Annotated in this window: 99 protein-coding genes and 1 pseudogene (1 of these 100 running past the window's edge); 42 read left to right on the top strand and 58 right to left on the bottom strand. The window is 40.6% G+C overall.

All coding sequences use genetic code 11. The features are described from left to right. The 9 genes from RM552_RS15975 to RM552_RS15935 all read right to left on the bottom strand — a co-directional run. Positions 1–156, bottom strand: the beginning of a protein-coding gene (locus RM552_RS15975; protein ID WP_311369875.1) for an alpha/beta hydrolase. Its footprint begins 945 nt before the window's first position; only the first 156 of its 1,101 coding nucleotides appear in the window; the start codon lies at positions 154–156; its stop codon lies beyond the left edge, outside the window. A 101-nt stretch (positions 157–257) separates the two neighbouring features. After that, complete coding sequence (locus tag RM552_RS15970; protein WP_311369874.1) at positions 258–2,192, bottom strand: hypothetical protein; 1,935 nt, start codon at positions 2,190–2,192, stop codon at positions 258–260. Between the two features lie 12 nt (positions 2,193–2,204). After that, entirely contained in the window at positions 2,205–3,530 is a 1,326-nt protein-coding gene (gene traF, locus RM552_RS15965) for a conjugal transfer protein TraF (protein ID WP_311369873.1), read from the bottom strand. Positions 3,531–3,752: 222 nt separating this feature from the next. Next, complete coding sequence (locus RM552_RS15960; RefSeq protein ID WP_311369872.1) at positions 3,753–4,388, bottom strand: peroxiredoxin-like family protein; 636 nt, start codon at positions 4,386–4,388, stop codon at positions 3,753–3,755. A gap of 139 nt (positions 4,389–4,527) precedes the next feature. Next, positions 4,528–5,241, bottom strand: coding sequence for a tRNA (guanosine(18)-2'-O)-methyltransferase TrmH (gene trmH, locus RM552_RS15955; protein ID WP_311369925.1), 714 nt, complete (start codon positions 5,239–5,241; stop codon positions 4,528–4,530). 18 nt (positions 5,242–5,259) lie between these two features. Next, complete coding sequence (locus RM552_RS15950) at positions 5,260–5,646, bottom strand: RidA family protein (RefSeq protein WP_311369871.1); 387 nt, start codon at positions 5,644–5,646, stop codon at positions 5,260–5,262. A 55-nt stretch (positions 5,647–5,701) separates the two neighbouring features. After that, positions 5,702–7,813 (bottom strand): bifunctional GTP diphosphokinase/guanosine-3',5'-bis pyrophosphate 3'-pyrophosphohydrolase, encoded by a 2,112-nt coding sequence (gene spoT, locus RM552_RS15945; RefSeq protein WP_311369870.1) that lies wholly within the window; start codon positions 7,811–7,813, stop codon positions 5,702–5,704. Between the two features lie 161 nt (positions 7,814–7,974). Then, a complete protein-coding gene (gene rpoZ, locus RM552_RS15940; RefSeq protein ID WP_311369869.1) occupies positions 7,975–8,247 on the bottom strand; it encodes a DNA-directed RNA polymerase subunit omega in 273 nt (90 codons plus the stop codon). Positions 8,248–8,339: 92 nt separating this feature from the next. After that, the gene (locus tag RM552_RS15935) at positions 8,340–8,819 is read right to left on the bottom strand and encodes a hypothetical protein (protein ID WP_311369868.1); all 480 of its coding nucleotides are present in this window, start codon (positions 8,817–8,819) and stop codon (positions 8,340–8,342) included. Between the two features lie 179 nt (positions 8,820–8,998). Between RM552_RS15935 and RM552_RS15930 the strand changes: the two genes are divergently transcribed. Genes RM552_RS15930 through RM552_RS15915 form a run of 4 tightly spaced genes read left to right on the top strand, consistent with a single transcriptional unit; the run spans position 8,999 to position 14,591 of the window. Then, the gene (locus RM552_RS15930; RefSeq protein WP_311369867.1) at positions 8,999–10,579 is read left to right on the top strand and encodes an acyl-CoA carboxylase subunit beta; all 1,581 of its coding nucleotides are present in this window, start codon (positions 8,999–9,001) and stop codon (positions 10,577–10,579) included. 7 nt (positions 10,580–10,586) lie between these two features. Beyond that, positions 10,587–11,900, top strand: a complete 1,314-nt coding sequence (locus RM552_RS15925; RefSeq protein WP_311369866.1) for a purine-cytosine permease family protein — start codon at positions 10,587–10,589, stop codon at positions 11,898–11,900. Further along, on the top strand, positions 11,897–13,474 hold the full coding sequence (locus tag RM552_RS15920) for a hydantoinase/oxoprolinase N-terminal domain-containing protein (RefSeq protein ID WP_311369865.1): 1,578 nt from the start codon (positions 11,897–11,899) through the stop codon (positions 13,472–13,474). The genes RM552_RS15925 and RM552_RS15920 overlap by 4 nt, the downstream gene beginning before the upstream one ends. Further along, positions 13,464–14,591, top strand: coding sequence for an S-methyl thiohydantoin desulfurase family protein (locus RM552_RS15915; RefSeq protein ID WP_311369864.1), 1,128 nt, complete (start codon positions 13,464–13,466; stop codon positions 14,589–14,591). Before RM552_RS15920 ends, RM552_RS15915 begins: the two co-directional genes overlap by 11 nt. Before the next feature lie 51 nt (positions 14,592–14,642). Here RM552_RS15915 and RM552_RS15910 read toward each other — a convergent pair whose 3' ends face one another. Together RM552_RS15910 and RM552_RS15905 are read right to left on the bottom strand one after the other, a co-directional pair. Then, on the bottom strand, positions 14,643–15,116 hold the full coding sequence (locus RM552_RS15910; RefSeq protein WP_311369863.1) for a hypothetical protein: 474 nt from the start codon (positions 15,114–15,116) through the stop codon (positions 14,643–14,645). 29 nt (positions 15,117–15,145) lie between these two features. Beyond that, positions 15,146–15,592, bottom strand: a complete 447-nt coding sequence (locus tag RM552_RS15905) for a YHS domain-containing (seleno)protein (RefSeq protein WP_311369862.1) — start codon at positions 15,590–15,592, stop codon at positions 15,146–15,148. Positions 15,593–15,805: 213 nt separating this feature from the next. On the opposite strand from RM552_RS15905, the gene RM552_RS15900 reads away from it, so the two are divergent. Further along, complete coding sequence (locus RM552_RS15900; RefSeq protein ID WP_311369861.1) at positions 15,806–16,375, top strand: TetR/AcrR family transcriptional regulator; 570 nt, start codon at positions 15,806–15,808, stop codon at positions 16,373–16,375. A gap of 2 nt (positions 16,376–16,377) precedes the next feature. On the opposite strand, the gene RM552_RS15895 is transcribed toward RM552_RS15900, so the two are convergent. After that, positions 16,378–17,805, bottom strand: a complete 1,428-nt coding sequence (locus RM552_RS15895) for a cytochrome-c peroxidase (RefSeq protein ID WP_311369860.1) — start codon at positions 17,803–17,805, stop codon at positions 16,378–16,380. 478 nt (positions 17,806–18,283) lie between these two features. Here RM552_RS15895 and RM552_RS15890 point away from each other — a divergent pair, with 478 nt between their 5' ends. Further along, on the top strand, positions 18,284–18,985 hold the full coding sequence (locus RM552_RS15890; protein WP_311369859.1) for a PEP-CTERM sorting domain-containing protein: 702 nt from the start codon (positions 18,284–18,286) through the stop codon (positions 18,983–18,985). 68 nt (positions 18,986–19,053) lie between these two features. Here RM552_RS15890 and RM552_RS15885 read toward each other — a convergent pair whose 3' ends face one another. The 3 genes from RM552_RS15885 to gmk all read right to left on the bottom strand — a co-directional run bounded on the left by RM552_RS15885 (position 19,054) and on the right by gmk (position 21,668). Beyond that, positions 19,054–20,319, bottom strand: coding sequence for a DUF1835 domain-containing protein (locus tag RM552_RS15885; protein WP_311369858.1), 1,266 nt, complete (start codon positions 20,317–20,319; stop codon positions 19,054–19,056). 361 nt (positions 20,320–20,680) lie between these two features. Beyond that, entirely contained in the window at positions 20,681–20,959 is a 279-nt protein-coding gene (locus RM552_RS15880) for a hypothetical protein (RefSeq protein ID WP_311369857.1), read from the bottom strand. 49 nt (positions 20,960–21,008) lie between these two features. Then, positions 21,009–21,668: a guanylate kinase gene (gene gmk, locus RM552_RS15875; protein ID WP_311369856.1), complete on the bottom strand. Its 660-nt coding sequence runs from the start codon at positions 21,666–21,668 to the stop codon at positions 21,009–21,011. Between the two features lie 214 nt (positions 21,669–21,882). Between gmk and cyaY the strand changes: the two genes are divergently transcribed. Genes cyaY through RM552_RS15845 form a run of 6 tightly spaced genes read left to right on the top strand, consistent with a single transcriptional unit; the run spans position 21,883 to position 27,108 of the window. After that, positions 21,883–22,206: an iron donor protein CyaY gene (gene cyaY / locus RM552_RS15870; protein WP_311369855.1), complete on the top strand. Its 324-nt coding sequence runs from the start codon at positions 21,883–21,885 to the stop codon at positions 22,204–22,206. A 39-nt stretch (positions 22,207–22,245) separates the two neighbouring features. Beyond that, complete coding sequence (locus RM552_RS15865) at positions 22,246–22,917, top strand: dienelactone hydrolase family protein (RefSeq protein WP_311369854.1); 672 nt, start codon at positions 22,246–22,248, stop codon at positions 22,915–22,917. Further along, positions 22,914–23,855 carry a hydroxymethylbilane synthase gene (hemC, locus tag RM552_RS15860; RefSeq protein WP_311369853.1) on the top strand — a complete coding sequence of 314 codons (942 nt, stop codon included), beginning with the start codon at positions 22,914–22,916 and terminating at the stop codon, positions 23,853–23,855. The genes RM552_RS15865 and hemC overlap by 4 nt, the downstream gene beginning before the upstream one ends. 37 nt (positions 23,856–23,892) lie before the next feature. Further along, positions 23,893–24,660 carry a uroporphyrinogen-III synthase gene (locus RM552_RS15855; protein ID WP_311369852.1) on the top strand — a complete coding sequence of 256 codons (768 nt, stop codon included), beginning with the start codon at positions 23,893–23,895 and terminating at the stop codon, positions 24,658–24,660. Further along, positions 24,653–25,957, top strand: a complete 1,305-nt coding sequence (locus RM552_RS15850) for a uroporphyrinogen-III C-methyltransferase (protein WP_311369851.1) — start codon at positions 24,653–24,655, stop codon at positions 25,955–25,957. The genes RM552_RS15855 and RM552_RS15850 overlap by 8 nt, the downstream gene beginning before the upstream one ends. Beyond that, positions 25,954–27,108: a heme biosynthesis HemY N-terminal domain-containing protein gene (locus tag RM552_RS15845; protein ID WP_311369850.1), complete on the top strand. Its 1,155-nt coding sequence runs from the start codon at positions 25,954–25,956 to the stop codon at positions 27,106–27,108. Before RM552_RS15850 ends, RM552_RS15845 begins: the two co-directional genes overlap by 4 nt. A 28-nt stretch (positions 27,109–27,136) precedes the next feature. Here RM552_RS15845 and RM552_RS15840 read toward each other — a convergent pair whose 3' ends face one another. After that, positions 27,137–27,784, bottom strand: coding sequence for an ATP-binding protein (locus tag RM552_RS15840; RefSeq protein ID WP_311369849.1), 648 nt, complete (start codon positions 27,782–27,784; stop codon positions 27,137–27,139). A gap of 264 nt (positions 27,785–28,048) precedes the next feature. On the opposite strand from RM552_RS15840, the gene RM552_RS15835 reads away from it, so the two are divergent. The 3 genes from RM552_RS15835 (at position 28,049) to RM552_RS15825 (ending at position 31,245) form a co-directional block, all read left to right on the top strand. Then, positions 28,049–29,341 (top strand): anhydro-N-acetylmuramic acid kinase, encoded by a 1,293-nt coding sequence (locus RM552_RS15835; protein ID WP_311369848.1) that lies wholly within the window; start codon positions 28,049–28,051, stop codon positions 29,339–29,341. 66 nt (positions 29,342–29,407) lie between these two features. Next, a complete protein-coding gene (gene nagZ, locus RM552_RS15830; RefSeq protein ID WP_311369847.1) occupies positions 29,408–30,424 on the top strand; it encodes a beta-N-acetylhexosaminidase in 1,017 nt (338 codons plus the stop codon). 95 nt (positions 30,425–30,519) lie between these two features. Continuing rightward, entirely contained in the window at positions 30,520–31,245 is a 726-nt protein-coding gene (locus RM552_RS15825; RefSeq protein WP_311369846.1) for an exosortase, PEP-CTERM interaction domain protein, read from the top strand. A gap of 12 nt (positions 31,246–31,257) precedes the next feature. Here RM552_RS15825 and prpF read toward each other — a convergent pair whose 3' ends face one another. Genes prpF through RM552_RS15800 form a run of 5 tightly spaced genes read right to left on the bottom strand, consistent with a single transcriptional unit; the run spans position 31,258 to position 37,877 of the window. Further along, on the bottom strand, positions 31,258–32,466 hold the full coding sequence (prpF, locus tag RM552_RS15820) for a 2-methylaconitate cis-trans isomerase PrpF (protein WP_311369845.1): 1,209 nt from the start codon (positions 32,464–32,466) through the stop codon (positions 31,258–31,260). Between the two features lie 56 nt (positions 32,467–32,522). Beyond that, complete coding sequence (gene acnD, locus RM552_RS15815) at positions 32,523–35,123, bottom strand: Fe/S-dependent 2-methylisocitrate dehydratase AcnD (RefSeq protein WP_311369844.1); 2,601 nt, start codon at positions 35,121–35,123, stop codon at positions 32,523–32,525. A gap of 51 nt (positions 35,124–35,174) precedes the next feature. After that, complete coding sequence (gene prpC, locus RM552_RS15810) at positions 35,175–36,299, bottom strand: bifunctional 2-methylcitrate synthase/citrate synthase (RefSeq protein WP_311369843.1); 1,125 nt, start codon at positions 36,297–36,299, stop codon at positions 35,175–35,177. Positions 36,300–36,324: 25 nt separating this feature from the next. Then, positions 36,325–37,212 carry a methylisocitrate lyase gene (gene prpB, locus RM552_RS15805; protein ID WP_311369842.1) on the bottom strand — a complete coding sequence of 296 codons (888 nt, stop codon included), beginning with the start codon at positions 37,210–37,212 and terminating at the stop codon, positions 36,325–36,327. Further along, positions 37,209–37,877, bottom strand: a complete 669-nt coding sequence (locus RM552_RS15800; RefSeq protein WP_311369841.1) for a GntR family transcriptional regulator — start codon at positions 37,875–37,877, stop codon at positions 37,209–37,211. The genes prpB and RM552_RS15800 overlap by 4 nt, the downstream gene beginning before the upstream one ends. A gap of 195 nt (positions 37,878–38,072) precedes the next feature. Between RM552_RS15800 and RM552_RS15795 the strand changes: the two genes are divergently transcribed. Then, the gene (locus RM552_RS15795; protein WP_311369840.1) at positions 38,073–38,756 is read left to right on the top strand and encodes a hypothetical protein; all 684 of its coding nucleotides are present in this window, start codon (positions 38,073–38,075) and stop codon (positions 38,754–38,756) included. A gap of 10 nt (positions 38,757–38,766) precedes the next feature. Here the strand turns inward: RM552_RS15795 and RM552_RS15790 are convergent, their stop codons facing one another. The 10 genes from RM552_RS15790 to RM552_RS15745 all read right to left on the bottom strand — a co-directional run bounded on the left by RM552_RS15790 (position 38,767) and on the right by RM552_RS15745 (position 56,774). Then, positions 38,767–39,927 (bottom strand): GGDEF domain-containing protein, encoded by a 1,161-nt coding sequence (locus tag RM552_RS15790; RefSeq protein ID WP_311369839.1) that lies wholly within the window; start codon positions 39,925–39,927, stop codon positions 38,767–38,769. A gap of 33 nt (positions 39,928–39,960) precedes the next feature. Then, positions 39,961–41,862: a propionyl-CoA synthetase gene (locus RM552_RS15785; protein ID WP_311369838.1), complete on the bottom strand. Its 1,902-nt coding sequence runs from the start codon at positions 41,860–41,862 to the stop codon at positions 39,961–39,963. 118 nt (positions 41,863–41,980) lie between these two features. Then, entirely contained in the window at positions 41,981–47,104 is a 5,124-nt protein-coding gene (locus tag RM552_RS15780; RefSeq protein ID WP_311369837.1) for a thrombospondin type 3 repeat-containing protein, read from the bottom strand. Between the two features lie 423 nt (positions 47,105–47,527). Then, positions 47,528–47,977, bottom strand: a complete 450-nt coding sequence (moaE, locus tag RM552_RS15775) for a molybdopterin synthase catalytic subunit MoaE (protein WP_311369836.1) — start codon at positions 47,975–47,977, stop codon at positions 47,528–47,530. 50 nt (positions 47,978–48,027) lie between these two features. Then, on the bottom strand, positions 48,028–49,473 hold the full coding sequence (locus tag RM552_RS15770; RefSeq protein WP_311369835.1) for a sensor histidine kinase: 1,446 nt from the start codon (positions 49,471–49,473) through the stop codon (positions 48,028–48,030). Positions 49,474–49,490: 17 nt separating this feature from the next. After that, positions 49,491–50,897 carry a sigma-54-dependent transcriptional regulator gene (locus RM552_RS15765; protein ID WP_311369834.1) on the bottom strand — a complete coding sequence of 469 codons (1,407 nt, stop codon included), beginning with the start codon at positions 50,895–50,897 and terminating at the stop codon, positions 49,491–49,493. A gap of 348 nt (positions 50,898–51,245) precedes the next feature. Beyond that, entirely contained in the window at positions 51,246–53,735 is a 2,490-nt protein-coding gene (locus RM552_RS15760; RefSeq protein ID WP_311369833.1) for an FtsX-like permease family protein, read from the bottom strand. An 11-nt stretch (positions 53,736–53,746) separates the two neighbouring features. Next, positions 53,747–54,478 carry an ABC transporter ATP-binding protein gene (locus tag RM552_RS15755; protein ID WP_311369832.1) on the bottom strand — a complete coding sequence of 244 codons (732 nt, stop codon included), beginning with the start codon at positions 54,476–54,478 and terminating at the stop codon, positions 53,747–53,749. 9 nt (positions 54,479–54,487) lie between these two features. Next, positions 54,488–55,744 carry an efflux RND transporter periplasmic adaptor subunit gene (locus RM552_RS15750; RefSeq protein ID WP_311369831.1) on the bottom strand — a complete coding sequence of 419 codons (1,257 nt, stop codon included), beginning with the start codon at positions 55,742–55,744 and terminating at the stop codon, positions 54,488–54,490. 250 nt (positions 55,745–55,994) lie between these two features. Next, entirely contained in the window at positions 55,995–56,774 is a 780-nt protein-coding gene (locus RM552_RS15745) for a CLCA_X family protein (protein ID WP_311369830.1), read from the bottom strand. 204 nt (positions 56,775–56,978) lie between these two features. Here RM552_RS15745 and RM552_RS15740 point away from each other — a divergent pair, with 204 nt between their 5' ends. The 5 genes from RM552_RS15740 (at position 56,979) to RM552_RS15720 (ending at position 64,800) form a co-directional block, all read left to right on the top strand. Next, the gene (locus RM552_RS15740; RefSeq protein ID WP_311369829.1) at positions 56,979–58,049 is read left to right on the top strand and encodes an energy transducer TonB; all 1,071 of its coding nucleotides are present in this window, start codon (positions 56,979–56,981) and stop codon (positions 58,047–58,049) included. 211 nt (positions 58,050–58,260) lie between these two features. Continuing rightward, positions 58,261–58,914 carry a CerR family C-terminal domain-containing protein gene (locus RM552_RS15735; RefSeq protein WP_311369924.1) on the top strand — a complete coding sequence of 218 codons (654 nt, stop codon included), beginning with the start codon at positions 58,261–58,263 and terminating at the stop codon, positions 58,912–58,914. 4 nt (positions 58,915–58,918) lie between these two features. Then, the gene (locus RM552_RS15730) at positions 58,919–60,139 is read left to right on the top strand and encodes an efflux RND transporter periplasmic adaptor subunit (RefSeq protein ID WP_311369828.1); all 1,221 of its coding nucleotides are present in this window, start codon (positions 58,919–58,921) and stop codon (positions 60,137–60,139) included. Between the two features lie 2 nt (positions 60,140–60,141). Further along, positions 60,142–63,306 carry an efflux RND transporter permease subunit gene (locus tag RM552_RS15725; protein WP_311369827.1) on the top strand — a complete coding sequence of 1,055 codons (3,165 nt, stop codon included), beginning with the start codon at positions 60,142–60,144 and terminating at the stop codon, positions 63,304–63,306. A 108-nt stretch (positions 63,307–63,414) separates the two neighbouring features. Further along, positions 63,415–64,800 carry a M24 family metallopeptidase gene (locus RM552_RS15720; protein ID WP_311369826.1) on the top strand — a complete coding sequence of 462 codons (1,386 nt, stop codon included), beginning with the start codon at positions 63,415–63,417 and terminating at the stop codon, positions 64,798–64,800. Between the two features lie 84 nt (positions 64,801–64,884). Here RM552_RS15720 and RM552_RS15715 read toward each other — a convergent pair whose 3' ends face one another. The 6 genes from RM552_RS15715 to RM552_RS15690 all read right to left on the bottom strand — a co-directional run bounded on the left by RM552_RS15715 (position 64,885) and on the right by RM552_RS15690 (position 70,555). Further along, positions 64,885–65,619 (bottom strand): carbon-nitrogen hydrolase family protein, encoded by a 735-nt coding sequence (locus tag RM552_RS15715; protein ID WP_311369825.1) that lies wholly within the window; start codon positions 65,617–65,619, stop codon positions 64,885–64,887. 21 nt (positions 65,620–65,640) lie between these two features. After that, the gene (locus RM552_RS15710; protein WP_311369824.1) at positions 65,641–66,618 is read right to left on the bottom strand and encodes a hypothetical protein; all 978 of its coding nucleotides are present in this window, start codon (positions 66,616–66,618) and stop codon (positions 65,641–65,643) included. A 12-nt stretch (positions 66,619–66,630) separates the two neighbouring features. Continuing rightward, positions 66,631–67,335, bottom strand: a complete 705-nt coding sequence (locus RM552_RS15705) for a hypothetical protein (protein WP_311369823.1) — start codon at positions 67,333–67,335, stop codon at positions 66,631–66,633. After that, positions 67,328–67,876 (bottom strand): RNA polymerase sigma factor, encoded by a 549-nt coding sequence (locus tag RM552_RS15700; protein ID WP_311369923.1) that lies wholly within the window; start codon positions 67,874–67,876, stop codon positions 67,328–67,330. The genes RM552_RS15705 and RM552_RS15700 overlap by 8 nt, the downstream gene beginning before the upstream one ends. An 83-nt stretch (positions 67,877–67,959) precedes the next feature. Beyond that, a complete protein-coding gene (locus tag RM552_RS15695) occupies positions 67,960–69,732 on the bottom strand; it encodes a 2Fe-2S iron-sulfur cluster-binding protein (RefSeq protein ID WP_311369822.1) in 1,773 nt (590 codons plus the stop codon). A gap of 85 nt (positions 69,733–69,817) precedes the next feature. Further along, the gene (locus RM552_RS15690; protein ID WP_311369922.1) at positions 69,818–70,555 is read right to left on the bottom strand and encodes a helix-turn-helix domain-containing protein; all 738 of its coding nucleotides are present in this window, start codon (positions 70,553–70,555) and stop codon (positions 69,818–69,820) included. A gap of 213 nt (positions 70,556–70,768) precedes the next feature. Between RM552_RS15690 and RM552_RS15685 the strand changes: the two genes are divergently transcribed. From RM552_RS15685 to RM552_RS15645, 9 genes and pseudogenes are all read left to right on the top strand, one after another. Then, positions 70,769–71,215, top strand: coding sequence for a hypothetical protein (locus RM552_RS15685; RefSeq protein ID WP_311369821.1), 447 nt, complete (start codon positions 70,769–70,771; stop codon positions 71,213–71,215). Between the two features lie 39 nt (positions 71,216–71,254). Then, positions 71,255–72,109, top strand: a complete 855-nt coding sequence (locus tag RM552_RS15680) for a DUF2145 domain-containing protein (protein ID WP_311369820.1) — start codon at positions 71,255–71,257, stop codon at positions 72,107–72,109. Between the two features lie 32 nt (positions 72,110–72,141). Then, a pseudogene (gene yiaA / locus RM552_RS15675) lies at positions 72,142–72,552 on the top strand (inner membrane protein YiaA); the annotation flags it as partial. Between the two features lie 285 nt (positions 72,553–72,837). After that, entirely contained in the window at positions 72,838–73,050 is a 213-nt protein-coding gene (locus RM552_RS15670; RefSeq protein WP_311369819.1) for a hypothetical protein, read from the top strand. 67 nt (positions 73,051–73,117) lie between these two features. Then, the gene (locus RM552_RS15665; protein ID WP_311369818.1) at positions 73,118–74,671 is read left to right on the top strand and encodes an N-acyl-D-amino-acid deacylase family protein; all 1,554 of its coding nucleotides are present in this window, start codon (positions 73,118–73,120) and stop codon (positions 74,669–74,671) included. 19 nt (positions 74,672–74,690) lie between these two features. Continuing rightward, positions 74,691–75,134, top strand: a complete 444-nt coding sequence (locus RM552_RS15660; protein WP_311369817.1) for a helix-turn-helix transcriptional regulator — start codon at positions 74,691–74,693, stop codon at positions 75,132–75,134. 143 nt (positions 75,135–75,277) lie between these two features. Continuing rightward, the gene (locus tag RM552_RS15655) at positions 75,278–75,802 is read left to right on the top strand and encodes a DUF4199 domain-containing protein (protein ID WP_311369816.1); all 525 of its coding nucleotides are present in this window, start codon (positions 75,278–75,280) and stop codon (positions 75,800–75,802) included. Between the two features lie 4 nt (positions 75,803–75,806). Beyond that, entirely contained in the window at positions 75,807–76,145 is a 339-nt protein-coding gene (locus tag RM552_RS15650) for a VOC family protein (RefSeq protein ID WP_311369815.1), read from the top strand. A gap of 222 nt (positions 76,146–76,367) precedes the next feature. After that, positions 76,368–76,568, top strand: a complete 201-nt coding sequence (locus tag RM552_RS15645; protein ID WP_311369814.1) for a PLDc N-terminal domain-containing protein — start codon at positions 76,368–76,370, stop codon at positions 76,566–76,568. 13 nt (positions 76,569–76,581) lie between these two features. Here RM552_RS15645 and RM552_RS15640 read toward each other — a convergent pair whose 3' ends face one another. From RM552_RS15640 to RM552_RS15615, 6 genes are all read right to left on the bottom strand, one after another. Further along, entirely contained in the window at positions 76,582–77,766 is a 1,185-nt protein-coding gene (locus RM552_RS15640) for a JmjC domain-containing protein (protein ID WP_311369813.1), read from the bottom strand. 96 nt (positions 77,767–77,862) lie between these two features. Beyond that, the gene (locus RM552_RS15635; RefSeq protein WP_311369812.1) at positions 77,863–79,803 is read right to left on the bottom strand and encodes an alpha/beta hydrolase family protein; all 1,941 of its coding nucleotides are present in this window, start codon (positions 79,801–79,803) and stop codon (positions 77,863–77,865) included. 82 nt (positions 79,804–79,885) lie between these two features. Beyond that, positions 79,886–83,092, bottom strand: coding sequence for a TonB-dependent receptor domain-containing protein (locus RM552_RS15630; RefSeq protein WP_311369811.1), 3,207 nt, complete (start codon positions 83,090–83,092; stop codon positions 79,886–79,888). A gap of 474 nt (positions 83,093–83,566) precedes the next feature. Beyond that, positions 83,567–83,980, bottom strand: a complete 414-nt coding sequence (gene arfB, locus RM552_RS15625) for an alternative ribosome rescue aminoacyl-tRNA hydrolase ArfB (protein WP_311369810.1) — start codon at positions 83,978–83,980, stop codon at positions 83,567–83,569. Positions 83,981–84,174: 194 nt separating this feature from the next. Further along, positions 84,175–85,452 carry an O-acetylhomoserine aminocarboxypropyltransferase/cysteine synthase family protein gene (locus tag RM552_RS15620; protein WP_311369809.1) on the bottom strand — a complete coding sequence of 426 codons (1,278 nt, stop codon included), beginning with the start codon at positions 85,450–85,452 and terminating at the stop codon, positions 84,175–84,177. Between the two features lie 113 nt (positions 85,453–85,565). Next, complete coding sequence (locus tag RM552_RS15615) at positions 85,566–86,447, bottom strand: MipA/OmpV family protein (protein WP_311369808.1); 882 nt, start codon at positions 86,445–86,447, stop codon at positions 85,566–85,568. A 437-nt stretch (positions 86,448–86,884) separates the two neighbouring features. Between RM552_RS15615 and RM552_RS15610 the strand changes: the two genes are divergently transcribed. Next, the gene (locus RM552_RS15610; RefSeq protein ID WP_311369807.1) at positions 86,885–87,532 is read left to right on the top strand and encodes a hypothetical protein; all 648 of its coding nucleotides are present in this window, start codon (positions 86,885–86,887) and stop codon (positions 87,530–87,532) included. A 38-nt stretch (positions 87,533–87,570) separates the two neighbouring features. On the opposite strand, the gene RM552_RS15605 is transcribed toward RM552_RS15610, so the two are convergent. The 9 genes from RM552_RS15605 to RM552_RS15565 form a co-directional block, all read right to left on the bottom strand. Next, a complete protein-coding gene (locus RM552_RS15605; protein WP_432277236.1) occupies positions 87,571–89,751 on the bottom strand; it encodes a prolyl oligopeptidase family serine peptidase in 2,181 nt (726 codons plus the stop codon). A 237-nt stretch (positions 89,752–89,988) separates the two neighbouring features. Continuing rightward, a complete protein-coding gene (locus tag RM552_RS15600) occupies positions 89,989–91,290 on the bottom strand; it encodes a TRAP transporter large permease (protein ID WP_311369806.1) in 1,302 nt (433 codons plus the stop codon). A gap of 1 nt (position 91,291) precedes the next feature. Beyond that, the gene (locus RM552_RS15595) at positions 91,292–91,795 is read right to left on the bottom strand and encodes a TRAP transporter small permease (protein ID WP_311369805.1); all 504 of its coding nucleotides are present in this window, start codon (positions 91,793–91,795) and stop codon (positions 91,292–91,294) included. After that, complete coding sequence (locus RM552_RS15590; RefSeq protein ID WP_311369804.1) at positions 91,792–92,814, bottom strand: TRAP transporter substrate-binding protein; 1,023 nt, start codon at positions 92,812–92,814, stop codon at positions 91,792–91,794. The genes RM552_RS15595 and RM552_RS15590 overlap by 4 nt, the downstream gene beginning before the upstream one ends. After that, complete coding sequence (locus RM552_RS15585) at positions 92,808–94,316, bottom strand: mannitol dehydrogenase family protein (protein ID WP_311369803.1); 1,509 nt, start codon at positions 94,314–94,316, stop codon at positions 92,808–92,810. Before RM552_RS15585 ends, RM552_RS15590 begins: the two co-directional genes overlap by 7 nt. Beyond that, a complete protein-coding gene (gene uxaC / locus RM552_RS15580) occupies positions 94,316–95,731 on the bottom strand; it encodes a glucuronate isomerase (RefSeq protein WP_311369802.1) in 1,416 nt (471 codons plus the stop codon). Before uxaC ends, RM552_RS15585 begins: the two co-directional genes overlap by 1 nt. A 35-nt stretch (positions 95,732–95,766) precedes the next feature. After that, complete coding sequence (locus tag RM552_RS15575) at positions 95,767–96,558, bottom strand: gluconate 5-dehydrogenase (RefSeq protein ID WP_311369801.1); 792 nt, start codon at positions 96,556–96,558, stop codon at positions 95,767–95,769. An 8-nt stretch (positions 96,559–96,566) separates the two neighbouring features. Then, positions 96,567–97,397 (bottom strand): 5-dehydro-4-deoxy-D-glucuronate isomerase, encoded by an 831-nt coding sequence (kduI, locus tag RM552_RS15570; protein WP_311369800.1) that lies wholly within the window; start codon positions 97,395–97,397, stop codon positions 96,567–96,569. An 18-nt stretch (positions 97,398–97,415) separates the two neighbouring features. Further along, a complete protein-coding gene (locus RM552_RS15565) occupies positions 97,416–99,188 on the bottom strand; it encodes a hypothetical protein (RefSeq protein WP_311369799.1) in 1,773 nt (590 codons plus the stop codon). 169 nt (positions 99,189–99,357) lie between these two features. Here RM552_RS15565 and uxuA point away from each other — a divergent pair, with 169 nt between their 5' ends. Beyond that, positions 99,358–100,551, top strand: coding sequence for a mannonate dehydratase (gene uxuA, locus RM552_RS15560; RefSeq protein WP_311369798.1), 1,194 nt, complete (start codon positions 99,358–99,360; stop codon positions 100,549–100,551). Positions 100,552–100,590: 39 nt separating this feature from the next. After that, on the top strand, positions 100,591–101,289 hold the full coding sequence (locus tag RM552_RS15555) for a FadR/GntR family transcriptional regulator (protein WP_311369797.1): 699 nt from the start codon (positions 100,591–100,593) through the stop codon (positions 101,287–101,289). Between the two features lie 262 nt (positions 101,290–101,551). Here the strand turns inward: RM552_RS15555 and RM552_RS15550 are convergent, their stop codons facing one another. From RM552_RS15550 to RM552_RS15535, 4 genes are read right to left on the bottom strand one after another with little or no spacing between them, the layout of a single operon-like run. After that, the gene (locus RM552_RS15550; RefSeq protein WP_311369796.1) at positions 101,552–101,872 is read right to left on the bottom strand and encodes an ArsR/SmtB family transcription factor; all 321 of its coding nucleotides are present in this window, start codon (positions 101,870–101,872) and stop codon (positions 101,552–101,554) included. Between the two features lie 10 nt (positions 101,873–101,882). Next, the gene (locus tag RM552_RS15545; protein WP_311369795.1) at positions 101,883–102,317 is read right to left on the bottom strand and encodes a DUF6691 family protein; all 435 of its coding nucleotides are present in this window, start codon (positions 102,315–102,317) and stop codon (positions 101,883–101,885) included. Further along, positions 102,317–102,727 carry a YeeE/YedE family protein gene (locus tag RM552_RS15540; RefSeq protein WP_311369794.1) on the bottom strand — a complete coding sequence of 137 codons (411 nt, stop codon included), beginning with the start codon at positions 102,725–102,727 and terminating at the stop codon, positions 102,317–102,319. Before RM552_RS15540 ends, RM552_RS15545 begins: the two co-directional genes overlap by 1 nt. Then, entirely contained in the window at positions 102,724–103,596 is an 873-nt protein-coding gene (locus RM552_RS15535) for an MBL fold metallo-hydrolase (RefSeq protein ID WP_311369793.1), read from the bottom strand. Before RM552_RS15535 ends, RM552_RS15540 begins: the two co-directional genes overlap by 4 nt. A 72-nt stretch (positions 103,597–103,668) precedes the next feature. Here RM552_RS15535 and RM552_RS15530 point away from each other — a divergent pair, with 72 nt between their 5' ends. From RM552_RS15530 to eutC, 7 genes are all read left to right on the top strand, one after another. After that, the gene (locus tag RM552_RS15530) at positions 103,669–104,430 is read left to right on the top strand and encodes a sulfite exporter TauE/SafE family protein (protein ID WP_311369792.1); all 762 of its coding nucleotides are present in this window, start codon (positions 103,669–103,671) and stop codon (positions 104,428–104,430) included. A gap of 10 nt (positions 104,431–104,440) precedes the next feature. Beyond that, complete coding sequence (locus RM552_RS15525) at positions 104,441–104,893, top strand: rhodanese-like domain-containing protein (RefSeq protein WP_311369791.1); 453 nt, start codon at positions 104,441–104,443, stop codon at positions 104,891–104,893. Between the two features lie 321 nt (positions 104,894–105,214). Next, on the top strand, positions 105,215–106,513 hold the full coding sequence (locus tag RM552_RS15520) for a M24 family metallopeptidase (RefSeq protein WP_311369790.1): 1,299 nt from the start codon (positions 105,215–105,217) through the stop codon (positions 106,511–106,513). Positions 106,514–106,564: 51 nt separating this feature from the next. After that, the gene (locus RM552_RS15515) at positions 106,565–107,020 is read left to right on the top strand and encodes a tellurite resistance TerB family protein (protein ID WP_311369789.1); all 456 of its coding nucleotides are present in this window, start codon (positions 106,565–106,567) and stop codon (positions 107,018–107,020) included. Continuing rightward, on the top strand, positions 107,017–108,417 hold the full coding sequence (locus RM552_RS15510; protein ID WP_311369788.1) for an ethanolamine ammonia-lyase subunit EutB: 1,401 nt from the start codon (positions 107,017–107,019) through the stop codon (positions 108,415–108,417). Before RM552_RS15515 ends, RM552_RS15510 begins: the two co-directional genes overlap by 4 nt. A gap of 164 nt (positions 108,418–108,581) precedes the next feature. Next, complete coding sequence (locus RM552_RS15505; RefSeq protein WP_311369787.1) at positions 108,582–109,361, top strand: LamG-like jellyroll fold domain-containing protein; 780 nt, start codon at positions 108,582–108,584, stop codon at positions 109,359–109,361. Positions 109,362–109,545: 184 nt separating this feature from the next. Continuing rightward, complete coding sequence (gene eutC, locus RM552_RS15500; protein ID WP_311369786.1) at positions 109,546–110,370, top strand: ethanolamine ammonia-lyase subunit EutC; 825 nt, start codon at positions 109,546–109,548, stop codon at positions 110,368–110,370. A 30-nt stretch (positions 110,371–110,400) separates the two neighbouring features. Here eutC and RM552_RS15495 read toward each other — a convergent pair whose 3' ends face one another. Beyond that, the gene (locus RM552_RS15495) at positions 110,401–112,014 is read right to left on the bottom strand and encodes a M28 family metallopeptidase (RefSeq protein ID WP_311369785.1); all 1,614 of its coding nucleotides are present in this window, start codon (positions 112,012–112,014) and stop codon (positions 110,401–110,403) included. A 59-nt stretch (positions 112,015–112,073) separates the two neighbouring features. Further along, positions 112,074–112,820: a hypothetical protein gene (locus RM552_RS15490; RefSeq protein WP_311369784.1), complete on the bottom strand. Its 747-nt coding sequence runs from the start codon at positions 112,818–112,820 to the stop codon at positions 112,074–112,076. A 156-nt stretch (positions 112,821–112,976) separates the two neighbouring features. On the opposite strand from RM552_RS15490, the gene RM552_RS15485 reads away from it, so the two are divergent. Both RM552_RS15485 and RM552_RS15480 read left to right on the top strand, forming a co-directional pair. After that, complete coding sequence (locus tag RM552_RS15485) at positions 112,977–114,275, top strand: metal-dependent hydrolase family protein (protein ID WP_311369783.1); 1,299 nt, start codon at positions 112,977–112,979, stop codon at positions 114,273–114,275. Between the two features lie 240 nt (positions 114,276–114,515). Continuing rightward, complete coding sequence (locus RM552_RS15480) at positions 114,516–114,986, top strand: SirB2 family protein (protein ID WP_311369782.1); 471 nt, start codon at positions 114,516–114,518, stop codon at positions 114,984–114,986. Positions 114,987–115,343 lie beyond the last annotated feature (357 nt).

The following is a 115,343-nucleotide window of genomic DNA, read 5'->3' as shown; positions in this document are numbered from 1 at the left end:
AGCGACCGGTTTTACCTGCCACTCACTGTCATTGTCGGTTTCTTTTTTAACAACTTCTACGAGTCTAAGTTCATTCGGTCCCTGCGGGCTGGGTGTGTCACCAAAAATTTTTATTGTATTGCCGTCACGTATGACTCGATTAGTCACTAAAAACATAAACAACTCCTTCTGCAAACGAAACATTCATGTCGTATATAAACATAGAATATTTTCGCGAGCAAATAGGAGTTATTTGATTGCGGTATACCTTAGCTGCTTTACTGAATACGAAGCTCTAATATTGCTCTGCAATCCTCATCACTTTGCGGAACGGTATCCGCGCTGAGCAAGCCATAGCTTTGATTAACGGATGCATCATCTGAATGCCAAGTCGCGGTATCTTCATTGAGAGTAAAACCAAACTTTCCGTACATCTCGTTTGGTATTCTTGGCAAGCTGGGTATTTGCTGGTCGCTTGGAATATCTGAACCTAAGGTTTCGCCCAACACCTTCATTTGTATTGTGAAGCCTTCTGCTACTAGCGACAGTCTATTTTGTGACGCACCGCCGATAATAGACCAAGAACCATCAAAACGCTTTCCAGAAATATTGTCACTAGGGTTTGATTCGTTTTGATAAGCGATACACATGATCAGTTGACCAGCGCTGTCACTTTCTTCACCGTCAAAAAACATCACAGCTTGACCTTGCTCATTACCATCTTGAAAACCTGACAGACTTAATAAGTTGCCTGTCCAAAAACTAGAATCATCTGCTGTTTCTACTTCGGCTAATTGAGTGAGGGTGACTTGGTTTTCTTCTGACGCTAAGGCCTCTTCGTTTTGTTCGGCTAATACCAATAAATCTTGTGTTAAGGAATTTAAGTCAAAGCTTAGAGTGAGCACTGTTTCATCATCACGCTCATCCACAAAATCTTGCGTTGCTTGTGCTAATATCTCGGTGATACGATTATCAGGGTCAGCCATGAAGGTAGCTAAGCGATTAATGCCTAGGGCGTTTTGAGTGCTGGCAAAGGCAATCGCTTCGGTCAATGTTGGTAAAGTCACCGTTTGATTAAGCGTTAATAAATCTGTAGATAAATCCGAATCATTTTGTATATCATTAAAATGATTTAGAGCAGTATCACCGATGCTTGCCAGTAAGTCTGACAGTTCTGAATTTTCAGATACCATGCTGATTCTCGACTGCACAGCACTAGACAAAAAGTCGCTTTGCCCTAATATATTAAGCAAATTTGCAACTGCTGATGTCAATGCTTGTTCAGCATTTAAGTTAGCGACCACTGAATGCGTTTTACCGGAAGAAGCTTGTCTATCAGCACTTGTTGAAGACCCTGAGGCTAAACTTTCTGCTAACCCTTTGTAGGCAGAGTCTGCGGTGCTAATCGGTAAACCATCTTGGCCCATATCCAGAAACTCAGTTGCCTTGTCAAGATTGACACTCAAGGTGTCGACAATACGGCTAATCATAACCGAGGCAGCAAACAAGTCTGCTGACACCGCTCTATTTAACGATTCTTCTTTAATACCAGCAATGTAGTCGATACTAAGTACTTCATTTACCGGCATGTCAGCTTGGATATCAAAACCCGCGCCGAGTAGAACAGACACAAGGTCCGAACCTGCTGGTAGGTAAGAATTCAAACTAGATAAAGGCGAAAGTTTTATCATAGCGTCATCAATATCTGCTTGCCAAGCGCTTGCGTTACCTATTGGCCTAGCACCAAGTGCTTCGAGCGCGCTCAGGTTAGCCTGCGCATTTTCAAGCATAATATTTGCGCTAAGCACAGAACGAAATGCTTCACCCGACAACAGCTCAATACCTTTTGCTGCTTTTAATGTGACTTCGCCTGTTTGTGTTCCTGTTTGTAAACAATAACGCTGTTCACTCTGTTCATTTGAAGCACAATAATTAATGCCAGTGTTTGGGTTATAGCTTATATAACCTTCATTATCAGTAAATGCAAAAGGTTCAAAGCCATCGGGTGTGCCGTTTTGGCGTAAATCGACCCATACTAGGGCATTCGCTACATAGCCATTCATTGCCAACCCAGTAATTGTCACTCTATTGTCAACTGGTACTAAGGGGGCATCTTGTTCTTCGGTAGCATCGCCGCACCCTAGTAACAAAGCTACTGTGGCTGTGCATATGATTGGTTTCATGAGGTACTTTAAATGAGGTAATGTATTCATTCTTATTGCTCCTTAAAACTTGGTTTGAATTGAAAAGCTAAAGAATGCTGAACGCGGTGCGTTGCTGTCGTCAATTTCGACCGACTCATCACTCCATCTTACGTCTAGATCAGCATGTTTGAGGAAGGTAACGCCAACGCTATAATAACTGAGTTCGGTACCTGCTAAATTTTTGCTATAACCCAAGCGGAATTCAGGAATAAGCCAGTTATTAAAATCTGCTGTGGCACTCACACTAGCCCATTGATATAAATCACCAATAGGGTCGTTTTTTTCATTTAAATCTATTGAAGAATGAAAGCCAAACCGAGTGCCCTCACCCATCCAAGCGGAGGCCTCAAGGGTTGCTTGCGCGTTAGCTATAAAGGTTTCATTTGCCGCTATTCTGCCTCTGGCAATCGCATCCTGAGCGACAAAACAATTATCTAATGAAATACCACTTAAGTTAGAACAGGTAGAAGCTAATGAGCCATAGTCATATTCTGGCTCGTTTATATCAGAAATGCTTAAACCTACATTGGCATTGTTGCTGACAAACAGCAGACCAACATCTATTGCTATATTTGTGTTTGATAGTGCGTTGTTTTCGTAATCGTCTTGTATCGCATCGCCTATATCTTCACCATCTTCTAACCCGGCAAGTGAAATGATGTTTTTCGCTAATTCATATTGATTCACATTGGCATTAATCCCAGCATGTAAACCTAGGTTTTCGGTTTCCCACAATAAATGGCTATAACCTACGGACAATGTAACCAATCCTGCGCTTTTCACATAAACTGCTGACGCAGTATTAATTTTGAATGTATCATTGAACGCAATAATTTCTATGTCGTCAGCAAGCACGGTTGTGCGCATAGAGCCGCTAACCGAAGCGTTAAAAGTGATGGTGCCCCAAGAAGTACTTCTATAGAAAAATGGTAATAATGGAATACCTGCCTGCCCAGCTAGTTTGATTCGACCATCTTGTTCTGCATTGGCCAAAAAAGGTTCAAACCGGTCCTTTGCGTCTAAGGCTTCTTCCGCAGATAAATCGTCTTGCTCTAGAATGTCGATCAACTCATCAAGTTCGTCGATTAAGGAATCAATTTCGCCTACTTCGTAACCACCTCCTATCGGTGGCAGAATATTAACGCTAAACCCTTCCTCTGAGCCAAGTCTATAACTTGGTGCTGCAGGGTTGCGTAACAGAGAGTTTAGGTCAGAAGAATTTGACACCGCACCGCGCGTCACACCACTTCCGGTTGATTGGAATACGCTTTGAGCTGAAACGTTTGCACTAACTAATGCTAATCCAAGCATGCCAGCAACTAATTTGTTGGGGTAAATGTGATTCAATTTGAGTCCAAAGCATGTTGTTAATGTCTTGATATTAACAAGCAAGTTTGAGCAATCGGTATCACACAATCTCTATGCGTATGAAAAGAAACACCTATACAAAAACAGTGTCTGGCAGACACGGTACTGGGAGTAATTACTTAAGAAAAATTTCGCAAACCTTTTAAGGATAGTAGTTGATGCTAGACTGCCACTTAAAGCGACAGTCCGTTTTACATTTTTTTATTCAATGGGCTTCACAAGCTTAGCCGCGCTCAACACTAGTTCTGCAGAAGGCCTTACCCGAAAGTTAGGATTCACATAACTGAAAACGACTTGTCCTTCTGTATTTGTGATGAATATTGCCGGCGCAGGCAAGACGGCTCTATTATTACTGTCGGAAGTTAGTTCGACATTCATTCTGTCTTTATAAAGGGCTCTGGTATCATTAGGCACATAAAAGCCTACTCCAAAACCTTTTATTGCTTCAAGTTTTTCGTCAGAAATGAGTTGAGCTGCAAATTCTGTTTCTAATTTTTGCTCATTTAATTTATCAACACTTTCCGGTGATATAGCTAAAATTTGATAGCCCTCATTGACTAAGTCTTGCTCGATATCTTTTAACTCAGCAAGTTGGCGCGAACAGTATGGGCACCATCCACCACGATAAAAAACAATGACACTTGGCTTTTGCATTATTAAGGCATGCAAACTTACCGGCGAACCGTCATCTAATTTTACCGTGGCTTTTGGCACCATTGAACCGTTTAATAGGGGCGTTACGTCTTCTGCTTTGTCTCTAATCTGAGTGCGGTCAACTGCGAGTAGGTTGAAAGACATCATAATTAATATCAATGCTGCTGAGACTGTTTTTTTCATTGGTTTACCTTAATAAGTACCCTGTAAATGCAGATGCCAGATTTGACCGTTTTGCTTCTTCAAACTTCAAAAACAGAATCAAAAAATAGCGTGTAACACACGTGACCAGAATACTGATAAAAAAATTTCAATTCTTTCGTTAATCTTGAGTGTTATATTTGAGTGCATCCCACCATTGTTGAGTCGCATCAATTTCACCATGCTCATTAATGTGTGGAAAACTGAGGTTTTTTGCTACACACATTTCAAACAGAACGGGGAATCCTCGCTGAAAAAGAACGCGTTGTATATCTGCTTCTGACACCCTTTGCTTGTGTCTAGCGCGATTGTTGACATCATAAAAGCCCTTCTGTTGTCTTTGTCGCTGTGCTTCATACAAAACAACAGCGGTTGCAACAGAAACATTGAGTGACTGGGTCATACCACACATAGGGATCACGATTGACTTATCGGCTAAAGCAATCGCTTCTTGGGTTGCACCAGTCAATTCCTGCCCAAGAATTATTGCTGTCGGAAGCGTATAATCGATTTCTCTATAGTCGACTGCACTTTCATCTAAGTGCGTGACTAAAACTTGCATATTTTGTTTTTTTAAGGCGCTAACAGCACCTGAAATCGAATGATGTTTGTTCACTCCGACCCAATTGTTGCTTCCTGCAGCGGTATGATCTCTCAAGCGTTCGTCGTAATCATCTTCCCAAACTGTGTGTATTTCATGCACGCCAACCGCATCGGCAGTGCGGATTACCGCCGAAACATTGTGTGGTTTATGCACCTGCTCCAATAACAAAGTAAGATCAGGTTGTCGTTTGGATAAGACATGCCTTATACGGGCATAACGCTCAGCCGACATTGCTTGAGTAGCAGACATTTATTCAGGCAAAACCATAACAGCATCAATTTCAATTTGCGCAGCTTTTGGCAAAGCACTTACCTGCACTGCCGCTCTTGCTGGATAGGGTTCTGTAAAATATTGCGCCATTATTTCGTTAACACTCGCAAATTTTCCTAGGTCAGTTAAAAATATATTAACTTTGACTAAGTTTGAGGTGCTACCACCTGCAGCTTCAACGACTGCGCTTATATTTTTAAACACCTGATGTGCTTGCTCTTCAAATGATTCCGATACCATATTCATGGTGTCAGGAATTAACGGAATTTGCCCAGATAAATAGACGGTATTTCCCGCTTTTACTGCTTGGCTATATGTACCGATTGCTGCAGGCGCTTTATTTGTTTGAATAATGGATTTTGACATGGTTTTTTCACGCTAGTTAAATTTATGAATGGCCGCTAGGACCTCTTATTATAGACTACTTATGTTTAGTTTGACTGTGTCTGGATACTTTTTGAAGTTCTGGTAATGTTCTTATTTTTCGCATTATATTGGCAAAATGGTCTCGATTTCGAGTACTTAGTTCAATATCTATAGCAAGATGACCGTCGTCTTTTTCTTGTGTTTGCAAATGAATAATAGTCGAATCACTTGCCGCAATGGCTGCTGTCAACGATGCTAGCGTACCTTGCTGATTAATCGTTTCTACCCGTAAAGCCGCTTTAAAATCACCGTGGGCATCTTCATCCCATTCCATTGGTAGAACGCGTTGCGGTTCTTCCTTCGACAGTTTACGAATATTATTACAACCAATTTGATGAATTACCACACCTCGACCAGGACTTAGAATAGCCACTATTTCATCGTCTGGGATAGGATGGCAACAACGAGAAAAGTGCACCATTAAGCCTTCGGTTCCGCGTATAGCAACTGTCCCTTTTTTCTCGCCAAGCTCTGGGCTTTCACCCACTAAACGCCGCGCAATCATTGCGCTTATTTCATTACCCATGCCAATATTAGAAAGTAGCTCTTCAAAGCTAGAATATTTGGTATCTTCAACAACTCGCTGAATTTCCGACTCTTCTATTTCGTCTAACTTTTTGGTACCCAATGCATGACGCAACAATCGATTGCCCATACTTATAGCGTCGTTTGCATGTTGTCTTTTTAAGTAATGACGGATATTAGAGCGCGCTCTTGCACTCACAACAAAATTAAGCCAGTTGGCATTTGGTTTTGCCCTTGGCGAAGTAATAATTTCTATGCTTTGTCCATTTTCGAGAGTGGCACTTAATGGGTAATTTTTATTATCTACTCTGGCTCCCACACAGGTGTTACCCACATCTGAATGCACGGCATAGGCAAAATCAACCGCAGTTGAACCAGTAGGTAATTCAACAATTTTGCCCTTGGGCGAAAATACATAAATTTCATCGGGAAATAAGTCTGATTTAACCGTTTCGATAAACTCTACAGACGTACTTGCTCGTTGTTGTAACTCTACTAAAGACTGCATCCACTGCTGTGCTCGCATTTGTGATGTATTGCTTTTATCGCCATTTTCTTTATACAACCAATGAGCAGCAACACCTTTGTCGGCAAGATGGTCCATGTCTTCTGTTCTAATTTGCACTTCAAGCGGAATACCGTGTAAACCTTTAAGCGAAGTATGCAGCGATTGATATCCGTTAGTGCGAGGTATTGCAACGTAGTCTTTAAATCTATTTTCAATTGGTTTATATAAACCATGCATGGCACCGAGTACTCGGTAACAGTTATCAATATTGTCTACTATTATCCTGAACCCATAGATGTCCATTACTTCAGTAAATGACAATTCTTTATTTCGCATTTTGCTATAAATTGAATACAGGTGTTTTTCACGCCCAACCACTCTGCCACTAATTTGATATTCATTTAGGCGGTTTTCTAACTCTTGTTGAGTGCGCTCAATAATTTCTTTGCGATTCCCACGCGCCTGAGCAACCGCGCTCTTTAACGCTCTGTGGCGCAAAGGGTACATAGCCTCAAAGCCCAAGTCTTCGAGTTCGTTTTTAATATCGTGTATACCTAAACGGTGTGCTAATGGTGAATAGATCTCTAAGGTTTCTAACGCTATTCGGCGGCGTTTGTCGGGCCTAAGTGCGCCTAAAGTCCGCATATTATGAGTACGGTCGGCTAACTTTATCAGAATAACCCGAATATCTTGGACCATTGCCATTAGCATTTTACGAAAGTTTTCAGCTTGAGCCTCTTGCTTGGAGCCAAACTTTAATTTATCGAGTTTACTTACACCTTCAACTAATTCAGCCACGGTTTCACCGAAGGCTAAACTTAAGTCTTCTTTGGTATATTCAGTGTCTTCAATAACATCATGTAATAATGCAGCCATTAAAGTTTCGTAGTCGAGCTTCATGTCAGCAAGAATGCCGCCAACTGCCACCGGATGAGTAATATAAGGGTCGCCACTTGAACGAGTTTGACCATCGTGTGCATCACGCGCAAGCACATATGCTGCGCGCACATAATCGACTTGTTTCTTCGACAAGTAAGTGCTTATTTTTGCTTCAAGCCCCTCAAATAAATACACAGATTTCGTTTCAACTAATTCATTAAAGTATTAGGCTTAGAATACGGGTATTTTTGCGCATTGCAAACACAAAAACACCGATAATTATCGGCGTTGTAAATAAATTTTATATTGAGGTCAAAGGCCTTAGTTTAAAAGACCTTTAAAGCGCATGATTTAGCTTAGTTGTTTGCTAAGATACTCGCTACCGAAGCAAATTCTGCAGCTTCTTGTTCGCGTTGATCTTGAAGTTCGGTTTGCTCTACAGTTTCTGCAGTCACCAAACCTTGTTCAATTTCGCGCAATGCAACTACGGTTGATTTATCGTTTGTAGTCTCAACGAGCGGGTCTTTACCCTCTATCGCAATTTGACGAGCACGTTTTGCTGCCACTAGTACAAGGTCAAAACGGTTACCAATTTGATCAACTGCATCTTCAACTGTTACACGTGCCATTAATAGCTCCGAAAAATAAGTGTTATACGAAAAACGGTCGCGAAGTATAAAGTAAATCGCATTAACAATATAGTCTAAATCTCAATTTAAGCCTATAAAGATGAGAATAAACCACCAATTATTGTAATAACTAGGCCTAACACTAAAAAACCAAGGTAGATTGCAACAAAAATACCGACAAATTTCCAAAACGACTTTTGATATCTTAAAGCATGAGTAACGTCTTCTAGCGTGCGAGAGGTGTCCGCTTGTTTTATTGCATTTGCATATTTATATAACCAATATGGTGGGATAGCGCTTATTGCAGCAAATATAAGATATAAAAAACCGACTCCAACACCAACTCCGCCAGCAAAACCATCAGCATCTGAACCAAAAATAGCAGACATTCCAATCATCATAAATATCGCAACAATGATAATTAAGCCGGCCGATATCAAACCTAAAATAGAACACAACATTACCCAAGGCTTTGTTTGTAGCAATGGTGTTAACAACTCGTCTATATTGCCCGTTGCAGAACCCTCTGCAGTGGGTGCCTCATATGCTTCTTCAAATACATCATTTGACATAATCGTTTTTCCTTATTTTACGCTTTTTGGCGTATTTATTTTTTTATCCTGATTAAGCGGCTAGTACGAGTGTATCATTGACGTAAAAAAAGTAAAACGCGGACAAACAGCGGTAGACCCTAGTAAAAAATCCAGTAGCTTCTATAATCGATATTCAAATAAAAATTACCATGTAACATATGAATAAAAACCTGCACCCAAAAAACGCGCCATCCAATGAGCCATCAACGCCACATAAAACAAATCAGCAGGCTGAGCTGGAACTCACAGAACGTTTAAATAATACGTTTGACAAAAACAGACCTTCACAGACTAAAAAACGGCATGCCAAAGGGTTTAACACGGCTCGTGAGAATTTAGCTAAAATGTGTAAAACCGGACGCTTTATTGAATATGGTCAAATGGCAGTTGCTGCGCAGCGCCAACGTAAAAGCTATCAAGATTTACAAACAGAAACAGCTGCAGACGGCGTAATTACCGGAATTGGTAAGGTTAATGAAAGCACTATTAATTGTACAAACGAATCTTCAAAACATTCCACGGCCTTAATAATCAATGATTATTCAGTGTTAGCGGGTACTCAAGGATACTTTCACCATGCCAAACTTGACCGTATTATCGAGATAGCCGAATCTCAAAAATTACCAGTTATTATGTTTACGGAAGGCGGTGGTGGTCGACCGGGTGATACTGACATTACCACTGTCATATCAGGCTTGCAGTGTACCACTTTTAGCAGATGGGCCGGGTTAGCTGGTATTGTACCTCGAATTACCATTAACAATGGATATTGTTTTGCCGGAAATGCCGCATTGTTTGGCAGTGGCGACATTACTATAGCGACTCAAAGTTCGAACATAGGCATGGCAGGACCGGCTATGATTGAAGGTGGAGGCCTCGGCAAATACACCCCATCTGATATTGGTCCAATTGATATTCAAGCGGCTAATGGTGTTATAGATATTGTTGCTCAAAACGAAAATCATGCGATCGAGATTGCGCAGTTTTGTCTTGGCTTTTTTCAAGGTGACTCAAAACAGTGGCAAGCGCCTAAAACCAAGCTAATACAAGAAGCACTGCCAAGTGACCGCCGATATACATACAGTATATACAAGGTCATAGAGGCTATTGTTGATGTCAGCAGCTTTATTGAAATAGGTGCTCACAATGGCGGTGCAATCTGTAATGGTTTTGCACGGATCAATGGTTGTCCAATAGGAATTATTGCTAATAATTCAAAAGTGTTAGGCGGTGCGATCGATGTGGCTGCTGCGCAAAAATTAACGCGTTTTTTAACCTTGTGTAATCAATTTTCGATTCCTATTCTCTCCTTAGTCGATACGCCAGGGTTTATGGTTGGCCCAGCTCATGAGCAACTTGGCGCTGTTCGACATTTAACATCGTTGTTTACGGTCGGCGCCACACTCACGGTGCCATTAGTCGCCATAGTGCTGCGTAAGTGCTATGGTCTTGGTGCACAAGCAATGCTAGGAGGAAGCACAGAAAACCCAAGTTATATGGTGTCATGGCCCACCGGTGAGTTTGGTGCAATGGGCTTAGAAGGTGCGGTCAAATTGGGCTTCAAAACTGAACTAGAAAGCCTCGTTGATGCTGATGAGCGACAAGCGCTTTTTGAAAAATTACTCGCCCAACAATATGAAAAAGGTAAAGCAATTGAAGTCGCCAGCGTGTTAGAACTCGATGCCGTTATTTACGCAGCTGAAACACGCAAAACGATTGTTGCTGCCTTAGGATTTTAATTACACTATGACTGAACATAACGAATTTGATGCCAATGCCATTCCACAATCAAAGCGAATTGCTTGGCCAAGAATAGCCGCGGTTTCAGCAATGGTCAGCTTCTCTTTGCCTACCTTTATAACCGGACTTGAGATTGGCCAAGGATTGCCTGTATCACAAGCCCTTTGGGCAATTTTGATCGGTTCAATAATATTGACACTTATTGGCGGGATTATGGGGGCTATTGGCGCAAAAACTGGATTAAGTTCTTATTTATTAGTGCGCATAGCCTTTGGTAATAAAGGTGCAGGGCTGGTAAATATCGCGTTTGCTGTTTCGCTTATAGGTTGGTTTGGCGTTAATTTGGATTTGTTTTCGTATGCTGTTATCAAATTAGCTGAGGCTAAATTCGCGATTCAATTGAGTGCTTGGCCAATAGAAATCGGTGCTGGTATTTTGATGATTGTCACCACGATTTATGGCTTTAAAGCCATCAATATTTTGGCTACCTTATTGGTGCCTATTTTAGCCGTAGTTACCGCACTAATGGCATATCAAGCCGGCTTACAATTAGGTGTGACCGAATATTTGAGTCTTGAAAAAACATCTACGCTAAGTTTAGACGACGGAATCGCCGCAATCGTTGGTGCAATTATCATCGGTACCATAATACTTCCCGACATTACACGTTTTGCAAAACACTGGAAAGGCGGTGTATACACCGCTATTTGGGCCTATTTGATAATCGAACTAATCGTATTTTTAATAGCCGGTTATGCAAGCGTAGCCATGCAGCAACCAGAAATACTTGACTTAATGCTAGCGCTTGGCATTGGTGCATCTGCATTTTTTATCGTAATTGGGAGCAGTTGGGTGTTAAATTCGCTCAATCTATACAGTACCGTTTTAAGTGTTGAAGCCACATATAAAAAGTTTAAGGGTGCAACTCTTACCACGGTATTAGGCGCAATTGGTGTCGTAGCCGCGTTTTTCAATATTCTTGATTTCTTTATCGACTTTTTGGTTTTTTTAGCCGCTATATTCGTGCCCGTTGCCGGCATTATTATCATGGATTATTTAGTCGTAAATCGTGACCGCTACACCGCTGAAACACTCAATGATAATGTATCAGTATCAATACCTGCATTTATTGCCTGGCTGTTGGCTTGCATCCCATCAGCTTTTGCTTTGCCATTTTCAGTCACGCAAATAAACGTGCTAGACGCGATTTTATTGGCCTCTCTGAGCTACTTCATTTTGGCAAAATTACCCGCCCTTCAGTATACTAAAAAACAAACCCCCCTTAGCAATACGCATAGCATAAAGGACAGTACAAAGTGAGAATAGGTATTGATGTAGGCGGCACTCATACCGATGCGGTTTTGATAAACCATGACCAAATTTTGAGTCACAATAAATCCTTAACAACTGCTGACGTCACTACCGGCGTGCAAAATGCAATAGACAAACTTTTGCAAGACTCATTAATAAATGCGGACCAAATTGAAGCAGTCATGATAGGGACAACTCAATTCACTAATTCAGTCGTTGAACGCAAAAACTTAAGTAAAGTAGCAGCTATCCGTATTGCTTTGCCATCGGGTCAAGAGCTCAAACCAATGGCCGATTGGCCATCAGACATTGCTAGTGTTATTGGCGAAAATATCTATATGCTGGACGGGGGCTTTTTATACGATGGCTCACCCATTGCGCCGACAAATTCTGAACAAATACGCCTAATGATTGACTCTTTATTGAGCAAAAAAATAACATCGATAGCCATATCGTCCGCTTTTTCTCCTATGAATCCTGAACCAGAAATCGCTCTAGGTAAACAAATCCAAACCGCCATACCCGAGGCAAATATTACACTATCACATAAAATAGGCAGCCTTGGCATTCTAGAAAGAGAAAACGCAGCAATACTGAATGCTTCTCTGCTTGAGTTTGCTAACAAAGTTGTCGAAGCCTTTATTGAGGCGCTCGCTAAACGCAATATAAAGTGCCCAATGTATATAAGCCAGAACGATGGCACATTAATGAGTGCAGACTTTGTACGTCAATTTCCAGCACTGACTTTTGCTTCAGGACCGACAAATTCTTTGCGAGGTGCCAGTAAACTATCAGGTTTACAAGACGCAATAGTAGTGGATATTGGCGGAACGACTTCTGATATTGGTGTTTTGAATAATGGCTTCCCGCGGGAATCAAACAATATAATTAAAGTTGGCGGTGTCAGAACAAATTTTCGTATGCCCGATATTCAAGCAGTAGCATTAGGCGGTGGCACTTGCATTGATTTGTTAAGTAGCAGTAACGAATTGCGTATTGGTCCTCACTCCGTTGGGCATCGTTTAGTTGAAGACGGTCTGATATTCGGTGGCAATACGCTTACTGCCTCTGATATTGCGGTTGCCGCCGGACTGAGTGATATGGGTAACAAAAAAAATGTCTCTCATTTACCGTCAGACATAGTGCAAAAAGCGCTGTTACAAATGACGCAATTACTTGATGATAATATTGACATGATGAAGCCGAATAGCGAACCCATGCCCGTAATTTTAGTGGGTGGCGGCTCAATATTAGTGTCAGGAAACATAAAAGCCGCATCCAGTATTTTGCGCCCCGACTACGCAGGCGTAGCCAACGCAATTGGCGCCGCGATCGCACAAATAGGTGGCGAATCAGAAAGTATGTTGTCGTATCGGCAAATACCTCGCGACCAGGCAATTACACAGGTTACTCAGCAAGCCTCAGACCAAGCGATAAAAGCGGGCGCTAATCCAAGTAGTATCAAAGTGACCGATATCGAAGAAACTGCAATTCCCTACATGGACGAAGGAATGACAAAAATTAGGGTAAAAGTTGTTGGCGACATTGGCAAATGTTTTGAGGGAAACACTGATGACCTATGACACCACGGGTATTATTCAGGCAAGTGATTTAAATGAGCTTAGCTTAGGCTCCGTCTTTTTAGCTACAGGTGGCGGCGGAGACCCTTATGTACCCAAACTATTGGCTGAAAAAGTACTAGAGGAATATGGCTCAGCCAGATTAGTAAAAGTAACTGAGCTTGCAGATGATGCACATGTGGTCACCATTGGTTCAGTTGGTGCACCAACCGTAAGCTTAGAGTTATTGCCTAGCGTGGCTGAAATTCGCGACGCGTTGGAAGCATATGAAAAACATACGAATAAAAAAATAGATGCTTTAGTAAGTTTTGAAATAGGCGGAGGGAATTCACTGATCCCTATTATTGCTGCCGCTATTTACAACATTCCTGTTGTCGATGGCGACGGGATGGGGCGAGCCTTGCCAGAAGCGCAAATGATGACATATGCAATTGCAGGGGCCAAGCCTACGCCAGCAGTATCGGCTGACTATGAGGGTAATATAACGACTTATAGTGCACAAACAACTGCCACCTACGAGCGACATATTAGGGCTATGTCAATGGCATCTGGGGGAATGATCACTGCGGTTGAACACCCCATGACTGGCAAGTTCCTCAAAAGCGCAATCATTCCAGGGACTTTATCCTTTGCCATTGCCATAGGCAAAACCCTAAATGCCATTAGAGGCATAGCAACACTTGCACAAGCCCCCTTAAGCAACTTATTTGAGCGTTCAGAATATGGCGCGTGTCAGTTATTGTATTGCGGCAAAGTGAGTGACAAAGCAACCCGAATTATTGGCGGTTATGATATCGGCGAAGCGACCATCTCGAGTTTTGAAGAAAACCAAAACCCGCTAAGGATTAAAATAAAAAATGAATATTTACTGGCAAGTACAGCTGATGAAAACGGCATCGAAACATTAGTAGCTATGGTGCCCGACCTAATTGTTATTGTTGATTACGAAACAACGGTACCCATAAATGCAGAGCGTTTAAAGTACGGCCAACGAGTTGCTGTTTTTGCTGTAGAATGCCCCACTTTCTTCACAACTGAGCGGGCATTAGAGGCTGTGTCACCTCGATGTTTTGGTTTTGACACAGACTACATTCGACTAAGCCAGTTAAATAAACGTTAACTGTTTAAGCACCGTCAAATGCTAAATTATGCAAATGACGGCGCTTGGGTTCTAAGTGCTTTTTTTAACTAACAAGCCAAGCACTTCGTGTTTTGTAAGCCACATTAACACTGCAGAAACGACCCAAATCCCACAAGCTGAGGTGAACAACAAGCCGCCATCCCCTAATACGTCAACACCTAGAGGTGTAAATAAATGAAAGAAAATTGCCCCTGAAATAATACCAAAAGACATCGCCGCGCCAATTGGAATGAGGAATTTTTTAGCCGTAAATAGTCCTGCTAACATTACTAAAGATGCGATTAATTCACTTGTTCCAATCACATATGCATTAAATATACCTGGTGGTAAGAATAGACCTTCTATGCCAAATGATTCAAATGCCCAATCATTTAAGGTACCGAAAATATGTAAGGTTTCGGTAGAGTCAGTAAATTTAAACCTTAAGGCTTGTATGAATACAATGCTAATGTAAATGACCATCACTGCAATAACATTCTTCTTTGTTAGATATTTAGATAACATGAGGAGTCCTTTTTTATATTTTCATGGTTTTATTTTGTATTTAAATCTACTTTTTCTGGGTATATTCTGTCTGCTTCAGCAATAAAATAGTCCAAATCTTCATTGAACCGTTCAGCAACCCGCTTGCTGTAGTTTAAGTAAAGCTTACCTTTGTATATCTGAAAAGCGTCTTCATCAATGCTGACCAATTTGTCGTTAGCCATACCAAAGGCGCAGTATCCACCATATTGAGGCGCGTATTTTTCAGGATCAGCAACAAACAACGCTTTGTTTTCAGCGCTAACAAAATGCCATTGTGCTCCTCGCCACGTGTATACAAATTCGTCAATTCCCTTTCGAGCTTTGTTGTCTGTCCAATAAGCGACTGTGTCATATCCATAAATTGCTTTGTTATTAAAGGTGCCTGTTTCCACCGGCGCATTGGCAAAGGCAACGGTACTTGAAACTAATAATATTAATAAAGTAAATATGCGCATTTTATTTCCTTGTTCAGTTTGTATTGATAAATTGGTATTATCACATCGACAGTCATTAAAACTAAACTCAATGGTTTACTATGTCAACTCGTTTTATACCAGTTACATTGATATAACCGGCGAAGCAATTGAAAAATTTCAATTGCTTCAACATTTTTTTGTGAACCATTGTAAACTTTAAAGTTTACTTTATTTGTATATAGGATTATCGATATGCCACAACTATCCAAAAGAGAAGTCGTTATTGATAGCGCAATCGTCCTATTTAAGAAATTTGGCATCAATTCAACAGGTGTCGAGCATATAATCAAAGAAGCTAATGTCTCTAAAAAAACCCTCTATAATCACTTTAAAACAAAAGACGACCTTGTTTTGGCGTCTCTCAGAAAAGATGACGAAGTTGGTCGAAATGCGTTGATGCGTTATGCCGAACAAGCTTCAGATGATCCGAAACTTCAGATCTTAGCTATTTTCGACTTTTATAATCTATGGTTTAACAGCGCTAGTTTTAATGGATGTTTATTTACCAACTCTGCGGGTGAAATTTCTGAAGAAAATGCAGCTGGTAGACGGATATGTGCTGAACATAAAAGACTGATTCAGCAATACATTGAAAACCTTGCCATAAAAGCTGGTATTGAGAACCCTAAAGAGACTGCGCTAAAATTGAACCTATTGTTAGAGGGATCAATTGTGTATGCGTATGTGATGGATAAAAAAAGCGCGGCTTTAGAAGCAAAAAAGATTGCCGCGCTTTTTGTAACTGCTGATATAGAATCTTAAACCTAACAGCCCATATCTATTTTTGATTGCTCGTCCGCAACGGTGATACAGTTACCCGACGGCAGACTGTCTGGGACGTAGCGCTTTAAATTTGGATCGTGTAAAGCAGATTCTAAAAACACACTTAGGTCATTTATTTCCTCGTTGCTTAAGCCCAAGGGAACAAAACGATGATCAAGTGAACTAGCTGGAATGTCTTTTTGTGAAATAGCCGCATTTTTATATTCAACAACAGCTCTTATTGCAGAAAAAGAACCGCCATGACCAAACACATTAGTATCTGCTAGATTATATAAAGTTGGCACCTTAAACTGATAATTATCGCTTGGGTCACGCGTGAACCCCCCTCGACCTTGGCTAGTGGCGTCATCAACCGAACCCGTTACTGCGGGATCATTCCTTGAAAAATCATCGAAGCCGATAGCAAAGAAAATTTCGTCTTCAGTAGCACCCACATTTGAGCTAAGTGCTGGACCATTATGACAAGCTGAGCAATTTGCTTCACCAAAAAACAAGTTAGCTCCGCGTAACTCTTGCAAAGTCATCGCGTCATTGTCGCCCTTTAACCAAAGTTGGAAAGGAGATTGATTTGCCAATACCGTTCTTTCGTAGGCAGCAATTGCTTTTGAAACGTCTTCTTTTACGTCACTAGAACCATCTGGAAAAGCTTGTTCATATAAGCTTGCATATTCCGGGTTCATTTGAACTAAAGAATCTATTTCCGAATTAAGCCGATGTACTGTTTGCCCTGCAACGCCTTGAATTTCTAGGCCAGATAATTGTCTATTATTTTCTGCTTTTGGTGTGCCCGGTGTGGCTAATATTTCTCTATCAATACCAGCATTGACTATACCATTAATAGCATTACCAAATTGACCATTCCATAGCATGACGTCTTGATAAGCAGTATTGAGAATAGTGGGTGAGGTAACCGGCTGAACATCAGGCTTAAGATGAGGCTCGCTGGCATCCATTGAAAAACCGTTTGCTAACACTCGAGAAGCCCCATTGTTTGCAAAACCAGAGCCTCCTTCACCAATTCCTTGTTTAATACCTGACTTGAAGCCCGCATCTGCATGGTGACAACTGGCACAAGACCAAGTGCCTTGCATATTGCTATTAACCCCTGCCGTACTCAAACCAGTCTCATGAAACAGGAGCTTACCCAATTCTACCTTTTCGGCAGTAATTACGTTATTTGGATCTTGAGGAATATTGCTAAAATCATTACTTTCTGGCAATAAAAATGCATTTAAACCTTCACCTTGAGACACTTCCGAGATTAATTGTTTTAACTCATCAGAAGCGATTTGCTGAGGTGTTTGCGTGATTTCAGCTTGTTCAGTTTCTACAACCGTTATACCTTCACCGTTACACGCCGCGATGAATAATGCCGAGCTCAAAATAATAATGCGTGTTTTAACTACCATTGCCAATACCTTTTTTATTTACTAATACAGCGCTAGAATTTTCTAGCATTTATCCAACATGGTATGAGCTTTTTATATTTTTATTTCAATAGCTCACGTATAGCAATTACCGTGCCTATTTTATTTTCTTTAAATTACAACAACTTAAAATTTCAAATAGATCGATTGTAAAAATATCTGACGACATTATTTGAAACCGAATTTACTCTGGGAAGAGAATTACATATCCTCAAAATGAACATTCTACTCGCCGAATATAGTATGTGATGATGCAAACTTTAAGGTGAATTTGTTAGTTATCGATTTGTCAGCTAATTTTACAGCGTCATTTAAGGTTTCTATAAATCATTGTTTTTAATGTGCTTTTTAGTTGGCATGACAATTGCTTAAGGCTAATCTGTGAGCAGGTTGTTTATCACCTGTACAACTCAACGCTAATTTTAGCAAGTATTAAACTAGTCATTTTTGGAGTAAAAAAATGAAGACATGGAAAACTATTCTTTTAGGGTCATTATTCGCAGTAGCAACAAGCTCTCAAGCCGCCCTTTACACTTTTCAAACAAATCCAGGTGCAGGTGGTTCGTTAGGTGATCAAATTACTGATCTAGTAACAACTTATGACGATTTAAATGAACGATTCACTTTTGACGTTGATTTTTCTGGTACACAAGAAGTCGACGGATTCTGGTTGGTCGTAAACGCGGGTGGAAACCCTAAAAGCGCTGACGTAAATGAATTAGCGATTATATATGGCGACATGGAAACAGGTATTGCTAGTACTTATGCCTACAATGGTCAAAACAATGCAAACAGTATCAACACCCCAGGAATTTTGTTAGATACGACTACATTCTCAGCAGTAGAGGGTGGAGGATTTGAGTTAGATATGGACGTAAGCGGAATTAACAGCTGGAATACTGCTGATACTGCTGCAGACTACGCTGGTATTCAGTTCGATAGTTCTGTTGGTATTTGGTTCCATTACTCTACTGGGTCAAACTTTGGCTACACTAATGGTGATATCACATCTTACAGCTTTGCTCGTCAAGGTTGGTATGATGTAGGTAATAGAGCTACTGAAGAAGGTACTTCTCCTGTACAAGCTTCTTCACCTGCTACTATCGCTCTTGTAGGTTTAAGCTTACTAGCCCTTGGTATGCGTAGAAAAATCAGCAAGTAATTACACTAGCTGAACAAAACAAAAAGCCAATTGTTGCAAAACAATTGGCTTTTTTAATTTTACCTGTCTTATTCATTCGACCTTAAACTAGCTAAGGATTGATGATCCCAACTTAGCGAGTTATTTTTCTTTATAGCGGTTCCACCAAGCGAATATGATTGCTGAATATATTTTTTACCCGATAAACAAGCAATACCCTGTTCGGTGATACAAAAACGCTGCTCTTGCCAATGCTTATCCGAATCTTCAATAGTAAAAAAAGAGTGATCATTGCCGGCCAGTGGCAACATGAGTGCATAAAACATCATGTCTCCCAAAAATGGCAAAGGTTCATTTTCTTGGTACTCTTTAAACCATGTTTTCATTGAAACATTGTCGCCTAGTCGTTCCAACGCTTGCAAACCGAGGGTTTGTGTAAGGCGTAAACCCGTTTGTATATTTGGCAACTCTTGTAAATGCCGAAACAGGACATTTTTCATGTTAGGTAAACAGTCTAATTCATGATGATTAATAATATTGATTAACAAATCTGGTTTTGATGCTCTTAAGGCCTGCCAGCAAGTATTTGCCTGGCTTTGTAATTTTGCTGTTATTGGTTTGCGCAATTGCCAACAAGCGCGAATGGCTTCTGCCGGTAGTTGGCCAAAGCCAATAAACCTTTGGGTACCCGGAAAATTGTTTAGTTCGATAAGTTCTATCACCGTATTATCTTTTGATGAAAGCAATGCCAATGCACGTAAAAGCATAAATTGATCATAGCTATCATGTTCGACCCAAAAAACAAGTCTCTCAAATTTATCGTCTAATAGTATTTGTATGTTCTTTAATTCTGCTTGGATAATATGCTGAGCAGGTTTGCTAATACCCATTATTGGTATAAGTGTAGTTGCAACAAATTGAGCACGTTTTGCAATAAAGTCTTGGTCATTGGCAGAAATTGGCCCTATACATAAAGGGTCGATCAGTGGCAAAAATTCACCAACAAACCCACAAATTTTGAGTTGTCGTTGAATGTCGTGACCGCAGCGAATATGCAAGGTAGTTAGGTCTCTATCTAATGCATGTTCTTTGTTTTTAATTGCCTGTTTGTGTCGTTCTAGTTCCTCTATGTGCTGCTTAAGTTTTGGCCACGATGGCAAACCTAACTCACGTGCCAGCGCAAACTGGACATCGGCAAGTTGGATATTTTTCTTATCAATCGAATTAAAATGCGGATGGTAGTTTTGAATAAAAGATAATGCCTTTGCATCACCCTTTTGGATTAATTTCAGCCGTTTTTTTGCTGTTTTCTTTTGTTTCTCGAGACTAATCGAAAATTGATTCTTACTTTTCATTGAATACCCTTTTACAACTTCCACACTCGCCATAGATGAAGTTTAAAAGAAGGTAAAATTTAAATCCTGTAATAACAGGAAAAGTCTTTTCAAAAGCCCTGAACCGAGTTCTTTGTGCGAGTAATACAAGCGTTAGGCTAACGCTTGTAAAGACTAACTAGTAAACGCTGACATTGCAAACCAAGCAATAAAAAATGAAGATTCGATTTACTAAGCGAAATGTCAATTGCTACAGCTAGCCAAGCGGGACTGATTAACCGTGGGAATAGCATTATTTACTCGATGTAACTTGGCTACAAGATGCAAACTATGCACTGTCATTTGGTGTTAACAGCAATGTTTTATCCAAATATTATGGTGATCAACGGTGGTCATCAGCGTCTTCCCTTTCTTGCCTGATAATTGCATCCCGCTCGTTTATTGGTAGTAACTGCTGACTATATTCAGCATGAAAATCTTGTGCGGGACTGTAATCAAAATCACAATTATTTTCCATTCCAGGAAAGTTTGGACAGGCAACGACACCCTCTGAAGATTGCGTGGCTAGCTCATCACTTGTGGCGCATCCAGTCAAGAAAACGACCATAAAAGACAGAATGCAAAGACTTTTATTACAACGATTAATCGCAACATACTTCATAAATTATCCTTTTGACTCTGTCTGGTCCATATCATATGGCCGCATTCATTTAGTCTACTAAACTTGCGAACAACTCGCTGAACCTAATTTCTTGTTTGCCACACAACAAGCTTGCCGCCTTAACAATTGTCATCATTTCTTCGGTAGCGCGCGCAAAGTTGTCGTTCACGATAACATAGTCAAATTCGTTGTAATGTTGCATTTCACTTTTTGCTTGTTGCATACGATCATTTATTACCGATTCAGCGTCTTTACCTCGACTCACCAAACGCGCATTTAATTCAGCTTCAGATGGCGGCATAACAAAAACAGATATCACCTCAGGATTAACAGCTTTTACCTGCCTTGCTCCCTGCCAATCTATATCTAAAAAAACATCTACCCCTTGTATTAGCTTATCGGCAATGGCTGATTTGGAGGTGCCATAATAGTTACCAAATACCTCGGCATACTCGTAAAAAGCATCGGCTTCAATTAACTCCTCAAAACTAGATTTACTAACAAAATGATAGTGTTGTCCATCCTCTTCTCCCTCTCGAGGGGTGCGCGTAGTATGAGACACTGACAACTGAGCAGGATTGAATAAGTGACCTTCGTTAGCACGTTGAATTAAGGCCGAGATTAAGCTCGATTTCCCTGCACCTGAGGGTGCTGCAACTATAAAAAGATTGCCAAGTTGTTTCGAGTTTTGCGTTTTGATTGGCGTCATATTAGCCTCTATGTGTCGATAAAAATTAACTTTACCGACGTGTCGTATCTTAAAGTTGTTGCAAGGAGTTTATTCTAAGCGAACTAAGCGAAATTAAACAGCAAAGTTTACACATTGTTTTGAGGCGCTAAATTAGGGTGGTCGGGCCAAATTTATATGTTAGTATTAGGCGCATATATCCCCCTTAAACGTCTACTTTTTGGAGCACATTTGTATGACTGAAAGCGAATATCATCATATGCTCGATGAACTATTCATTCGCATTGAAGAAGCACTAGACAATCTCGAGTCTGTCGATATTGATTACGAAAGTGGTGAGGGTATTCTCACTTTGATCTTGCCTGATCAGTCTAAAATTATCTTAAACAAGCAGCCGCCTTTGTTACAACTTTGGGTGGCAACGAAATATAACGGCCATCATTTTAATTATGATAACGGAAAGTGGATCGACGAGCGTTTTGGTGGAGAGTTTTTTGCATTTTTCGATGAGGCTGTATCAAAGCAAGCAGGGACAGAAGTAAGTCTTAACTTACAATAAATTAACACTACTTATTTAGATATTTTCAAGGATTTCAATATGCCAACTCAGCTTCTTCCTTCTGTTGAAGTGGCTCCTAGCGGAACACATAAATCAACCATTATATGGCTACATGGTCTTGGTGATTCTGGTAACGGTTTTTCACCTATCGTTCCTCAATTACAATTAAACCCAATGCTGGGTATCAAATTTATTTTCCCCCATGCGCCTGTGCGCCCGGTTACTATCAATAATGGCATGGCGATGCGCGCCTGGTACGATATTAAAACCCTTGATATGAGCAGTCGCGCTGACGTAGAGGGCGTACTTGAGTCAAGCGAAGCAGTTAAAGCGCTCATTGATAACGAAATAGACAATGGTATTCCCCCTGAAAAAATTATGTTGATAGGATTCTCCCAAGGAGGCGTGATCGCGCTGCATTTGGGGCCTCGGTATGAAAAACGTCTTGCTGGTATTGTCGCGTTATCAACATATATGTGCGAACCACAAAACTTACCTTACGAAAAAGCTGAAGCTAACCAAGAGACACCCATTTTATGTTGTCATGGTCAGCAAGATGAAGTGGTGCCTATGGGTTTAGGTCGCATGGCTTATGAGGCGTTGCTCAGTGACAACAGGCAAGTCACTTGGAAACAATATGTAATGCAACACAACGTGTGTATGCCAGAAATACAAGATATTGCCAAATTCATAGAAGCACAATTAGCATGAGCACCCGCAAAATTATACGCATAGCTACACGCAAGAGCGCATTAGCAATGTGGCAAGCGTATTACGTTGAAGCACAGCTCAAACGCCATTTTCCACAATGTTTGGTAGAATTGGTGCCAATGTCGACTCAAGGTGATCGCATTTTAGACACCCCTCTTGCAAAGATAGGTGGCAAAGGGCTATTTATTAAAGAGCTAGAAGTTGCGATGCAAAACGACATCGCCGATTTAGCGGTGCATTCTATGAAAGATGTCCCGGTTGAGTTTCCTGAAGGTTTTGGTTTGCACTGTATTTGTGAACGAGAAAACCCATATGATGCCTTTGTATCAAACCAATATTCAACACTTAGCGAATTGCCCTTAGGCGCAATTATCGGTACTTCAAGTCTTAGACGACAGGCTCAACTAAAAGCAGTGAGGCCAGATTTACAAATACGAGATTTGCGCGGAAACGTGAATACACGGTTACAGAAACTAGATGATGGCCTCTATGATGCGATCATTTTAGCTTCAGCTGGATTAATCCGTCTAAAAATGGAAAGTCGAATAGCCGAACAAATTTCGCCTGATGTAAGCCTGCCAGCGGTCGGACAAGGTGCGGTGGGTATAGAGTGCCGTAATGATGATGCAGAACTTATCGACATGCTACAACGCTTAAATCATCCAGTGACCGCCCTTAGGGTTCGCGCCGAAAGAGCTATGAATGCTACTCTGCTTGGCGGCTGCCAGGTCCCCATCGGTAGCTTTTCTCAATACAGCAAGGGGTCGTTACTCAGCTTACAAGCACTGGTTGCCGCACCAGATGGCTCTGCCATAATAAAAGCAAATGACACCATAACATGCCATACGGACGACATTAGCCAAGCTGAAGAACTCGGAATAAGGGTAGCTGAATCCCTGTTAGCGCAAGGTGCACAAACAATTCTTGACGCTTTATAATCGACTCATTTATCACATGCTAAAGAGTGAATAAACAATGACGTTTTTAGTAGCAAGGCCGCAACAAAAGGCGCAACAGACCAGCAAACTACTTGCCGAAAAAGGCTTGCCTGCAAAGGCGTTTCCTCTTATCGATATTGATGAAATTGATCAAAAAGAAAATACTGGACTATTATCAAAATTTTTAAATGCAACAGCACAAAAAATACTCGTTGTGACTTCTACATATGCAGCTAAGTGGCTTACCCAGCAAGCACTTACTACCGTTTTAAGGCACGTAGATATAGTTTCTATAGGCGCTTCTACAGCAAATATTATTGATAATGCTGAAATGAATACTTATATCGAATCAATGGCAGTCGCTAAGCCAGAGAGTTCCGAAGGGGCCTTATCTTTGCCCATATTGACAGGTAAATTAAACGCGCATATTTGTATATTAAAGGGTGTTGGTGGCCGTCAATTATTAGCCCAACAACTGCAACAAAGGGGAGCAATAGTACATTCGCTAGATGTATACAAACGCACAGTAAGTCAGGATGTTCTGCGCAACTATGCTTTTGAGCAAAAGCAAATTAAGTGTATTATTGCGACTAGCGTTGAAATAATTGATGCATTGTATACTCAAATTTTCGTGCAGCAACAAGATTGGCTGAAAACTTTGGTTTGGATAGTACCCAGTGATCGTATTAAAACTCAATTGCAAATAAACGGAATCAACACGGTATATGTTAGCCAAGGTGCAAGTTCTAAAGCCTTATCAGAATGCGCAGAAAAACTCGTAATCACAGGAGTAGTGAATGTCTAAACAACCACCAGAATCAGAAACAGAGATAAATACTAAAACTGATAATGTATCTGACATTGCAGATAGTAAAAATGACGGCAAGCTCCCTGACGATTCTGTCACTAATGATGTGGTTTTAGAAAATGAGGTCGAAGAACAAACAATGAATGACAAAACTTCACCAAGTGACAAAACAGAAACGATTGACTTAAATAATCAATCTACAAAATCTAGCAGAAAACTCCTTTGGTTTTTTACATCTATCAACTTTCTTACTTTGACATTGTTGTGCATTGTGCTTTATTGGTATTACACCCAAGTGGTAAATACTGAAACAGAAGAGGCAACTGCGCTCATCGAATTAGAACAAAAAATGATTATTGCAAATGATCAGCAGCAATCTAGTATTGACCAACTATCAACTCAGCTGAATTCATTCAATAACGCGCAAACCAGTAATAATAATTCACTCGAAAGCCTTTTAGCTGAGCTGCAGCAAATCGCCAATGAAAATGCTGAAAATAATGAGATTATGGGTAAGCGTTTGGCCGAAATATCTGGGCGACGCCCTTCTGATTGGTTGCTTGCCGAAGCAAATTATCTAGTCAATATGGCCGGCCGAAAAATTTATTTAGAGCAAGATCTCCGTACGGCCATAACCCTGCTACAAGAGGCTGACGCTCGTTTAGTTGATTTAGACGACCCATCTTTATTTCCAGTAAGGGCTCATATTGCGAGCGACATTCAAACCATTCGACAAATAAACCCTGTGTCTACGCAATCTCTAGCTCTAGCCTTAAATGGTATGCAGGCAAAAGTGGGCGAATTACCTATGGATGAGTTACAGTTGCCCGAAACTGCTCCCCCAGAGGATTTAACCTTGTCAGAAGATATTAATGACTGGCAAGATAACTTAGCCAAAACATGGCATTCATTAGTTGACGATTTTATCAGCATCAAAAGTGTCGAATCGCCATTAGAGCCTTATTTAAGTGAGCGTCAAAAATGGCTAATTGAGCAACAAGTTAAACATGCTATATCTCAAGCACAAACGGCAGTGCTTAACGAGCAAGCTGAACTTTACAAAGCGTCTACACAAACCGCATTGGGTTTGTTGGTAAATCATTACGACCTTGAAGATAGTAAAGTCGGGCAGTTTGTAGAGGCATTACAAGAGCTCCAAAACACCGACTTTACTAAGACCTTACCAACCAGACTACAAGCGCAGGCATCACTTAAAGATATTATTGAGCAACGTATTCAAAATATATATAACAATACGCTACCTATCGTAAACGATGAGGGTATAGCACTATGATTAAAGTCATCGTAGTGATAATTGTTTTGTTTATTGGCTTGTTTTTTGGCCATCACTTAATTGGCGTTGAAGGAAGAGTGATTATCGCTTTACCTAAAACAGTATACGAAATGAACATCATTTCAAGCTTAATTATTTATACGCTGTCAATTGCCCTGATTTGGTTAACAGTTTGGTTAATATTAAAATTACTGCGTAGCGTTTCGGGCACTAAAAATTGGTTGGGTTTATTTTCGAAAAAACAGCAAAATAATGCGTATTACAAAACAATAAACGCCATGCTCATGAATGAGCAAAATGAGGCTCGCAAACTTATCCAAAAAACTTTTGGAGGCGACTTCCAGGGTTCTAATTACTTAATTGCAGCCCAACTAGAACGACAAGCCAATAACATGACCCAAGCTCAAGCCTACCTTATACAGGCAATGGACGATCCAAAATCAGAGCCTTTGGCTATTATGCAACAAGCTGAAATAGCGCTCGCACAAAATGACGCAAAAACAGCTATGGCGCAGCTTAGCAAAGTAGAAGGTAAAGTTCGAAAAACGAAGGCTTTTGTATTGCTTAAGCTGAATATATTAGAAAGCTTAGGAGATTGGCAACAAATACAACAAATAGCTACCGAGAACAAACGTTTGTTAGGCGACGATTACATCTTATGGGCAGAACAATGTGTTAAAGGTGAATTTGCCACAATAGCAAGCAAACGTGGTGCAAAAGCACTACAAACTCATTGGGAAACCTTATCCCGAAAAGCTAAAGGCGATCAAGCAAATCAAAATGCTTATGTACAATTGTTGATTGATCAAGGTTTGTATACAGACGCAGAAGACGTATTGGTTAGATTTGCTTCAAAAAGTGCACATTCAAGCCAGCTTAATTTGTTCAAACAAATCAAATTACCCAATCCATCAAAGGCTTTACGCTATATTGAATCAGAAATTAAAAAGACCCCTGAAGACGCTTCTTTGTATTCGACTCTAGCTCAACTTGCCTATAATAGCCAAGACTTTGACTTAGCTGAAAAGGCCGTGACCAAAGCCTTAGGATTAAAGCCAACCGATGTAGACAATACCCTTTATGCTAAATTATTAGAAAAATCGGAAGATTTTGAGAAAGCCAACAAAGTCTATCAAGGTTTATTAAACTAACTGACCATAGATGCTTTGTTTTTGTGATTTACTGCAAATACCAAGTAGATAGAGGTAATTTTACCTGCAAATGAGTGCCTTTGTTGAGTTTGCTTGATACTAATATATTACCGTCATACTCAAGAATAATTTGCTGACTGATGGCTAAACCTAAACCGGTCGCGCTTTTTCTGTTTTTAGTCGTGTAAAAGGGGCTAAATACTTTTTCAATGTCTTTTGAACTGATCCCGCAACCCACATCAGATACGTCTATGTACATAAATCCGTTTTGAGTATATGACTTTATGCTGACTTGCTGGAATGGTTTTGACGCTTGCATCGCATTTAGTACAATATTATGCAATGCTTTGCCTAGATGAAATTCGCTATGGCAAGTGGGTGGAACTCTCGACAACGCTAGTTTTATCTCTTTATGCTTTGGAAAGCGATGCTGCATGCTGCGTGCTAGTCTCTTGATGAAAATATTAGCGTCAAAACATCTTTCTAAGTGATTCGAGTCATATGTATTGCGTAAAGTATCCACTTTCGGCTTCGGTATATTCGCATCGCCGACAAAAAGGTCAAAGTCTTTAACTCGTTGAAACAAAAAACACATTTCTTTACGCAAGTCGTCGTGATCCAGACGTTTTTTCGCATCACTTATTCCAGGATTATTTTCTATATCTAGTGTTTTCAATTGTCGTCCTTTATTTCCGAATTTCTTTAGGCATCCACCTATCGACACCAAAAATCGTACCAAATAGAGATATGTAAAGCGATACGATTTACAATTTGGACTGATACATAGGTATTTTATAGAATGCTTGATATACTTCTTTAAGTTTTGTTTTTTCGCATTTTCAAAGGGTTAATATGCATTCAACTCAAGTGTTGAGCAGAAATTTATTATCCGCGCACAGCGCACAGTTATCATCAAAGTTCTCAAGGCATTGGCAAAATTATGAATAAACAACTCAAACGCCTCCTCGCTATGTCAGAAAAACCAAGTCGTTTGATTGTAGGTTTAATGAGTGGTACTTCGCTCGACGGCTTAGATATTGCTTTATGCAAAGTAAGTGGTGTAAATGAATCGAGTAAATTAGAAGTGATTTCTTTTACTACCATCGCGTACGACGACTCATACCGAAGCAGAATTGTTGAATTATTTGCCAAACCAAATGGTCGTTTAATCGATGTTTGCACCGCCAACAATTGGGTCGCGAAAACGCATGCAGACATGCTTATGAAATGTTTGAAGCGTTGGGATACCGATCCAAACGAAATTGATTTAATCGCCAGTCATGGACAAACTATTTTTCATGCACCTGACAATCAAACACCTTCCACTCTGCAAATTGGTGACGGAGATCACATCGCTCAAATAACCAATATCATCACTATAAGTGATTTTCGGCAAAAACATGTGGCGGCTGGAGGTGATGGCGCACCATTGGTGCCTTATGCCGATTATTTACTTTATAAGGATCCGAAACAAGATCGTTTGTTATTAAATATAGGTGGTATTGCCAATTTCACTCTGCTCCCAGCGGCCTGTCAATTTAAGGATATGATTTGTACCGATACAGGTCCAGGCAATACGCTCATGGACGCCTATGTTAAGCGCGAAACAAATGGCCATTTACAATTTGATGACCGAGGCGCAATAGCACTTACAGGTGACGTCGATTATGGTCTACTGCAAGAATTAAAAAATACCCGTTTCTTGACACAAAATGCACCAAAATCAACGGGACAAGAGTTGTTTAATTTATCTTATGTCGATCAAGCGGTAAATCACTGTAAACAGATGAGATATGCTGAACAATTAAGCTTGGAAATCACAGATAAAGATCTTCTTCGCGAAGCTCTTCATAATAAAAATCAAATTTCATTTGAGAATGTAATGGCTACCCTCAATCAATTTACCGCAGATACCATTAGTGAGGAAATCAATACACAACTTAATAGTGCCAACATTGACCCCACAAAACTTCATATCTATACCAGTGGTGGAGGCCCCAAAAACAAAGTACTAATGAACAATATTGCGATAAATTTACCTGAATGCCATTTTCATCATTTTGAAGTATTGGGCTTGAAAGCAGACTCTAAAGAAGCTGCTCTTTTTGCCCTTTTAGCCAATCAATCAATTTTTGGCGATACCCAAGTGTATAAAAGTGCTAATGCTAGCCATTCGGATGAAATACATTCTGGACCTGCGGTGAGTTTAGGAAAAATAAGTTTACCTAACTAAAAACTATTGGGTTACTCTTTATGCTTATAGCGCAAGCTTGTTTAACAGACTTTTTGGAGCACTGATTTGGCAAATAATATCATTGTTGGTTGTCATACCCTCTCTCTTTCCAACAACGAAATAAGCCTGTTTAGGGAACTCGACCCTCTGGGGTTTATTTTATTTGCTCGGAATATTGACCATCCAAGCCAAGTTATTGCACTTACAGAGCAGTTTAAACAAACACTCAATAGAGAAGATATCATGGTCTTAATTGACCAAGAAGGTGGCAGAGTATCTCGATTACCAAATACCTATTGGCGGGTACCTCCAAGCCCCACGATTTTTGCTCAGATGTATTTAAAAAATACCAAACTCGCTGAAAGAGCTTGTTATTTAAACGCCTTATTGACAGGTTTAGAACTTAAAGGATTAGGGATTAACGTGAATTGTGCGCCTATGCTCGATGTGCCACAAAGTAACGCTGCTAGTATCATTAGCGAAAGAGCTCTAGGTACAAGTCCAGAGCAAGTAATTGCGCTTGGGAAACAAATAGTACAAGGGATAAAGGACGCTGGGCTTGCACCCGTTATTAAACATCTACCAGGTCATGGCCGCGCAACAAGTGATAGCCATTTAAAATTACCACTTGTGAGTTCAAGCTTCAACGAACTAGCACGATGTGATTTTTTGCCCTTTCAGGCACTATCTAATGAGGCGATGGCAATGAGTGCTCATGTCGTTTTTTCTGACATAGATAGCGCTCAACCGGCAACTATTAGCGCAACGCTTATTAATAAAATTGTTCGCCAACACATTGGATTTGATGGTTTACTGATGTCTGATGATATTAATATGCAAGCACTGTCTGGCGATGTGGCTAGTCGCGCGGAGGCTTGCTTGTCTGCCGGATGCGATGTTGCTCTTCATTGCAGCGGAAATTTTGAAGAAATGAAAAGTTTGTTGGATGTGGCTACTCAACTTGAGGGACAAAGTAAAACACGTGCAGATACTGCTGAAAAACAAGCATTTGCTAAGCTCCCCGAGTTGGACCCAAGCGCAATAAATACTGAGTTAAACCATTTACTCTCGCTTATAAATTAACTAACTCCTTGTTATTGAATACAAAAATAAAAATGATTAACTACAGGATAAATTTGCGTTAAACTAATGTTATTGCGTAGTTAAAAATTAACATTATGATTAAACGGAATTTATACAAATTTTTATGGATTTCAGCATTTTTTGCTGTCTCTTCCAACGCCTCTGATATTTCAATAACGAACTTAGATAAGATTGAAATGGGCGCCAAAATTGTTGGGCCAGTTGGACCTGAAGTTGAAGTATCACTCATTGATAAAAATGGCGATAGCTTAGGTGATTTAACTAGTAGTGTTAGTTGCCCAGAAGACATGGATGAATGCATTGTATCTAAAAATCCAAGTGGTACGATTTACACGTATCAGCATACTGTCATTCCAGGTGTCGACAAAGCAAACGACAAACCTTTCCCCAATCCTGAAACTGTGATCAATTTCGAAAATGTAAAACGCTTTAGCTTAGGTTTTGAAGCAAGCGGTTTTAATGGTGTGGCCGGGTATAGCTATACAGCGGCACAAAATGCAAAACTTAGTTTTGAAGTGCACCAAAGCAGCACTGGCGAACTAGTTTGGACAATTAGTTCAGGAGCTTGGGATACCGGAGAAGCAATCACTTTCTTCTGGCAAACTTCACAAGCACCCTCTGGGCCTGGCGGCAAATATAACGCGAGTAATGCAGATAATTCGGCCACAGGGCGCGGCCCCTTACCTCGCCCAATTGAAAGCACTTTGGCCACTCAGGTACCTGCCCCGGTGACATTTGGTATGTTGGTTGCTGGCATTTTGTGGCTTTTTGCACGCGATAGGCGAGCTATTAAAAAGTGACGTGTAGCGTATTCATTGCGGTAAACTGACTCTTACAAAACCTTCCATCAGCACTCGAGCACTACGGCTCATACTTACTTTGCTCACCGTCCATTTTCCGTCGAAATTTTGGGCTTGCGCACCTACTTTTAATACACCCGACGGGTGACCAAATACAATACTATCTTGTACGCCTCCACCTGCTGCTAAATTAACTAATGTCCCAGGTATGGCGGCTGCCGTACCAATCGCTACAGCAGCAGTTCCCATCATTGCATGGTGTAATTTCCCCATAGACAATGCTCGTACTAATAGGTCTACATTATCTTTAGAAATATCTTTGCCACTTGCGCTTGTATAGGCCTTTGCAGCAGACACGAAGGCAATTTTAGGTGTATGTTGACGTGATTCTGCTTCACTAATATCGCTAATAAGGCCCATTTGAATTGCCCCATATGCCCGGATTGTTTCAAACTTCTTTAACGCCTCGGCATCTGAGTTGATATCTTCTTGAAGCTCACATCCTGTATAGCCTAACTCATGAGCATTCAAAAATATGGTGGGTATACCCGCATCAATAAAACTTGCTTCAAAGCTACCAACATCGGGCACATCGAGAGTATCAATCAAGTTTCCAGTTGGCAGAACACCATTAGACTCGTTAGGGTCGCCGGCAGGATCAAGAAAATCGATTGATACTTCGGCGGCCGGAAACGTTACTCCATCTAGTTCAAAATTGCCGGTTTCTTGTACCTTATTATTTGCTATGGGTACATGGGCAACAATTGTTTTTTTGATATTTTGCTGCCAAATACGCACTTCAAAAACCCCGTTTTCAGGCAATAAATGTTCAGGTACGATGCCACTTTCAATCGCAAACGCGCCAACTGCAGCGGTTAAATTCCCACAATTACCACTCCAATCTATAAAAGCCTTGTCTATCGCGACTTGTCCAAATAAGTAGTTAACATGATGTTTGCTATTGTCTGTTTGACTTAAAATAACAACCTTGCTCGTACTCGAAGTTGCCCCACCCATACCATCTGTATGCTTACCGTATGGATCAGGACTACCGATCACTCTTAGCAGCAACTGGTCTCGATATTCTCCTGCTTGTTGCGCTTGCTCGGGAAGATCTTCAAGTTTAAAAAACACACCTTTGCTAGTGCCACCGCGCATATAGTTTGCAGCAATTTTACGTTGCGGCTTATACACCATTGAAGGCTTACTATTTTGTGTCATTATTTTCCCTCGGTTTTGATGCTTGTTTAATATGCCCCATGATCAACACAAATACCTTATGCACTAGCTAAGAAATCTTCGGCAAAGCGCTGTAATACGCCACCGGCTGCATAAATAGATACTTCTTCAGCCGTATCTAATCGGCACATCACTTCTATCTCAAGTAGCTCGCCGTTTGTGCGAGTAATCTTTAGTGTTAACAATTTACCGGCCTGAGGTATGCCTAAAACATCATAGGTTTCAGTGCCATCAAGTACTAAGGTCTTGCGTGTAGTACCGTCTAAAAACTGCAAGGGCAATACCCCCATACCAATCAAATTGGTGCGGTGAATTCGCTCAAAACCTTCAGCCACTATGACTTCGACCCCTGCTAAACGTACACCCTTAGCGGCCCAATCACGCGACGAACCCTGGCCATAATCAGCGCCAGCAACAATAATCAAAGGTTGTTTACGATGCATATAAGTCTCGATAGCTTCCCACATGCGCATAACCTCACCTTCAGGCTCCACTCTTGCGTATGAACCTTGTTTAACGCTCCCGGTATCGTCTTTCACCATTTCATTTAATAGCTTAGGATTAGCAAAGGTTGCTCGCTGTGCTGTTAGATGGTCGCCTCTATGAGTTGCATAAGAATTAAAGTCTTCTTCGGGCAAACCCATTTTAGCCAAGTACTCACCCGCCGCGCTGCTAGCCATAATGGCATTAGAGGGAGACAAATGATCGGTTGTTATATTATCACCTAGTACGGCTAACGGCCGTAATTGGCACAGTGAGCGATTACCCGCTAAAGCGCCTTCCCAATAAGGAGGTCGACGAATATAAGTACTCATTTCTCGCCAGTCATATAAGGGGTCTGAAAGTGTATCTTGGCCAGTTTTTATAGCAAACATAGGCTCATATACTTTTCTAAACTGTTCCGGTTTAACTGATGATTTTACCACTGCGTTTATTTCTTCATCAGTCGGCCAGATATCCTTCAATAAAATAGCCTTACCATTTTCATCAAAACCAAGTGGGTCTTTTTCTATATCAAAACGAATACTTCCTGCAATTGCGTATGCAACAACTAACGGAGGAGAGGCTAAAAAAGCTTGGTCTGCATGGGGGTGAATACGCCCGTCAAAGTTACGGTTGCCCGACAATACAGCCGTACTGTAGAGATTTCTTGCTTTTATTTCGTCGGCAATTTTGGGGTCCAATGCCCCGCTCATACCATTACAAGATGTGCATGCAAAAGCAACCACACCAAAACCCAAGTTTTCTAACTCTGCTAATAGACCAGCTTCTTCTAAATACAATTTAACGGCTTTTGAACCGGGAGCTAGTGAACTCTTCACCCAAGGTTTGCGCAACAAACCTTTTTTATTTGCGTTTCGTGCAATTAAGCCGGCTGCTATCATGTTGCGTGGGTTACTAGTGTTGGTACAACTTGTAATCGCTGCAATAATGACAGCCCCGTCTGGCATTTGACCATTGTTTGAAGTGTAATCACCTAACAATCCCCGGGCCTTTAAATCACTTGTAGCAAGACGATTATGCGGTGTAGATGGACCTGCCATATTGCGTCCAACACTTGATAAATCAAATGTTAGTGTTCGCTCATATTTTGCGGATTGCATTTCACTAGCCCATAAACCAGTCTCTTTAGCGAAAGCTTCTACTAACTTTACTTGTTCATCACTACGGCCGGTTAAGGTTAAATATTCAATTGTTTGCTCGTCGATATAAAACATGGCAGCGGTTGCGCCATATTCTGGCGTCATATTACTAATGGTGGCTCTGTCGCCCAAGGTTAGGTGCTTGGTACCTTCACCGTAAAACTCTAAATAGCTTGATACTACTTTCTCGTTACGCAAAAACTCCGTCAATGCCAACACCACATCTGTTGCCGTTATGCCCTCTTGAGGTTTGCCAGTAAATTCTACCCCGACAATATCTGGTAAACGCATATAAGAGGCCCGTCCTAGCATTACACTTTCCGCTTCGAGGCCGCCTACACCAATAGAAATAACACCCAAAGCATCAACCATCGGCGTGTGACTGTCTGTGCCTACTAGAGTATCAGGAAACGCCACACCATCTCGTTGTTGCACAACTGGTGACATCCGTTCTAAGTTTATTTGGTGTAAAATGCCGTTGCCCTGGGGGATTACATCAACGTTCTCAAAAGCCGTTTTGCACCAATTGATAAAGTGAAAACGATCTTCATTGCGACGATCTTCAATGGCACGGTTTTTCTCGAAGGCATTGTCTTCATAGCCTGCATGTTCTACCGCTAGAGAATGATCAACAACGAGTTGTGTTGGCACCACTGGATTGACTTTTGCAGGATTACCGCCTTTTAACGCGATTGCGTCGCGTAAACCGGCTAAATCAACCAAAGCTGTTTGTCCTAAAATATCATGGCAAACAACTCGCGCTGGAAACCAAGGGAAATCGAGATCACGTTTTCTGTATATTAGCTGCTTTAGTGCATCTGTCAGCATATTGGGGTCGCATTTACGCACGAGGTTTTCAGCTAACACTTTCGAGGTGTAGGGTAATTCTGCATAAGCACCTACTTCTATGTCGTCAACCGCTGTGCGAGTATCAAAATAATCAATACTTATATCTAAATCACCAGCAACAAAGGGCTTTCTATACTTATAATTCATTTCACTTTCTCTAATTTCTTAGTGGTTAAGGTTCAAGCGCTATTATCTTTGCTACACCCTATGCTCAATGGCTTCAACTTTGCGTAAATCTTCGCCTGTATAGTCAGCAGAGGGTCTAATAATACGGTTGTCAGCTCGCTGCTCCATTACATGGCCGGCCCAACCAGTGAGTCGTGACATGACAAATATTGGGGTAAATAATTTAGTCGGGATACCCATAAAATTATAGGCAGATGCATGGAAAAAATCGGCATTACAAAACAAGCCTTTTTCACGCTTCATAACCGCTTCACAACGCACCGATACATCGTATAAGGTGCTGTCGCCAAACTCTTCTGATAATTTTTCAGACCATTGTTTAATGATCGCGTTTCTTGGGTCTGACTCAGAATAAATCGCGTGCCCAAAGCCCATGATTTTTTCTTTACGTTCAAGCATACCCATCATTTCTTTTTCTGCGTGCTCAGGGTTGTTAAATCGCTCAATCATGTCCATTGCGGCTTCGTTCGCCCCACCGTGCAAAGGACCGCGCAATGATCCAATCGCACCCACTATACAAGAATGCATATCCGAGAGGGTGGACGCACAAACTCTTGCGGTGAAAGTAGACGCGTTAAATTCATGTTCTGCATACAAAATCAAAGAGACATGCATTACTTTTTCATGCAATGCACTTGGCTTTTTGCCATGAAGCATGTGTAAAAAGTGTGCACCTATAGAATCATCATCGGTATTAACGTCGATTCTCGTGCCTTCATGTGAATATTTATACCAGTAGCAAATGATGCTTGGGAAGCAAGCTAACATGCGGTCAGTAATATCGTCTTGCTGAGAAAAATCAGCTTCTATTTCTAAGTTACCTAACATAGAACAACCCGTACGTAGCACATCCATAGGATGAGCTTCAGCGGGAATTCTCTCGAGGACGTCTTTTAGTGCATTAGGGAGGTCTCGTTGACGCTTTAAAAGCGCCTTGTAATTATCTAATTCTGCTTGTGTTGGTAACTTCCCTTTTAAAATTAGGTAGGCGACTTCTTCAAATTCGCAATTTTCAGCTAAGTCTTTCACATCATAGCCACGATAAGTCAAACCTGAACCACTAACGCCGACCGTTGATAATGCTGTTTTACCTGCAACTTGTCCGCGCAAGCCTGCGCCACTTAATACTTTTGCCATTATTTACTCCAAAGTTGTTGTTGTGCTATTTTTCTTTTGAGAACAGAGCATCAAGCTTTTGCTCGTAATCGTGATAACCTAAATAATCATATAAATCCATGCGGGTCTGCATGCTGTCTAATACTGCTTTTTGGTCACCGTCTTGCAAAATATGTTGATAAACATTTTCGGCTGCTTTGTTCATCGCTCTGAATGCACTTAATGGATAAAGCACCATGTCGACCCCCCAAGCAGATAACTCTTGCTTGTTCCAAAGCTCAGTTTTTCCAAACTCCGTAATATTAGCTAAAATAGGCACATCGAGTGCTCGATTAAATGCTTCATAATGCGCTTGAGTTTGAATCGCTTCAGCGAAAATGCCGTCAGCACCAGCCTCAACATAGGCTTTTGCTCGTTGTATGGCTTTTTCGAGCCCTTCTTGAGCAAATGCGTCTGTGCGTGCCATGATAAAAAAGTCAGGGTCTGTTCGAGCGTCTACCGCAGACCGAATACGGTCAACCATTTCAGCTGTGCTTACAATTTCTTTGTTTGGACGGTGTCCACAACGCTTTTGTGCAACTTGGTCTTCCATATGTACAGCTGCCGCACCCGCTTTTTGCATATCTTTTATGGTTTTGGCGATATTAAATGCGCCACCCCAACCGGTGTCTATATCGACCAATAATGGCAAATCGCATGCATCGGTAATGCGGCGTACATCAACCAAAACATCATTCAAAGACGTCATGCCTAGATCAGGCAAACCATATGAGGCATTCGCCACTCCGCCGCCAGATAAATAAATAGCTTGATGCCCTATTTGCCTCGCCATCATTGCTGTATAGGCATTAATTGTGCCCACAATTTGCAGTGGCGCAGTGTCGGCTAAAGCCTGCCTAAATCTTTTACCTGCACTTTTTATTTCTGAATTCATAAGGGAGTGTCCTGTAGCTTTTGTTCGATGTTGTTTCGGGAATAAGCGATATGTCTTCGCATTAATATTTCGGCTAATTCTTGATCGCGATTTGATATGGCTTGCACAATATGCTGATGCTCGGCAAATGCAGTTGTAACCCGCGGGCCAGCCATACCTAACTGTACTCGGTACATGCGTACTAAGTGATAGATATTATTCATTAACATGCTTATTAGATGTTGATTGTGACTACCAAGCACAATTCGATAGTGAAAATCCACATCACCGGCCTCTTGGTAATATCGTTGTGATTCTTTCACACTACCAGAATGCTGTTGAAGCAAAGTATTTACTTGGTCAATTTCATTGTTGGTCATATTTGCTGCAGCTAAGCGTGCAGCCATGCCTTCGAGCGATTCACGCACTTGATACAATTGAATAAGACCTGATTGACTTAAGGTAACGACCTTAGCGCCCACATTAGCTTTACGCTCAAGAAGATTAGTGTTTTCTAGCTTGTTGATAGCTTCTCTTATCACAGCTCGGCTAACCGCATACTTTGTCGACAATTCGGCTTCATTGAGTTTTGAGCCCGCTGCTATACTACCTTCAACAATATCCTTGCGAAGGCTAATAAATGTTTTGTCAGCGGTAGTAATTGGCGTTTCAGTTAAAGGTGTCACATGATTACCATTTGTGAATATTGTCGACAATAATACTTATTTTAGCTTTTATTTCAATAATACTTTCGTTTCATCTTGATTTTTGTCGACAATATTGCGATGCAATTTATTTATTAGCTCATGTAAACCTTTGTCATTTATCATTCGACTAACTAAACTGACCCTACAAAAACAGCGTTCCACAAGGATACAAAAATGAATAATATTACTCAAAAACCTATCTACTCATTACTAATTGGGGCTTTTACGATGGCACTGCTTGCTGGTTGCATTGTGCAGGTCGATGCAAACGCAACTAGTAAAAAGGGTATTGCCGACGGTGGCAATTTTTCTTCAGTCAATAAATCATTAACGGTAAAGAGTGGGCAAACCATTGGAAATGCATCATCAGTTAATGGCAGTTTAACGATTGGTGATAATGTTCAGGCAAACAAAATAACTAGCGTAAATGGACGATTGCGTGTAGGTGAAAACGTAACGGCCACCAAATTGTCTAGTGTTAACGGAAAACTTAGTGCTGATGAAGGTTTAAATGTTAGTGAAGAAGTGACGACCGTAAATGGCAAAATCCAATTGAGCAAGAATAGCGAGATTGGCGGGAAGGTGGCTACCGTTAATGGCACTATTGAGTTAAAAAATGTCGATGTAGGGGGTAACGTTGAGACAATAAACGGCAATATCAATTTGCTTGACAATACTATTGTTGATGGTGATATCGTTTTTGGAAATAAAAATAGTAAAAACTATTATAATGGGCCTGACCCAATACTCAGTATTGAAAGTGGCTCTAATGTGAAAGGTGATATCATTTTGCGCAGACCTGTTGACCTTGAAATTGAAGATGAAGATTTACGCAGCAAAGTGGTGATTGAGTATTGATCTTAATTTGTTAGGCGCGGGCTTTATTTTCTGCGTCTAGCTCTTCTATTTCAATTCTGTTTCTGCCATTTGCTTTACTTCGATATAAAGCATGATCAGCACGGGCTATCGCCGCGTTTAAGTCTTCTTTTTCTTTGTAGTGACTGATACCAGCGCTCATTGTTGTTTGCAAATCAAAACCTAAGGCTGCATTCCAGTTATAATCGGCAAGCTCTGCTTGCACTCGCTCGGCACTGATACGAGCTTCATTGGACGATAAACTTGGTAAAATAATGAGAAATTCCTCTCCGCCCCAACGCGCGATGATATCTTTTTCACGCATTTTGGCGATTAGAATATCAGCGACACATACCAACACTTTATCTCCCACTTCATGTCCATGGTTATCATTTATAGTTTTAAAATGGTCTATATCAATAAGCATGACACAAAATGCGTTTTTGTATCTTTTTGCGCGCTCCACTTCAATATCCGCCAATACGTTAAGATGTCTGCGATTGTATAGGGTAGTGAGCGGGTCAGTTGTTGCCATTTTATGTAGTTTTTTCTGCGCTTTTTTTACCGTACCCAAATAGAAAAATGACAAGTAGCTAAATAATGAAAAAACAACACTCAAATTAAAGACATGCACAAAGTTTAACGCAACGGCATTGATAGGCTGAATAGGATTACTTGACCAACTTAGCATGCTCAAAGTCACGTAATAGGCAAATAACAATGTGAGCGCAAATATCGCATTGCGCCGCGAAGACGAAAGACACAAAGCAGGAATAAATATCAGCAGATAATAATGAAAACCACTATTCCATCCTATCAGTACTACCCCAATAGCAGCATGCACAAGCACTTCAGTAAAAATCAGTATAACGGCTAATTTGTTGTTTCTGCGCTTTATCGCATAGTAAGCCGACACATACATAGCAACACTAATAATGTTAAACCAAGCAAGTATAGGCGAATCTAGTACGTAAAAAATGAAAAAGAATGCAATATCAGTGAGCGCAGCTAACTGAGTGGTTTTGATTTGGACCTGCCAAAACTCAGGTCTTTTGGATGCCCCGACGCTTTGATCTTTATTTGTCGCTTGGTTGTTCATGCCACGTAAATACTGCGTTCGAGTTGCTTTAATGTTAACTACATAATGAGTTATCGGCATCGAAGTACAAGACATTAAAATCAATTACTTACCCGGTTTTTGGCTTACTCATTCTTCAATTGTTTTTACCAAACCATTTTCTTGCATAATAGCTTGAATCTCGGCTACGCTGCTAGGATCATCAATGGTTGAAGGCACAGCAAACGATTGGTTATCTGCTATTTGGCGCAATAGTTTCCGCAATATCTTTCCAGACCGTGTTTTGGGCAAACGCGGCACTATCAGAGTTTGTTTAAGACAGGCAACAGCGCCAATTTCTTTACGAACCATAGCGACTAAATCAGATTGTAATTCAAGCTCGCTGATATCTGCACCATCTTTAAGTAATGCCAATCCCACCGGCACTTGCCCTTTTAGCTTGTCATGTATGCCAATAACACTGCATTCTGCAACGGCATTATGCGAGGCCAACACTTCTTCCATTTCACCGGTAGACAAACGATGTCCAGCTACATTAATAACATCGTCGGTACGCCCCATAACAAAAAGATAACCGTCTTCATCTATATACCCGCCGTCACCAGAACAATAATAACCCGGAAACTCAGTTAAATACCCATCGTTAAACCGCCCAAAATCGCCCCAAATTGTATTTAAACACGAGGGTGGTAAAGGTAGCTTGATGGCAATTGAACCCTGAGTATTGGGTGGTAAAGGTGTTCCATTGGCATCTAAAATTTGTACATCAAATCCTGGCACCGGTTTAGTCGATGAACCCGCTTTGGTCTCCAAGGGCTCAATACCAATTGGGTTGGCACTTATTGCCCATCCAGTTTCTGTTTGCCACCAATGGTCAACAACTGGCTTACCTGTATTTTCGGTGGTCCACTCGTATGTAGATGGGTCCAAACGCTCGCCCGCCATAAAAATAGTATCTAGACAACTCAAATCATAATCCTGAATTAAGTTTGCTTCAGGGTCTTCTTTACGAATGGCTCTAAAAGCGGTAGGTGCCGCAAAAACTGCCTTCACGTCATATTCTTCAATAACCCGCCAAAATGCGCCTGCATCAGGTGTTCGAACTGGTTTACCCTCGTATACTATGCTTGTGCAGCCATGCAATAGAGGTGCGTACACAATGTACGAATGCCCAACAACCCAACCTACATCTGAAGCGGCCCAAAACACTTGGCCGGGCGCAATATTATAGATAGCTTGCATTGAGTACTTCAACGCTACTGCATGACTGGCGTTATCTCTTACCACTCCTTTAGGTTTGCCAGTTGTACCTGAGGTATACAAAATGTATAGCGGATCACTGCCTTTTACAGTGACACAGTCAGCTGGTATCGCTTTTTTCGCTTCTACCTGCCAGTCAATATCACGTTCAGCTTGCATCGATGCAATGCACTCTTGACGTTGCCATACAATTACTTTGTTAGGCTTGTGCGTCGCAATAATACAAGCTTCATCTACCAAGGGTTTATATTCAATAGTGCGACTCACTTCGATTCCACAAGAAGCACTTACCAGTACTTTGGGTCTTGCATCGTCTATTCGTACTGCCAGTTCATTTGCAGAAAAACCACCAAACACAACAGAGTGCACCGCGCCTAACCTTGCAACCGCTAGCATAGCGACAAGCGCTTGGGGTATCATCGGCATATAGATCACGACACGATCGCCTTTATTTACGCCTTGTGCTCGCAACAAACCAGCAAAACTAGCAACTTGTTCGAGCAAATCTTGATAGTTAATAAGCTGCTTTGTTGAGGTAACCGGCGAATCATAAATTATGGCTGTTTGTTGGCCACGACCATTCTTTACATGATAATCTAACGCCATATAACAGGTATTAAGTTCAGCATCTGCAAACCATTGGTACAAGCCATTTTCACTCGAGCTTAAAGCCTTATTGGGCGCTTTAAACCATGGCAAGTCTTTTGCTTTGTCTAGCCAAAATTGTTCAGGGTTTTGAATTGAATTTTGGTATTCTTTTGCATAGCTCATGCTAATCACCTTTTTACGCATTTTTAGTCATAAGGCAATTTTGAATTAACGTCATTATCAAAATTGAGATGATCTAACATAATACAAAGTCGGCAATATTCGCTATGCGACTTCAGCCTTAGCTGGTCGAGATATCTGAAAATGAATCCTGGGTGTGTTGATATCTGCTTCTAAATACCAGTGTGATACTCAAAAACAATATCCAAATGGCATGCATAGCGCCGCCACCGCCTTCATCATTGCTGTCATCAACAGTTTCAGGACTTTGATTTGCTTGAACCAAAATTGTGGCTGTTGCAGACACTTCTTTTGTGCCGTCAGACACAAACACAGTCAGCACAATATTTTGATTTGTAGTCAATTCTGGGGCAACAAAACTAACTGATGGCGTAGTTGCATTTTGCAGTTGGATTGTCGGCCCTGATATTTGTCGCCACTCTATACTCAGTACGTCATTGTCATCATCTGCTATGGATGCAGTTAAGACTAGCGTCTCATTAGCTCGAATAGCCGATTGGTACTTTTGAATATTTACTGTTGGGCTAGCGTTTATATTTCGTATACTAACGGTAACAGTAGTAGAAGCCGTATCTTTACCATCAAATACGTCCAGCCTGAATAATAGATTTTCCGATCTAGAAACGGCAGGCGCTGTGAAACTTAGAAGTGGACTTGTCTTTTCTGTTAAATCAATGTCAAATCCACTCAATTGTGTCCATTTAAATACTAATTGGTCATTTTCTGCATCAGTGGTTTGACTTGCGTCTACACGCACCAATTCACCCTCTGTCACATTAGTTTGGCGAGCGACCGAAATAATTGGCAAAGAATTAGGTAAAGGGACACTTAAAACTCCAGGGTCTTTAATCACACCGTTCGCTTTATTGTCTGCGTCATTTGGTCCTCCATCTTGAATAACCAACTTGATACAAGTATCTCCTTGATTTAACCCACTGGCATAGGCACTCGAATCGATTGCAGGACAATTACCATTATGATCAAAACCTGCCGAATAAATTTGATTATGTTCATTTTCTACAAAGCTAAACCAAGACCGTTCTGCATCAAATTTACGATATTCTGCATTAGCAGGAATTTCGGTTCCAGTGGCCAGAGGTATGGTAACTGGCACACTTTCACCAATAAAACTTAGGCCTTCAATAGAAAATGCATGAATACTTTGCACTGCACTAAAGCGAGTATCTTTGGCAACTGAGCTGGGACCTGCATTGGCGCCACCAAAAGCTTCTAATTCTGCTTGGCTAATACGACTAACAACCGCCTTGCCAGAGTTTGCTATTTGACTAATTTCACTTGCTACTAAACGATATCCAGCCAAGGTTGTTAGCGATTGCTCACTTATGCCTGAGCTTAAAGAAGATAGTTTTCTGTTGTTATCTAGATAATCAGCGATGCCATCTCCGTCAGTATCTAAAAAGCCTTCTTGTGCGTCACTCATGCCGTCAAAGTCAGTATCAATTTGTGCCGATAAAATTGGCATGCTGGCAAGTAATATTAATGGTTTAGTTCGTGATACTGAAAATTCAGTTTGTGTATTAATTTCTGTCGCCGACAATTCAACCAAAAAGTTACCAATATCCAAACCAGAAGGATCAAAGCTAAAAATATGCGGTGCGTTTGAGAGATTAGCAATTTGTTGGGTTTCGAATAGGTCTTCGCCATTTTGATTCAACAATCGCCAGGTCAATATATGTTGGTCGCTTAGGTTAATATCATTGACCTCAGCCACCAGCGATATTGGCCCTTGGTCTGCGGCAAATGTCGTGAAAGTTTGACCATTCTGTTGAATGTCAAATTCAATAAGTGGTGCTTCGTTGTCGGCAGTGATATCAATAGAAATACTATTGGTCTGCTGTAAACTGGCATGTTGAGCGCTATCAAAACTAATGATAATTTGTTCGCCAATCAATGCTGTAGGACTAATCGCTATTGCAATTTTGGCCTCATCACCGCCACTTTCGGTCACACTAATACTACCCGTATTGTTGCCTAGATGCGGGCCAGACAGGCTATATTGAATAATAACAGGGTATTCTGGGGCGTGTCCCGACAGTCCAATCGGTACAGAAATCGCAGCGCTTGGGGCGGCTTTGTACAATGATTTACTCTCTACTTGTGGTAATACATGCACAAAAACTTCCGTCACGGCAATATTACCTGAGAGATCTTCTGCACTAACCATGACACTGTTACGTCCACTCGTAAGCAATGTACTAGTAAGCGCATCAACCGCTAATGCACCATCGACAAGATCAATTGCGCTTAGCTGTAGGGCTTGCTCGATATCGGTGAATTCCCCTTCAGACGAAACTTCAATAAGTTGCTCACTTCCAGGAAACTCAGGTGGCGTGGTATCAACCACTGAAACAATTTGGCTAATTTGTGATTGGTTACCCGCATAATCAATTGCAGTCCAAGTAACAAGTGTATCGCCAAGTGGCAAAGGCCCAGGATAGTCATTCACTAAAATGGCGGGGTTAAGATTGTTATCACGCACTCTCGGTGGATCTAAGTCAATAGCTGTTAGTGGGCCAGTCGCCTCAATTTGTTGATCTTCTAATTGATCAAGAATTGCTGGCTGATCGTCTCCAATAGCTGGATTTAATGGCTGGCTGTCATCGCTGTCGACAATACCGTCATTATCATCATCTGTATCTTGGTTGTTGCCTATGCCGTCACCGTCGGTATCAATTGACTCGTTTGCTGAAAAAGGAAACGCATCTACGTCGTCCAAGACACCGTCGTTGTCGTCGTCCGGATCTGCATTATTACCAATACCATCTGAGTCAAAATCGCTACTTTCTGACGCGTCAAAAGGAAACACATCTTGCTCGTCTAAAACGCCGTCGTTGTCGTCGTCTTGGTCGCGGTTGTCGCCTATATTGTCTAAGTCGTTGTCAGCCCATTCATTTTCATCAAAGGGAAATAGGTCGTTTTCATCTAGTACATTATCGTTGTCATCATCGGTATCAGCGTTGTCGCCTATTCCATCCTGATCAAAATCGCGCGTCTCAGTAGCGTCTAATGGAAAAGCATCCTGACTGTCTATTACGCCATCGTTGTCGTCATCGTTATCGCGGTTATTACCAATTCCATCGAGATCGTTATCAGCAAATTCTGTTTTGTCTAAGGGAAATAAATCAAATTCATCTTCAACGCGATCACCGTCATCGTCATTATCGGCATTATTCCCTATGCCATCGCCATCTGTATCTACTGATTCATTTGCATCAAATGGAAACGCATCAATGTTATCATCAACGCCGTCATTATCATCGTCTTCATCAGCTATATCGCCGATACGATCACCGTCAAAATCAGAATATTCGCTAGGGTCATTTTCAAAGGCGTCAAACTCATCCTCAACACCATCGTTGTCGTTATCTGGGTCAGCATTATTTCCAATACCATCGTTGTCGGTATCAAACCATTCACTTACGGCAAATGGAAATGCATCAACAACATCTAATACACCGTCGTTATCATCATCAGTGTCTTGATTGTTACCAATACCATCACCGTCAAAATCCATAGATTCGCGCGGGTCAGTTGGAAAACTATCAAACAAGTCGTCTAAACCGTCGTTATCATCGTCATTGTCAGCATTGTTACCTACACCATCGCCATCAGTATCGACTGACTCAGCTGAGTTAAATGGAAAGGCATCAGCGGTATCCAGAACACCGTCATTGTCGTCATCAGGATCACTATTATCGCCAATACCGTCTTGATCATTGTCTCTAAAATCACCAGGATCTAGAGGGAACTCATCAATATTGTCTGGAATACCGTCATTGTCGTCATCAGTATCAGTGTTATTCCCGATTCCGTCGTTATCTGAATCTACACTCTCACTAGGGTCACGTGGAAAATCATCAAAAACATCTATTATGCCGTCATTGTCATCATCAGCATCTTGGTTATTGCCTACTCCATCTCCGTCAGTATCGACACTTTCTCTTGAGTTTAACGGAAAAGCATCAAACTCATCTTGTGCGCCATCATTGTCGTCATCTGTATCTTCATTGTTGCCAATGCCATCAGCGTCCGTATCGATAGTTTCGTCAGGATTGACAGGGAACGCATCTGCTGAATCGACAACACCGTCGTTATCGTCATCAGTATCGGCATTATTACCCAAACCATCGTTGTCCGTATCCCTACTTTCTGAGCTATCAAAGGGGAAATCGTCATTCTCGTCAGGCGTACCGTCATTATCGTCATCTGTATCGCCATTATTGCCGACACCATCGCCATCAGCATCTTCTGACTCATTAGGGTCAAAGGGAAAGCTATCGATTGAATCCGGAACACCGTCATTGTCATCATCTAAATCTTGTTCATTGGTCAAACCATCGTTATCAAAATCAACAGCCGGGAAAATAAGGAAATTATTTGACCAAAGTGCCTCAAAAGCAGGGCTATCAATTGGATTTTGCATGCTTTCGGCTTGTACTAATACACTATAACCAAAGGTATTTATATCTGCCGAAGTACTGCCAATAATGCCGAAAACCGTTTGTAGTAAGGCGTTATTATTTCCGGTAAAAAGAGAACATTTTGCAAAATCTGTAAATACTGAGCAATTTTGCTCCAGACTAACGCTACCCTCAAAAGTTATATTGTCTAATTCCGTTCCAGGCTGAGGGACAAACCACAGCACATAATTAGCTTGATTTTGAAGCTCAAAGCTTAGTACGCTATTTTGATTTTCACCCGACTGGCTAAACTCGTCGCTTGCGTTTACGCTGCTATCAAATATTTGTTCGCTGATTTCTTGCGCCAACGAAATGAAAGGATTAAAGCCGGCAACAATCAACTCGTCAAGAGTATCATAGTCGGTTGTGCTCCCTCCGTTGGCGTTTGTGATTTCTAAACCACTTACTGCCCAAATACCACTAGAGCTATTGGTTGAAAAATTGGCAATAAATTCGGCAGAGTACGCATTTTCGTTCTGTTGCCAATCACCTGACTGAATGAACTCGATCCTTTCACCGTTTTGTATGTTTTCTAGATAAAATAAGTTAGTGCTTACTTGCGAATCAGAAGCTATATTCAATGAAATTGTAATCCGAGAGTCCGTTCTTACCGCTAGCAAAGAGGAAGGTGAAATGCTTAACTCAATCAGTTCAATTTGATCAGAATCTTGTTGTGCATAAAGCTCAAGAGGCGCTAGCATAAATAATAATATAAACAAACAGGCGCAACTGTTTTTCAGCATACTCGGCCACATTATCATTACTTTTATATACTTCATTTTGCACACGGGCAGACGTACCATTTGGCGTTATTAGTCATCAATTTCAGATTTTTTAGGCGCTACATATTAATGTAAGTCCTAAGGTTAGAATCGGATTTATAATGGAAAGCTTGATGGGTGTATAGCGGTAATTTTTTGCCTGTCGCGCACTTAAAAAGTGCATGTAGTAGCTAGGGTCTTATTTTTCTTTACTTTAATAAAAATGAAAACGCTAGATAAGTGACTGGTATAAAAATAGCCTGTAAAGAATAGAAAAATATACCTAAAAAAACGAGCCAATTCCTTGACTAAAATTTCACGTATATAACACAGGTGATAGAAGTGAAGTTATTCCTTACTTGCTTATTTTTAGCAAAAATATGTGATATTTATTAATGGGTGCGACTATTCCCATTTCAGTGCGGCTTTTTTGTCTTTTTCGTTAGCATCGATCCAAACATCGCCCGTAGATCGTGTCTCTTTTTTCCAAAATGGCGCGCGAGTTTTCAAGAAATCCATAATGAATTGATTTGCCTGATATGCCGCTTCTCGATGAGCACTTGTTACCCCTACGAACACAATTTGTTCCCCAAGAGTAAGCTTACCAAATCTGTGTATGATACTAACTTTGCCTATAGGCCACTTTTGTTTAGCTTGAATCGCGATGTTGCTCAAGCTTCTTTGAGTCATTTCAGGATAATGCTCAAGCTCTAACGACCTCACATCTGAGGCTTCATTCCGATTTCTCACACGCCCAACAAACATGCTTAAAGCACCATCCTCTTGATTATTTTGAATGAGATATTGATATTCTTTGCTGACATCAAAATCTTGTTTTTGTACGCTAATTTTCATTTTTATGCCTTATCACTATTTCTATCAGTACTTGTGTGACTATTCTCATCTTAACGCTTCTCATTGACCAAGTCGTGGGTAGCAATTGGAATAATAAACGTTGCTTTTGCCCCCCTAAAGTCTGGCATTATCTTTAACAAGGAATCGCCCTCGTGAACATTTGTAAGGCTCAAATCGCCGCTGTGATTCAATGCAATTTGCTGGCTTAAACTTAAGCCAATGCCACTGCCTTTAGGTTTAGTGGTGTAAAAGGGTACAAATAAATTTTCATGGTTTTTTATCCCATTTCCTTTATCATAAACATGCACGTGCACCATAGCGTGTTCAACAAACCAAACGATAGCAACTTCTGATGATTCAGCCTTTTCCTTATTTTTTTTATTCGCCAAATTCGCTTCTTCGGCATTTTTCAGCAAATTCACAAACACTTGCTGAAGTTGCTCACGGTCGGCAAAAACATCAATATCATCACTTAAAAGATGTACTTGAGTAGTTTCAAATAATTGGCAAATTTGCAAAATAAATGGCCTTATCGCAAATACGGTTTTAACGGGTGCCGGTAGTTTTGTGAGTTGCTGATAATCCTGAATAAAGCGATTGAGTGAATGCGCTCTTTCTGTAATAACCTGCAAACCCTCTGCCAATAGTTGATAGTTGTCAGTATCAATACTGCGTGATTTATCATTGTCTGGCGTGCTTTTAGTTTGAACATGTAAAATATGTGAGAGGGTTTCACTTATTGATGCAATTGGTGTGAGTGAATTATTAATCTCATGGCTAAGCACTCGCAATAAACGTTGCCAGGCTAAGCGTTCTTCATCGCGTAACAAGTTTTGGATATCTGTAATAAAGATCAGATGTTGTTGTTTGCCAAGCTCAAAATAGGTATCGGCACGAACGTATACTTTTCGTTGACTTTGATTGATTTCAAATTCGGTGACTTTACTAGTGGCTTGTTTAATAACATTTTGTAAGCCTAAATTCTCTATTGGCCAAGCTTCTAATTCGCTAAATTTTTTATTAAAAAGTCGTTCAGCTGCTGGGTTCATTAAACTAATATTATTATTGTGGTCGACCGCTACTATGGCAACGTCGATTTGACTTGTCACTTTGCCTAACAAAATCTGTTGCTCGCGAGTGATTAAGTTTTGTTGCGCTAGTCTTTCGGCTAAATTATTGAGCAATTTGTTAAAATCGCTTAGCGCGCCCTTTATTTGCTTATTGTTAGCCCGCAGGCTGTAGTCTCCCAAAGTCATAGATTCGACTAAATTGGTCGATGTTCTTAGCTGAAAAATTACTTGTTGATGAATAGTAAAAGCCGCATACGCCACTACCACTAACAACAAAAATATAAGTAACACTTTTAGATAGACCGACATATCACTTAGCAAAATAAAGGTAATACTCAATATGGTTGGAAGCAAACAACCAAATAAAGCGATATGCACTAATTTGTCTTCAAAGGCTACTTTTGTTTGTGCAAATTTATTTTTCATTAACGGTCATAAAATTCTCAAGTTAAGTTGTATTTTTCTAGCCTGCGATAATATGCACTGCGACTTAAACCGAGGGATTCTGCAGTTTTTATGGGGTTTCCAGTAAATTTCTTCATTCGCGCAACTATGATACCTTTTTCGATGTCATCCAATGAATCTTGTTCGAAGCTAGATGTTTGTGCAGAGTTGCCATCAGCCCCTGTTGTCGAAGCTTGGTCTTGATGCTCATTAAGGCCAAAGCCTAAGTCTTTTACTTCTATGCAATCTCCGGTACACAAAAATAATGCTCTTTCAATTATATGGCTTAACTCGCGAATATTACCAGGCCAATCATAGGCCTCCAAGCTAGCGGCCGCTTTTGCGCTGAAAGTACCAACTGGGATGCGGTATTTATGCGCATGTTGCGTTAAAAACTGTTGCGCCAGAGGTATAATGTCAGCTTTGCGCTCTCGCAATGCTGGAATATGCAGTGTAATTGTATTTAAACGATAATATAGATCTTGTCTAAAATCGCCAGAGACAATCATTTTGTCAACATTGGCGTTAGTGGCAGATATTATGCGCAAGTCTAGTTGCTGGGTCTTAGAGCTTCCTACTCGTTCAAATTGACGTTCTTCTAGTACTCGCAATAGTTTGGCCTGCTGACTAATGCCAATATTTGCTATTTCGTCTAAGAATATTGTGCCTGCTTGTGCGAGCTCAAAGCGACCAATACGTGCTTCTTTGGCATCGGTAAACGCCCCTTTCATATGCCCAAACATTTCGCTTTCAAATAAAGACTCAGTAATGGCTCCCATGTTGACCGCAATAAATGCCTGTTTATGACGCATAGAATATTGATGTATGTATTCAGCGAACATGCTTTTACCTGTGCCATTTTCGCCGGTCAACAAAATACTCATATCACTTTTAGCCAACTTTTTTAGCTGTAAAAGCATTGCTTTCATACTCTCTGATTCAGCGACAATTGCATGTTTTGCGAGGCTTAACTGGTCTTTTAATAGGGTATTTTCACTTGCGAGTTTAGAGCCAATAACGTGAGCAGAATGAAGTTGTATTTGAGTGCGTAAAGTATGCAATAAACGTTCATTGCCCCAGGGCTTTTGTACAAAATCAGCGGCACCCGCTTTCATAGCATCAACCGCAATATCAACGCTGCTATATCCGGTCATCACAACAATAGGTAGCTTTTCATCTATTTGCTTCAACTCAGCAATCATTTGCATACCTTCATGCCCTGAAGTGGTGTCGTTCTGATAGTTTAAATCAATTAAAGCAACTGAAAACTGCTGCTTTTTTGCCTGTTCTAATAAAGCGTCGGGCGTGGTCACAGATACCACCTCAAAACCCTGTGACTTTAGTAGCATTTGCAAAGCAGCGACAACACTAGTGTCATCATCAGCTATAAGAATTTTTTCAATCATTGGTACTCCGTCCCTTGGCTTCATACTCTAGTACAATTGCGCCTTTCATGCATTCTTTACTTAACCAGAGTTCAAGTTACTTCGTCTATTAAAAAATGGGATATCTTGGAAAACGTTGGAGAAGGGAGGCCAGCTAAAAATAAGGTCGCTTTTCGCCGTCCTAGCCGCTCAGAAAATGCCATCCATGGCATTTTAAGCCTTATTTTTAGCTGGCCTCCCTTCTCTTATCACTTTTTCAACATATCCCATTTTTGATGGGTAAGCGTTTTATATTTTGGTAAACGCTAACTAGTTAGCGATTCCTTACTATCTATCTATACATAATATGCCACAACTAATTCGCTACACCTAGTTATAATGCAGTGCGTCGCTAGGCTCCATTTGCACCACTCGTCTTGTCGGTATATAGGTTGCCAATAGCACCATACAAATGATTAAGCTGGGCATACCAAGCATGGCTATTAAGTAGCTACTTTGACTAAATATCATGGTTTGAGCCATTAAACTTAATAACCATATTGATATGCCTACACCACAGGCAATACCCAATAGTAATTGCCAACTAGCTTGGGTCATAAATAAACTGAGAATTTTTCCATCTGACGAACCTAGCGCCCTGCGTACCCCAATTTCTTGAGTGCGTTGTTGCACACTATTTGCAGCTACTGCATATATGCCAGACGCTGCCAAGAATGCTGCCACTACGCCACATAGTAAGAAAATTTTACTGACTGCAGATATTAAGATCATCGGTTTCTTAATAAGTGCATCATATGACTGAACATGAAACACACCGACATTGGGATTAACCTTGTTGACGGTATCAAAGAGAATTTGCTGAGCTTCTGCTTGCGTACCTCTATAATGCATTGCCATCATGATGCTGAAAGGCCCCCAGTTATCCATTGGGTGGTAAGAATTGTAGGAAGCACTTGAAAAATCCATAGTTGTGCCATGAAATGAATCTGATACAACGCCAACAATTGTGCTCCAACCCCCTTCATAATCTTCTTCTCGTGCTCGGCGAACCCTTTGACCAATTGCGTCACCATCCGGAAAAAAGTCTCTGGCAATAGATTCATTAATAATGATGCTGTCGACCTCTAATCCTACGTCTCGGTAGTCAAAGTCACGCCCTTGCACAATTTGCATATCTAATGCGTGCCAAGAACCACTCGATACAGCCTCATTATTACTGTAAGGGTTTTCGTTTAGCACCTCAGCCTTTTGGCCTTCAATTTCAAAATAGCTGGTGCCACCACCTGTTCCTGGCAACTGCGACATATATATAGCTGCTTCAACATTTTGATTATTTTCTAATTCGGTCTTCAGATCATAATAGAATTTTGTCCGAATTTGGCGGTCCTCAAACTCAAATTCCGTATCCCAACGGACTGGAAAATCGCTTGGTGAAAGTTGTATTTGCGCGGTTAATCGTTTACTTGTGTTAACGCCGTAGTCTGCATTCCCAGCTGAATAACTCGATACCAAAAGAATAGTTGCCATAACCAGTACAACACATGACAATAAAATTTCAGAGATAACTAATACTCTCGATACATTCGCAGCCTTTTTGCCTAATGCACCTCGGGTACCATCCCGCAACACGGAATTAAAATCACCATTTAAGGACTTCCATGCAGGAATAAACCCTGTAATCAAAACCATTGCGATTATTGCAATAGCGAGGGCTACTAATGCGTCAGAATCTAAGGCAACAACCCACCAAAAGGGTTTAAGGTTGTCGACTTCGTATGCACTATCAAAAACATGATTAGTGATATCTAAACCCCAACCTGCTAGCAAAATTGCTAAAAAACCGCCTAATAAACAGATAAAGATACTTTCCCAAAGCATTTGTAAAACTAAACGCTTACGCGGCACACCAAGGGCAACTCTAATGGCAACCTCTTTAATACGTTCATTGACACGCGCTAATAATAAATTACCAACGTTGATGCAGGCCAACAGCAATATCAAAAATACAACAATAAACAAGGCGATAAACATGCCATAGTATTGAGTGATATTTGCTTTTTTAATGGGTTCGATAGAAAAATAAAGGTTATTATCGGGTATCAACCAATTAAAATCATCAGTCAAACTTGCTGCTATTTCACGACTTTTTTCATTCAAAGAGACTTCTGCTTGAGACAAGCTCACTCCGTCTTTTAGTTTGGCAAACCCATATACCCAACCATAGTTGCGTTGTGTTGGTGCTACCACATCTTGTGACAAGGGCTGCCACATTTGCGCTATAGCAGGAAAACCAAAACCTTCAGGCATAACACCCACAACACGCGCAGGGTCAGCTCCATCAATGGGTACGATTTGGTCGATAATATTTGGGTCACCGTTGAAATAGTTTTGCCACATGTCGAAACCTAACACCAATACAGCTTCAGCCCCCTCAAAATGATCTTCCTCTTGCAAAACACGACCAAGAATCGGCTGTATGTCTGTAAAAGTGAACATATTTGCTGTTACGTAACTTGAATTGAACTTGCGTAGACCCTCGTCGGGTCCACCTACAAATGTTGTGCCTTCTTGATAAAAACCCATTTCTTCAAAAATGGCATTATTTTGTTGTAAATTATATGCATCGAAGGCCATTAATGGACGTCGAGACAAATGCGTATGATCATAAAAGCCTTCTACTGCGAAGATAGGTTTATTATCGGCAAAACTTAAAGGTGAAAATAATAAGCTGTTAAGTAAAGAAAAAGTGTAAAGGGTTAAACCTAAACCTACAGCAACAATAGCAACAGTTAAGGCAGTAAAACTCGGTTTTTTACTCAATAAACGCGCCGCATATTTAATATCCAAGGTAAGTGACATATCGTTTCTCCTTAAACGGCAACGGCCGGCGTTTTTTGCGTAGCTTGGTCAGCCACAATTTTGCCATCAAAGACTTCGATAGTTCGACTAGCACGAGCGGCAGAACTGGGGTCATGAGTTACCATACAAATTGTTGTGCCCAAGGCATGTAGTTGGTCGAGTAACACCATGACCGATTGCGCATTTTTAGAATCAAGATTACCAGTAGGTTCATCGGCTAATATTATCGAAGGCTTGCCCGATATAGCTCTGGCAACAGCCACTCGCTGCTGTTGCCCGCCCGACAATTGTGATGGGAAATGATTCGCTCGGTGTTGCATATCAACGTTAACCAATGCCGCTTCAACCATTTCTTTTCGTTGTTGTTTGCTCAAATCATCGCGATAAGTTAAAGGTAACTCTACGTTTTCTGCCACCGACATATCACTGATTAAATTAAAGGCCTGAAACACAAAGCCAATTTCTTTATTCCGTATACGAGCGCGTTCATCTCGGTCAAGACCCATAATGTCGTGACCCGCCAAGGTATAACTGCCAGAAGTTGCAGTATCCAGTAAACCCAATAGCGACAGTAATGTGGACTTGCCGCAGCCCGATGGACCAGTGATAGACAAATACTCACCTTTTTTAATTTTGAGGTTTATGTCGACCAAAGCGTGAGTTTCGATATCATCAGTAAAAAACACTTTTTTAACTGCGCTTAAATCGATTAAAAAGTCGTTTGCTTCGTTTTTATGTTGCATAGTATGTCCCTAATTGATTCGAATTTGTTGATGCATTTCCCAAGCACTTACATCTGACACAATTACTTTTTGGTCTTTAGCAAGTCCGGATTTAATTTCAATAAAATTATTTGATGCTTGGCCAAAAGTGACTTTATGCTTGCTCGCATGTTTGCCGCTCTCGTTAACAAGATAAACGTAACTTTCACCATAACTTTTTGCGAACATTGGCCGCTGAATAAAGAGTGCATTGGGGATTTTGGCTATTTGAATAATCCCTTCAATGGTTAGTTCTGGACGGGCTTCGCTTGGAGCGGTTTGGGTAAGTGCAATGTCAACTTGCACAACGCCATTTTCAACCGCCGGATCGATGCGTTGCACCTCGCCACTTACTTTGCTTGTGCGAGTATCTAACTCCACGATTTGACCAATTTGTACGTCTTGAATAAGATTTTCAGGAACTCGCAACTCAGCTATAAATTCACCACGCTTGGCCAAGCGCGCTAAGTTGGTACCTTGGTTAACTTGCTGACCAAGTTCCATTGGCATTTCTTGCACAATAGCATCTATACTGGCCCGCACGGTCAAACTATCAACCTGGTCTTTTGCTCTCTCTACGGTTTTTTGCATGCGATTTAAACGGGCTTGATTTGCTAACATTTGTGCATCAACGTTTTCTTTTTGTTTACCCAAGCGCTTTATAGCTAATTCCCATCGTTGTTTATTTTGCGCAACTTCAATTTTTATGGCTTCATGATCAATAGCCGATACTGCATTTACACCTTGCTTCATGAGGGTTTTCTGTGCATTGAGGGTAAGTAACGAGCGCTCATAATTCAGTTTTTCGTTAATCACTTGCGCTTCTTGGTCAAGCACTTCAGATTCTAAGGAAACACGCAGAGCCTTTGACTGCGCATAAGCTTCATCCAGCTCCCATTTAGTTTCTTCCAGAGTTTGCATCAGCAAGGGGTTAGACAAATGCATGATCACATCGCCTTCAGAAACAATTGCACCAGCCTTGACTAATATACGTTCAATTTTGCCGCTAATATTGGTTGCAATCCAACGGACATCTTGTGGCGCTAACACACCTATGCCTCTTACATTAACCAGTAGTTCGCCCTCTTGTACTTGACTAATTAACAAGGTATCGCGGTCTGCAATATAACTACTATTATCACTCCACAAAAACCAATACAACACAGTGATTGTTACCATCACAAGCGCAGTGCAAATCAAAACAAGCGATTTCCACTTTTTATTTGATTTTGTTCTAACAATATCCATGAATTTCCTTAACTAGATAGTCAAACTACACATACAATTTCAGTAATTGCTTTGCACTTAATCGGTATGTTGAAGCATATTTAATGTCACTCTACAAAACACTAGAGCAAAGCTTGTGCCATATATTTTTATCATATATTTCAATGCTTTATATGTTCGTTAAATTTAAAAATAAGGATAAGTTTCGATTTTGGGAATGAGTTTTGGAGAGTAAATCCCAATAGCGGGACGGATGCCCTGCATATAATGGCTAAGGTAGCGCTTTCCCCAGTACAGTAAAATAACGGATAAAGTCTTCTGAAATTAACTGGCGTTGCGTTTTTTCAGGATAAAGCCCTAATTTGGCTTCTGCAGATTGCTTGGTACCTTGCACTAAAAAAGCGTTTTTAATTGGCTGGTCTTGAATGAATGCTTCAAATGCGCGGGCGCATATTTCTTGTGGACGAGAATAATAAAATGATTTTGCCGCCTTATCAGCGGCCACACTCTTTTCGAACAACTGGCTAAAATCCTCACTATCAGGCTTTAAAAATATATGCTGAAAACAACATTCTAAATTATTATTAATAGGGTGTTTTCTCACAGGGCTGTTATTTAACCATCTTTCAGAAGCAAATTGATGTGCTTCACTCGACTGTAAGAATTTTGCCGCTATAAAATGATCAAATGCATGAAACCATTCATGTGCTAATGCTCCCGCACCGGCATTTTTAGCGAGAGTTAACTGCCTTTTCGCACTGTTATAGTGAGCACTAGCATACTTATTTCCACCAACGCCAAAGCCAAGTGACAAAGTCCCATTAAGCGAAATAACTTGCTCAGGCACCGACAATATGTCCATTAAATCGCATAAAGCATCAAAAAATAAATTCGCCGCTATTTGTTGTTCTTCTTTATTAACCCAATTGCCTACCTGAGCTGACTTGAACCCAAACACCTTGATAACATCCGAAAAACTCACATCGGCGCCTGCTCGATGCATTTCACCGTTTCTAAAGTACTGCTGATAGAGGCGCCCTTGTTTATTCAATAATTTCTCTGCTTATAAATTGTGTGATTTGTAACAGTGACTACGAGGTACATATGTTTTGTTACAATTTTAGTCTTTAGATCAGTAATTATAGTAACAAAATGCATGTAACCTGATTGGGTGAAACAAGTATACACAACAAAAAAATATGAACCAAAAGCTTAAAAAAGCACTAACACTGTTGTCATCCTGAAGAGAATTTACATGAATAAACTTTCAAAATTTGCACTCATCACTAGCCTTGCTATGGGCACGTCTTTTTCTTTTGCACAAACTCAGCCGACAACCAATATCGACTTAGCAGAAACAGGCGCGATTTATACACCAGCAAAAGTAACATTCCGGCCAGAAGTAGGGTTTCCAACAAAAGCACGTAAAGGCGCTTTAGACGCTCACATAACAGTTCGTTACGACGTAGACACAAGTGGTAAAGCAAGCAATATTCATTTGGTTAGGACCACCGGCACTAAGGCATACGAAGCACTTGTGCTAGGTAACATGGAGGATTGGGAAATTACACCGGCCATGCAAAACGGGACGCCAGTTGCACAAGAAAATCAATTCTATGATTTTATATATTACACAACTAGAACAAGTGGTCGAGAGCTTGCTCCCACCATGAGAGCTAATTTTCAAAAAGCATATCGCCATTTACGTGGTTTACTAAAAGACGAAAAATACGAAGAGTTTGCAGAATTTGCAGACTTGCTATTCCAAGCAAATATTTCAAATTTCATTGAAACAAGACAATTATGGTTATTGCACAATGCCTATTTAAATCGCACTGATGGGTCTATTCATGACAAAATACATTCATTAGAAAAAGCATTAACCGGCAGGCCTCGCACTGATAAAGGAACAAAGCTACAAACGAGAATACGCGCAAACTTATTCAAGTTGTATGTTGAAAATGCCCAATATTTCGATGCGCGTTTTCAGTTTTATCAAATTCAAGAGTCTGAATATGGTGCTGAGTTAGTGCAAGAGCTTGGCCCTATGTTAGACGAAGTCGAGAGCAAATTGGTTTCAATTGAACCTCTAACAGCAACGGTCAAAATTAGAGAAAATGAAATTGCTCGTTATATATTGTCTCGCTCTAGTTTTTCACTAAGCACGTCAGCGCCGGTCAAAAGCTCAGAATTACGTTGCGACGGTTTTAACGTTAAGTTTGATTATGCTGAAAATACTACTTACACAACGCCGCAAGACTGGGGTTATTGTGAATTAGTTGTTGAATCGGAAGATAAAGCCGAAGTCACTATTTCAGAGGTATAAAGTCTTCTTAGATGTTAAACATAGCTAGCTGAATTATCAGCTTAGCATTGTTTTTGTTTTGTAAAAAAAGCTACGCGACTCTGAAAAAATAATTCGCGACCCTTGCTCAATTCACATTTACTATCACTGCAAATAATTCAAACAAACGTTTGAATTAAACGATTGTTTGAATTATTATCGATAATATTGAACATTCACGGACCGTCTTGTGATGATAATTAAACTCGATCCAGAAAATATTAGTAGCCGAGACCAAATTATTTTGATTGCCCTAGATTTGTTTGGGCAGCGAGGTTATAGCAACGTTTCTATACGTCAAGTATGTACTCAAGCCAAAGTAAATGTGGCTGCGGTCAATTATCATTTTGGCTCGAAAGACAAATTATACATAGCCGTAGCAGACTATGTTTCATCGCAACTAATGCAGCATCTAAACGCTGATATAGAGGCAGCAAACGCTGTGCTAGAAGACACAAACAATCAAGGCGCTCAAGCATTGGAAGTACTATTGCATATTGTAGAGAATACAGTTGATCTTTTAGTGCCTGATTCAGAAGAAAGTGAGCGATGGGCAAGATTTATCACACGTTTTCAGCTTGGTGAAGCCGTGCCTGATCACGCTTTATTAAAAAATCCCATGCTCCATATTATTGCGCAACTCATTGGCGTAATAAAAAATAATAATACTGACACCCTCGAAAATGCAATCTTGGCGCAAACAATAATGGGCCAAGTCCTTATTTTTAGAGTGAGCCGTGTTAGTGCAATGATAAATCTAAATATAGACGGCTTTGGTCAAGCAGAAACTGAAAAAATTAAACATGTTATTCGTCAAAATATAATCACCATACTGACATTAGGCTAATGTGATGAATAAAACTCGTATCTTTTGGTTATTGGTGTGTATTGTTATTATTGCAACAAGTTTGTGCGCTGTATGGTTGATGTCGGTACTCAAAGAAGAACCAGAAATTAAAGCAAGCACAAACCAAGTTCCCTTGGTATTAGCCACCAAAGCAAGCTGGCAATCTACGCCATTCGAGATTTCGGCATCGGGCTTTGCTAAACCAATTACGGCAACGAGTATGCAAGCGCAAGTCAGTGGTGAAGTCATATATATTAGCCCTAATTTAGTATCGGGCGGTTTTATCACCAAAAATGAAAAGCTTGTTCAGCTTAACCCCGATGTCTTTGCTGCTCGTGTAGATGAATTAAATGCCCAACTACAGAGCGTTGACAGCGACCTAGTGCTTGCCAAACAACAACTAGACCGCACTACCCAACTCAAACGAGATGGTTTAAGTTCTCAACAAGAATTCGACCAAGGTAGAGCTAACTTCGACGCTGCTAAAGCACGGAAAATTCAAACATCAGCAGCCCTAAAAACGGCGCAATTAAATTTAAGTCGCACTAGTCTTATTGCGCCATACAAGGGCAGAGTAATAAGGGAAACGCTGAGTGTAGGCAATGTTTTATCACCCGGTATTGTTTACGCCGAAATATATGCCGATGATGCATTTGAAATAGTGGCCAGTTTTCCTGAAAAAGCAATTAGCTTGCTTGGCGATATTTATCAGCAAGATTTACCTGATATCCCAGCCAGAGTCGAAGCTAGTTTTGCGAATCAACTTTATCAATGGACAGGCAAACTTGTGCGTATTGAACCCGGTATTGACCAAAACACCCGTACCATAAATCTGATTGTGCGGGTTGAACAACCTAAACAATCTGGCATTTCAAAAAACGACATAACTGGCACAGACATGATCAATCCGCCACTTTTTGCCAATATGTTTACCAAGGTGTATTTACCAGTCTCGTCGCAAATGCGCTATTTAGAGGTGCCAAGAAGTAGCATAAGGTCTGACGGGAGTATTTGGTACGTATCCCCTGATGCTAAACAACAAGGTGAGATTTATAGTAGCAAAGTTCATATTTTGTATAGTAGCGGCAACATTGCTTATATAAGCGCCGAACTCAATCAACTAGATAGTCTGTGTGTTCTTATTGCAGAAACAGGCAATATTTTCCCTGGCAACGTTGTGCGAGTCCAAGCAAGCGCTCAACAAAACAAAGCCGACGGTAGCTAAAAGTGAAAAGCATAGTAGCGTGGTTTGCGCGTCATCCTGTTGCATCTAATTTACTGATGTTTTTTTTGTTAGTGGGCGGCGTTGTCAATATGTCGAATGTTTCACAGGAAGCATTTCCCGAATTCACTTTAGAAGTTATAAACGTTGAAGTACCTTATGTTGGTGCGTCACCCACAGAGATAGAACAATCTATAGTGCAACCTATAGAACAACAACTTTCTTCTATTGAAGGCGTCACTGAAATGACAGCCGTTGCGTCTGAAGGCCGTGGCAGTGTGCGCCTTGAATTTTCCCGCAATGTCGATATTAGTAAAGCTTTAAACGATGTGAAGTCAGAAATCGACCGAATTACAGTGTTTCCAGATGAAGCTGAAGAACCGATTGTATCGCAACAAAGTGCCAAAACGCGGGTAGCAGAATTAGCGATAAGTGGTGATTTAGACGAAACGTCTATGAAAGAACTCGCACTTAGTATTAAAGATGATCTAGTTGCTCTTCAAAATGTCTCGTTAGTAGAAGTCAAACGCGCCCGCGACTATGAGATTTCTATTGAGGTTTCACGTGAAAAACTTCGTGCTTACGGGCTTAGTTTAATTGATGTGTCAAATGCCATCAGGCGCGAAAGCTTAGAACTTCCAGCGGGAAATATTAATACCGCTCAAGAAGATATTTTGATTCGCACCTTAGGTAGAAATTTAACCCAAGCTCAGTTTGAAGAAATTATCATTCGAGTAAACGACAACGGTAGCGTGGTTCGTATTACAGATATTGCTAGCGTAAAAGATGGCTTTCAAACACGCACAAAAAAAGCATTATTTAAAGGTAAACAAAGTGTTTTCATTGAGGTGTTTCGCGTTGGTGAAGAACGCGTTTTAAGCGTGGTAGAAGACACCCAGCGCTATCTAGATGAGCAGTTAATTCCCTCTTTACCCAGCTCAGTCGAAATATCAGTTTGGCGAAATGATGCTACAGAGCTCGACCAGCGTATCAGCCTATTGATTAAAAATGCAGGGATTGGTATTTTGCTGGTTGCCCTGGCCCTAGCCTTATTTTTAGATTTACGTCTAGCCCTTTGGGTATCTGTAGGAATTGGCGTTTCCTTTGTGGGAGCCTTTACCTTAATGTCGATTTTTGGCTTTTCTATTAACTCCTTGTCTATGTTTGGCTTTATTTTAGCCATTGGAATAGTAGTAGATGATGCGATTGTGACCGGTGAAAATATATTTGCTGAAGCCGAAAAAGGCAAATCACCAATACAGGCTGCTGTCGATGGTGCTACTCGGGTAGCGGCGCCGGTTATATTTGCTGTGGCAACGACTATTGCTGCCTTTGTTCCATTGCTCTTTTTACCCGGTATTCTGGGCAAGTTTTTGACCGACATTCCCGCCATTGTGATTATTATTCTAGCGCTATCCTTGGTCGAGTCATTGTTAATACTCCCCCACCATTTAGCAACTATTGATATTAAAAATACACCTCGTAATTTTATATTTTTAGCGTTCGACAAGGCACGAGAAAGTATCGATTATCAATTAAAAAAGTTTATCGATGGTCCGTTACATAAAGCACTCACATTTACGACCCAACATTGGTTTGTCACCATCAGTAGTGCTGTAGCGCTTATGATATTGACGATTGGTATTTTAGCAAACGGCTTTATCAAATTTTCCTTTTTTCCGCAAATTGAAGGAAACTATGTGACAGCATCTGTTGAGTTGCCTGAAGGTACTTCGCTCGATATAACTCAAACCTTTCTAGCTAAAATTGAAACTGTAGGTTTGTCTGTCGCAAACTCTTTAGACGCTAAATCTCAAAGCACCACCTCGATAGTTGGTTATCTACGATTAGCTGGCGAACAAGAAGTAGGCGGAGGTCCGCCAGGAGGCCCGGCACAAGCTGCAACAACAAATATTGGTTCTGTTGTTATTCAATTAAGTGAACCTAGTTCTCGCTCGTTTGGTGCATCTGAGTTTGAAGCTAAATGGCGAGAACAACTTTTAGTGTTTAAAGACAGAGCGAAGATTAATGTGTCTTCAAGCTTGGTGTCTTTAGGGGAAGCCGTGCAGGTTGAAGTATCAGCAGATTCTGATGGCAATTTGCGTAAAGCAATTAATCAAACCGAGCAAGCACTTAGTAATATTAATGGTGTATTTGATATTAGTAACGACTTTAATGCAGGCAAACGAGAATTTAAACTCACTTTAAAAGACCAAGCTAGTCAATACGGCGTTACTTTGCAAATGTTGGCTTTGCAAACCCGCGCAGCATTTTTTGGCAATGAAGCATTGAGAGTCCAGCGCGGAAGAGACGAAGTTAGAGTTTATGTGCGTTTGCCCGACGAACAACGGCAGTTTATTAGTGACTTATACGACTATCGAATTCAAACGCCAAGTGGCGACTTTATACCTCTAGAGCAAGTGGCGTCTATTTCGCAAGGAATAGCCCCGTCGACCATTAATCGACGCAACGGCAATAGGATTATTACGATTACAGCCGATATCGACCAAAACATGGTGAGTAGCCAACAAGTTAACGGCTTGCTGCTTGATGAAGTATTACCAAATATCCACACGACTATGCCGGATGTGCAATTTGATTTTGGCGGTGAAGCTAGAGAGATGGGCGATGTAGGTAGCGTACTTGCGCGTAATTTTGGGCTAGCACTACTGGTTATTTTTAGCTTGTTGGCCATTCCATTTAAGTCATATTCACAACCAATTATTGTAATGTTAGCTATACCTTTTGGTCTCGTTGGTGCCGTTATTGGGCACTTGGTGATGGACTTGTATCTTGGCATGTTAAGTATATTTGGCTTGGTCGGGCTTGCGGGTGTCGTTATTAATGGTGCTTTAGTGCAAGTTGATTTTGCCAATGAGGCAAAAAATAATGGCGTAGAGGCTAATCAAGCTTGGATTGAAGCAGGCAAAAGTCGATTTAGACCTATTTTTTTAACTGCCATCACCACCTTTTTAGGTGTTGGGCCGTTAATGTTAGAGCAGAGCGTACAAGCACAGTTTTTGATTCCAATGGCTGCCGCGATAGCTTTTGGTGTCGTTGTAGGGACATTCATACAAATGCTATTAGTGCCTGCGCTTGGCAGCATGCTTGACCATTTAAAAGAGGCTGCAAGGCATAGTCAAAAGCTCGCTGAGCATCAAAGTACCTAACCATAAAAAGCGAAGGCTATTATTCGAATAGTGTCTATTACCTTGATTGAGACGGCCACACTTGCATATACTCTGTGTTCACTTAGGCATAATTGATTAGAGATTAACATGAAAAATATACTCCACATTAGGCTTTTTGTCGTAATGATGCTTTTAGTCAGCGGTATGGCGTCAAATTCTTCCCAAGCCATCGCCAAAAGTCAGTTAACAGCCCCCGCAGCAGCGGCAGTGCTTGATCAAAGATCAAGAGTTAGTCCTGAAAATCAGATGATGAATGAGCGTTTTAAGAAATTATTACCCAAGTTGATGGCCGAAACGAATATAGATTTGTGGTTAGTGATGGCCCGAGAATATGCAGAAGACCCGGTGTTCTTTTCGTTAGTACCACAGCCAGTATTTGCTGCACGTCGTACGACTATGCTGATCTATCATTTAAAAGATGACGGCTCCGTTGATGCATTGTCAGTAAACACTTACCCCTTTGGTGTCCCCTATAAATCGGTCTGGTCAGGCGGTGATTTAGATGAACAATGGCAAGCTTTAGGTGCATTAATTAAAGACTTAGATCCGCAACGTATTGGTATAAATAGCTCTAGAAATTGGCCTGTAGCCGACGGTTTAACCGAAGGCTTGCATAAACGTTTGCTTGAGGTTTTACCTAGTGATCTCGAAAAACGTCTTGTATCGGCTGAAGAGTTAGTCGTGCGTTGGGTTGAAACGCGAATTGCAGAAGAACAAGCCGTTTACCCTCACGTTGTCCAACTTGCTCGTGCAGTCATTGCAGAGGGGTTTTCATCTAAAGTTATTACGCCTGGGGTGACTACTACCGAAGATGTAGCGTGGTTTATACGCCAACGCTTTCATGAACTCGACTTGCAAGTATGGTTTATGCCTTATGTTAATTTGCAACGCGCCGGCATAGATTGCCCGAGTGATAACCCATTTTGCGCTACTAGCGGTGTTATTCAGCCTGGAGATGTATTACACACCGATGTGGGTATTTGCTATCTAAAACTGTGTACCGATACTCAAGAAATGGGCTATGTCCTCAAACAAGGCGAATCTGATGTACCACAAGACTTAAAAGATGCTTTGGCTATAGGAAACAAATGGCAAGATCACCTCACTAGCTCGTTTAAAACAGGATTGACTGGTAATCAGATCCTTGCCGAGACACAACGCAAAGCAAAAGGCGAAGGGATAGAATCAAGTACTTATACTCACCCAATCGGCTTTTTTGGGCATGCTCCTGGGCCTACCATTGGCATGTGGGATAACCAGGATGAAACACCTATTCGTGGTGACTGGCCGCTTTATCCAAATACAGCCTATGCTATAGAAGGGAACATTCGTTACGAATTGCCTATGTGGAACGGGCAAGGTGTTAGAATAAAACTAGAACAGGTTGCCATGTTTGACGGAGAACGTGTGATCTATACTGCCGGAAGACAAACTAGGTTTCATGTTGTTGGACCCAAAACTGCCCCTCAATAAACAGCATTTTGCATCGATATTCTGTCTGGGCAACTGCCGCAATTAATTGCACAGTTGCCAATTTGGTTTCATTTTCTGTTTCTATTAGACACTAATTTGCAGTAAATTTGTTTGTTCTGTTTCAGTATCGAAAATCAGCACCCCTTGATTTTTATCATCAAGTTTAGCAATAAGTTGACCACTTTGATTCCATGCGGCACTTTGCCCACAGCTTATAACACTGTCGCACACACCAATACAGTTTGACATCAATATGGGCGTCTTAAATTCGCCTGAAATATTGGCAAAATGGTTGTGCGCTTTTTCCACGCCATGTTTCGATTTTGCAACGCTTGCAACATATACATTAATGCCTTTGTTAAACGCATTCAAAAAATGCTCGCGTTGAAGGGTTTCATAGCATATTCCAAGCGCTATTTTTTTATCTTTTATGTTAAGAATGACTTGCTCTTTTCCACACACAAAGTAAGGAAGCTCATCTTCATGCAAAATTTGTTTAGAATAAACTCTTCTGTGCATATTAGGGCTAAAAATAAACATACTGATATTTAAGCCTTCATCACTTTGCTTTGGTGCACCTATCACTATGCTAATATTGTTGTTGTCTGAGAGGGTTTGAAATGGATTAAACAGTGCGCTTTGAATATCCATTGCATAATTTTGTGCTAATTCAGTTTCATAATTAGTAATGGATAATTCAGGGAAAATAACTAAATCAGCTTTTTCATCTATAGCACGAGTTATCATGCGCAAGTGATTATGTATATTTTCCTGAATCTGTCCCGTTTTCGAGTTTGTTTGTGCAATACAAATTAGCATGAGTTGGTCCGGTAATTTAGTTTAAAAATCGTAAACCGTCGCTTTGGCTAACAACTCTTTCACTTTAATTTTATCTTGTACGCAACGCTTAATTTCTTTAAGCGGAAACACATAAATCCGGTCTTTACTTTCCCAATTGGTAGAAGCATTAAAATTGCTGAGTACAAAACTCACATTCTCATCTTCAGGCAAAGCACGCAAGCCACCACCAAACCGACACAAATTATCAGCAATATCTTGTTCAAAGGCACTCAAAAACAACTTACTAGCGGCAATCTCGTTTTTTTGTTGTTCTTCCAGTTTCTTTTGCATCTCTAGTTTCAACTTATTGGCATTGGCATTTAATTCTTTCTGTTGTTGTGTAAACTCTTTCGCTTTTTTTTCTAGCGCTTTTGTCATTTCTTTGATTTCTTTTTTTCTTTCCTCAGAAGCCGACCTCAACTCAAAATTCAAATCTCTGAGTTGGCGTTGATAATCACGCAATTGCCACTCAGTATCGCGCATGGTTTGTTGTACTTCACGAATACGATTGCTTGAGTTTTCAGAAGCTAACATTTGTTTTTCTTCTAAGCCCCTTGCGATCGCTACTTGCTGTTCCCCTAACAATCGACTTTCTGAACGCGATAATACTGCAGGAAAAGCAGGTGACTCAGGCGGACTTGAAGGAGCCGAGTTACCATCAAAAAATGCACGAAACCGGGTTACAGATTGAGAAGTCGCTATCTCAAATACTACACCCTGCTTAGCTAAATACTGAGCGGTGAGCGATCTAAATTGAATCGATTGATCTTTATTCTCTTGCTTTAATGACGTACTTAATACGCTATCCATAATCTCTAGTTCTTTAGCAATTTCTTTAAAATCTGTCGCAAAGGTAAAACTGGTAGTGCATAAACTGGTTAACAATAAAGCCCATTTTGCCGCTCCTAGTCTTTTGTTGCTTGATTTTGTAATAAATGGTCCTGTATTGCCTGTAGTTGACTTAGTAAAAATATTCATTGTCATTACCTCTTATTCATTATTAATTGAAAGCGCAGAAACCGGCACAATAGGGTTTGAAAATTGCCCCGTACTTGCACTTATTTCATCTTGTAATTCACTAATTTGACGCGCATAAAATACTTGATCGTCTTGACGTTGCTGATTAATAAACTTGATAAATTCAGCAAAATCTTCACGGCGTTCTTGCCTACTGGACGTCAAAACATATTCTGTTAATTGGGAACTGCTTTGTTGTTGTTGGTCTTGCAAAGCGTCAAGGTATTGAGCTAATAATGCTTGATTATCTTGCTGGTAATCATTCACTCTCTGGCTAACTTCTTTATCGACTTTCGCAGCGACTATATTTTCAATTTCAGAAGGTGATAAACCCTTTCCAAATCCAAATGAAAATCGTCCTTGCTGATACTCCATATTAAATCCTGTAACAATCAACAAAATTGCAAAGACTGAACATGCCATTGAAGCAAGCGGCAAACCTTGCCACTGCCACCAAGCTACTTTGGGCTTAAAATTGAAACTTGCTTCACGATGCCAGTCGGGGGCCGGCTCTGCCTCATCAGTTTCACTCATTAAGCTAAATGTATTTGCTCTCTCAACCTGTTTGGCAAATTCCTTATCTTGTAAACAGACTTGCTCAAATTGCTTCTGTTGTTCAGGCCCTAAACGCCCTTCTAACCAACTTGCTAATAGTTTAATTTTCTCTTCTTCAGACATGCCCTACCTCCATACCGCTCTTTAGTTTTCCCAGAGCAGCATACAAACGTGTTTTAACCGTATTAGGTGAAATACCTAGTTGCTCGGCAATTTCATCAAAGGTGAAATGGCCAAAAAATTTTAGTTCTACCACCAATCGTTGATTAATCGGTAAACTCTGCATTGCGCGATGTATATCTTGTTTAGATTCACGTGCTTGCATGTACGACTCGGGAGAATATTGATAGTGAGATTCAGGAATATCAGGCGCTTCATCTAAACTAATATTTGGCTGTCTACGCCTAAAAAAGTCCATACACCTGTAATGCGCTATTTTAAAAATCCAGCCCTTAAACGACCCTGAACTTTGAAAATTATGTAGGCTATTAAATACTGATAAAAAGATTTCTTGCAAAAGGTCTTTGGCGTCGTCACTGCTACCCGTCATGCGCACAGCATAATTGTAAATAGCGGTCTCATGCCGTGATAGCAAAGTAAACCACGCTTTTTTATTACCTTTTAAGGCTTTTTCAACCAGCTTCTCGTCACTTTGAGAAAACACTAACATTCACCCACTTTTATTCTCTTGGTAGTAATGTCGAGTGTGTTCAATAAATAGTTCTATTTTCTTAATACTTTTTTTTACTATTTAACATAAACGCTAACACCTGACACTCCATTGACCTTATGTTGGCAGGCCAACCGTACACCTTGATCAAGCTCAATTTGGGATAATAGTGCCTTTTCTCTATCGTTAGGCTCAGGCGGTGTAGAGGACAAGAAAGTACAACGCCCACAGGTGCCACCTCCACCACAATTAGCGGTGGTTAACTGCTTAGAAGCTATAAGTGAGTCGAGCAATAAAGTTGAACCGCGGTCTTGACGTAAATATAGCCACAATAATGATAACAACCAAGCTAAACCCGAAAGGCTGAGCGCAAGCGCGAATATCGACATTGTTTTAATAAAGACATTATTAAACGCACCTTGCTTCGGGTTATGCGGTAAATAATCCATAAAATGGAGCATTAGTAACAAGTTGCGCCATCGAGTAGTATCGTTAACGTGTGCAATTAAATCGCCATTGTCGGCATTAAAGTAAATCGCTGTATTGTGATGGTCAGCTAATTTAACTTGCCATACCCTATTGTATTCATTAGGTAAATCATCGATGGGGGGAACAAGTAACACAGGATCAAGCGATTGTTGAGTGACTTCTTGTGCCATTGAGACTTTGTAGTCCCGATCAATACTTTGCCAAGCTAATTCAACAAGCATTTGTTCATTAAGTGGCTCGGCATCGCCAGTACTTGTATTGAACAATTCAAAATAGGCAGGCCAATAAGAGTGACGACCTTTTTTATATTGAAGCTGATACAACCATTGATTATCACGCTCACGCAATGATACAACTTGCACAAGTTCAGATATATCCAGTAAGTTTAATAGACTTGTGTGACTTAATTTTTCGGTATTCAAAAATGTTTTAGGCTTTTCATGAACCCAAGTTGCTGTTGCCTTACCCGATGCTAAATCGTAGTCTACTTGACCTAATAAAAAGCCGCTTACCATCCAAATTAACAGTTGAATCAATACAATCAAGGCAAACCACTTGTGAGTTTTCTTGATGAAGTTTTGTATTCGAGATGTATAGCTAATACTCTGATTTGGCCTTATTATTTTTGATGTCAATCTGCTTGTGACTGTGTATAAACGCAAGCGAAGCGTTAACAAAACAAAACCGGCTAATACCGCTATAAAAGATAAGACTGTGGCGAAAATGAGTAAGTTGTTGCCAATATCTTCGCCCTCAGAATAATCCATGATGTGCAGCCGCCAAAATAAATCAAATATGCGCCATCTGTTATGTCGGACATATTCTACTTCACCATTATTTTGACCAATGTAAATAGTGGTGCTATCCCAGTCTTTTAATTCAATTTGCCACAATGGTAGGCTTCGTCCGCTAATCTCTTCAGGTACAGAATCTGTAAGTAAGTTTATGTTTTTTATATTGTTATCAAAAAATGACTGGGGTTTGTCAATGACAAAAGGCAAAAGTTCTTGTATTTCAGATGATGACAATGGTGAGATTTTTTCTCCATTTGTCGCATCGAGCATTATTGTTTGAGCAAACTGCTTGAATAAATAAACAGGCTTATCGCCCAACATTTTTAGCTTAATATTAGTCGCTTTAGGGAAAGCAATGGCTAATTCAGAAATAGGATAACTCTGTGGTCCGAGCCCTGTTAGCACAGGGGGTGACTGCAGCCATTCGTCACCATGAATGCTATGAATATTCAACCACACCATATAAGTGCCACTTGCCGCCCATATAAATAACTGGATACCGACTATTGCCATTAAATAGCGATGAGCTTTTCTAGTTTGACGAGTGAATTGGTGTAGGCCTTTCACGTATTGTATTTATCCTTCGACTTTAGAGTCTGTTGATAATTGCGTTTGCAATCACATGCTAGCAAATGTTACCAAACATCTTAAGTTATTTATTTCGTTTCATTTTTTCAAATAACGAAGGTTCCCACGGACGCATGGCTAGCAACAATCCCATGTGCTGACGCTGATGCAAAGGCAAAGATTGATCTTCTTGATTTAACTGTGCTGCCTCTTGTGTGATTTGATTAAGCTTACGCTGAATAATATCTACCGATGTTTGCGAGTAGCGTCCACGCAAATAAAATCGAAAGGTCCAAGGCTCATTTTGTTTAGGTGCCATAAATTTCACCATGACTTCTTGCTGCATAAATGTTTCTAAGGCCCCTCCTGGTATCCATCTAAAATCTTGTGCAATTAGTGAGTGATACAAGTTATTAGGCAACAATTCGATAATTTTTATTTTGTCTAACTGCGCCAGCAATTGAATACATTCAAAAGAATCAATATCGTAATAATCGATAATTTCTTCAAAAGTCCAACCATCTCTAACGCAAACTGCGATCAATAATAATTTGGGGTTAGCAAGAAGCTGTTTTTCCTGTTCGTCGGTAAGCTGGCTGATTTTTTTACTTTGTTGTTGAGCAATGCTGAACAAGTTAACCAATGAAATACCAATCAGCTCACAAATTTGTTCTAAACGTTCAAGCGTAAAACTGTGAGTTGAAAAAATACGCTTAATATTTGCCTCGCTCATATCGAGGGCTAAGGCGATATCTTTGTATGTAAGCTGATGTTGTTTTAACAAGCGTTTCAAAGTGTCGCTAACTTGGGCTATTTGGCTAATAAATTACTCGCTTTTTCGTATGTGACTTATTTGTATTTTACTTAATTGTATTTCCGTATTTGTATTTGCGCATTTGTAAATCACGTATCTAAATCAATTTAGTATACAAATAATATACTTTCAGTTAAGTAAAAGTATACATCACACATTCAGGTTTACAATAAAAATACTAGTGTTTAATGTTAATGCGTGTTTTAACAAAAGGGAAACATCATGAATATTAAAAAAATCGTAGTGCTTGCTAGCTTATCTATCTTGAGCCTGCCTTCTTTTGCCGAAGCTGGTTCTGTCGAACATAGTGGCCAAGCAAGCAAACATAGCGTTTTGGCTATTACCGATGGCGTGGGTTCGATTACCAAAGTAAGCAGTGCTGTGGTGGCATCACCTGTATTAGTTGTTGGCGGACTGAGTTTAGCTGCCGGCAGCGCTGTCAACTCTGCTGGCGAGTCTTTAGCTAACAATGCGCAAAATGTATCGGGACATCATCATGGCCACAATAAGGCACTTGTAATCACTGAAATCACTATTACCGCCGACCCAGCACCAAATGTTGTGATGCAAACGCCTACAGTAAAAAAGGATGAGAAAATCATAACGCATACAAGTGAAGAAACCACCGTGAAAACCAAAAAAACGACCATCACTGAAGCAGAGCACTAATCAGCAATAACTGCTCAATTAATATTAAGGAAGCATCTTATGAACCGCAAATCAGTCATTTTGTGCCTTGTCACTTTTTTCAGTGTTAGTTTTGCAGCACTTAATTCAGGGTCAGCGCACGCTGGTAGTCAACAGACGCCCAGTGCTATGCATCAACCCGAAGAAATCGCAGTTTTTGCGAAGTCTGTAGAAAAATATGCCGCATCGAAAGGTGCACGTGCTTTCATTATTGCCAGAGTGGGCCGCCCAGCCGAAGATTTGCCTAAAGGGATTCAATATACGCATACTGCTATAGCAGTATATTCAGCAATTACCTTGCAAAGCGGCGAAATAGTCAACGGTTACGCTATACACAACCTTTATCAAGACAGTGACGATAAAAGCAGAAGCGTTTTGATGACAGACTACCCTGTCGACTTTTTTTGGGGAGCATATGAGTTAAAAGCAGGTATTGTGATACCAACTCCTGCCCTGCAAAGTAAATTAATTGCGGCTATTAACGAAGGCAAAAATAAGACATTACACAACCCAAAATACTCAGTGCTGGCAAGCCCTTTTAATAGTATGTATCAAAATTGCACAGAACATACCTTAGATGTCATTAACGCGGCAATATACAACACTACTAATACAGCACAAATAAAGTTAAATACGAGCGCGCATTTTGATGCACAGCGAGTCCATACAAGCCGCTTTAAGTTATTTCTTGGCGCGACTTTCATGGACGACATCACTACTCGTGATCATAAAGGGCGAGTCAAAACAGCGACTTTCACTAGTATTGCAAACTACTTAGATAAATTTGACTTGTCGGAGCAAGTAGCAACCTTAAGACCAAGCAACAAGCCAAATAAGCCCTATGCACTTGATGTTACTGGATTGTCATCTCTATAAATATTGAATCAAATTTTTAAGGAATAAATTTTATGAATACTTTACACAATGAAAATACAACAAGAGTTGAAGGCCCTACAAAGGCGTTTCGAATAGCAGCACTAGCAACACTGCTCATTGGCAGTTTGTCATACTGCATAGGCTTGGTAAACGCCGACATGATGTTAAACGAAAAAGGTTATTATTTAATATCTCTATTATTCGGTTTGTTTTCTGCAGTCTCAGTACAAAAGTCGGTTCGTGATAAAGTAGAAGGCATAAAAACATCGAAGATTTATCATATAATGGCATGGATTGCCGCTGGAAGCGCCATCGCATTGTTATGTGTTGGACTATACAACGCCGAATTGCTACTAAGCGAAAAAGGCTTGTTTGGTATGGCATATATTTTGAGTTTATTTGCGGCTATTACGGTTCAAAAAAACGTGCGTGATACACAGTCCATCAACCGTTTTGATGAAAAAAGCAGCCCTTTTAATAAAGCAAAACCTACTGGCTCAAAAAAAACTAGCGAGGTTTCTATTCAACAAAGAAATGGTCAACTAGAAAGTGAGCAACAACAGAATACCCAAGAGAACTCAAGCCCGTGGGCGCATAGTTAACAAGCTAAATTTTATCAAAAATTAAGTCTCATTCTAAAAGTGCCGATATCTGTAATTAGGTATAGGTACTTTTAGTCAAATAGCTAAGCAAAAACGAAAAGATAAAGCTATTGTTGAGGAGCAAACATGTCACTAATAATTAAGGATAAAATCAGCCTTGCTAATTATTTTTCATTTATGCTGGTGTCGACCATTATGATGTTGGGTATTGTAGTCGCATCTATGTCGATGCCGATGAATAAAGCTATTATTTCTGTAGTGTTTACTATTTTAAGTTTAATTGCTTTGGGCTCTAGTTATAGGATCATGAGTTTAACCCTCCCCAAAATTGATAATTAGCAGAACTTTACACGAGCATTTCTGCGGAGTAGTCTGGTACTAAATCTTTATAAACGAAAGTACCTCTATGATTCGTATCGCGTTACTTCTCTTATTGCTGACGGCGTTTGACGTAGCTTATGCTGAATCTGATAGAGCAATCTATATTATTGAATCAGCCTTGGTATACGACGGCAGTGACAACCCGCCTGACACTAAAAATATCGGAATATGCGACGCTCGAATATGTGATATTTCAAAGCTGTCGCACTCACAAATAAATAATGCTATGCGCATAGATGCTAAAGGCCTTATTTTGAGTCCTGGTTTTATAGACCCACATACGCACTCCCACAGCGAACTAAAAAGCAAAGACTTAAATTCAAACCTGAACTATTTATTCCAAGGTGTCACAACGGTAGTAAACGGTAACGACGGCGGCGGTCCGGTAGATATTGCTGAAGCTCTTAATGGCCTAAATCAGAATGGTATTGGCACTAATTATGCCTTTTTTGTCGGCCATGGTAGCCTCAGAGAGGTTGTAATGGGTACCAAAAAACGTTTTTCTACAACAAATGAACTTAAGCAGATGGAATTGTTGCTAGAGACCGCTATGCAACAAGGCGCCCTTGGACTTTCGTCAGGCCTTTATTATGTGCCAGGTAGTTATGCTGAAACATCCGAAGTGATTGCTTTAGCCAAAGTTGCTGCTAAACACGGCGGTATCTACGATACACATTTACGCGACGAGAGCACCTTTAATATAGGTTTTATTCCTGCACTACAAGAAGCCATTGATATTGCAAAAGCGGCTAATATCCATTTACATGTTGCCCACATAAAGGCGCTTGGCGTAGATGTGTGGGGGCAAAGCAAACAAGCTATTACGCTTATCGAAAAAGAACAAGAAAAAGGCACTCGCATTACCGCTGATCAATATCCATGGCAGGCATCAGGCACAAATATTAGAAGCGCATTGGTTCCCAAATGGGCGATGGCAGATTCAAATGACGCGTTTTTGGCTCGTCTTGAGGACCCTAATTTACGGTCCAAAATCAATCTACAAATTGCCGATAATATCCGTCGTAGGGGCGGCGGCGATAGATTGTTAATTACCGCTGCTAAGGACTCAAGTTGGGAAGGACAAACCTTAGCTCAGCTTGGTCAACTATGGCAAGCATCCGAAGTTGACAGTGTTGTCAAAATGGTGAAAGAAAGTAGACGCACACGGGTAGCGTCATTCAATATGCAAGATGACGACATTCAAGCCTTTATGCAAAAAGACTGGGTAGTAACATCGTCTGATGGAACCAATGGTCATCCAAGGAAATATGCGAGTTTTCCGCGTAAGTATCATCATTATGTGAAAGAACTTGAATTGATTTCTGAAGCCGACTTTATCCATAGAAGCACGGGTAAAACAGCATCTATTTTAGGCATTAAAGAACGTGGGTATATCAAAAACGGCTACAAGGCAGATATTGTTATTTTTAATCCAAGCACTTTCCGAGGACTTGCTAATTTTCAAAATTGGAATACATTGAGTCAGGGTGTTGAATATTTATTTGTTAATGGCCAACTTGCTATTGATAAAGGTAAAAGCACAGGAGTATTAGCGGGTGAATACGTTGCCAGAAAGTAGCGTGTAATTTGAGCTAGATATGAAAAAGATAATATCAAAATTACGTCGTTTACCTGTTGTCATTAAGTATGGCTTAATTTTAAGTGCTGGACTCATTGTTATAAAAACAATTGAGTACCAGTTGTTTTCTTTCAAATTTAGCGTTGAACTGTATTCAAGTCTAATTGCGACTTTCTTTTTGTTGGTTGGTTTAGCTGTTGGTTATAGCCTAATGAAAAAACAGAATAAATCGAGTACACAGACTGAATTAAAAAGAACAGAAATAGAAGCTTTGACCACACAAGAAAGAGCTATGTTACGAGGGTTAATGGAAGGTCTAAGTAACCAAGCCCTAGCTGATGCAAATTATGTGTCGGTAAATACAATTAAAACACACTTAAAAAGCTTGTATCGTAAATTGGGTGTTTCGAACAGAGCGCAAGCAGTGGCTAAATCAAAAGAGCTGAAAATAATTTCTAATTAAATTCAATCCCTTATGAGATTTTTTGCTATATCTCTGTAGCACCTCCCAAATAAGCTAAATATGCTATTTCACCCATTTTTCACCCCTACAATTAAATTAACTAAGGTATGATAAAAGTGTTAATTGACAAAAAGGGACACATTTTGAAAACGTATATTTCCAAATATGGGCTTATCTATGGCCTCGCATTAGCAATCGGTTTTTATGCAAGCTATTTGATGATAGGCAATTCAAGCGAAGATTACACAAAAAGTGAGATTGTTGGCTATAGTGTGATGATACTCAGTTCGCTGAGTATTTATTTTGCTATTAAAGCGTACAAAGATTCTATGCCCAATCAAGCAATGACTTTTGTAAAAGGTCTACAAATAGGTGGAGCGGTTAGTTTTATAGGTTCGTTTGTGTTTGCCGTGTACAACTGGTTATTTGTCAATGTACTTGAACCGGATTTTATTGAGGCATACATCCAATACTCTGAAAAGCAAATTAGAGAAAGCGGCGCAAGCATTGAAACAATAAACCTGCAATTACAAGAACTAAGTGCATATGCAGAGTTGATGGAAAGCGAAGTGTTTTATTTGTTTATCATGTTTATGACGGTGTTTGTGATTGGGGTGTTTTTTACTCTTGCAAGTGCCGCTATTTTGAAAACTAAAATAGAAGGATAAAATAATGGATTTAGGCCAATTTTCAGTAAGTTTGACAGTTAAAGATATTGTGAAATCAAAAGCGTTTTATGAGGACTTAGGTTTTAAAACTCATGAAGAATGTGGTGGCATAGAAGAAAAATGGTTGATATTACAAAAAGACACGGTCGTAATAGGGCTATTTCAAGATATGTTCGAAAACAACATTATGACCTTTAACCCTATTGATGTTAGGGCTATACAGGCCGATTTAAAAGCTAAAGGGCATGCTATGGATGTTGAAGCTGAAGGAGAATCTGGACCAGCTCATTGCATATTAAAAGACCCTGATGGCAATGTAATTATGTTTGATCAGCACATGTAAGGCGCAAGTGTTTGCGCCTTAATGGCAGTGCGAAATAGACGAAGAGTTAGTTATTTTCGCTAAAGTAAAACATGCTAACAACATAGGCTTAAACATATCTTGTTGTTTTATATGGCGTTTTTACTTGGCACCTAATTTGCAATCCTAAATTACTAATAACACTATGCTATTGGTAGTTATCCTTAAATTCGGATAACTCAATCATTTTGTAGGAGTAAAATCATGGAAATTATTTTAGGCTTTTTCTTGTGTGCTATCGCCGCTTTTATCTGGTTAATTCCAGTGGTCGCTATTTTTGCTTCAGACCGCACTTCAGGCGGTGAGAAAGCAGCTTGGTTATTAGCAGTAATATTTGTTTCTTGGTTTGCTTGGATTTTTTATCTGTTGTTAGCACCCTTAAAAAGTCGAGCGCTAAGGCATTAATGTTTACTGGCAGCTAATCAAGTATTGGCTGCCAATAACCAAGATTAATCAGTTCCAGCAACAAATTGTGCCACTCTTGTTTGTCATTACTGTTATCGCTATCTAAATTCATCTTGGTATATTTATGCTCAAGTAAGGCTTGCGCCTTTGCTCGCAGAGTCTTCTCAACACAAAAGCTATGCCCATCAATAAAAAATGTAAAACCTTCCTCTCTTAATTGCTCAGAATACAAAGGACGCACCCCCGGCATTCTTTCAATAATCGTATCTTGTTGACACAATAAAATAAGGTCATGCATTAAATATTCAGTAGAAGCTTCTATGTAGGGTAATTGTTGACGAGATAAACTTTTCAATAATATATTGTCGAGCGTATCGCTGCTCAAACGGTTTACGATTAGCTGTTTAATGCGCAGTACTTCTGAGTTTGACACCAGTCCACTTGGCGCATCGATTGAGCGCAAAGTACTTAAATTAGGATCAGAATAGCGTGTTTGTTCACCACTTAAATCTTCTTCATCCAGCAACGCTGTCAGCACTTCAAGGTCAGTCGGGGCTCTAAATCCAATTGAATAATTTAAGCAATTCTCTAGCGCAAGCCCATTATGTGGATGTTTTGGCGGAATATAAACCGCATCTCCCGGCGCTAGTATTTCATCGATTACCGGAACAAAACCTTTTATTTGTTTTAGTAAAGGATGTGGCATGAGGTTTTCTTGTTCGTTTTCGCTTGGCAAGCCAACCTGCCAACGTCGAGAACCTTTACCTTGCACAATAAAAACATCGTATTCGTCTATATGAGGGCCAACACCAGCTTGTGCAGTAGAAAAACTGACCATTACATCATCCATACGCCAATATGGAATAAAAGCCACAGATTCAGTCAATTCCTCAATCACCGGTATGCATTTATCAACACCTTGAACCAACAAAGACCATGCACCTTTACATATTTCAGAATAGTCAACAAATGGGCCTTGCTCAACACTCCAATCGGTACTTCCATCAGCCTGAATGTTTTTACTAACAATACGGCTGTCTACACCGTTTTCTTGTGCCAAACCAGCAAGATCATGCTCATCTATAGGGTCCTCAAAATTGCCTATAAATTGCTTAATCACACAGGGCTTTTTTTGCCAAAATTCCTGTAAAAAATGAGCTGAATTGAATTCCGTCAACACATACATATTGTTTTTCATGCTAATAGTTACTCGACTAAACAAAAAAGCCGGGAACATTGTCCCAGCTTTACTTTTCAGCAATTATTAATTGCTAACTTTCTATTGTTTCTACAGTTAGTTTTGAGCCACTTCTACTTTGTCCCAACATTTGTTGTCGAAAAAGTCTATCATGGCGGGGTAAAACTCCGCTTTGTGACGATAATACAAGGTATTAGAGAAATGATCCGCGCCCTCTAATTCCATATAGGTATGAGGTTTACCAATCTTTTTCAATTTATCAACCATAATCCGACTTTGTTCAACTGGCACTCGTTGATCAATAGACCCGTGCACAATAAACAAAGGCATCGTAATCTTCTCTGCACGCTGCAAAGCAGAGACACCAGATACCGTTTTACCTTGGAAAATTCTACCGTAACGACCTTGGTTAAATAGAGAAGCGCCTATTCTATCCAAGTCACTTACACCTGCGCCGGCTAAAGCACAAGCAAATGGACCATTCTCTCTCACAGAAGCCGCAAAGGCTGCATAACCACCGTAACTCCAACCGAATATTCCGACTCTGTCAGGGTCTGCTAGGCCTCTATCGATCAAGAATTTTGCGCCATCATCGAGGTCATCCTGCATTGTCATACCCCATTGATTGTCACCCAATTTCCAATGGTTTAAACCGTATCCTGTTGAGCCCCTGTAGTTAGCTTGTAATACCATATAGCCATGACTAGCTAGTAATTGTGCCCACTCATCATAAATTATTTCATCACGAACCCAAGGACCGCCATGAGGCATCACAACTAGCGGATAAGGTTTTTTGCCTACTACCGGAATAGTCACGTAAGACGGAATTTTTAGGCCATCTCTAGCCTTATATTTTATATATTTAACCGAACCGAGAAGATCACGATCGACTAGCGGATTACGTTCACCAATCACTTGTAAATCTTTTTTATTAGAAAGGAGATAATAAGTTCCTGGGTCTTTGTCTGCTTCTGTATATAGTACGATTTGATTATCGTCTTCCGAACGACTGTTGAAAAACACCTGTTTACCCGGGAATACACCCTTTACAGATTCTCGTAGGCCTTCTTCATATTCGTCTAACCAAACCGCGCTAGGATTTTTAGCCGTGTAAGAAAAACCCAATAATGTGCCTCTGTCAGCCTCTTTGCTACTAAGAATAACACCGCCTGCATCTACAGACTCTAAGCCAAATAAACGCTCAGAATATTCTTCTGTTTTTAGATTGTAAATATAGATACCTGCGGTATCTTGGCCTCTATTAGCAAGCACATAAAGTTCTTCAGGTTTTTCTTTAGAAAACGCTAAAAAACTAAGGTTTTCTCTGTTTTCTGCTCTATCTTTGAAGACTAATTGCCATTCACTGTCTTTATCGATTCTGGCATATTGGTCAAAGCTATTTTCAGCCAAATCATACGAAGAGGCGGCTCTGATAACACCATCATAATCGGCTCTTAAGCCACTGGAAAATTTACTATTCCCGCGAAACACCGTTTGAGTCCGTCCAGTGTATATATTATATTTAATGACATCAGGATATCTATTGTTGTTAATATCGTAATTCAATAAAATATGTTCTTTGTCTTGGCGCATGGTTGATACCACACTAAAACTAGCTTGATTGTCTTTCGGGAAAGGTATTCTCCATTTGCCTTTACCGTCAGCATTGACAATGCCTGACTTACTCACCCAATAGTTTCTATTACCGTCTTGAATATTTTGGCGAAAGCCAATCAATAATAATTCATCGTTTAACCAAGAAACAGATTGCATTTCCATTTTATCAGACGCAAATAAAACCGGATCTTTCTTTAGATTCGCTGTTTCTCTTACTTCTACAATATAGTCACCATCTTTACTAGTCGAACGCATTATGACAATACGTTCTCCGTTTGGCGATAATGAAACACGGGTCAACGCGGGTGACACCGTAAATGACTCAATAATGTCTGAATGAGTATAATCTTTTGCCGTTGTTGTAACGGGAATTAGCAATAATACCGCGGCTAATGCAATAAAAGTTTGCTTAGTCAGCATAGCTTTTCCTCTTTCTATTTTGTAAAAAAAAGGCTCACAGGACTAGGTCCGGTGAGCCCTTACTTATGTTGTTATTTTAGTATTAGAAACTAACACCAAAGTTAACAAATACTTCACGACCAGTAAGGTCATAACCAACACCTAGTGGAATATTACGTACATTAAATACGTTACCACGAGTACCTACTTTATTAGGCTGTCTGTCAAACACATTTGACATACCAACGTTAATATTCATGTTATCCCAAGCGTAGCTCACACTCATGTTATGACGAACATAAGAACCTGTGTAAGAAACTGGACGACATGAAATACCCGTTAAGCCATCACAAGCAATGTTGTTTTCATTGTAATCACCTAAGTTATCTGCTTCACCAGCACCAATATAGAAGGTTACCCAATTGAAACGGAAGTCTTGATAGGCTAGGCCTAAACGAGCACTACCACGCCACTCTGGGAAGGCTGGCTCACCAATGTTGTCATCAAATGTTTGGAAAGACTCACTGGTTTGTGACTTCAATTTAGTCGCCAACACATCGAGTGTTACATCAAGTTCATTATCACCAACAACAAATGCTTGGTTATAGAAAATGTTGTAGTCAGTACCACGTGAGGTTTGACGGTCAAAGTTAACCGGTGTACGAGAAATGTCAGTTAAGAAACCATCAGAATCACGAGGCGCTAAGTTACACAAAGCTGAATCACCATTTGGCGCGTCTTCATTGTTATAACATAAGGTTAATATTGCACCTGGCGATAGAGTAGCAACAGCATCGTTAATAGCGATTTCGTAGTTAGTGAATGACATTGTCAATTCAAACTCTTCACTCCAAGGTTGCTCAAAAATTACACCCCAAGTTTGCGATACAGACGTTTCAGGTCTCAAATCTTCGGTACCACTGGTGATGATTTCTGTACTTGATGCTGCGCCTACTGAAGGTGAATCAGCAGTACGTAAACCAAGAGAAGTCGCATCTACGCCGTTAGCAGCACAAGCTGTAAATACGCGAGCTTCACGATTATCATCTTCTGGTACGTAAGTCTCTGGTGCATTTGGTCCTGCAGTGATATCAGACTCTCTCGCATCTGCTGGGACAACACAAGGATCCACAACAGTATTAAAACCAGAAGTACCATTCAAGAAACGGTTACCTAAGTCAGGTGCACGATAAGATGTACCGCGCGTACCACGAACAGTTAACCATTCGGTAGGACGATAAACACCTTTTAAGCTCCAAACAGTTTCTGTGTCATAGAAGGTTTCGTTAGTAGAACGACCCGCTGCAGTTACTGTTAATTCTTCAGCATACTCGAGCCCTCTCAATAACGGGAATTCTGTTTCAAAATAAAATTCTTTAAGGTCGCGATCGCCGTCTGCACCGCGGTCTGAGAAGAAGCCCCACAATAAGCCTTCTGCTGCAACGTCGTTAGCATCAGTAATGATTTCATCTTTACGATATTCGAAACCAACAATTAATGGAACAATTTCTTCGTTCCATGGCAATGTAAGTAAGTCACCGCCAATGAAACCACTGAGAAGCGTTTGCTTAACTTCAGTTTCGATTGAACGCTCTAGGAATAAATAATCAGACTCAGCTTGTGTTGCAAAGGTACCACCACCAACTTGATAAATACTATCAGCGAACAAGTTGATTGGCACACAACCTTCACCACATGAAATAGATCCATCAGCCATACGTACAGAGTTTTCAAGAGAGAAAATCAGGCGTTCTTCATTTAGACCATTAGTTGAGTTAGTTCCTTTAGAAGCACTATAACTAACAGATGCTTCGTAGAACCAGTTACCTTGACCAAAATCAGCTAAGGCACCAATGTTACCTTCTAAGCCAGCAACCATACGATATTGATAAACGTCTGCTTGCTCGATATCACGGTCACCACGAATACTGATGATAGGACGCATTCTTGAAGGAGTATCACCGAAGAAACGGTCAAGTCCAGTTGCGGCGTAACAATTTACTGAGTTGATTGGATCAGTACCACAAGGGTTGTAAGGGTTATCGATACCTACCCACTGGAATATCTGAGCACCGGCACTAAATCCATCTGAATCACGACTTGCATACAAACCTTCGTAGAAGAAACGAGTGTCGTTATCGTCGTTAAACAAATAATCACCGTCGATATAAACACTGAAACGCTGAAGTGGTCTAGTCCAATCTGAAGAATTTACATAATCAGAAATTGACAAGCCATATAACTCATCTTGGAAGTTAACGTCTAATAGTCCGTCGCCATTTCCATCATAAAGACCGATATCGTCAATGCCGTCACCGTTACTATCCGCAGCAACCGTACCAAAAATAAACGGAACGTTTCCTAATGATGTTGTGGTTTCAGTTAAGTTAGGAACACCGATGTTACTTGAACCAGGTGTCCAATATAAAGAGCCGAAGAAATTTTCGTGCTGAATACGGTTTGATAACGGGAACAAATCACAATTTGTCGCCGGGCTAGCACTTGGACCAATACCACGGTATTCAGAGTAAATGTTACCTGCTCTATCTTCTTGGATTATCTCGTCACAGTCACTTACAAAACGGTTTTCAGAAAAAGACTGACCACGTGTTTCGTTATACTCAAATGCGATCTGGAAACGATAATCATCACCACTGGTACCGTACATACCTGACAATACAGTTTGCTCTGCGCCGTCAGACTCAGGGTTTGAATAAAAACCTTGGAATTCAAAACCATCAACGTCTGTACGTAAAATGGCGTTTGAAACACCCGCAATCGCATCAGAACCATATGTTGTAGATGCGCCGTCAAATAAGTTTTCGACGCGCTCTATTAGAACAGTAGGAATCAAGTTAAGGTCAGGAGAAACTGGCGCACCACCTGCACCTGCAGGAGCAATACGACGTCCGTTAACCAAGACCAATGTACGGCCAGCGCCTAATCCACGGAAACCGATAGTAGAAGCACCCGGACCATTATCTAGTACGAATCCTGAGAATGTACTATCAATCTGTAGACCAGATACCTGAGAAGTTGTTTGTAAAAGTTCAGCCGTATCGAATAGACCTAGCTCTCGTGATATATCACCATCTAATACTTGGATAGGAGAAGCGGTTGAGAATTCTTGACGACGTATACGAGAACCTGTGACCGTTACTCTTTCGACGACTTCTTTAACCTCTTCTTCACTTTCTTCTAGCAAATCATCTTCTTCTTGTGCAAACAATGAAGGAGATGCCGCTAAGCCCAAAGCAAGCATTACACCAAGCGACAATTTATGTAGCTTAGAATCATTTTTTGTAATCATATTGTTTCCCTATTTGCTGCGAATGTAACAGCATTTTTCTATTTATTTGTAAGTAGTCTAGTTATTATTGTGGCTACTTTTTATTTGCAAATGAAGTGCTGCCTTTAAATTAAGATCATGCAGAACTTTAATTAAACAAAGACATTTACCCGTTCGCTACACTACTCAAAGCACCGCAAATAGTCAAATACAAAAACGTGCATTAGGCGCAAAAAAATTGTAGTTTTTTACCGGAATTGCATGAAAATATTTCAAAATTGAATTGTTTGTAACAAAATGTGCACACTTAACTGGTCTAATTAGTTTGTTTTTAGGATGGATATTGCGCAGTTTTTAAAATTTAATCAAAAATTCCCTGATAATTCTGAATAAAACGAGATAAATATACTTTTATCCTTAAAAGACAATATTATGCGTCGGCAATATGCATGTTATCAAGTGTCTCACCAATCAAACAAATTGCTTATTTGGCGTTTAAAAATCTACCTTCTTCCTCAGAGATTTAGTCACGCCACGTTTGGTTTTGCTATCGACTCGACGTATTTGTGAGGCTTTTGTTGGTTTACTTGGTCTTCGTGCTTTTTGCACAACCATTGCGGAACGTATTAGTTCTTGCAATCGCTCCAAGGCAGCTTTTTTATTTTTTAGCTGCGTTCTAAACTCTTGTGATTTTATAACTATTACTCCTTCCGAAGTAACTCGTGAATCAGATAACTTTAACAGCTTGTCTTTGTGCACCCTTGGTAGCGAAGACTTTTCTATATCAAAGCGCAAATGAATGGCCGTTGCCACTTTATTAACATTCTGTCCACCATTACCAGCAGACCTTATAGCATTAAGCTCGATTTCCCAATCGGCAATTGTTATCGCATTTGATATAACTAACATAAAGAACTCTGTGGTAGATCGAAGAATAAAAAGTTTTGTTTACTGATTAAGATTGTAGAGATATCTTAAAAGCTTCTGAACGGAATAAAAAGGGAAACTTGAAAATGACTAATTGCCACCCAATTTTTCAGAGTGTATCTAAATAACTAATATGAGCGCCTCGTCTTAACCAAGGCGCTTCTCAAAAAAGCAAGTTACGACTGACTCGCTGCCAAGGCCTGTTCAATATCGGCAATAATATCATCGATATGTTCAATGCCCACTGAAATCCGCACCATGTCTTCAGACACACCAACAGTTGCAAGCTCTTCAGGGCTTAATTGACGATGTGTAGTGCTGGCAGGATGGCAAGCCAGAGATTTTGCATCACCAATATTCACCAATCGCAAAATTAACTGCAATGCATCTATAAATTTGGAACCAGCTTCAATCCCGCCTTTTATACCAAAACTAATAATTCCAGCCGCTTTACCACCGCATATTTTTTGGCAAGTTTCATAATATTTACTAGAAGGCAGAGCTGCATAATTGACCCAGTTTACGGCTTCATGCTTCTCCAAGTAGCCCGCTACTGACGCTGCATTTTCACAATGCCTTTCCATACGCAAGGAAAGGGTTTCTAGGCCCTGCATAATTTGGAAAGCACTATTGGGTGAAAGAGCCGCACCAGTATTACGTAAAGGTACCACTCGGCAACGCCCTATATAAGCCGCAGGACCCAATGCCTCTGTATATACGACACCATGATAGGACGGATCTGGCGTTGTCATCATTTTAAAGCGCTCACCATTGGCGGCCCAATCAAACTTGCCCGAATCAACAATAATGCCGCCTATTGTGGTGCCATGACCACCAATGTATTTGGTTAACGAGTGAATAACAATATCCGCACCTAAATCAAACGCTTTGCATAAAATAGGGGTTGCTACCGTATTATCAACAATTAAAGGTACGCCAGCTGCATGGGCTATTTCAGCCCAACGTTGTATATCAACGACATTACCGGCAGGGTTTCCAATAGATTCGCAAAAAAGTGCACGCGTGTTTTCATCGATAAGCGAAGCTAGTTTTTCATAGTCATCACCCGCCGCAAAGCGCGCTTCAATACCTTGTCGAGGAAAGGTGTGTGCGAATAAATTATAAGTTCCACCATACAACTGACTTGAACTGACAATATTACTACCAACCTCAGCAATCGCCTCAATTGCATAGCGTATTGCTGCCATACCGGAAGCAACCGATAATGCGCCTATGCCCCCTTCTAACTCAGTAACTCGTTGCTCTAAAACAGCATTTGTTGGATTCATAATACGGCTGTAAATATTGCCGGGCACGGCTAAATTAAATAAATCAGCGCCATGTTGAGTATCGTCAAATGTGAACGAGGTAGTTTGATATATAGGGGTAGTGGCAGCCTTTGTTGTGGGGTCGCTACTATAACCTGCGTGTAAAGCAATTGTTTCGGGTTTCATCGCCATCTCCATAGTGGTTCTTTGTTTTATATTATGGAGTGTACCTGTGTATGACAAAAAACCTTATATAAAAAGAGTATTTATTATGCGAATGTCGATTTTAACACACTATATTACCAACTTGCTTTAGCTTCACTTTCGTATAAACGCCAAACAAATCCAAGTCCAATGCTGTATGTAATATTATCTTCAAACAATGGACTGTCTTCATTTGCTGCGCCATGGTGAATTTGTGCAGATACAGATGCAAATCCGCGCATATTTTTACGAATAGGGAAAGACATGCTGGCAGAGAGCTCGGCGCCCAAAAAACCGCCTTTGGCGTCAAACTGTGAACGAGTGTTAGTAGCGAATTCACTATCGACTTGATAAAAATAATCGTGTAATTCTTCAGTAGCGAACACTAAACCCGCCGACAAGTTGAGACCCGTGTTTTCTTGCCATACTCCCCGTTGTTGATAAGTAAGTTTAGGTTCAAATACGTACCCTCGTTCATCAATGCGCTCAAAGTCAGTCGAAAAAACGGCTCTTGCTTGCAGTCTTAGATTTAATCGACCATTGCCACCACCATCAAATTCAAAGTCCTTCATGCGGTATACAAATTGAGGGCCTACTTCAAAAAGGAAGTCTAATTCGGGCATGCCCTCCCTTGCGGTATTATCTTCGCTGTCTGCAGAGAATGCCCCACCAAATGAAAGATCGATTTCGTAGTTTTTGTCTTCGACGACTACAGCACGAGCACCACCTCCACCACCTAGCCTAAATACATCACCGCGATATACAATATAGGGTGCTGCCAAAGCAATAAAATTACGCTCGCTAGAAGCAGGATATTTGGCAACGTCAATGGCGCCGCCACCGGCGCCAAACTCCCATAGGGGCTGTGCGTCTCCAAGGCTTTCAAACCCGGTTAAATTACGATCAGGCGATTCGACTATATCTGTTGCTTCATCCTCCACAGTTGCACTAGCGCCAAGAAAAACTTGTGCCAACATTAGGGAGCAACATAGCAGCTTTAAATTGTGTTTTGTAAAAGATGAAGAAGATATTGCCACGTCTGATTTTCCTTTAAGAAGCACTGGTTACATGCTCGTTTACAAATAAGCTATAAAGTAATACGACGATTAAAGGAAAAAAGTATCTTAAACTTTTTTAAGGTTTTTCTGACATCAGTTGATTTCTAGCGACTTCCACCATAATGAGCACTTGGCATGGGGTAAATTGCTCCAATAATGAAGTTGAGCGATAGCTGGTCCATTCTGCAAGCTGTTGCTGACTGAGTCCCACGTAGTCATTGCGTTAAGCAATTTTCTCATATGAAAACTCAAACATTTCTGCGAGTAAATTGGCGAGAACGACATGACTCGGTTAATATGCTTACTTAGTGCTCAAAACAACGCTTAAAGCGTCATTCAATAAAACAGGATTTGTTATGTACCTAACTCAACATTCTCACTCTAGTCAGAGTCGTGTTAAAAATAATAGCGTAGTGGCTATTACATTCACTTTATTACTGTTTTTTTGTACGCAAACATTGGCAAACGTGAGGCCGGCGCCTCTTGTTTCTATTCCAAGTCATGATGCTTTCTTCGATGCCATAAAGCAACACTGTGGCAAGGCATTTGAAGGCAAGGTTGTCTTTGACAATGACCCCAGCCCCGCATTTGATAACAAGTTAATCATGCATGTACGTCATTGCACCGATACCGAGCTACAAGTCCCATTTCACGTAGGTGATAATGCGTCTAGAACATGGATAATTACTAAAACAGGGAGTGGTTTGAGTCTTAAGCACGATCATCGCAAACCCGACGGTAGTGACGATCCATTGACCATGTATGGCGGGCATACGAATGATGCAGGTTACGCTCAAGTGCAGTCTTTTCCGGCAGATCAGTATTCCAAGGAGCTATTTTTAAATACCGGCATACCACAATCAATGGGTAATACTTGGCAAATGTATATCTACCCTGAAAAGTTCACCTACCGTTTAATTCGGCAAGGAAGAGAATTCAGAGTAGACTTTGATTTGAGTAAACCCGTTGCTTTGCCCATCACGCCTTGGGGTTATGGCGACTAGACACCATATAAAAATAGGCGATTTGGGCAATGAGTGTTTTACAATTCGTCTAACGATCGGATACCCATGCTGTATAAAACAAAACCATAGATGTCAGCATATTGCTCAATGGTTTTACTAATGGGTGTACCCGCGCCATGACCAGCGTCAGTTTCGATTCTGATCAAGGTCGGATTATTCCCTTGTTGGTTTGCCTGCAATTCTGCGGCAAATTTGAACGAATGCGCTGGTACTACTCGGTCATCATGGTCAGCGGTTGTTACCATAGTTGCTGGATACTCGACACCGGCTTTTATATTATGCAAAGGAGAGTAGCCGAGTAAATACTTAAACATTTCGTCACTCTGCTCTGAAGTACCGTAGTCATATGCCCAACCTGCACCCGCAGTAAAGGTGTGATACCGAAGCATGTCTAACACGCCTACTGCAGGCAGGGCAACTTTAGCTAAACTAGGACGTTGGGTCATAACAGCACCGACCAACAAGCCGCCATTTGAGCCACCGCGCAGCGCTAAATAATCGCTGCTGGTGTACTTGTTATCAATTAAATACTCTGCTGCCGCAATAAAGTCATCAAACACATTTTGTTTTTGCAGTTGTGTGCCTGCTTTGTGCCATGCTTTTCCGTACTCTCCACCGCCACGAATATTAGGCACGGCATATATACCCCCGAGTTCAAGCCACGCAGCCACTGTAGAACTAAACCGAGGTGTAAGACTGACATTAAAACCGCCATAACCATAAAGTAAGGTGGGGTTTTTACCGTTTAACTGTGTATCTTTTGCATGAGTAATAATCATTGGCACTTTGGTGCCGTCTTTTGAGGTATAAAATACTTGTTTGGATACAAACTTACTTCCATCAAACTTAGACGCAGGTTTGTTAAATAAAGTAGACTCGCCACTTGCAATATCGTAACGGTAAATAGTGGTGGGTGTTGTATAATTGCTGAACGTATAATAGGTGTTTTTGCTATCAGTTTTTCCTGCAAAAGAACCAGCACTGCCTATATCGGGTAAATCGATAGTACGAATCTGTTGGCCGTTTAAGTCGTATTGATACACTTTAGAAATAGCATCAACCATGTATTCTGCAAAGATATAGCCACCCGCGGTGCTTGGCGATAAGACATTGTCAGTTTCGTTAATAATTTCTTGCCAATTTTCAACATTGGGCTCATTTGCATTTACCGCAACAACTTTTCCATTTGGCGCCTTATAATTAGTAACCAGCCAGAGTTTTTCTCCTTCACTAGCCAACATGTAAACATCGCCATCAATGTCTTCTTTAACAGTTTTCCACTTAGCATCAGCGTCAGTTAAATCTTTTAAATATGCTCGATTCCCAGATGTAGACACCGACGCAGTTACCAACAAATAACGGCTATCTTCGCTTACCTGTGCGCCAACATAGCGATGTTTCTCCGCATCTGTATGTCCGAAAATTTTAGCGTCTTCAGATTGCGGCGTGCCTATTTTATGATAATAGAGTTTATGCTGGTCAGTTTTGGCACTTAACTCCGAGCCATCTGGCGCATCGTAACTAGAATAATAAATCCCTTCATTTTTATACCAACTTAAGCCACTGAATTTTACGTCGTCGAGCACTTCTCCTACTAACTCCATAGTGTCGGTATCCATGAAATACACTTCACGCCAATCGCTGCCTCCTGTAGAAGTTTGATACGCAACTAATGAACCGTCTTCAGAAAAAGACATGCTTGATAAAGACACCGTGCCGTCGTCACTTAATTGGTTAGGATCAATAAATACTTCGGGTTCACCATTGTCTAATTGCCGATAAACAACACTTTGATTTTGTAAGCCATCATTTTTATAAAAATAAGTATATTTTCCTTCTATGAAAGGCGCCGACACTCGTTCATAGTTAAGTAAATCGCGAACAACATTTCCTATTGTTTCACGATAGGGAATTTGCATTAAATATGTTTGGGTTGTCTTATTTTGTGTTGCGACCCATGCTTCCGTTTCGGCACTGCGATCATCCTCTAGCCATCTGTAGGGGTCAGCTACATCGGTACCAAAGTATGTGTCAACCACGTCACCTTTTTGTGTTTCAGGATAAACGAGTGTGCTTTTCGGCATTAATGTTGTACTTTCTTCCACTTGCACCTCATCTGGTTTAGGCTGACAGGCAATTAGACTGCTAGTAGCAAAAATCGCTATCGCAGACTGAAATATTCGTTTGTTTATGTTCATGTAAATATCCATCGTTTTTTAATAATAATTAGTTTTTGTAAGCTCTATTGGCTCTAGTTTTATAATTTCCACCTCAAGCCAGATTATGCCTTTGGCGCACATTGATAGAGAAATTCAGTTTTTCCGACTACGCCTGCATACCGAGCATACAATCGGCGCAAATAAAATAAGGCTCGTTTAATACAGAGCTTAAGTACGGGGAAAGAAGAAGAGTTGTTCACTTTTGAGTGTAAGATATTACTCCATCAAACCCAATGCACGCGGCAACCACAGACTGATTTCGGGTATAAAGGTAATGAGCATTAACCCTACCAGCATGGTGATGAATAAAGGCAACAATGGCTTAATAACTTCGTGGATTTTTAGCTTAGCAACACTGCAACCCACAAATAGTACTGAGCCCACAGGTGGTGTGCATAAGCCAATACACAAGTTAAGTACCATCATAATGCCAAAATGAACTGGGTCCATACCTGTCGCCACCACTACAGGCAAAAATATAGGCGTAAATATCAAAACCGCTGGCGTCATATCCATAAAAATACCAACACATAACAAAATCACATTTATGATGAGCAAAATAATGATGGGGTTGTCACTTATAGTGAGTAAAACATCGGTAATAGTTTGTGGAATATTCTCATAAGCCATCACCCAAGACAGGGCTAGCGATGTCGCCACTAAAAATAACACGATACTAGTAGTTTTTACGGTATTTAAAATAAGTGGTCGTATATCAGAGATGCTCACTTCTTTGTACATGAATACTAAAATCGCGCTGTATAACACAGCAATAGCAGAAGCTTCTGTGGCGGTGAAAATGCCGTTTACAATACCACCAATCACTACTACCAACATGAGTAAACTTGGCAATGCAGCAACAAAGGTAGAAGTCACTTTTGCAAAACTTGCTTTTTCTCCACTCGGATACCCACGGCGCTTTGCCATAACACCTGCACACAGCATTAGTAAGGCACCAATCAATAAACCAGGTACATATCCGGCCATGAACAATGCCGCAATAGACACGCCACCCGACGCTAAAGAAAATACGATCAAAATATTACTTGGTGGAATGATAAGGCCTGTGGTCGCTGAACTAATATTCACCGCCGCAGAATATGCTTTGTCGTAGCCTTCCTTTTCCATTCTTGGCCCCATTGCCGAGCCAATTGCAGATGCAGACGCAACTGCAGAACCCGAAATTGCGCCAAAAAGCATGTTCGCGATGATGTTGACAAAAGCAAGCCCACCGGGCAAAGCTCCAACTAAAGCGCGTGCAAAGTCAATAAGCCTTCGCGCTATTCCACCGCTGTTCATAAGTTGTCCAGCTAAAATAAAAAATGGGATGGCTAACAAAGTAAAACTATCCAAACCAGTGCCCATTCGTTGAGCAATAGTCGTAAGTGTCGACAGCGCTGGTACACTAACTATTAAGGTTAGTGTCGCTGATATGGCAATGCTAAAGGCAATGGGCACACCAATACCTAGCAATACCACAAAACTCAAAATCAATATTAAAACTTCGATGCTGCCCATATTAATTTACCTCTGCATCTGTTGACGAAGATGAATGTAAAAGCAGTACATCACAAATGCTATACACCAGCATTAATAAACCACTTAGGGGGAGGGCAACATAAACGTAACCCATAGGAATTTGCAATACCGTCGTCATCTGTCCTAAATGCAATGTTGTATAAACAAGATTTGCCCCTCCAACGACTAACACCGCAACAGCAAAAACAGCAATAGTAATGTGGATAAAACCTTGCAATAAAATGGCCTTCATAGCACTGAGCTTTTCAATGAGCAAATCTACCGAAAGATGAGCGCGTTGACCTACCACCCAGGCTGCCCCTATTAGGGTTAACCAAATTAATAATATTCTGGCTACTTCACTAGTAAAAGTGCTAGGCGAGGCCAAAATATAACGGCTAGTAACCTGCCATAAAACCGTAACCACCAAAAGCAACACGATTATGATTAAAATAGGCTCCAATACTTTATCTAAAAAGCGACGTAATGCCATTGTGCTATTCATGGTGATACCTCGTTTGTGTCGCTGGCCTTCGCTTGAATACGTTTAATATACTCATATGCGGTGGGGTCTGATTTGTACGCTTCTAATAAACTTGCTGTTGAATTAGCAAAAGGGACTTTGTCTGGATAAATAATCGTTACACCCGCTTCTTTCACTGCATTGAGCGCCTCAAGTTCAGCTTGTTCCCACAACATACGCTGATGAATGGCTGACGCATTTGCTGAAGCCTGCAACCACTCTTGTTGTTGTGTAGTCAATCGGTCCCATAAATGTGTCGAAATCATAAGTACATCGGGTACCGATGTATGTTCATTTAAAGTGTAATAAGGCGCAACTTCATAGTGTCTGGAATAATAAAAACTAGGCGGGTTGTTTTCCGCGCCATCTACCACGCCTTGCTGCAAAGCGGTATATAGTTCACCCCACGCTATTGGTGTTGGCGAACCGCCCATTGCCTTCACTAAATTCATGGCGGTCACGCTCGATTGCACTCGTATCTTTAAGCCCTCTAAGTCTTCAGGCAAATTAATAGGGTTTTCAGTTGTATAGTAACTGCGGCTGCCCGCGTCATAAAAAGTTAAACCTCGCAACCAATAAGGCTCACTTTCTGTTAATAAATCACGTCCAATTTCGCTATCCATAACCGTATGTGCATGCTTTTTACTCATAAAAATATAAGGCAAGCTAAGCACTTTTACATTTGGGGCAAAATTCTCTAACACTGCTGCCGACACTTTTGTCATGCCAACTGAGCCTATTTGTAATAATTCTAGAGTTTGCCGTTCACTACCTAATTGCTGATTTGGATATAGAGTAATACGCATTTCGCCATTAGAACGTTTAACCAAATCATCAGCCATGTACTGCATGCCCAAGTGCACTGGATGCGAAGTGTCGAGTGCGTGCCCTAACTTAATATCAATTGTTTCACTTTGTTGTGCACATCCGGCTAACAGCAATATACTGGCACATATAAACACTGTGTTTTTTAATCTCGTGTTGAAGTTGCTTTTTAACATTGGCCAACCACCACTTGTAAAGAGTGAAGAGAATCGCAAGCGCGTGATTGCTCTCGCATATGGGCAAGCCAATAGCATACTTTGCTTTTAACTTGCTTATTTTGTTTTACATTTTGATCAAAAATAGTATCCATACAAAAGATTTCCTCAACCCACTCAGTGAGGTCTCCATTAGCAGTATAGTAGGCACTCGCTAACTCTATGGTGTATGGATCTTGTACTGAGATTTCTTTACCATTGAGGTCTAAGCCCGATACATATTGAATCCAAGCCGCAATTACAAAACATAGTCTGTCGATGCTTCCTTGATTATCTAACTGAAAAGCAAGTGCATGCAAAAGCCGTTGCGGTAATTTCTGCGAACCATCCATCGCGATTTGATATGTTTGATGATGTAAGTGTGGATTGGCAAAACGTTGCAGCAGCTGCTGACAATATTGTTTTACATCTATTCCTTTGGGAACATCAACACTTGGCAATAGCTCTTCGCGCATAATTGCCGAAATAAAAGCGAAGCATTCTGGATTTTCAATAGTCTCAGCCACTGTTTTAAAACCGCTTAAATATCCAACATAGGCAATGGATGAATGACTACCATTTAATAGACGCAACTTCATAGTTTCGAATGCATGAACATCTTGTGTTAACAAAGCCCCGGCTTTTTCCCAAGCAGGCCGGTCTTGTGCAAAATTGTCTTCTATAACCCATTGGCTGAAGCTTTCAGTCACAATCAACCCATGATCATCGTAGCCTAGTTGCTGACAAAATTTATTACGGACTTGTTCGGTCATAGCAGGTACTATGCGATCAACCATGCTGCTTGGAAACGCGTATTCAGTTGCCACATGTTCAGCAAAATCAGGGGCTAGTTGGTGTGCAAAACTCAAGACCAAATTCCTTAACAATTGGCCATTTGCTGGCAAGTTATCACAACTCATGACTGTAAAACCGCTTAAGTTACGCTGCCAACGAAGGTGCATAGCCCACACCAAATACCCTATTGCACTGCGCGGATGTTGGTGCTTTGTTAAGTCGCAATTTAAATCGTGTTGTATGTCTGGGTGAGATAGATGTAATTGACCGCTTGCCGGATCGTGACAATACCCTTTTTCTGTAATCGTAAGGCTTACAATTTTGGTCCTTACATCACTTAATACGGCTAAGACAGTATCGGGTGATTCTGGTGCGACAATGACTTCCTTAATGACGTCTATAATTTGAGTATTATAGCCTTCTGAGTTTTGCTCAACGACGGTATATAGGCCATTTTGTGGATTTAGCTGCTCTGCCATGGTTGCGCTTCGTAAGCTAACACCTATTATTTTCCAACTATCGCTATTTTCGGTTTCTAAAGCTTTTTGTGTATACCACGCTTGATGCGCTCGATGAAACGCCCCTACCCCCAAATGCACAATGGTAGAACTCGCATCCAAGCTAGAATTTGCGTTCGATTTATTGAACGAGGCATTTAAACGAGGTAATGATTTAATTTGCGTATCCATTATAGCTTGTATGCCTTTTTAGCAAAATCATAGGCTAAACCGTGAGCCAACTCATGTGCTTCGTCTTCATGCAATCGATGTTCTGCCACAAGTTTTGACAAAAAATTACAATCCATACGGCGAGCTACATCGTGCCTAGCTGGAATTGACAAAAACGCGCGGGTATCGTCGTTAAAACCAACGGTATTATAAAATCCTGCCGTCTCGGTGACTTGCTCTCTGTATCTACGCATGCCTTCAGGGCTATCATGGAACCACCATGCAGGGCCAATTTTTAGTGCTGGATAGTGACCCGCTAATGGCGCTAATTCACGGCTGTAAGAAGTTTCATCAAGGGTAAACACTATAATACTGAGCCTAGAATCGTTACCAAACTTATCTAGCAATGGTTTAAGCGCATTTACATAATCCGTTTGTAGCGGTATATCGGCACCTTTGTCACGTCCAAAACCTTGGAAAAGTCTCGGATTATGATTGCGATAAACACCCGGATGAATTTGCATCACTAAGCCGTCTTCAATACTCATTTTGGCCATTTCAGTCAGCATTTGGGCACGAAATAACTCGGCATCTTGGGCACTGCATTTTGAGGCAATTACTTTCTGGTATAAACGTTCACATTCTTGGAGAGATAAATCTGCAGTAAGCGCAGTAGGGTGACCATGATCACTTGAAGTCACGCCCGTTGATTTAAAAAATGCGCGTCTAGCAGCCAAGGCCTTTAAATAACTAGCAAAATCTGAACAATTTTCTCCTGTTAGGGCTGCCAGTTTTTCAATATTTTGGGTGAAACCTTCGAACTCTGGATCAATAACCGGATCTGGCCTAAATGCTGATATAACCCGCCCAGACCAATCACTATCAAGAATATGCCGATGGTGTTTTAAATCGTCTAATGGCGATTCTGTGGTAGAAATAACTTCAATATTGTATTGCTCAAACAAGGCACGCGGCCTAAATTCGTCTGTGGCTAGTGCAGTGTTAATGATATCGTAATATCTGTCGGCAGTTGATGCATCAAGGCGCACATTAATATTAAAAACATGATAAAAAATATAGTCCAACCACAACTGCGATGGCGTACCCCTAAACAAATAATAATGCTCTGCAAATAAGCGCCATACCTGTCGAGGGTCTGTCTCGTAGTCACCGCCGTCATCCGGTTTTACCCCTAAAGATTGCATTGATATACCTTGGCTATACAGCATTCTCAATACATAATGATCGGGCGTTAATAAAAGCTCAGCGGGGTTACTAAATGATTCGTTTAGTGCAAACCAACTTGGATCGGTGTGACCATGTGGGCTAATAATTGGTAAAGACTTCACTTCAGCATATAAACGTCGACATATTTCTCTGGCTCCTGGTTCCGAAGGAAAAAGCCGATGCTCGTGAAGATGTAAGGGTTTACCCATGATAATACTGCGTTCCTAAATAATTATTGCTTAAATTAACTTTCATTGGATGGTTTACCGATGGTTGCTAAAATACCACCGTCGACATATATCACTTGTCCATTCACAAAATCTGACGCTTTGGCCGACAAAAATACCGCCGCACCTTGCAACTCATCTGGCTGCCCCCATCGACCCGATGGCGTGCGGTTTATTATAAACTCGTTAAAAGGGTGCCCATCTACTCTAATAGGTGCTGTTATATCAGTAGCAAAGTAACCTGGTCCAATCGCATTGACTTGAATTCCGTCTCTGGCCCATTCAGTTGCCATGTTTCGAGTTAGCATTTTAAGGCCTCCTTTGGCCGCTGCATATGCACCAACACCATCGCGGCCTAGCTCACTCATCATTGAACAAATATTAATAATTTTGCCGTGACCTTGTTTACGCATGTGCGCTACAACAGCCTTTGCCATAGCAAAAGGAGCAGTTAAGTCGGTTTCAACTATGTTCCTGAAATCATCAACTTCCATGCTTGCCAAAGGTTCACGTTGAATAATCCCTGCGTTGTTTACTAAAATGTCTATGCTTCCGTGAGCGTCAACAATCGTATCAATTTGCTGGGATAAGCCAGCATAATCAGTTACATCAAATATTGCAGAATGCGCTTTTATCCCTTGTTCTGATAGATGGGCAACAGCGCTTTCTACGCCGTTTTGATTTCGCCCATTTAGCACAACAGTGGCTCCTGCGGCACCCAAGCCTGTTGCCATAGCTAAACCTAAGCCTTTATAACCACCTGTAACTAAAGCCACCTTTCCTGATAGATCAAATAGAGTATTCGACATTGTTGTACCTACCTAAAATTATTCAAATCGATCGCATCCATATCATCAAATGCTTGGTTTTCGCCAGCCATTGCCCATATAAAGCCATAGTTACGTGTCCCCGCTCCACTATGAATTGACCATGATGGGCTCAATACCGCTTGGTGATTCTTAACGACAATGTGACGCGTTTCGTCTGGCTCACCCATTAAATGCATTACGCGGTCTTGCTCTCCTAAGTTAAAATAAAAATAAACTTCCATTCGACGGTCGTGAGTGTGAGCAGGGAAAGTATTCCAAACGCTACCCGTATCAAGAATAGTTAAACCCATCACTAATTGGCAACTAGGAACGCCTTTTTCATGTATATATTGGAAGATTGTGCGTTTATTACTGGTTTCTAAACTACCCAAATGAATAGCGTTTGCATCCGCTTGTGTTGATTTAACACTGGGGTATTCTTTGTGTGCCGGCGTTGAGACCATATAAAACAAAGCAGGTTGCGCGCTATCGTCGCTACTAAAAGTGGGGTCGGGCTCACCTCGACCCAAATATAAGCACTCTAACTTACTTAAACTATATTCTTTGTCGCCCACTTTTACCTGGCCACTTCCACCCACATTGATAATACCTAACTCTCGACGTTGCAAAAATGAGCTTGCCCGTAATGCATCGCCTGCTGCTAGCGTTAATTCACTATTAACAGGCATTGCACCGCCAGTAATAACACGGTCAATTTGAGAGTAGACCAAACAAATCTCGTCTGCTCGCATCAGTGAGTCAATTAAGTACTCATCGCGCAAACGATTGGTATCGTAATGTTTGGCATCTTTAGGGTTAGTTGAATGTCTAATTTGCATTGTAAATTTCCAGTAAAACTAATTATTGAGCGAAGCGCTTGAACTGCTCAATCGCGATTCAAGTTGATATTGATAAAGAGAATGTGGTGCTATTTTTTCGTTTGTTTTTTCCACGTATGGATCGAGACCATATTCTAGTGTGATAGGTAAATTCGCATGAATACCCAATAGTCTCGCCAGGGTACCTTGAGTAATGCCGTCTAATACAATCGGCCCCTTAAGCTCACCACTATTCACAAAGTTAATTTTTAAGTTCCAAAGAGTATTAAATGCCGCATGACTCGGTTTCCAATATTTTGCTCCACCTCCATCAAATAAAGGATATTGTTGCTCAGATCCCTTCAAATCAATGTCGAGCTGAACGCCATCAAACAAATTTTGATGATTAGCCCCACTATGCTGATCCAATTTTGGTGTGGTTCTAATTTCGCCACCAAGATAAACACTCTTAGTTGAAAAGGTATTAAAGCTCATTGGATGGACGACTTTATTTTCAACTATCAAGTTCTCAACTAACACATTATGCACGCCCCCTACTTGGACCGAATAGTGCGCTGCTTTTTTTCCGGTTGTGATAACACTTTTAATGCTTAAATTTGCCGACTCTTCAGTCAATATGCCACTGTCGGCATTGGAAATTAATACATTGTCTACCCAGCCGTCATATAAGCGTGTTAAGTAGATACCATTAAAGCCTTGTTCAATATGGTGTGCAATAGTAGTCGCAAAGGCAAACTTCATACTGAAATTTTCAAAACCAATATGCGTTAAATGTTTCCAATCCTCAATATGAACGAGCAAGTCTTTGTTAATGTTATGCAGTAATGGCGCTTGGATGGTAATTTTTTTACCTTGTATAGAAAGTATTTCTACTTGCTGTCGTGCTAGCGGTAATTTGGGAAAATTCCAATGATGACTGCCAATATACACATCTTGGTCTTGATACAACTCTTTCAACAAAGGTCCATTTTCTCCTTTGTCATTTAACCACTGAATTTCAATTATTTGGCCGACTTTTAAATGAGTAGTATCATCAACTTCAAATTCAAAACCACCTCGCTTACCGCTTTGTGCACGAGCAGCAACAGGCTCACCTTGATCATACTCTTGCAGGTACTTTTTAACTCTTTGCCCCTCTATGCGTGTCCAAAAATAGCCACCCGACCACGACCACTCGGTAAAAGGTAAATGTAAGTTCCTTTTTTTGTCTCGTTGGATTTTGTCAAATTTTACTAGATATTCTCTTAGTTCTTTTAACTCTGGCGTGGGCGGGGCATACATAAGGGGTCTTGGAAAATAAAACTCAGTGCCGTTTTCACCGCTCCCCATTCCGCGCCACACCGTGTAATTACGATCGAAGTAAATAATAGAGCTTATAATATAACGACCCGCTTCAAATTGAATAACACTAGGGATTTCGTCGTTTTTAATACTGCTCATTAATTTAATGATAGCAAGGCTATCATCAATATCGTCATTAGCGATGATGCCATGTTCACTGACGTCAATAACGCGGTAATCTTGAATGTTAGGCAAGGACTCACCGTTATCATAACCGGCAAAGGAAAAATCTGGTAAGTAATGCTCAGAACGAGTATTCGCATCTTCAATTATGAGCGGAACATCACTCGCTATAGCAATAGAAGCTTGTATCCCAAGCATCATGAAAACTAAAACCATCTTCATATTTGTCATTATTTTTCTTAAATCGCTACTTAACAACACGAACCTCGACATATGGGTTTGAGAACACCAGTCATCACCTGTCACAACTGGGAGTCTTAGTGTCAAATATTGGCCTTACCACTTGACAATTTAACCTATGTTTCTATCATATGTCAAAAAGACAAACAAGCTAATGCGATCGAAAGCGAGGATAATTAGGCTTTCTAAAGCTTGCAAACTATCTTCAAAAGCAATTGAGCTGTAGTGTACTTATTTGAATATATAAGGATTTGTTGTGATAGAAACGTGGCGTTGGTTTGGTCCTAGTGACCCAATAAGTTTGACCCGAATTAAACAAGCTGGTGCAACTGGTATTGTTAGTTCGTTGCATGATGTTGCAACAGGTGAACTTTGGACGAAGCAAGCAATTGAAGCACACAAAGCCTTGATAGAAAAAGAAGGTTTAGTATGGGAAGTGATAGAAAGCATTCCTGTACACAATAATATTAAAACCCGCAGCGGCAATTACCAGACGCTCATAGAAAATTATAAGCAATCTATTGTTAACGCCGCAGAGTGTGGCATTTACACAATCTGCTACAACTTTATGCCAGTCGTTGATTGGACACGTACTAATTTAATGTATCAATTGCCAAATAAGAGCCATGCTTTGCGCTTTGAAATGACAGACTTTGCTGCCTACGATATTTTTATTTTAGAGCGGGTTGGTGCAAGAGAATCATACTCTTCAGAAGTCATTGCAAAAGCTGAAAAATCTTTTGCGCAGATGGACGAAAACGCACGTGCACAACTTGAGAAGAATATCATTGCAGGTTTACCCGGCGGTGAAGGTTCATATACTCGTGAGACAATTCGAGAAGCCATTGAAGAATTCATCCAATTAGGAACAGAAGGATTTAGAAATCATTTATTTACCTTTTTAAAAGAAATCATTCCGGTTGCTGAAAGTGTTGGAGCAAAAATGTGTATTCATCCTGATGATCCACCCTTTTCTCTGTTTGGTCTTCCGCGTGTTGTATCTACGGCAAGTGATGCTAGGCAACTTCTTGAAGCCTGTCCTTCACCAGCTAATGGCCTAACCATGTGTGCCGGTTCTTATGGAGCGAGGGGCGATAACAACTTAGTTGAAATGGTAAAGGAGTTTGGTCCACGCGTTTATTTTGTGCATTTACGAAATGTTATTCGAGAAAGCGACGGGTCCTTTTATGAGTCAGATCACCTTGATGGCGACAACGATATGGTTGGCTTGATACAAGCAATATTGGATGAAGAAAACACGCGTCGTAAAAAAGAAAATATTAAACAACTTATTAATATTCCAATGCGCCCAGATCATGGTCATCTTTTAGATGATGAACTCAACGATAGCAATGTAAAACCGGGTTATGGTTATACAGGTCGCCTCAAAGGCTTGGCTGAATTACGAGGCGTGATTCATGCGGTGTCGACTATAATGGCCAGAAGCTAAGTTGATGTAACCATACTGCTTACTAAAAGAGACCTAAAAATGAAGTCACTGCCCTTAGAAGTGGTAAAAAATGATCGTTTATATGTAAAAGTTGCCGAGCAACTACGCAAACTGATCGAAAATGACATTATTAAGCCCGGTGAACGTTTTCCCTCTGAGCGAGAATTAGCAGAACAACTTGGAGTAAGTCGTCCAACTGTGCGCGAGGCCATGATTGCACTTGAATTAACCGGCGCAATAGAAATTCGTTCGGGGTCTGGTATTTATGCTAACCAATTAAGGCCCACTTCAAGTATCTCTTTGGGAGACGCAGGCATAGGTCCGTTTGAGATCCTCGAAATTCGTCTTATCATTGAAGCTGAAGCATGTGGTTTAGCGGCTTTGCGGATTGGAGATGATGAGCTTAAACAACTTCAACAATGCTTGATCGATATGGAAGAGGAAGAAAAACGACCTGACGCGTCTGAAAAAGCCGATCAGCGCTTTCACGAAATTATTGCCCAAAGCTGCCAAAATAGCGCTGTCGAATCGGTGGTGCAATGGCTGTGGAAGCTTCGCAATGAATCACAATTAAGCACGTCTTTTTTAGCTCAGATACGGGACGAAGGTATTCATCCGTCTATTTCTGAACATAAAGCCATATATGATGCACTAGCGGCACGCGACCCTATTGCTGCACGAGAAGCAATGCGAAGACATATTGAATCAGCGACTGAAAACGCAGCTAAACACTTTTAAAATAAACAGCATAAGCTGTCATTTACTTGTTCCGATTATTTGCATTCTAAGGTTGGAAAGTACTTTTTTGATTTTTACCTCTAAACTTCAAACATCCTAGGTCATTCCTGCGAAAGCAGGAACCCCCTAAACAGCATAGTAAACAAGAAAAAAGCTAATTGTGTTCAATAAGGTCAACACTATTGTTGTTTAAACATCGCTTGTGTTGTCGGAGATTCCCACTTTCGTTGAATAGTATATAAGTTTAATTTCTCGTATACGCTTAAGAAACTAGCAATGCATCATCGTCTTGGCAAAAGAGTTTATACAGCACCGTAATGACTTCTCTTACCTCGTTGCTATCCAATGAATAATATATCGTTTGTGCATCGCGCCGTGTTTTTACGTAAGCTTCCCGCCTTAACCATGCTAAATGTTGAGACAATGAAGACTGTGGAATTGCAATCATGTTATTAAGCTCAGACACACTCATCTCTTTCTCTTGCAACACACACAAAATCATCAAGCGGTAGCGGTTTCCTAGAGTTTTCAGAAGGTCTACCGCTTGCTGTGCATTGGCTTCCATTTTTGCAAAGTCTTGCATGATAATAAGGCTATCCTTTAATGGCTTTTATTCGTCTCGCTTTTATTCGTCTCGCCGTTATCATGCCAACAATCATGGCAAGAATAAACCCAAATATTTTTTCTTCAAAACCGGTAATGTTGGCGACAGCTGGTCCAGGGCAAATTCCTGAAATTCCCCACCCTAACCCAAAAATAATTGCACCAATAATAAGCGGTTTGTCGATGGCTGAAGAGCTAGGAACATAAAATTTTTCAGCAAACAAAGGTTGTGACATTTTAGTTTTTACTAACTGGTAAGCTGGCGTAAAAACCACTAAGGCACCGCCCATTACAAATAGAAGGCTCGGATCCCATTTGCCAGCGACATCTAAAAATGCCAATACGATAAGAGGGTCAACCATACCTGAAATTGTTAAACCAAGACCAAAACCTAGGCCGGCTAAAAGTGCGAAAAAATAATTCATTACGCGCCTCCAACAATATGACGTATAACAAAAACGGTGACCGCTGCAACTACCATGAACGTGACTACAGCGGTCATAGAACGAGCCGAGAGTCTTCCCATACCGCAAATGCCATGACCACTTGTACAGCCAGACCCATAAGCGCTGCCAAAACCAACCAGCAAACCACCTATAATTATCATCCACCAACTTGCGTCAATTTCAGGCAAGATATAGCCTGATGGCGCAGCCAACAGAGGGCCAAGTGCCAACCCAATAAGAAACATCAAGCGCCAGCCATTATTCGCGCCACGCGTTAGCATATTGCCAATAATGCCGGAAATTCCCGCAATTCGTCCGGTGGCAATTAACAATAAGAGTGATGATGCGCCTAAAATAGCGCCACCAATAAGAGAATCGATAAAATTCATAAAATTTCTCCTACAAAGAATAAAGGTTGTTTAATGTAACGCCTGCCCTTGCCTTCTTTTTTAGGAAGTCTACCTGCGGAAATATTTAATTGCACTGCAGGGTATAATAAGCGAGGCACATCTAAGGTTTTGTCTCTAGATTCTCGTAATCGCACAAAGTCATCACATGACACATTTTTATTAACATGAATATTGTGTGCACGGCTTTGTTCAACAGTGCACTGATATTTGAGCTCTCTTCCAGCTGGTTGATAATCGTGGCACATCCATAGTTTTGTTTGGCGGGGTAAATCATGTAATCTTTTGATGCTTTCAAATAGAACGGAAGCGCTGCCACCCGGAAAATCGCACCTAGCTGTTCCACCATCAGGCATAAATAGAGTGTCGCCAACAAATGCATTATCGTCTACAAAATAGGTAACACTATCGTTGGTGTGGCCGGGCGTGCTGAGCACACTTACCTTATAAGATCCCAACATGAAGCTGTCACCATCTTCAAACAATTTATCAAAATGTGGTTCGGGCCCAGTAGTTTCATCGGTAGATAGATTAAAAAACTCGATAAAGGTTTTTTGAACCTTTTTAATGCCCGAGCCTGCTGCTATTTTACCCTTAAGTTTTGCACGTAAATAATGTGCAGCAGAAATATGATCAGCATGCGCATGGGTTTCTAATATCCATTGAATATTAAGTTTATTCTCTTTAATAAAGTCGATTTGTTGGTCAGCGAACTCAGTCCAAAGCTTGCCCGAATGAGCGGTATAATCAAGCGCACTATCGATGATCATAGCATCGAGGGTTTGAGCATCATAAACCACATAGCTTATTGTTGAACTCGCTTGATGGAAAAATGTTTTTATAGAAATCATACATTACCCCTAGCAATTCTATTTATATATCGTATATTATAAATATACAATGTAAAGGGCTTTGGAATTAATTTGTTAACTATTTTGTTTGGCGCCATATTTATAGGCTTAAGTTTGGGCTTGCTCGGAGCAGGCGGCTCAATTATTACGGTACCGCTGCTAGTTTATGCTGTGGGCTTTACTGAAAAACAAGCGATTGTAGGCGCTTTATTTATAGTAGCGGTTATAAGTGGAGTGTCGGCCTTGCTTAATTTGCGTAAAGGACAAATCAATTTCAAAGCAGTTATTTGGTTATCTTTAGCGGGTATGGTCGGCAGTGGTTTGGCTGCAAGCTTTTCTAATTGGATTAGCGGTGAGTTACAGTTTATTTTGTTGGCAGGCATTATGGTGCTGGCGGCTTGGCGAATGTTGAGCAAACGAGCTCCTGTAAAACAATATAAGCAAGCCGGTAAACTTCGGCTCGGTTTTACTGGGCTTGGTTTAGGTGGTGTCACCGGTTTAGTCGGCGTGGGTGGCGGTTTTTTAATTGTGCCTGCTTTAGTAACATTGGCGCGCCTCCCAATGGGTGCTGCGGTGCCAACAAGTCTTACCATAATATTTTTTAACGCCAGTGCTGGCCTTGCAAACCATTTTGCCGTCAATACACAGATGATGCTCGAACTCGACTGGAAAACATTATTTATATTTACCAGTGTCGGCATTTTGGGAAGCTTAATAGGTCAAAGTATTGCTAAACGACTACCTCAACAAAGCCTTAAAAAAGGCTTTGCTTATATTATTTTAGCCACTGCTATAGGCATGCTGATTCACTCATTTATGCAATTTTTCAACTAGGGAGATTATAATGAAATTATTAACCGGCAGACAATTAGTCAGCTATGTTCAGCTAGAAATCCAGCAGTGCGACTGCGCAGCGCTTGCTCGAGCAATTAAACAAAACGCTATCGTTATTGATATACGCGAAGAATCTGAAGTAATTTTGGGAATGGTACCAGGCGCCACGCATATTCCCAGAGGCGTATTAGAAATGGAAATCACCTCTCATGCTAGTGTAAAAAACTGCGAGAATCCACTAGTAGACTTAGCAGAAAATCCTATCTATTTATACTGCCGCTCGGGTGCGCGTTCCGCATTGGCTGCAAAGTCTTTAAGCGAAATGGGACTTAAAAATGTATGGTCAGTTGCAGGCGGGTTTAATGATTGGCAATTGCAAGAAAGGCCTATCATTTCAAACAAAGAAGCCAAAGTATGGGAAGTAGACGGCTTATTTGCGTGGGAGCAAGGTGGTGGAATTTAAGAGCTTGTATAATGCAATATAGAATAAAACATCGTCTGGGTTCTGCATCTTGAGGTCACATCGAGCCATTTATTAAATTATAGATTAGACTGCAGGCAATTTTTGCTTTTGTCTATTAAATCTTTGATGATTAGAATTATAAAATTGTTAAACACTATCAGGCGTTTGCATAACCAAAGCAATCTATGTATAGATTGTTAAGGCTGAATGACAATATTTGGATGTTTTTTGTCAGCATGAGCAAAGCCAAGAGCTTAAGATACCAAAATGTTCTAGATACCTGATAAGATGGGTATAAATTCTTATTTCGGGTTAAATTTTATGCTCCGTTTCTTGTTAACGCTTTTATTAATATCACAGACAGCACTTGCCAATAGTACTAACGATAACCCTTGGTTCGAAATTAGAAAACAAAGAATAAGTCAATTACTCCCCCTCGCCATGCAAAAAGCCCAAATAGATGCTTGGCTAATTTTGTGTAGAGAAAATAACAACGACCCGTTGGCTATTCATATAGGATGCGAAAACGCTGGAAAAACCGCTGTCTTTGCGTTTTATTTTGATAATAACAAATTTGAGTCGTTGGCCTTTTCTCCTATAGGCGAGGCTACCGCTTTAGCAGAAGCAAACATAGTCAACAAAGTCATTCCTGTTCCTAGAACAGATTCTGCTATTGATTTAGCCGCAGCAATGGTCAAGCAACAAAACTTTGAAAGCATCGCGGTTAATATCTCAGAAAATAATGCACAAGCAGATGGCCTGAGCTACATGCAACATAAAAAGTTATCGCAAGCATTAGGGCCTAAGCTAGCAAAACGATTAGTTTATTCAGACGAATTAGTTTATCAATGGTTAGCAATAAAACTGCCGCAAGAGGTTGAGATTATGCGGCAAGCTGCTGAACTTACCGCAAGATGGCAGCTCGAAGCTTATGCTAATGTGATAGTGGGTGAAACTACAGATGCCGATGTAGCCGCTTTTTTAAAGCAAAAAATGGCGGAGGCAGGCGTCACAGATGCATGGGCAAGTGACCAAAACCCAAATGTAAATTCGGGAACAGATCGTGGTCATTCACATGCTACTAATAGGATTATTCAAGCAGGTGACGTTATTCAAACAGATTTTGGCATTCGAGTACACGACACTTGGGTGACTGATATTCAGCGCTTCGCTTATGTCTTAAAATCTGGTGAAACTAAGCCTCCCTCAGATATACTGCGTTACTGGGAAGGTGCAAAAAATGGCAGAGAAGCAGCATTTAAAGCAATGAAACCGGGTGTAAAAGGTATTGAGGTTGATGCCGCGCAAAGAGCCATAATGGCAAGCAATGGTTCCTTACCCGTAATGTGGAGCACCGGTCATCCAGTCGGCTATGTCGCGCATGATACCGGTCCTAACCTTGGAGGTTCCAAGTCGCCTAGTCTGCGTCCAGCCGCGCAGCGGGTGTTGCAAGAGGGAATGACTTTTGCCTTTGACGGTTTTTATAGTTGGCTACTGAGTGATGGTAGCCCCAAAACAATCTCAGTTGAAGAAATGGTCGTAATCACTCAAAACGGAGCAGAATATTTGATACCACCGCAGCAAGATTTAGTATTAATACCATCAGGTGATAAAAAATAGAAAAGCAGCCTTTTAATTTGTGAAAATAAGTTTTAGAGCAAGGAGATTATTTTGATATCAAAACTAAAAGCTTTTTTTGAAAAGGAATTAAGCCTTAAATCGAAAAATGAACCTCAAGAGGATATAAACGCAAAGTTGCAAAAGGCCTGCGCTATTTTACTACTAGAGATATCAAAAGCGGACTACCAAGAAACGAAGGATGAAAAAGATCGAATACGCAAGATTCTGCAAGATAAGTTTACCTTGAGTGATGCACAATTAAATGAACTCATTGCCCTAAGTGAAGATGAAGGTAATGAAGTGACTTCAATGTATCCATTAACATCATTAATTAACGAACATTATAGCTACGAACAAAAATTAGGTTTGCTAGATTTACTATGGCAAGTTGCCTATGCCGATGGTGAACTGAGCAAATATGAAGACCACGTAATACGTAATGTTGCTGAGCTACTATATGTTGCCCATAGTGATTTTATAAAAAGTAAACTCAGTCAACAGCCATGATTTTTACTATCGATTTAGCCGCTAATCGTTTCCACTTTAAGGATTTAAAAACGCTTTTAGCGAAAGCCTCACCCTTACGCTCTGGAGATTGTCTTGCTGGCGTTGCGGCCGAGTCTATGCTTGAGCGAGCCGCTGCACAAATGCGTTTGGCAGATTTACCCTTAAAACATTTTTTAAACGACATGATTATTCCTTATGAAGACGATGAAGTGAGTCGTTTAATTATTGATAATCACGACAAAAAGGCCTTTAGCGCTATTTCGCATTTTAGTGTAGGAGATTTTCGAAATTGGTTATTGTCTGACCAAGCGACAACAAAATCTATTGACTCAATCAAACAAGGCCTAACACCGGAAATGGTTGCCGCAGTAAGTAAGATAATGCGAGTTCAGGATTTAGTATTGGTGGCTCAAAAGTGTGAGGTTGTGACTAAATTTCGAAACACTCTGGGTCTTCATGGTTGTATGTCAACGCGCTTACAACCAAATCATCCAACAGACGACCCAGCCGGCATAGCAGCGAGCATTTTAGATGGATTAATGTACGGCAATGGGGATGCTTTAATTGGGATAAATCCTGCGACCGACAACTATCAAGCAGTGACCACCTTATTGCACATGTTAGACGATATTATTCAGCATTACGAAATCCCTACACAAGCCTGTGTATTAACGCATGTCACTACCCAAATTGAAGCCATAAACAAAGGGATTCCCTTAGATATTGTATTTCAATCAATAGCTGGTACCCAACTCACTAATGAGAGTTTTGGTGTGTCTTTATCTATTTTAGATGAAGCTTATTCTGCCGCTAAGTCTTTAGGTCGCGGCACAGTGGGCAATAATGTCATGTACTTTGAAACCGGGCAAGGCAGTGCTTTGTCGGCTAACGGACATCATGGAATTGACCAACAAACTTGTGAAGCCCGCGCGTATGCAGTGGCAAGACATTACCAACCTTTATTAGTGAACTCAGTAGTGGGTTTTATAGGACCTGAATATTTGTATGATGGTAAGCAAATAAATCGAGCCGGTTTGGAAGATCATTTTTCTGGAAAGCTATTAGGCTTGCCCATGGGAGTCGATGTTTGCTACACCAACCATGCAGAAGCAGACCAAGATGATATGGACATGTTATTGACGCAATTAGGCGTCGCGGGTGTTAACTTCATAATGGGCATTCCGGGAGCTGATGACATAATGTTGAACTATCAAACAACGTCTTTTCATGATGCTTTGTATATCAGACAAGTCCTAGGCAAGCGCCCATCTCCTGAGTTTGAAAAATGGTTAATTAAGCATAAAATTTTTGATACAACTGGACGCTTTAATCAACATTCGCAAATAGGCCCTTTTGCCGAAGTTCTGCCAAAAGTAAAGCATACTCTAGATAATTAGAGAGTGTTAAATGTTTTTGGACACATTTTTGTCAGGGTTTTTTACACATAAAATGTAGAACGCGCTGATAAATGCTATATACCATTGTTAAATATGACAAAAATTTCTTGGTGCGATTTTTGCAAACCGCAAATCATCAACAATATTTCAGGAATTAAAATTTAATGATAATAAAAAAAATAATCAGTACCTTAATCTTTGTTTTAGCTATGACCACAGGGAATGCGCACGCCGGACTTATCGGCTTATGGGAATTTAATGATAATAAAGACGCTATGGGAAATTTTGGGGATCTCCAGCAAAGAGGCACTAACATTAGTAATGGTTCGCTTAATTTGCGCAATACCACTTGGGCATCTGCTGTTAACTATACTGGTCCATTAATAACTGAAAAAACGCTTGTATCGTGGGTAAGCTTAGATAACCTAAGTGTGAGAAACGGAAGTGTTTTAACTATTGATACTCTCAATCGTGATGTATTTGACGGTATAGTGTGGGCTGAGAGACGAACAAATCAATGGATGGCAGGCAGCAATAATTTTAGCAGGACTCAGGATATTAACAACAGTACACCAACGGTTGTTAATCAAGAACATATGGTAGCTATTTCTTATCGTTTACTAGGAACAAGCGGTGTTCAGATTAGTTTGTACATAGACGGGATTTTGCAAGGCTCATATAGCCAAGGTGGAATCGCTTCTTTTGGTATCAATAATACCGAGATTTTATTTGGTGCGCGACATACGATAGGAGGGAGAGCAATTGGACCCAATATTTCTGGTAGCATCTCAGAAGCGCGCATTTATGACGTTGCTTTATCGGGATCGGAAATTGCAGCTTTAAGAGTAGGCGGAGCAAGCGCACAACCAGCTTCTGCACCAACAACGATCGTATTGTTTAGCATGGCGCTTTTGTCGTTTTTCCGTTTACGCAGTAAAATTTAAAGCGTTGAATGCCTAAGAATATTTGTTAGTATCAAAACATCAATGCATTTTACAAAGCGCTTGTATCTACAAGCGCTTTTTTTTGGGTCGAATGCTTAAGGAATATACAAGAAAGAATTGAACTACAAGCTCCTCAAGCCGCTATAAGCGATGGTATTTGAAGTCTTAAATAGAGAAGTCTTTTATGAAACAAGATATGCAAAAAACCAAGATGCAAGTTGATGCAAAACCAGCACAATGGTCCCACCTAAAGACCTTCACTCAAGCCCGAATAGGCTTAGGGCATACAGGTATTAGCTTGCCTACAACAGCCCAACTAAAATTTAATGTTGATCATGCGCTGGCACGAGATTCAGTTAATACCCCACTTGATATTAAAGCATTAACGCAAGAATTAGCTGCCGAAGAAATCACAAGCATACAAGTGCATTCACAAGCCACAAATAGAACGGAGTATTTACAACGTCCTGATTTTGGACGACGCTTAAACGACCACTCCAAAATCTTGTTAAGTAAAGCCGAACAAGCGATGCAAGCTGATGTTGCCCTTGTTCTTGTAGATGGACTGTCTTCAATAGCTGTTCAGCGACATGGATCAAAGCTTGTCACAGATTTAATCTATGCTTTTCAACAACAAAATATTAGCTGCTCACCGGTAATCATAGCTGAACAAGGACGCGTAGCGATAGGCGATGAAATTGGTGAAATTTTAAACGCCCAATCTGTTTTGTTAATTGTTGGCGAACGCCCCGGTTTAAGTTCCCCTGATAGCCTTGGTATTTATTATACTTATGCCCCTAAACTAGGGTTAAATGACGCCAAAAGAAACTGTATTTCTAATATCCGCCCAAGCGGACTGCCAATAGAAGAAGCCGTAAGCAAAGTACTTTGGTTAATCCAGCAGTCTTTTGAGCGCAAATTATCGGGTGTTAATTTAAAAGACACATCACAAAAGGCGTTAACCAAAAGCAATCAATCTATGGGTAATTTTCTGTTACCTAAACCTTAAATTCGTCCCCCGAGTTCAGCTTACTGAATACTAATTTTTTTCAAAAGATTTAAAGAAACTATCTTCATTCCAACTTGGTCTGTCTTGTAAGTTGGCAATGTTTTTAGCGATTTCTAAATTAACATCAACAAATTTAGCCGCCCATACATAATCGATAGGTAGGTTTAAATCATCAGACGGCATGTGATAGTGTGTTTTTAAGAAAACATCTGCCGTTATCATCGACTCCGTTTCTTCGGTTACATCTGGGCCCGGGTCCATATATACCGCCGGTATGCCCTGCTTGACTAAACTGTATTGGTCGCTTCGAACAAAAAACGCTTGCTGAGGTGTCGGGTCAGGTATTAACTCCATGTTATGCCGTGCAAGTGCATCAGTAACAGATGATTTAAGTGAACTATGCTCAGTGCCATAAACCACCATTTGATTAGTTCGATAGGTGAGTATAGGCATATCCAAGTTGACGTTTGCCACAATTTGCGCAAGAGGCACGGTAGGATAATGTCCATAATAATCAGAACCTAGCAAACCTTTTTCTTCACCGGTGACAAAGGCAAATATAAGAGAGCGCTTTAGTTTTGCACCCGACTTGTGTAGCTCATAGGCAATCTCTAACAAAGTTGACACGCCACTGGCATTGTCCATAGCGCCATTGTTTATTGTGTCTTTTAAAACCGAATCTTTACTAATACCAATATGGTCAGAATGCGCGGTCAGTATCACATATTCATTTTTTAAATCGGGATCGGAACCTTCAAGTATGCCAATGACATTCGGGCTTTGAGTTTGACTATGAGTAGATTTCAAACTTGCTGTCGCTGTTAAACCCATTGCTTGAGCTTTGGGCTTTCTATTATTCTCAATATCATCAACGATAGCATCAAAATCCATACCTGCAAGGTCAAATAATTTTTTACCTGCTTCTACACTCAATATTGATGACGCGCGTATTTGAGCGCTTGCATTGTTTGCCGTTCCGTCAGGATGTAACCAACGAGTACTTGGTGATCTTGCAGAAAACTTTCGGCGCTCAAAACGAAAAAGCCGTTCAATGACTGGCGTATGCACTGCAATCACTCCAATCGCACCTTTTGCGGTTAAAGCGCTTGTTGATTCGCGCCAGTAATGCGCGCCTTCTTCACTTGGGAAGTCACCCGGCATGCCAACTAACACAACCGCTATTTTTCCTTTTATATCAATGCCATCATAATCAGAATAATTGAGATAAGGGGCATCTATACCAAAGCCAGCAAATACTAATTCACCATCTAGTTGTGATTCGGAGTAATTCATATCGGGTGACATGAGCATGTCATCCATAAATGTAAATTCTAATGTGTCGGTTCCGTTAGTAACCATGAGTTTAGGCGAAGCAATATCAATGCTCGATTGCTTAAACGGGATCATTTGATAATAACTACCGTCGTCTCCACCTGGTTTCACTCCATATTTTTGCAATTCTGAAGCAATATATAGCGACGTAAAATCATGACCGATACTGCCGGTATCTCGCCCAGCCAGCAAATCACTTGCCAATAAATTCATGTGCGCTTCAAACCTATCCGGTGAACCTGCCACACAGGAGCTTGCTACAAAAAAGCTGATTGTTGCTGCAGCTATGCTTGTTATTATCTTATTTGACATGGAGCTTCCTATTATTAGTGTTGCTTAAGTCTTAATGACTGTGCGTAACTTAAATTTCTTCATTTAATATCGTTATGAGTTAACCCGAGTATTTCGTCCAACAAATGATGTAGCGATTTCATTCTTTCACTCCAAGGCCTAAGACCATCGCGCAAATAGGCGTCATAAGCATCGGCGTTTTCACTCGCCATATTTAGAAAAGATGGTGCTAGTCTCATACCTTCTAGGTCACAAACATATCGAGCTTGTATCTCTCCTAAGGTTTCATTGAAGTAAGGTTCAGAACGTATCAATTTGGGATGATGAATAGGCAGTTTGTGCCCAACTCTAAATGAGATGCTTATATTTTCTTTTAGCGTGCCTACACTTTGTTGAAACGCGATTAATTCGGTTCTTAGCTTATTGTTTTCGATAATGGCAACTCTTCCTGCACTCATTAATTCTATAAGTGAAGGCAGGTCTGAAATAGCAATGTTATAATAATGTGAAGTCGCCAGCGCAAAACAATGCTCCTCTTCTAACAAACGTTTTGCATCTTTATCAAAAATAACGGTCACTGCATCACTTAAATGGTCTATTAAATTAAGCCGTCTAACTCTTACTCGACTTGAGGCTGTTTCTGCTGCCAATAATTCACCATGAATTCTCACTAGAAAATCTTGAGCATCATTGCGGTTATTGCGGCCATCATTCCACTCTGCTATCTGCAGGCCTAAAAATATCCCCGTTATCACCACCAGCACATCAAGCCCAACAGCAAACCAATTTTGATCATCAACATGTTTCATGAACCGACGTAAAAGCATAAAAGTCCTTCTGGGGTAATACTGACTATCCTATGCCTGCGCGGTGTATCTCTCAATACCAAAAACGTTAATAAAGCGTTATTTTTTCAATAAAACATTGAGTATTGATGCGTTCATCATTAGTGTTGAACTTCAAAACAATCAAAAAGTCACTTTATGTATAAATTATTCACAGCGTTAACCGTGTTCTTGATTCTTTCAATTTCAACTGCGTTTGCTAACAATGTAGTTGTTATCCATGCAGGGAAAGTGTTAGTCGTACCGGGTGAAAAGCCTTTGTCCAAACAAACCATTGTTATTAAAGACCGACTAATTGATAAAGTAATAAGTGGTTACATTGACCCTACAACTATTGATGACAAGGCTAAATTCATTGATTTGAAAAGCCAGTTTGTTTTGCCAGGCCTAATGGACATGCATGTTCATCTACTGTCTGAATTGGGTAAATCCAGTCGCACCGATGCACTGTTTGTCACCACTTCTATGGAGGCACTTACAGGTGCTTACTATGCAAATAAAACATTAATGGCTGGGTTTACAACCGTTCGTGACCTTGGTGGCAATCCAGAAGCTATTTTTGGATTAAGAGACATGATTGGCAAAGGAATGATTCCGGGGCCACGTATTTTCTCTGCGGGCAGCGCCATTGCCGCTACTGGTGGACATGGTGATGTGGACGGTTATAAACCTGAATTACTCAAACTTTGGACACCAGAAACCATCTGTGATGGTCCTTACGAATGCAGAAAGGCAGTACGTAATGCAGTAAAAATGGGGGCAGATTGGATAAAAATTACCGCGACGGGTGGTGTATTATCTGATACAAAAACCGGTATTGAACAACAAATGACAGACGATGAGTTGAGTGAAATTGTTGAAACTGCGCATGGCTTAGGCGTCAAGGTGGCTGCGCATGCCCATGGCGCTAAAGGAATAAGAGCAGCATTAAGAGCAGGTGTTGATAGTATCGATCATGGTACTTTTACTGACGATGAGTCGATGAAGCTATTTAAACAATCAGGGGCTTATTTGGTGCCTACTATGTCTCCTGGCGTAAAAGTGCCCGCATCTATGGAGGGTAATCCCTTCTTCACCGATGCGATCAAGAAGAAAGCTTACGCCGCCTCGGCCGCTTCAATTGCCACCTTTACTAAAGCATACAAATCGGGTGTAAAAATTGCCTTTGGTACTGATTCTGCAGTGACGCCGCATGGTGAAAATGCAGATGAATTTGAAATGATGGTAAACGCAGGTATGACAGCATCTGATGCTATACGCTCTGCAACAGTGATAAGCGCCGAATTGCTTGATATGGAAACGAAATTAGGAACACTTGAAGTAGGTAAAATAGCAGATATTATTGCAGTAAGCACAAACCCTTTGGAAGATATTAGTGCTTTGAAAGTGGTCAATTTTGTTATGAAGGAAGGCAAAGTTATGAAGGGAAACTATTAAGCAAAACCACGGTTATAAACCCATAGTTTTATAACACCTACCATAATAATCATATGGCATCATTATGGTGTTTTTAAGTCGCAAATAAATAAAGACGTTTGAAAGGAAAGCCGGCATTGTCTCAATGTCGGCTTTTTTGTTGTTAACAAGCGATGAGTAATAGCCATTACCTTATGCGAACTATATACTGCAAAATAGAGTATTTAATAATTAGCATAAAAACAGAGAAAAGTCCTTACCATGTACATGATAATAAAACACTCCCACCTGACAATAATCGTTCTTACGTTTATCTTTTTCCTTATCAATTTTGTTTTAACCATTAAGGGTTCTGACAAAGTAAATAATAAAATCCTAAAAATTGGGCCCCATATTCTGTATACCCTTTTCTTGGCGACTTTTGTTTACTTGGTTATTCAAATTGAATTATATCCTTTCGTAAACGGATGGGCGTCTTCAAAACTCGCGGGATTTTTATTTTATGTCTTGTCGATTGCCTTTGCATTGAAGTGGGCAAAAAAGAATATTTGGCGATATGTCGGCTTAGTTAGCGCTGTATTTTGGTTAGTAATGAGCGCTCGCTTGGGCTTTGCTGATCGCCTAAAAGTAAAAGCTTCTATCGAGAATATTGGTTCTGAGCTAAGTTCTTATGCAAGTTCTTTTGCACACAATATGAGCGAATTCGCAAGCACCGCTACAATACTTTGCTAGAATATTTGTATTCTGAGCTTGGACATTGCTTTTTCTGACTGATATCGATGAACCTAGCGCTGGTTGGAAAAAATCTTGACAACCGGCTCCAAAGAGGCAGTTTCCGGACGGATTGTGCACTATTTATTAGATACATCCCTCTCGTCATTGGAAACATCTCTCTCGTCATTCCCGCGAAAGCGGGAACCCCCTAAACAGCATGGCAAACTATAAAAAACTAAATAGTTTCAATAACGCTAACACAATTATTCTTTGAACATTTCTTGTGTGGTTGGAGGTTCCCACTTTCGTGGGAATGACCTAGGATGTTTATAAATTGAGGTATAGCTATGTCTGCTTTTGGATGGCCCTTGCCAA

Source organism: Glaciecola petra, assembly GCF_031846345.1.
GTDB classification, from domain to species: Bacteria; Pseudomonadota; Gammaproteobacteria; order Enterobacterales; family Alteromonadaceae; genus Glaciecola; species Glaciecola petra.
Note: the sequence above shows the minus strand (reverse complement) of the source record. Positions and strands in the feature narration are given on the sequence as shown.

Bases quoted from the DNA above. Each gene is read 5' to 3' on its own strand.
- RM552_RS15785 (WP_311369838.1), bottom strand. From the start codon at position 41,862: ATGAGCTATGCAAAAGAATACCAAAATTCAATTCAAAACCCTGAACAA.
- RM552_RS15480 (WP_311369782.1), top strand. From the start codon at position 114,516: ATGTACATGATAATAAAACACTCCCACCTGACAATAATCGTTCTTACG.
- trmH (WP_311369925.1), bottom strand. From the start codon at position 5,241: ATGTCGGCTGAGCGTTATGCCCGTATAAGGCATGTCTTATCCAAACGA.
- RM552_RS15585 (WP_311369803.1), bottom strand. From the start codon at position 94,316: ATGGATACGCAAATTAAATCATTACCTCGTTTAAATGCCTCGTTCAAT.
- RM552_RS15755 (WP_311369832.1), bottom strand. From the start codon at position 54,478: ATGCAACATAAAAACGAAGCAAACGACTTTTTAATCGATTTAAGCGCA.
- RM552_RS15950 (WP_311369871.1), bottom strand. From the start codon at position 5,646: ATGTCAAAATCCATTATTCAAACAAATAAAGCGCCTGCAGCAATCGGT.
- RM552_RS15710 (WP_311369824.1), bottom strand. From the start codon at position 66,618: ATGAATATTTTTACTAAGTCAACTACAGGCAATACAGGACCATTTATT.
- RM552_RS15905 (WP_311369862.1), bottom strand. From the start codon at position 15,592: ATGCGCATATTTACTTTATTAATATTATTAGTTTCAAGTACCGTTGCC.
- cyaY (WP_311369855.1), top strand. From the start codon at position 21,883: ATGACTGAAAGCGAATATCATCATATGCTCGATGAACTATTCATTCGC.
- RM552_RS15935 (WP_311369868.1), bottom strand. From the start codon at position 8,819: ATGTCAAATGATGTATTTGAAGAAGCATATGAGGCACCCACTGCAGAG.
- RM552_RS15750 (WP_311369831.1), bottom strand. From the start codon at position 55,744: ATGGATATTGTTAGAACAAAATCAAATAAAAAGTGGAAATCGCTTGTT.
- RM552_RS15825 (WP_311369846.1), top strand. From the start codon at position 30,520: ATGATTAAACGGAATTTATACAAATTTTTATGGATTTCAGCATTTTTT.
- RM552_RS15680 (WP_311369820.1), top strand. From the start codon at position 71,255: ATGAACCGCAAATCAGTCATTTTGTGCCTTGTCACTTTTTTCAGTGTT.
- RM552_RS15600 (WP_311369806.1), bottom strand. From the start codon at position 91,290: ATGGGCAGCATCGAAGTTTTAATATTGATTTTGAGTTTTGTGGTATTG.
- RM552_RS15640 (WP_311369813.1), bottom strand. From the start codon at position 77,766: ATGAAAAACAATATGTATGTGTTGACGGAATTCAATTCAGCTCATTTT.
- gmk (WP_311369856.1), bottom strand. From the start codon at position 21,668: ATGACGCCAATCAAAACGCAAAACTCGAAACAACTTGGCAATCTTTTT.
- RM552_RS15960 (WP_311369872.1), bottom strand. From the start codon at position 4,388: ATGAAAAAAACAGTCTCAGCAGCATTGATATTAATTATGATGTCTTTC.
- RM552_RS15850 (WP_311369851.1), top strand. From the start codon at position 24,653: ATGTCTAAACAACCACCAGAATCAGAAACAGAGATAAATACTAAAACT.
- rpoZ (WP_311369869.1), bottom strand. From the start codon at position 8,247: ATGGCACGTGTAACAGTTGAAGATGCAGTTGATCAAATTGGTAACCGT.
- RM552_RS15645 (WP_311369814.1), top strand. From the start codon at position 76,368: ATGGAAATTATTTTAGGCTTTTTCTTGTGTGCTATCGCCGCTTTTATC.
- RM552_RS15855 (WP_311369852.1), top strand. From the start codon at position 23,893: ATGACGTTTTTAGTAGCAAGGCCGCAACAAAAGGCGCAACAGACCAGC.
- moaE (WP_311369836.1), bottom strand. From the start codon at position 47,977: ATGAAAATTAGCGTACAAAAACAAGATTTTGATGTCAGCAAAGAATAT.
- RM552_RS15845 (WP_311369850.1), top strand. From the start codon at position 25,954: ATGATTAAAGTCATCGTAGTGATAATTGTTTTGTTTATTGGCTTGTTT.
- RM552_RS15715 (WP_311369825.1), bottom strand. From the start codon at position 65,619: ATGCTAATTTGTATTGCACAAACAAACTCGAAAACGGGACAGATTCAG.
- RM552_RS15575 (WP_311369801.1), bottom strand. From the start codon at position 96,558: ATGTCGAATACTCTATTTGATCTATCAGGAAAGGTGGCTTTAGTTACA.
- RM552_RS15735 (WP_311369924.1), top strand. From the start codon at position 58,261: ATGATAATTAAACTCGATCCAGAAAATATTAGTAGCCGAGACCAAATT.
- RM552_RS15485 (WP_311369783.1), top strand. From the start codon at position 112,977: ATGTATAAATTATTCACAGCGTTAACCGTGTTCTTGATTCTTTCAATT.
- RM552_RS15885 (WP_311369858.1), bottom strand. From the start codon at position 20,319: ATGAAAAGTAAGAATCAATTTTCGATTAGTCTCGAGAAACAAAAGAAA.
- RM552_RS15970 (WP_311369874.1), bottom strand. From the start codon at position 2,192: ATGAATACATTACCTCATTTAAAGTACCTCATGAAACCAATCATATGC.
- RM552_RS15595 (WP_311369805.1), bottom strand. From the start codon at position 91,795: ATGAATAGCACAATGGCATTACGTCGCTTTTTAGATAAAGTATTGGAG.
- RM552_RS15535 (WP_311369793.1), bottom strand. From the start codon at position 103,596: ATGATTTCTATAAAAACATTTTTCCATCAAGCGAGTTCAACAATAAGC.
- RM552_RS15720 (WP_311369826.1), top strand. From the start codon at position 63,415: ATGAAAAATATACTCCACATTAGGCTTTTTGTCGTAATGATGCTTTTA.
- RM552_RS15505 (WP_311369787.1), top strand. From the start codon at position 108,582: ATGATAATAAAAAAAATAATCAGTACCTTAATCTTTGTTTTAGCTATG.
- kduI (WP_311369800.1), bottom strand. From the start codon at position 97,397: ATGCAAATTAGACATTCAACTAACCCTAAAGATGCCAAACATTACGAT.
- RM552_RS15555 (WP_311369797.1), top strand. From the start codon at position 100,591: ATGAAGTCACTGCCCTTAGAAGTGGTAAAAAATGATCGTTTATATGTA.
- RM552_RS15915 (WP_311369864.1), top strand. From the start codon at position 13,464: ATGACCTATGACACCACGGGTATTATTCAGGCAAGTGATTTAAATGAG.
- RM552_RS15590 (WP_311369804.1), bottom strand. From the start codon at position 92,814: ATGTTAAAAAGCAACTTCAACACGAGATTAAAAAACACAGTGTTTATA.
- prpF (WP_311369845.1), bottom strand. From the start codon at position 32,466: ATGACACAAAATAGTAAGCCTTCAATGGTGTATAAGCCGCAACGTAAA.
- uxaC (WP_311369802.1), bottom strand. From the start codon at position 95,731: ATGGGTAAACCCTTACATCTTCACGAGCATCGGCTTTTTCCTTCGGAA.
- RM552_RS15900 (WP_311369861.1), top strand. From the start codon at position 15,806: ATGCCACAACTATCCAAAAGAGAAGTCGTTATTGATAGCGCAATCGTC.
- RM552_RS15705 (WP_311369823.1), bottom strand. From the start codon at position 67,335: ATGTCTGAAGAAGAGAAAATTAAACTATTAGCAAGTTGGTTAGAAGGG.
- RM552_RS15925 (WP_311369866.1), top strand. From the start codon at position 10,587: ATGACTGAACATAACGAATTTGATGCCAATGCCATTCCACAATCAAAG.
- RM552_RS15650 (WP_311369815.1), top strand. From the start codon at position 75,807: ATGGATTTAGGCCAATTTTCAGTAAGTTTGACAGTTAAAGATATTGTG.
- RM552_RS15520 (WP_311369790.1), top strand. From the start codon at position 105,215: ATGCTCCGTTTCTTGTTAACGCTTTTATTAATATCACAGACAGCACTT.
- RM552_RS15610 (WP_311369807.1), top strand. From the start codon at position 86,885: ATGTACCTAACTCAACATTCTCACTCTAGTCAGAGTCGTGTTAAAAAT.
- RM552_RS15670 (WP_311369819.1), top strand. From the start codon at position 72,838: ATGTCACTAATAATTAAGGATAAAATCAGCCTTGCTAATTATTTTTCA.
- RM552_RS15545 (WP_311369795.1), bottom strand. From the start codon at position 102,317: ATGAATTATTTTTTCGCACTTTTAGCCGGCCTAGGTTTTGGTCTTGGT.
- RM552_RS15685 (WP_311369821.1), top strand. From the start codon at position 70,769: ATGAATATTAAAAAAATCGTAGTGCTTGCTAGCTTATCTATCTTGAGC.
- RM552_RS15490 (WP_311369784.1), bottom strand. From the start codon at position 112,820: ATGCTTTTACGTCGGTTCATGAAACATGTTGATGATCAAAATTGGTTT.
- arfB (WP_311369810.1), bottom strand. From the start codon at position 83,980: ATGTTAGTTATATCAAATGCGATAACAATTGCCGATTGGGAAATCGAG.
- RM552_RS15790 (WP_311369839.1), bottom strand. From the start codon at position 39,927: ATGTCTTGTACTTCGATGCCGATAACTCATTATGTAGTTAACATTAAA.
- acnD (WP_311369844.1), bottom strand. From the start codon at position 35,123: ATGAATTATAAGTATAGAAAGCCCTTTGTTGCTGGTGATTTAGATATA.
- RM552_RS15620 (WP_311369809.1), bottom strand. From the start codon at position 85,452: ATGAAACCCGAAACAATTGCTTTACACGCAGGTTATAGTAGCGACCCC.
- hemC (WP_311369853.1), top strand. From the start codon at position 22,914: ATGAGCACCCGCAAAATTATACGCATAGCTACACGCAAGAGCGCATTA.
- RM552_RS15760 (WP_311369833.1), bottom strand. From the start codon at position 53,735: ATGTCACTTACCTTGGATATTAAATATGCGGCGCGTTTATTGAGTAAA.
- RM552_RS15795 (WP_311369840.1), top strand. From the start codon at position 38,073: ATGAATAATATTACTCAAAAACCTATCTACTCATTACTAATTGGGGCT.
- RM552_RS15910 (WP_311369863.1), bottom strand. From the start codon at position 15,116: ATGTTATCTAAATATCTAACAAAGAAGAATGTTATTGCAGTGATGGTC.
- RM552_RS15550 (WP_311369796.1), bottom strand. From the start codon at position 101,872: ATGCAAGACTTTGCAAAAATGGAAGCCAATGCACAGCAAGCGGTAGAC.
- RM552_RS15630 (WP_311369811.1), bottom strand. From the start codon at position 83,092: ATGATTACAAAAAATGATTCTAAGCTACATAAATTGTCGCTTGGTGTA.
- RM552_RS15835 (WP_311369848.1), top strand. From the start codon at position 28,049: ATGAATAAACAACTCAAACGCCTCCTCGCTATGTCAGAAAAACCAAGT.
- RM552_RS15880 (WP_311369857.1), bottom strand. From the start codon at position 20,959: ATGAAGTATGTTGCGATTAATCGTTGTAATAAAAGTCTTTGCATTCTG.
- RM552_RS15930 (WP_311369867.1), top strand. From the start codon at position 8,999: ATGAATAAAAACCTGCACCCAAAAAACGCGCCATCCAATGAGCCATCA.
- RM552_RS15765 (WP_311369834.1), bottom strand. From the start codon at position 50,897: ATGATTGAAAAAATTCTTATAGCTGATGATGACACTAGTGTTGTCGCT.
- RM552_RS15665 (WP_311369818.1), top strand. From the start codon at position 73,118: ATGATTCGTATCGCGTTACTTCTCTTATTGCTGACGGCGTTTGACGTA.
- prpB (WP_311369842.1), bottom strand. From the start codon at position 37,212: ATGAATTCAGAAATAAAAAGTGCAGGTAAAAGATTTAGGCAGGCTTTA.
- RM552_RS15730 (WP_311369828.1), top strand. From the start codon at position 58,919: ATGAATAAAACTCGTATCTTTTGGTTATTGGTGTGTATTGTTATTATT.
- RM552_RS15525 (WP_311369791.1), top strand. From the start codon at position 104,441: ATGAAATTATTAACCGGCAGACAATTAGTCAGCTATGTTCAGCTAGAA.
- RM552_RS15770 (WP_311369835.1), bottom strand. From the start codon at position 49,473: ATGAAAAATAAATTTGCACAAACAAAAGTAGCCTTTGAAGACAAATTA.
- RM552_RS15865 (WP_311369854.1), top strand. From the start codon at position 22,246: ATGCCAACTCAGCTTCTTCCTTCTGTTGAAGTGGCTCCTAGCGGAACA.
- RM552_RS15660 (WP_311369817.1), top strand. From the start codon at position 74,691: ATGAAAAAGATAATATCAAAATTACGTCGTTTACCTGTTGTCATTAAG.
- RM552_RS15495 (WP_311369785.1), bottom strand. From the start codon at position 112,014: ATGTCAAATAAGATAATAACAAGCATAGCTGCAGCAACAATCAGCTTT.
- RM552_RS15895 (WP_311369860.1), bottom strand. From the start codon at position 17,805: ATGGTAGTTAAAACACGCATTATTATTTTGAGCTCGGCATTATTCATC.
- RM552_RS15890 (WP_311369859.1), top strand. From the start codon at position 18,284: ATGAAGACATGGAAAACTATTCTTTTAGGGTCATTATTCGCAGTAGCA.
- eutC (WP_311369786.1), top strand. From the start codon at position 109,546: ATGAAACAAGATATGCAAAAAACCAAGATGCAAGTTGATGCAAAACCA.
- RM552_RS15740 (WP_311369829.1), top strand. From the start codon at position 56,979: ATGAATAAACTTTCAAAATTTGCACTCATCACTAGCCTTGCTATGGGC.
- RM552_RS15615 (WP_311369808.1), bottom strand. From the start codon at position 86,447: ATGTTGGCACAAGTTTTTCTTGGCGCTAGTGCAACTGTGGAGGATGAA.
- RM552_RS15540 (WP_311369794.1), bottom strand. From the start codon at position 102,727: ATGAATTTTATCGATTCTCTTATTGGTGGCGCTATTTTAGGCGCATCA.
- RM552_RS15605 (WP_432277236.1), bottom strand. From the start codon at position 89,751: ATGAACATAAACAAACGAATATTTCAGTCTGCGATAGCGATTTTTGCT.
- RM552_RS15510 (WP_311369788.1), top strand. From the start codon at position 107,017: ATGATTTTTACTATCGATTTAGCCGCTAATCGTTTCCACTTTAAGGAT.
- RM552_RS15635 (WP_311369812.1), bottom strand. From the start codon at position 79,803: ATGCTGACTAAGCAAACTTTTATTGCATTAGCCGCGGTATTATTGCTA.
- RM552_RS15780 (WP_311369837.1), bottom strand. From the start codon at position 47,104: ATGCTGAAAAACAGTTGCGCCTGTTTGTTTATATTATTATTTATGCTA.
- prpC (WP_311369843.1), bottom strand. From the start codon at position 36,299: ATGGCAAAAGTATTAAGTGGCGCAGGCTTGCGCGGACAAGTTGCAGGT.